111 protein-coding genes, 1 tRNA gene, 2 rRNA genes and 1 pseudogene (2 of these 115 cut by a window edge) are annotated in these 109,587 nt (G+C 62.2%); 73 read left to right on the forward strand and 42 right to left on the reverse strand.

What is annotated here, in order from left to right; genetic code table 11:
- From ACXAC3_RS03705 to ACXAC3_RS03745, 9 genes are all read left to right on the forward strand, one after another.
- Window positions 1-1,909: ribosomal RNA gene (locus tag ACXAC3_RS03705) — 23S ribosomal RNA — on the forward strand; it begins 922 nt to the left of the window's first position.
- A 181-nt stretch (window positions 1,910-2,090) separates the two neighbouring features.
- A 5S ribosomal RNA gene (gene rrf / locus ACXAC3_RS03710) occupies window positions 2,091-2,205 on the forward strand.
- A 51-nt stretch (window positions 2,206-2,256) separates the two neighbouring features.
- Window positions 2,257-2,333, forward strand: a tRNA-Met gene (locus tag ACXAC3_RS03715).
- 687 nt (window positions 2,334-3,020) lie between these two features.
- Window positions 3,021-3,452, forward strand: coding sequence for a hypothetical protein (locus tag ACXAC3_RS03720; protein ID WP_475156571.1), 432 nt, complete (start codon window positions 3,021-3,023; stop codon window positions 3,450-3,452).
- A complete protein-coding gene (locus ACXAC3_RS03725; protein ID WP_475156573.1) occupies window positions 3,449-4,114 on the forward strand; it encodes a MotA/TolQ/ExbB proton channel family protein in 666 nt (221 codons plus the stop codon). The genes ACXAC3_RS03720 and ACXAC3_RS03725 overlap by 4 nt, the downstream gene beginning before the upstream one ends.
- Window positions 4,107-4,472, forward strand: a complete 366-nt coding sequence (locus tag ACXAC3_RS03730; protein ID WP_475156576.1) for an ExbD/TolR family protein — start codon at window positions 4,107-4,109, stop codon at window positions 4,470-4,472. Before ACXAC3_RS03725 ends, ACXAC3_RS03730 begins: the two co-directional genes overlap by 8 nt.
- Window positions 4,469-4,846 (forward strand): ExbD/TolR family protein, encoded by a 378-nt coding sequence (locus tag ACXAC3_RS03735; protein WP_475156578.1) that lies wholly within the window; start codon window positions 4,469-4,471, stop codon window positions 4,844-4,846. The genes ACXAC3_RS03730 and ACXAC3_RS03735 overlap by 4 nt, the downstream gene beginning before the upstream one ends.
- Window positions 4,843-5,952 carry an energy transducer TonB family protein gene (locus tag ACXAC3_RS03740; RefSeq protein WP_475156581.1) on the forward strand — a complete coding sequence of 370 codons (1,110 nt, stop codon included), beginning with the start codon at window positions 4,843-4,845 and terminating at the stop codon, window positions 5,950-5,952. Before ACXAC3_RS03735 ends, ACXAC3_RS03740 begins: the two co-directional genes overlap by 4 nt.
- A gap of 378 nt (window positions 5,953-6,330) precedes the next feature.
- Window positions 6,331-7,341 (forward strand): porin, encoded by a 1,011-nt coding sequence (locus tag ACXAC3_RS03745; RefSeq protein WP_475156583.1) that lies wholly within the window; start codon window positions 6,331-6,333, stop codon window positions 7,339-7,341.
- Window positions 7,342-7,411: 70 nt separating this feature from the next.
- Here the strand turns inward: ACXAC3_RS03745 and ACXAC3_RS03750 are convergent, their stop codons facing one another.
- From ACXAC3_RS03750 to ACXAC3_RS03770, 5 genes and pseudogenes are all read right to left on the reverse strand, one after another.
- Window positions 7,412-7,954 carry a DUF3833 domain-containing protein gene (locus ACXAC3_RS03750; protein ID WP_475156585.1) on the reverse strand — a complete coding sequence of 181 codons (543 nt, stop codon included), beginning with the start codon at window positions 7,952-7,954 and terminating at the stop codon, window positions 7,412-7,414.
- On the reverse strand, window positions 7,951-8,568 hold the full coding sequence (locus ACXAC3_RS03755) for a DUF3833 domain-containing protein (protein ID WP_475156588.1): 618 nt from the start codon (window positions 8,566-8,568) through the stop codon (window positions 7,951-7,953). The genes ACXAC3_RS03750 and ACXAC3_RS03755 overlap by 4 nt, the downstream gene beginning before the upstream one ends.
- On the reverse strand, window positions 8,565-9,788 hold the full coding sequence (locus ACXAC3_RS03760; protein WP_475156590.1) for an MFS transporter: 1,224 nt from the start codon (window positions 9,786-9,788) through the stop codon (window positions 8,565-8,567). Before ACXAC3_RS03760 ends, ACXAC3_RS03755 begins: the two co-directional genes overlap by 4 nt.
- Window positions 9,788-10,333, reverse strand: a complete 546-nt coding sequence (locus ACXAC3_RS03765) for a hypothetical protein (protein ID WP_475156592.1) — start codon at window positions 10,331-10,333, stop codon at window positions 9,788-9,790. Before ACXAC3_RS03765 ends, ACXAC3_RS03760 begins: the two co-directional genes overlap by 1 nt.
- Window positions 10,284-11,619, reverse strand: a pseudogene (locus ACXAC3_RS03770) (NAD(P)/FAD-dependent oxidoreductase). Before ACXAC3_RS03770 ends, ACXAC3_RS03765 begins: the two are co-directional and overlap by 50 nt.
- 191 nt (window positions 11,620-11,810) lie before the next feature.
- Here ACXAC3_RS03770 and ACXAC3_RS03775 point away from each other — a divergent pair.
- Window positions 11,811-12,536 carry an SDR family NAD(P)-dependent oxidoreductase gene (locus ACXAC3_RS03775; RefSeq protein ID WP_475156595.1) on the forward strand — a complete coding sequence of 242 codons (726 nt, stop codon included), beginning with the start codon at window positions 11,811-11,813 and terminating at the stop codon, window positions 12,534-12,536.
- Window positions 12,537-12,553: 17 nt separating this feature from the next.
- Here the strand turns inward: ACXAC3_RS03775 and ACXAC3_RS03780 are convergent, their stop codons facing one another.
- Together ACXAC3_RS03780 and ACXAC3_RS03785 are read right to left on the reverse strand one after the other, a co-directional pair.
- On the reverse strand, window positions 12,554-14,206 hold the full coding sequence (locus tag ACXAC3_RS03780; RefSeq protein WP_475156606.1) for a DUF6504 family protein: 1,653 nt from the start codon (window positions 14,204-14,206) through the stop codon (window positions 12,554-12,556).
- A gap of 62 nt (window positions 14,207-14,268) precedes the next feature.
- A complete protein-coding gene (locus tag ACXAC3_RS03785) occupies window positions 14,269-14,556 on the reverse strand; it encodes an I78 family peptidase inhibitor (RefSeq protein WP_475156609.1) in 288 nt (95 codons plus the stop codon).
- A 130-nt stretch (window positions 14,557-14,686) separates the two neighbouring features.
- Here ACXAC3_RS03785 and ACXAC3_RS03790 point away from each other — a divergent pair, with 130 nt between their 5' ends.
- Both ACXAC3_RS03790 and ACXAC3_RS03795 read left to right on the forward strand, forming a co-directional pair.
- Complete coding sequence (locus tag ACXAC3_RS03790; RefSeq protein WP_475156612.1) at window positions 14,687-15,799, forward strand: S-(hydroxymethyl)glutathione dehydrogenase/class III alcohol dehydrogenase; 1,113 nt, start codon at window positions 14,687-14,689, stop codon at window positions 15,797-15,799.
- A 98-nt stretch (window positions 15,800-15,897) separates the two neighbouring features.
- On the forward strand, window positions 15,898-16,626 hold the full coding sequence (locus ACXAC3_RS03795; protein ID WP_475156615.1) for an NYN domain-containing protein: 729 nt from the start codon (window positions 15,898-15,900) through the stop codon (window positions 16,624-16,626).
- A 23-nt stretch (window positions 16,627-16,649) separates the two neighbouring features.
- Here ACXAC3_RS03795 and ACXAC3_RS03800 read toward each other — a convergent pair whose 3' ends face one another.
- The 3 genes from ACXAC3_RS03800 to ACXAC3_RS03810 form a co-directional block, all read right to left on the reverse strand.
- Window positions 16,650-17,585, reverse strand: a complete 936-nt coding sequence (locus ACXAC3_RS03800; RefSeq protein WP_475156617.1) for a DMT family transporter — start codon at window positions 17,583-17,585, stop codon at window positions 16,650-16,652.
- Between the two features lie 143 nt (window positions 17,586-17,728).
- Window positions 17,729-18,142 carry a group III truncated hemoglobin gene (locus ACXAC3_RS03805; RefSeq protein ID WP_475156619.1) on the reverse strand — a complete coding sequence of 138 codons (414 nt, stop codon included), beginning with the start codon at window positions 18,140-18,142 and terminating at the stop codon, window positions 17,729-17,731.
- 48 nt (window positions 18,143-18,190) lie between these two features.
- Window positions 18,191-21,109, reverse strand: a complete 2,919-nt coding sequence (locus ACXAC3_RS03810) for an error-prone DNA polymerase (protein ID WP_475156622.1) — start codon at window positions 21,107-21,109, stop codon at window positions 18,191-18,193.
- 121 nt (window positions 21,110-21,230) lie between these two features.
- Here ACXAC3_RS03810 and ACXAC3_RS03815 point away from each other — a divergent pair, with 121 nt between their 5' ends.
- Window positions 21,231-21,695: a DUF1203 domain-containing protein gene (locus tag ACXAC3_RS03815; RefSeq protein WP_475156625.1), complete on the forward strand. Its 465-nt coding sequence runs from the start codon at window positions 21,231-21,233 to the stop codon at window positions 21,693-21,695.
- Here the strand turns inward: ACXAC3_RS03815 and ACXAC3_RS03820 are convergent.
- The gene (locus ACXAC3_RS03820) at window positions 21,692-22,684 is read right to left on the reverse strand and encodes an ABC transporter ATP-binding protein (RefSeq protein ID WP_475163363.1); all 993 of its coding nucleotides are present in this window, start codon (window positions 22,682-22,684) and stop codon (window positions 21,692-21,694) included. The two genes, ACXAC3_RS03815 and ACXAC3_RS03820, sit on opposite strands and share 4 nt — an antisense overlap.
- Window positions 22,685-22,771: 87 nt before the next feature.
- On the opposite strand from ACXAC3_RS03820, the gene ACXAC3_RS03825 reads away from it, so the two are divergent.
- The 4 genes from ACXAC3_RS03825 to polA all read left to right on the forward strand — a co-directional run bounded on the left by ACXAC3_RS03825 (window position 22,772) and on the right by polA (window position 27,031).
- On the forward strand, window positions 22,772-22,948 hold the full coding sequence (locus ACXAC3_RS03825; protein ID WP_475156626.1) for a zinc-finger domain-containing protein: 177 nt from the start codon (window positions 22,772-22,774) through the stop codon (window positions 22,946-22,948).
- A complete protein-coding gene (locus ACXAC3_RS03830; RefSeq protein WP_475156628.1) occupies window positions 22,949-23,632 on the forward strand; it encodes a TIGR02117 family protein in 684 nt (227 codons plus the stop codon).
- Between the two features lie 62 nt (window positions 23,633-23,694).
- Window positions 23,695-24,165 (forward strand): hypothetical protein, encoded by a 471-nt coding sequence (locus ACXAC3_RS03835; protein WP_475156631.1) that lies wholly within the window; start codon window positions 23,695-23,697, stop codon window positions 24,163-24,165.
- A gap of 70 nt (window positions 24,166-24,235) precedes the next feature.
- Window positions 24,236-27,031 (forward strand): DNA polymerase I, encoded by a 2,796-nt coding sequence (gene polA, locus ACXAC3_RS03840; protein WP_475156633.1) that lies wholly within the window; start codon window positions 24,236-24,238, stop codon window positions 27,029-27,031.
- A gap of 45 nt (window positions 27,032-27,076) precedes the next feature.
- Here the strand turns inward: polA and ACXAC3_RS03845 are convergent, their stop codons facing one another.
- Entirely contained in the window at window positions 27,077-27,307 is a 231-nt protein-coding gene (locus tag ACXAC3_RS03845) for a DUF2798 domain-containing protein (RefSeq protein ID WP_475156635.1), read from the reverse strand.
- 78 nt (window positions 27,308-27,385) lie between these two features.
- Entirely contained in the window at window positions 27,386-28,135 is a 750-nt protein-coding gene (locus tag ACXAC3_RS03850; protein ID WP_475156639.1) for a hydroxypyruvate isomerase family protein, read from the reverse strand.
- Window positions 28,136-28,316: 181 nt separating this feature from the next.
- On the opposite strand from ACXAC3_RS03850, the gene ACXAC3_RS03855 reads away from it, so the two are divergent.
- Entirely contained in the window at window positions 28,317-29,252 is a 936-nt protein-coding gene (locus ACXAC3_RS03855; RefSeq protein ID WP_475156644.1) for a DMT family transporter, read from the forward strand.
- Here the strand turns inward: ACXAC3_RS03855 and ACXAC3_RS03860 are convergent.
- Window positions 29,249-29,827 carry a DUF1285 domain-containing protein gene (locus ACXAC3_RS03860; RefSeq protein ID WP_475156649.1) on the reverse strand — a complete coding sequence of 193 codons (579 nt, stop codon included), beginning with the start codon at window positions 29,825-29,827 and terminating at the stop codon, window positions 29,249-29,251. The two genes, ACXAC3_RS03855 and ACXAC3_RS03860, sit on opposite strands and share 4 nt — an antisense overlap.
- Before the next feature lie 64 nt (window positions 29,828-29,891).
- Here ACXAC3_RS03860 and ACXAC3_RS03865 point away from each other — a divergent pair, with 64 nt between their 5' ends.
- From ACXAC3_RS03865 to ACXAC3_RS03880, 4 genes are read left to right on the forward strand one after another with little or no spacing between them, the layout of a single operon-like run.
- Window positions 29,892-30,899, forward strand: coding sequence for an AAA family ATPase (locus ACXAC3_RS03865; protein WP_475156652.1), 1,008 nt, complete (start codon window positions 29,892-29,894; stop codon window positions 30,897-30,899).
- Window positions 30,896-31,771 carry a DUF58 domain-containing protein gene (locus ACXAC3_RS03870; protein ID WP_475156655.1) on the forward strand — a complete coding sequence of 292 codons (876 nt, stop codon included), beginning with the start codon at window positions 30,896-30,898 and terminating at the stop codon, window positions 31,769-31,771. Before ACXAC3_RS03865 ends, ACXAC3_RS03870 begins: the two co-directional genes overlap by 4 nt.
- Window positions 31,768-34,530, forward strand: a complete 2,763-nt coding sequence (locus tag ACXAC3_RS03875) for a DUF4159 domain-containing protein (RefSeq protein ID WP_475156657.1) — start codon at window positions 31,768-31,770, stop codon at window positions 34,528-34,530. Before ACXAC3_RS03870 ends, ACXAC3_RS03875 begins: the two co-directional genes overlap by 4 nt.
- A complete protein-coding gene (locus ACXAC3_RS03880) occupies window positions 34,527-36,569 on the forward strand; it encodes a hypothetical protein (protein WP_475156658.1) in 2,043 nt (680 codons plus the stop codon). The genes ACXAC3_RS03875 and ACXAC3_RS03880 overlap by 4 nt, the downstream gene beginning before the upstream one ends.
- Here ACXAC3_RS03880 and ACXAC3_RS03885 read toward each other — a convergent pair whose 3' ends face one another.
- Window positions 36,570-37,421, reverse strand: coding sequence for a 2-keto-4-pentenoate hydratase (locus tag ACXAC3_RS03885; protein ID WP_475156661.1), 852 nt, complete (start codon window positions 37,419-37,421; stop codon window positions 36,570-36,572).
- Window positions 37,422-37,539: 118 nt separating this feature from the next.
- On the opposite strand from ACXAC3_RS03885, the gene ACXAC3_RS03890 reads away from it, so the two are divergent.
- Both ACXAC3_RS03890 and ACXAC3_RS03895 read left to right on the forward strand, forming a co-directional pair.
- A complete protein-coding gene (locus ACXAC3_RS03890) occupies window positions 37,540-39,753 on the forward strand; it encodes a response regulator (protein WP_475156663.1) in 2,214 nt (737 codons plus the stop codon).
- Between the two features lie 9 nt (window positions 39,754-39,762).
- Window positions 39,763-40,221, forward strand: coding sequence for a VOC family protein (locus tag ACXAC3_RS03895; RefSeq protein ID WP_475156666.1), 459 nt, complete (start codon window positions 39,763-39,765; stop codon window positions 40,219-40,221).
- On the opposite strand, the gene yaaA is transcribed toward ACXAC3_RS03895, so the two are convergent.
- The 3 genes from yaaA to ACXAC3_RS03910 all read right to left on the reverse strand — a co-directional run bounded on the left by yaaA (window position 40,212) and on the right by ACXAC3_RS03910 (window position 43,421).
- Window positions 40,212-40,982, reverse strand: a complete 771-nt coding sequence (yaaA, locus tag ACXAC3_RS03900; protein WP_475156668.1) for a peroxide stress protein YaaA — start codon at window positions 40,980-40,982, stop codon at window positions 40,212-40,214. The genes ACXAC3_RS03895 and yaaA overlap by 10 nt on opposite strands.
- Window positions 40,983-41,015: 33 nt before the next feature.
- Entirely contained in the window at window positions 41,016-43,055 is a 2,040-nt protein-coding gene (gene recQ / locus ACXAC3_RS03905) for a DNA helicase RecQ (RefSeq protein WP_475156672.1), read from the reverse strand.
- 78 nt (window positions 43,056-43,133) lie between these two features.
- A complete protein-coding gene (locus ACXAC3_RS03910) occupies window positions 43,134-43,421 on the reverse strand; it encodes a YggT family protein (protein WP_475156675.1) in 288 nt (95 codons plus the stop codon).
- A 129-nt stretch (window positions 43,422-43,550) separates the two neighbouring features.
- Between ACXAC3_RS03910 and ACXAC3_RS03915 the strand changes: the two genes are divergently transcribed.
- The 10 genes from ACXAC3_RS03915 to smpB all read left to right on the forward strand — a co-directional run bounded on the left by ACXAC3_RS03915 (window position 43,551) and on the right by smpB (window position 51,690).
- Complete coding sequence (locus tag ACXAC3_RS03915; protein WP_475156677.1) at window positions 43,551-44,918, forward strand: MFS transporter; 1,368 nt, start codon at window positions 43,551-43,553, stop codon at window positions 44,916-44,918.
- Entirely contained in the window at window positions 44,915-45,778 is an 864-nt protein-coding gene (gene mepA, locus ACXAC3_RS03920; protein ID WP_475156680.1) for a penicillin-insensitive murein endopeptidase, read from the forward strand. Before ACXAC3_RS03915 ends, mepA begins: the two co-directional genes overlap by 4 nt.
- Window positions 45,751-46,635, forward strand: a complete 885-nt coding sequence (locus tag ACXAC3_RS03925) for an esterase-like activity of phytase family protein (protein WP_475156681.1) — start codon at window positions 45,751-45,753, stop codon at window positions 46,633-46,635. The genes mepA and ACXAC3_RS03925 overlap by 28 nt, the downstream gene beginning before the upstream one ends.
- A 91-nt stretch (window positions 46,636-46,726) precedes the next feature.
- Window positions 46,727-47,371, forward strand: coding sequence for a queuosine precursor transporter (locus tag ACXAC3_RS03930; protein ID WP_475156684.1), 645 nt, complete (start codon window positions 46,727-46,729; stop codon window positions 47,369-47,371).
- Window positions 47,372-47,635: 264 nt separating this feature from the next.
- Window positions 47,636-48,055, forward strand: coding sequence for an alternative ribosome rescue aminoacyl-tRNA hydrolase ArfB (gene arfB, locus ACXAC3_RS03935; RefSeq protein WP_475156689.1), 420 nt, complete (start codon window positions 47,636-47,638; stop codon window positions 48,053-48,055).
- Between the two features lie 54 nt (window positions 48,056-48,109).
- On the forward strand, window positions 48,110-48,856 hold the full coding sequence (locus tag ACXAC3_RS03940) for an SDR family oxidoreductase (RefSeq protein ID WP_475156691.1): 747 nt from the start codon (window positions 48,110-48,112) through the stop codon (window positions 48,854-48,856).
- A 9-nt stretch (window positions 48,857-48,865) separates the two neighbouring features.
- On the forward strand, window positions 48,866-49,882 hold the full coding sequence (locus ACXAC3_RS03945; protein WP_475156694.1) for a P1 family peptidase: 1,017 nt from the start codon (window positions 48,866-48,868) through the stop codon (window positions 49,880-49,882).
- A gap of 113 nt (window positions 49,883-49,995) precedes the next feature.
- Window positions 49,996-50,409, forward strand: a complete 414-nt coding sequence (locus ACXAC3_RS03950; RefSeq protein ID WP_475156697.1) for a c-type cytochrome — start codon at window positions 49,996-49,998, stop codon at window positions 50,407-50,409.
- A gap of 208 nt (window positions 50,410-50,617) precedes the next feature.
- Window positions 50,618-51,160 carry an isopentenyl-diphosphate Delta-isomerase gene (gene idi / locus ACXAC3_RS03955; protein ID WP_475156700.1) on the forward strand — a complete coding sequence of 181 codons (543 nt, stop codon included), beginning with the start codon at window positions 50,618-50,620 and terminating at the stop codon, window positions 51,158-51,160.
- A 47-nt stretch (window positions 51,161-51,207) separates the two neighbouring features.
- Window positions 51,208-51,690, forward strand: coding sequence for an SsrA-binding protein SmpB (smpB, locus tag ACXAC3_RS03960; RefSeq protein ID WP_170382128.1), 483 nt, complete (start codon window positions 51,208-51,210; stop codon window positions 51,688-51,690).
- 13 nt (window positions 51,691-51,703) lie between these two features.
- On the opposite strand, the gene glpK is transcribed toward smpB, so the two are convergent.
- From glpK to panB, 3 genes are all read right to left on the reverse strand, one after another.
- Window positions 51,704-53,182, reverse strand: a complete 1,479-nt coding sequence (gene glpK, locus ACXAC3_RS03965; protein ID WP_475156704.1) for a glycerol kinase GlpK — start codon at window positions 53,180-53,182, stop codon at window positions 51,704-51,706.
- 66 nt (window positions 53,183-53,248) lie between these two features.
- Window positions 53,249-54,091 (reverse strand): pantoate--beta-alanine ligase, encoded by an 843-nt coding sequence (panC, locus tag ACXAC3_RS03970; protein WP_475156707.1) that lies wholly within the window; start codon window positions 54,089-54,091, stop codon window positions 53,249-53,251.
- Window positions 54,088-54,927: a 3-methyl-2-oxobutanoate hydroxymethyltransferase gene (gene panB, locus ACXAC3_RS03975; protein ID WP_475156709.1), complete on the reverse strand. Its 840-nt coding sequence runs from the start codon at window positions 54,925-54,927 to the stop codon at window positions 54,088-54,090. The genes panC and panB overlap by 4 nt, the downstream gene beginning before the upstream one ends.
- 171 nt (window positions 54,928-55,098) lie before the next feature.
- Between panB and ACXAC3_RS03980 the strand changes: the two genes are divergently transcribed.
- From ACXAC3_RS03980 to ACXAC3_RS04005, 6 genes are read left to right on the forward strand one after another with little or no spacing between them, the layout of a single operon-like run.
- Window positions 55,099-56,586 (forward strand): ABC transporter substrate-binding protein, encoded by a 1,488-nt coding sequence (locus ACXAC3_RS03980; RefSeq protein WP_475156712.1) that lies wholly within the window; start codon window positions 55,099-55,101, stop codon window positions 56,584-56,586.
- A complete protein-coding gene (locus tag ACXAC3_RS03985) occupies window positions 56,583-57,719 on the forward strand; it encodes a ligand-gated ion channel (protein ID WP_475156714.1) in 1,137 nt (378 codons plus the stop codon). The genes ACXAC3_RS03980 and ACXAC3_RS03985 overlap by 4 nt, the downstream gene beginning before the upstream one ends.
- A gap of 40 nt (window positions 57,720-57,759) precedes the next feature.
- Window positions 57,760-58,707 carry an ABC transporter permease gene (locus tag ACXAC3_RS03990; RefSeq protein ID WP_475156716.1) on the forward strand — a complete coding sequence of 316 codons (948 nt, stop codon included), beginning with the start codon at window positions 57,760-57,762 and terminating at the stop codon, window positions 58,705-58,707.
- Window positions 58,704-59,519 carry an ABC transporter permease gene (locus ACXAC3_RS03995; protein WP_475156719.1) on the forward strand — a complete coding sequence of 272 codons (816 nt, stop codon included), beginning with the start codon at window positions 58,704-58,706 and terminating at the stop codon, window positions 59,517-59,519. The genes ACXAC3_RS03990 and ACXAC3_RS03995 overlap by 4 nt, the downstream gene beginning before the upstream one ends.
- The gene (locus ACXAC3_RS04000) at window positions 59,516-61,114 is read left to right on the forward strand and encodes an ABC transporter ATP-binding protein (protein WP_475156722.1); all 1,599 of its coding nucleotides are present in this window, start codon (window positions 59,516-59,518) and stop codon (window positions 61,112-61,114) included. The genes ACXAC3_RS03995 and ACXAC3_RS04000 overlap by 4 nt, the downstream gene beginning before the upstream one ends.
- 33 nt (window positions 61,115-61,147) lie before the next feature.
- On the forward strand, window positions 61,148-62,599 hold the full coding sequence (locus ACXAC3_RS04005) for an aldehyde dehydrogenase family protein (RefSeq protein ID WP_475156724.1): 1,452 nt from the start codon (window positions 61,148-61,150) through the stop codon (window positions 62,597-62,599).
- 3 nt (window positions 62,600-62,602) lie between these two features.
- Here the strand turns inward: ACXAC3_RS04005 and pncB are convergent, their stop codons facing one another.
- Window positions 62,603-63,895, reverse strand: coding sequence for a nicotinate phosphoribosyltransferase (gene pncB / locus ACXAC3_RS04010; protein WP_475156727.1), 1,293 nt, complete (start codon window positions 63,893-63,895; stop codon window positions 62,603-62,605).
- Window positions 63,896-64,059: 164 nt separating this feature from the next.
- Here pncB and ACXAC3_RS04015 point away from each other — a divergent pair, with 164 nt between their 5' ends.
- The gene (locus ACXAC3_RS04015; protein WP_475156730.1) at window positions 64,060-64,584 is read left to right on the forward strand and encodes a hypothetical protein; all 525 of its coding nucleotides are present in this window, start codon (window positions 64,060-64,062) and stop codon (window positions 64,582-64,584) included.
- Here the strand turns inward: ACXAC3_RS04015 and pncA are convergent.
- Window positions 64,581-65,174 carry a bifunctional nicotinamidase/pyrazinamidase gene (gene pncA, locus ACXAC3_RS04020; protein ID WP_475156732.1) on the reverse strand — a complete coding sequence of 198 codons (594 nt, stop codon included), beginning with the start codon at window positions 65,172-65,174 and terminating at the stop codon, window positions 64,581-64,583. The genes ACXAC3_RS04015 and pncA overlap by 4 nt on opposite strands.
- 99 nt (window positions 65,175-65,273) lie before the next feature.
- On the opposite strand from pncA, the gene trhO reads away from it, so the two are divergent.
- Window positions 65,274-66,179, forward strand: coding sequence for an oxygen-dependent tRNA uridine(34) hydroxylase TrhO (gene trhO / locus ACXAC3_RS04025; RefSeq protein ID WP_475156735.1), 906 nt, complete (start codon window positions 65,274-65,276; stop codon window positions 66,177-66,179).
- Window positions 66,180-66,255: 76 nt separating this feature from the next.
- Window positions 66,256-66,756: an ion channel gene (locus ACXAC3_RS04030; protein ID WP_475156738.1), complete on the forward strand. Its 501-nt coding sequence runs from the start codon at window positions 66,256-66,258 to the stop codon at window positions 66,754-66,756.
- Window positions 66,757-66,772: 16 nt separating this feature from the next.
- On the opposite strand, the gene ACXAC3_RS04035 is transcribed toward ACXAC3_RS04030, so the two are convergent.
- Window positions 66,773-67,102 (reverse strand): hypothetical protein, encoded by a 330-nt coding sequence (locus ACXAC3_RS04035; RefSeq protein ID WP_475156740.1) that lies wholly within the window; start codon window positions 67,100-67,102, stop codon window positions 66,773-66,775.
- A 190-nt stretch (window positions 67,103-67,292) separates the two neighbouring features.
- On the opposite strand from ACXAC3_RS04035, the gene betB reads away from it, so the two are divergent.
- The 3 genes from betB (at window position 67,293) to ACXAC3_RS04050 (ending at window position 72,670) form a co-directional block, all read left to right on the forward strand.
- Window positions 67,293-68,747 carry a betaine-aldehyde dehydrogenase gene (betB, locus tag ACXAC3_RS04040; protein ID WP_475156747.1) on the forward strand — a complete coding sequence of 485 codons (1,455 nt, stop codon included), beginning with the start codon at window positions 67,293-67,295 and terminating at the stop codon, window positions 68,745-68,747.
- Window positions 68,748-68,876: 129 nt separating this feature from the next.
- On the forward strand, window positions 68,877-71,321 hold the full coding sequence (locus tag ACXAC3_RS04045; RefSeq protein ID WP_475156750.1) for a GcvT family protein: 2,445 nt from the start codon (window positions 68,877-68,879) through the stop codon (window positions 71,319-71,321).
- On the forward strand, window positions 71,318-72,670 hold the full coding sequence (locus ACXAC3_RS04050; protein WP_475156752.1) for an MmgE/PrpD family protein: 1,353 nt from the start codon (window positions 71,318-71,320) through the stop codon (window positions 72,668-72,670). The genes ACXAC3_RS04045 and ACXAC3_RS04050 overlap by 4 nt, the downstream gene beginning before the upstream one ends.
- Window positions 72,671-72,757: 87 nt before the next feature.
- On the opposite strand, the gene ACXAC3_RS04055 is transcribed toward ACXAC3_RS04050, so the two are convergent.
- Genes ACXAC3_RS04055 through ACXAC3_RS04075 form a run of 5 tightly spaced genes read right to left on the reverse strand, consistent with a single transcriptional unit; the run spans window position 72,758 to window position 77,382 of the window.
- Complete coding sequence (locus ACXAC3_RS04055) at window positions 72,758-74,902, reverse strand: tetratricopeptide repeat protein (protein ID WP_475156755.1); 2,145 nt, start codon at window positions 74,900-74,902, stop codon at window positions 72,758-72,760.
- Complete coding sequence (motA, locus tag ACXAC3_RS04060; protein ID WP_475156757.1) at window positions 74,899-75,768, reverse strand: flagellar motor stator protein MotA; 870 nt, start codon at window positions 75,766-75,768, stop codon at window positions 74,899-74,901. The genes ACXAC3_RS04055 and motA overlap by 4 nt, the downstream gene beginning before the upstream one ends.
- A 46-nt stretch (window positions 75,769-75,814) precedes the next feature.
- The gene (locus ACXAC3_RS04065; RefSeq protein WP_475156760.1) at window positions 75,815-76,390 is read right to left on the reverse strand and encodes a MotE family protein; all 576 of its coding nucleotides are present in this window, start codon (window positions 76,388-76,390) and stop codon (window positions 75,815-75,817) included.
- Window positions 76,387-76,875: a hypothetical protein gene (locus ACXAC3_RS04070; RefSeq protein ID WP_475156763.1), complete on the reverse strand. Its 489-nt coding sequence runs from the start codon at window positions 76,873-76,875 to the stop codon at window positions 76,387-76,389. The genes ACXAC3_RS04065 and ACXAC3_RS04070 overlap by 4 nt, the downstream gene beginning before the upstream one ends.
- 9 nt (window positions 76,876-76,884) lie before the next feature.
- The gene (locus ACXAC3_RS04075; RefSeq protein WP_475156766.1) at window positions 76,885-77,382 is read right to left on the reverse strand and encodes a flagellar basal body-associated FliL family protein; all 498 of its coding nucleotides are present in this window, start codon (window positions 77,380-77,382) and stop codon (window positions 76,885-76,887) included.
- A gap of 119 nt (window positions 77,383-77,501) precedes the next feature.
- Between ACXAC3_RS04075 and fliF the strand changes: the two genes are divergently transcribed.
- From fliF to fliP, 4 genes are read left to right on the forward strand one after another with little or no spacing between them, the layout of a single operon-like run.
- Window positions 77,502-79,091 (forward strand): flagellar basal-body MS-ring/collar protein FliF, encoded by a 1,590-nt coding sequence (gene fliF / locus ACXAC3_RS04080; protein WP_475156770.1) that lies wholly within the window; start codon window positions 77,502-77,504, stop codon window positions 79,089-79,091.
- Window positions 79,091-79,687 carry a FliH/SctL family protein gene (locus ACXAC3_RS04085; protein WP_475156772.1) on the forward strand — a complete coding sequence of 199 codons (597 nt, stop codon included), beginning with the start codon at window positions 79,091-79,093 and terminating at the stop codon, window positions 79,685-79,687. The genes fliF and ACXAC3_RS04085 overlap by 1 nt, the downstream gene beginning before the upstream one ends.
- Window positions 79,680-79,967, forward strand: coding sequence for a FliM/FliN family flagellar motor switch protein (locus ACXAC3_RS04090; protein WP_475156773.1), 288 nt, complete (start codon window positions 79,680-79,682; stop codon window positions 79,965-79,967). Before ACXAC3_RS04085 ends, ACXAC3_RS04090 begins: the two co-directional genes overlap by 8 nt.
- A complete protein-coding gene (fliP, locus tag ACXAC3_RS04095) occupies window positions 79,967-80,698 on the forward strand; it encodes a flagellar type III secretion system pore protein FliP (RefSeq protein ID WP_475156775.1) in 732 nt (243 codons plus the stop codon). Before ACXAC3_RS04090 ends, fliP begins: the two co-directional genes overlap by 1 nt.
- Before the next feature lie 4 nt (window positions 80,699-80,702).
- Here the strand turns inward: fliP and ACXAC3_RS04100 are convergent, their stop codons facing one another.
- Window positions 80,703-82,154 (reverse strand): sensor histidine kinase, encoded by a 1,452-nt coding sequence (locus tag ACXAC3_RS04100; RefSeq protein WP_475156777.1) that lies wholly within the window; start codon window positions 82,152-82,154, stop codon window positions 80,703-80,705.
- Window positions 82,151-82,888 (reverse strand): response regulator transcription factor, encoded by a 738-nt coding sequence (locus tag ACXAC3_RS04105; protein WP_475156781.1) that lies wholly within the window; start codon window positions 82,886-82,888, stop codon window positions 82,151-82,153. The genes ACXAC3_RS04100 and ACXAC3_RS04105 overlap by 4 nt, the downstream gene beginning before the upstream one ends.
- A gap of 217 nt (window positions 82,889-83,105) precedes the next feature.
- Between ACXAC3_RS04105 and ACXAC3_RS04110 the strand changes: the two genes are divergently transcribed.
- The 4 genes from ACXAC3_RS04110 to ACXAC3_RS04125 are packed head-to-tail and all read left to right on the forward strand — an operon-like array spanning window position 83,106 to window position 87,274.
- Window positions 83,106-84,350, forward strand: a complete 1,245-nt coding sequence (locus tag ACXAC3_RS04110) for an ABC transporter substrate-binding protein (RefSeq protein WP_475156783.1) — start codon at window positions 83,106-83,108, stop codon at window positions 84,348-84,350.
- Window positions 84,351-84,406: 56 nt separating this feature from the next.
- A complete protein-coding gene (locus ACXAC3_RS04115) occupies window positions 84,407-85,279 on the forward strand; it encodes a carbohydrate ABC transporter permease (protein WP_170387762.1) in 873 nt (290 codons plus the stop codon).
- Window positions 85,272-86,171 (forward strand): carbohydrate ABC transporter permease, encoded by a 900-nt coding sequence (locus ACXAC3_RS04120; RefSeq protein ID WP_170562010.1) that lies wholly within the window; start codon window positions 85,272-85,274, stop codon window positions 86,169-86,171. Before ACXAC3_RS04115 ends, ACXAC3_RS04120 begins: the two co-directional genes overlap by 8 nt.
- A 5-nt stretch (window positions 86,172-86,176) precedes the next feature.
- Window positions 86,177-87,274, forward strand: coding sequence for an ABC transporter ATP-binding protein (locus tag ACXAC3_RS04125; RefSeq protein ID WP_475156790.1), 1,098 nt, complete (start codon window positions 86,177-86,179; stop codon window positions 87,272-87,274).
- 56 nt (window positions 87,275-87,330) lie between these two features.
- Here ACXAC3_RS04125 and ACXAC3_RS04130 read toward each other — a convergent pair whose 3' ends face one another.
- Window positions 87,331-87,945: an MlaC/ttg2D family ABC transporter substrate-binding protein gene (locus ACXAC3_RS04130; protein ID WP_475156792.1), complete on the reverse strand. Its 615-nt coding sequence runs from the start codon at window positions 87,943-87,945 to the stop codon at window positions 87,331-87,333.
- Window positions 87,935-88,750, reverse strand: a complete 816-nt coding sequence (locus ACXAC3_RS04135; protein ID WP_475156798.1) for an MlaA family lipoprotein — start codon at window positions 88,748-88,750, stop codon at window positions 87,935-87,937. The genes ACXAC3_RS04130 and ACXAC3_RS04135 overlap by 11 nt, the downstream gene beginning before the upstream one ends.
- Before the next feature lie 290 nt (window positions 88,751-89,040).
- Between ACXAC3_RS04135 and ACXAC3_RS04140 the strand changes: the two genes are divergently transcribed.
- Genes ACXAC3_RS04140 through ACXAC3_RS04155 form a run of 4 tightly spaced genes read left to right on the forward strand, consistent with a single transcriptional unit; the run spans window position 89,041 to window position 91,783 of the window.
- Window positions 89,041-89,496: a RidA family protein gene (locus tag ACXAC3_RS04140; RefSeq protein ID WP_475156801.1), complete on the forward strand. Its 456-nt coding sequence runs from the start codon at window positions 89,041-89,043 to the stop codon at window positions 89,494-89,496.
- A complete protein-coding gene (locus ACXAC3_RS04145; protein ID WP_475156805.1) occupies window positions 89,493-90,260 on the forward strand; it encodes a glycerophosphodiester phosphodiesterase family protein in 768 nt (255 codons plus the stop codon). The genes ACXAC3_RS04140 and ACXAC3_RS04145 overlap by 4 nt, the downstream gene beginning before the upstream one ends.
- A 45-nt stretch (window positions 90,261-90,305) precedes the next feature.
- The gene (locus ACXAC3_RS04150) at window positions 90,306-91,493 is read left to right on the forward strand and encodes a GNAT family N-acetyltransferase (RefSeq protein ID WP_475156809.1); all 1,188 of its coding nucleotides are present in this window, start codon (window positions 90,306-90,308) and stop codon (window positions 91,491-91,493) included.
- Window positions 91,490-91,783 carry a 4a-hydroxytetrahydrobiopterin dehydratase gene (locus ACXAC3_RS04155; RefSeq protein WP_475156813.1) on the forward strand — a complete coding sequence of 98 codons (294 nt, stop codon included), beginning with the start codon at window positions 91,490-91,492 and terminating at the stop codon, window positions 91,781-91,783. Before ACXAC3_RS04150 ends, ACXAC3_RS04155 begins: the two co-directional genes overlap by 4 nt.
- Window positions 91,784-91,791: 8 nt before the next feature.
- On the opposite strand, the gene ACXAC3_RS04160 is transcribed toward ACXAC3_RS04155, so the two are convergent.
- The 4 genes from ACXAC3_RS04160 to ACXAC3_RS04175 all read right to left on the reverse strand — a co-directional run bounded on the left by ACXAC3_RS04160 (window position 91,792) and on the right by ACXAC3_RS04175 (window position 93,348).
- The gene (locus ACXAC3_RS04160) at window positions 91,792-92,103 is read right to left on the reverse strand and encodes a hypothetical protein (RefSeq protein ID WP_475156818.1); all 312 of its coding nucleotides are present in this window, start codon (window positions 92,101-92,103) and stop codon (window positions 91,792-91,794) included.
- 53 nt (window positions 92,104-92,156) lie between these two features.
- Window positions 92,157-92,504 carry an EF-hand domain-containing protein gene (locus ACXAC3_RS04165; protein WP_475156822.1) on the reverse strand — a complete coding sequence of 116 codons (348 nt, stop codon included), beginning with the start codon at window positions 92,502-92,504 and terminating at the stop codon, window positions 92,157-92,159.
- Between the two features lie 11 nt (window positions 92,505-92,515).
- Window positions 92,516-92,761, reverse strand: coding sequence for a glycine zipper 2TM domain-containing protein (locus ACXAC3_RS04170; protein ID WP_475156827.1), 246 nt, complete (start codon window positions 92,759-92,761; stop codon window positions 92,516-92,518).
- 101 nt (window positions 92,762-92,862) lie between these two features.
- Window positions 92,863-93,348, reverse strand: coding sequence for a redoxin family protein (locus tag ACXAC3_RS04175; protein ID WP_475156833.1), 486 nt, complete (start codon window positions 93,346-93,348; stop codon window positions 92,863-92,865).
- A gap of 99 nt (window positions 93,349-93,447) precedes the next feature.
- On the opposite strand from ACXAC3_RS04175, the gene ACXAC3_RS04180 reads away from it, so the two are divergent.
- From ACXAC3_RS04180 to ACXAC3_RS04195, 4 genes are read left to right on the forward strand one after another with little or no spacing between them, the layout of a single operon-like run.
- On the forward strand, window positions 93,448-94,659 hold the full coding sequence (locus tag ACXAC3_RS04180; RefSeq protein WP_475156839.1) for an NAD(P)/FAD-dependent oxidoreductase: 1,212 nt from the start codon (window positions 93,448-93,450) through the stop codon (window positions 94,657-94,659).
- Window positions 94,656-95,213, forward strand: a complete 558-nt coding sequence (rsmD, locus tag ACXAC3_RS04185) for a 16S rRNA (guanine(966)-N(2))-methyltransferase RsmD (protein WP_475156843.1) — start codon at window positions 94,656-94,658, stop codon at window positions 95,211-95,213. The genes ACXAC3_RS04180 and rsmD overlap by 4 nt, the downstream gene beginning before the upstream one ends.
- Before the next feature lie 13 nt (window positions 95,214-95,226).
- Window positions 95,227-95,862, forward strand: coding sequence for an HAD family hydrolase (locus ACXAC3_RS04190; protein ID WP_475156849.1), 636 nt, complete (start codon window positions 95,227-95,229; stop codon window positions 95,860-95,862).
- 24 nt (window positions 95,863-95,886) lie between these two features.
- Entirely contained in the window at window positions 95,887-96,066 is a 180-nt protein-coding gene (locus tag ACXAC3_RS04195; protein ID WP_475156852.1) for a hypothetical protein, read from the forward strand.
- Here ACXAC3_RS04195 and map read toward each other — a convergent pair.
- From map to sfsA, 3 genes are all read right to left on the reverse strand, one after another.
- Entirely contained in the window at window positions 96,054-96,866 is an 813-nt protein-coding gene (gene map, locus ACXAC3_RS04200; protein ID WP_475156857.1) for a type I methionyl aminopeptidase, read from the reverse strand. The two genes, ACXAC3_RS04195 and map, sit on opposite strands and share 13 nt — an antisense overlap.
- Before the next feature lie 242 nt (window positions 96,867-97,108).
- Entirely contained in the window at window positions 97,109-97,480 is a 372-nt protein-coding gene (locus tag ACXAC3_RS04205) for a hypothetical protein (protein WP_475156862.1), read from the reverse strand.
- 175 nt (window positions 97,481-97,655) lie between these two features.
- Window positions 97,656-98,354 carry a DNA/RNA nuclease SfsA gene (gene sfsA, locus ACXAC3_RS04210; RefSeq protein WP_475156867.1) on the reverse strand — a complete coding sequence of 233 codons (699 nt, stop codon included), beginning with the start codon at window positions 98,352-98,354 and terminating at the stop codon, window positions 97,656-97,658.
- Window positions 98,355-98,404: 50 nt separating this feature from the next.
- Here sfsA and ACXAC3_RS04215 point away from each other — a divergent pair, with 50 nt between their 5' ends.
- The 4 genes from ACXAC3_RS04215 to ACXAC3_RS04230 are packed head-to-tail and all read left to right on the forward strand — an operon-like array spanning window position 98,405 to window position 101,320.
- The gene (locus ACXAC3_RS04215; RefSeq protein ID WP_475156870.1) at window positions 98,405-99,127 is read left to right on the forward strand and encodes a competence/damage-inducible protein A; all 723 of its coding nucleotides are present in this window, start codon (window positions 98,405-98,407) and stop codon (window positions 99,125-99,127) included.
- Window positions 99,124-99,852 (forward strand): GNAT family N-acetyltransferase, encoded by a 729-nt coding sequence (locus ACXAC3_RS04220; protein ID WP_475156875.1) that lies wholly within the window; start codon window positions 99,124-99,126, stop codon window positions 99,850-99,852. Before ACXAC3_RS04215 ends, ACXAC3_RS04220 begins: the two co-directional genes overlap by 4 nt.
- A complete protein-coding gene (locus ACXAC3_RS04225; protein WP_475156882.1) occupies window positions 99,849-100,421 on the forward strand; it encodes a peroxidase-related enzyme in 573 nt (190 codons plus the stop codon). Before ACXAC3_RS04220 ends, ACXAC3_RS04225 begins: the two co-directional genes overlap by 4 nt.
- Complete coding sequence (locus tag ACXAC3_RS04230) at window positions 100,418-101,320, forward strand: OmpA family protein (protein WP_475156886.1); 903 nt, start codon at window positions 100,418-100,420, stop codon at window positions 101,318-101,320. Before ACXAC3_RS04225 ends, ACXAC3_RS04230 begins: the two co-directional genes overlap by 4 nt.
- A 63-nt stretch (window positions 101,321-101,383) precedes the next feature.
- On the opposite strand, the gene ACXAC3_RS04235 is transcribed toward ACXAC3_RS04230, so the two are convergent.
- Window positions 101,384-102,289, reverse strand: a complete 906-nt coding sequence (locus ACXAC3_RS04235) for a LysR family transcriptional regulator (protein WP_475156890.1) — start codon at window positions 102,287-102,289, stop codon at window positions 101,384-101,386.
- 228 nt (window positions 102,290-102,517) lie between these two features.
- Here ACXAC3_RS04235 and ACXAC3_RS04240 point away from each other — a divergent pair, with 228 nt between their 5' ends.
- Together ACXAC3_RS04240 and ACXAC3_RS04245 are read left to right on the forward strand one after the other, a co-directional pair.
- The gene (locus tag ACXAC3_RS04240; protein ID WP_475156895.1) at window positions 102,518-102,958 is read left to right on the forward strand and encodes a DUF4399 domain-containing protein; all 441 of its coding nucleotides are present in this window, start codon (window positions 102,518-102,520) and stop codon (window positions 102,956-102,958) included.
- Between the two features lie 77 nt (window positions 102,959-103,035).
- Window positions 103,036-103,644, forward strand: coding sequence for a LysE family translocator (locus tag ACXAC3_RS04245; protein WP_475156896.1), 609 nt, complete (start codon window positions 103,036-103,038; stop codon window positions 103,642-103,644).
- Here the strand turns inward: ACXAC3_RS04245 and ACXAC3_RS04250 are convergent, their stop codons facing one another.
- Window positions 103,645-105,672, reverse strand: coding sequence for a 2,4-dienoyl-CoA reductase FMN-binding domain-containing protein (locus ACXAC3_RS04250; RefSeq protein WP_475156898.1), 2,028 nt, complete (start codon window positions 105,670-105,672; stop codon window positions 103,645-103,647).
- A 138-nt stretch (window positions 105,673-105,810) separates the two neighbouring features.
- Here ACXAC3_RS04250 and ACXAC3_RS04255 point away from each other — a divergent pair, with 138 nt between their 5' ends.
- The 5 genes from ACXAC3_RS04255 to ACXAC3_RS04275 form a co-directional block, all read left to right on the forward strand.
- The gene (locus ACXAC3_RS04255) at window positions 105,811-106,296 is read left to right on the forward strand and encodes an RNA pyrophosphohydrolase (RefSeq protein ID WP_475156902.1); all 486 of its coding nucleotides are present in this window, start codon (window positions 105,811-105,813) and stop codon (window positions 106,294-106,296) included.
- A gap of 6 nt (window positions 106,297-106,302) precedes the next feature.
- Window positions 106,303-106,842: an RNA polymerase sigma factor SigZ gene (gene sigZ, locus ACXAC3_RS04260; RefSeq protein ID WP_475156909.1), complete on the forward strand. Its 540-nt coding sequence runs from the start codon at window positions 106,303-106,305 to the stop codon at window positions 106,840-106,842.
- 64 nt (window positions 106,843-106,906) lie between these two features.
- Entirely contained in the window at window positions 106,907-107,617 is a 711-nt protein-coding gene (locus ACXAC3_RS04265; RefSeq protein ID WP_475156914.1) for a glutathione S-transferase family protein, read from the forward strand.
- 72 nt (window positions 107,618-107,689) lie between these two features.
- Entirely contained in the window at window positions 107,690-109,063 is a 1,374-nt protein-coding gene (locus tag ACXAC3_RS04270) for a radical SAM protein (RefSeq protein WP_475156918.1), read from the forward strand.
- Window positions 109,060-109,587, forward strand: partial view of a DUF547 domain-containing protein gene (locus tag ACXAC3_RS04275; protein WP_475156922.1) — the 5' portion only. The gene runs 312 nt beyond the window's last position; the window shows 528 of its 840 coding nt (coding positions 1-528); it begins with the start codon at window positions 109,060-109,062; the stop codon falls past the right edge of the window. The genes ACXAC3_RS04270 and ACXAC3_RS04275 overlap by 4 nt, the downstream gene beginning before the upstream one ends.

Here is a 109,587-nt window from a genome sequence, read left to right on the forward strand (position 1 = left end):
TCCTAACCAAACTCCGAATACCCGGGAGTACTAGATGGCAGACACACTGCGGATGCTAACGTCCGTAGTGGAGAGGGAAACAACCCTGACCTACAGCTAAGGCCCCCAATTCATGGCTAAGTGGGAAAGCAGGTGGGACGACCAAAACAACCAGGAGGTTGGCTTAGAAGCAGCCATCCTTTAAAGATAGCGTAACAGCTCACTGGTCTAAACAAGTTGTCCTGCGGCGAAGATGTAACGGGGCTCAAGCCATGAGCCGAAGCTTAGGATGCCGTAAGGCATGGTAGCAGAGCGTAGTGTGACATAGAACTCATCCGTATTTGCATCCCTAGTGGATGTAATGACGGATCGAGTTCTTTCGATGAAGCCGGCCTGTGAGGGATCCGGTGGAGAGATCACTAGTGAGAATGATGACATGAGTAGCGACAAAGAGTGTGAGAGACACTCTCGCCGAAAGTCCAAGGGTTCCTGCTTAAAGCTAATCTGAGCAGGGTAAGCCGGCCCCTAAGCCGAGGCCGAAAGGCGTAGGCGATGGGAACTAGGTTAATATTCCTAGGCCAGGAGGATGTGACGGATTGCAGATGTAGTTCAGCCTTATCGGATTGGTTGGGCTGCTGAGCAGTTCCTGGAAATAGCCCTCCATCAGACCGTACCCTAAACCGACACAGGTGGACTGGTAGAGCATACCAAGGCGCTTGAGAGAACGATGTTGAAGGAACTCGGCAAAATACCTCCGTAAGTTCGCGAGAAGGAGGCCCGGTTCCTAGGCAACTAGGGGCTGGGGGCACAAACCAGGGGGTGGCGACTGTTTATTAAAAACACAGGGCTCTGCGAAGTCGCAAGACGACGTATAGGGTCTGACGCCTGCCCGGTGCCTGAAGGTTAAAAGGAGAGGTGAGAGCCTTGAATTGAAGCCCAGGTAAACGGCGGCCGTAACTATAACGGTCCTAAGGTAGCGAAATTCCTTGTCGGGTAAGTTCCGACCTGCACGAATGGCGTAACGACTTCCCCGCTGTCTCCAACATCGACTCAGCGAAATTGAATTGCCTGTCAAGATGCAGGCTTCCCGCGGTTAGACGGAAAGACCCCGTGCACCTTTACTACAGCTTCGCACTGGCATCAGGATTGTGATGTGCAGGATAGGTGGTAGGCTTTGAAGCGGAAACGCAAGTATCCGTGGAGCCTCCCTTGAGATACCACCCTTCGCACTCTTGATGTCTAACCGCGGTCCGTTATCCGGATCCGGGACCCTGCGTGGCGGGTAGTTTGACTGGGGCGGTCGCCTCCTAAAGCGTAACGGAGGCGCGCGAAGGTTGGCTCAGAGCGGTCGGAAATCGCTCGTTGAGTGCAATGGCAGAAGCCAGCCTGACTGCAAGACTGACAAGTCGAGCAGAGTCGAAAGACGGCCATAGTGATCCGGTGGTCCCGAGTGGAAGGGCCATCGCTCAACGGATAAAAGGTACGCCGGGGATAACAGGCTGATACTGCCCAAGAGTCCATATCGACGGCAGTGTTTGGCACCTCGATGTCGGCTCATCTCATCCTGGGGCTGGAGCAGGTCCCAAGGGTACGGCTGTTCGCCGTTTAAAGAGGTACGTGAGCTGGGTTTAGAACGTCGTGAGACAGTTCGGTCCCTATCTGCCGTGGGTGTAGGAGACTTGAGAGGAGTTGCCCCTAGTACGAGAGGACCGGGGTGAACGATCCACTGGTGGACCAGTTGTCGTGCCAACGGCAGTGCTGGGTAGCTATGATCGGACAGGATAACCGCTGAAGGCATCTAAGCGGGAAGCCCCCCTCAAAACAAGGTCTCCCTGAGGGCCGTGGAAGACCACCACGTCAATAGGCCGGAGATGTAAGCGCAGTAATGCGTTCAGTTGACCGGTACTAATCGCCCGATAGGCTTGATTTGATCCAGTAATGGAAAGACAAATCAAAAACATACACCTTGAACATGGACGGCTGTGTCGCACCAAGCGGCACTGTTGATCGACATAACAACCGAGTGGCAACGCGCCTTTGCAAGCAAAGACGCTGCCTGCCACCTGTCGCTTTCTTGCACAGCAAGAAAGTCGACATGGGCTTTTCCTCGGTTTGGTGGTCATAGCGCAAGTGAAACACCCGGTCCCATACCGAACCCGGAAGTTAAGCACTGCCGCGCCAATGGTACTTGGGCTTAAGCCCCGGGAGAGTAGGTCACCGCCAAACCTAGTAAAAGCCCATATTCTCTCTAACACGATGATACAAATCTGACTCTGACGCGGGATGGAGCAGCCCGGTAGCTCGTCAGGCTCATAACCTGAAGGTCGTAGGTTCAAATCCTACTCCCGCAACCAGCGTCAGAAAATCTCAGTACAGCCCGTTCAGACTACAATTGATCCCCCGGATCAATTGCTTAACGTCTTCAACTCGTCAGGCTCACAACCCGAAGGGCAGAGGTTCAAATCCTGCTCCCGCAACCAAAATCCCAACAGCCCGTTTGATCTACAAACAGTCCACCGGACTGTGTGCTTAACGATCAAACCGCGTCAGGTTCATAACCTGAAGCGCAGTGGGGCAAATCCTCCCACCGAAACCAAGCTTTCGCAACGAAAGCAAAGCATTAAGGATCGGAGCAAGCGGCAACACCGCTGCCCGCTTATCTCTCTGGAAGCATTGTGGAAGCAACCCAGATGGCAGAGCCGCACCAGACAATACACACAAAAATACCGGCAACAGGGTCGCAATGAGCCCAACCGGACCTCCGCCAGCACAACTGATTTTGCTAGCGCAGCACGTCGTGAAAGGGTCTGACCGTTCCGGCGTATTCTACCGGCACGCAGACGAACATTCCTTCTCGCTCACCGTGCTGCTAGGGGTGGTCACATCCGCCTGACCTAACCAAGCCGTACCCACGGCCTGCGCCTGTTCACAAGCCTGTCGGCCGCCCTTTCGCCGCTCCGCAGTGTTGGATATGTGTAGCTGGACAACAGCGGTGCCGCTTCGGCCCTCTGGTTCTGCGTTGAACAACTGGGAGCGTATCCATGATGTTTCGCCGTTCGGCTCTGGCTGCCATGCTTGTCACCTTGCCCTTCGCGGCGCTGGCGCAATCCTCAGATGCGCCGCCGACGGGGCTGACGCTGGAGCTGAATAAAGTTCAGGATGTGGAGGGGGCGTGCCGCCTGATCTTTCTGGTCGAAAACGAACTGTCGACGGCGATCGACAATGCCGGATATGAAATCGTGATCTTCGACGCCTCCGGCACGTTCGACCGGCTCGCCTTATTCGAGTTTCGGGATTTGCCGGCAGGGCGGCCGCGTGTGCGCCGGTTCGACATCCGGGACACCACCTGCGAAAATCTGGGCCGGGTGCTGATCAACGGTGTCAGCAGCTGTATCGTCGATGGATCTGAAAGCGACATATGCGATGACACGCCGACCCTGCGCAGCCGAACCGAAGTGGAGCTTTTGGGATGAGTTTTCTTGACGCGCTGCGCGAAATTCTGGTCCTTGGCGGCCCGGTGGTGGCCATCCTGATCGCGATGTCCGTGATCACGCTTGCGGTTACGCTCTACAAGCTCTGGCAGTTTGCAGTGTCCGGCGTTGGACGGCATCGGGTGCTGTCCGAGGCTCTGGCCGCCTGGGATGCCGGCGATGAACTGGCCGCCCGCGCGCGTCTGGCGCAAAGCCACAGCTACCTTGCGCCGCTGGTGAGCGTTGCGATGGATGCGCCGGACACACCCGGTCTGGATCAGCGACTGGATGCCGAGGCCGGGCTGGCGCTGGCCGGTCTGGAGCGGGGATTCCGACTGTTGGACACGGTGGCGCAAATGGCGCCGCTGCTGGGGCTGTTCGGCACGGTTCTGGGCATGATCGAGGCGTTCCAAAGCCTTCAGTCCGCCGGATCCTCGGTGGACCCGTCCCTGCTGGCGGGCGGGATCTGGGTGGCGCTGGTGACCACGGCGGTTGGACTGGCGGTGGCGATGCCGACTTCGATGGTGCTGTCCTGGTTCGAAAGCCGCACCGCGCGTGAACGGGTGTTCGCGGACAAGGCGCTGCGCACGGTTCTGGTGCCGGGGCAGGCGATTCCGCTGGCGGACGACACGCGGGCCCCGACGGCCGCGCCCGGACATGCGTAACGCGGCACCCTTTGTCCGACGCCGGATGGCGATGACACCGCTTATCGACGTGATCTTTCTGCTGTTGCTGTTTTTCATGCTGACCTCGACCTTTTCGAAGTATGGCGAGATCGAACTGAGCAACGCGACAACCGGAGGTGAGGCAGCCGAGGCACCGCAGAACCGGGTCTTTGTCCAACTGGGGGCCGAGCGGTTGGAATTGAATGGCGTGCCGGTCACGCTCGCGGAACTGGCTCTGCAGGTGACGACCGGGCAGGTGCTGATCAGCCTCGATCCCGACACGACAGCGCAGCGGCTGGTGGACCTGCTGGTCGAGCTGCGCGGGCGTGACGGGCTCAGCGTGCTGGTGCTGGAATGATCCGCCTGACCCGCCCCCGCCGCAGGCGCGATTCGACCATCGCGCTGATCAATGTCGTCTTTCTGATGCTGATCTTCTTCCTGATCGCGGGCACCGTGGCGACGCCGCTGGACCCGGATCTGAATCTGGTGGACACCGCGCAGCTTGAAGGCCGCGAGCCACCCGATGCGCTGGTGATGCACAGGGACGGAACGCTCAGCTTTCGTGGGGTGGCGACCGATCCGGAAACCTATATGGCCGGCCGTGATCCGGGGCCGGTGCGTATCGTACCGGATCGCAACGCGCCGGGGTCCCGGCTGATTGAGGTCACCGGAACACTGCGCAGGCTTGGGGCTGCGTCCGTATTCGTCGTGACCGAGAAGGCGCTGGAATGATCCGGGGCTCGGCTGTCATCGCGGCCGTCGCCGTTCTGGTTTCGCTGCTGTTGCACGCCTGGGGTCTGACAATGACCGCATCGGGTCTGGACCAGCGATCGGTACAGCAAAGCCCCACAGATGCGGTCGAGCTTGGAAACCGGTTCGAGGATCTGGCCGAAACCGTCACCGAACCGGTCACGCCCGAGCCGGCCCCGACGCCCGAGCCACCGGTCGAGGAGCAGCCGCCGCCCGCGCCGGAACCGGCTGAGATTCCGACCAGCGAGGTCCATGTGGCCTCAGACGATCCGCAGAAAACGTTTTCACCCGATACCGGCACCGCCGAGGTGCTGCGACCGGTCGAACCCGAACCGGTTCGCCCGGAGGATACCGGAACCGCAGAAGCAGAGGATGGCGAAGACGCGGCCGCCGATGATGTGGAGGAAACTCCGTCGGCGGAAACCGCCGATGCGGTCGAAACGCCCCAGGGCGACCCCGAAACCGTAGAGCCGGTGGTTGAGGCCGCACCGACGGCTTCGGCCCCGCAGCAGCTTGCCGCATTGCCGGAACCCGCCGAAACCCCTGAGACGCTGATTGCCCCGGTCGAGGCAGAACCGGTACCTGAAACGACAGAGGATGGCGCGGATTCCGAACTGGCCGTGGTGACTTCGATCCGCCCGCGTTTGCCGGATCGCCGCGCGCCGGCCGAGCCGCAGGGCGTTCTGAGCGGATCGCGGGATTTCAGTGACCTGCGCTTTCCGACCCGCGAAATCGAGTCGCCCCTGACTACCTACCGGCGGAGGGGGATCGACACTTTCACCGTCAGCAACAGCGGGTCCGGCGCGGGTGGGCGCGGGCCCGGAAACTCGGACCGGACCAATTATGCCGGGCAGGTTCTGGTGCATCTGAATCGCGCGCCCATCGTCTACACGGCAGCCCGCGGGTTCGCGAAAGTGTTTTTCGAAATCAGCCCGGATGGAACCCTGGCCTGGGTCGATGTTGTGGACAGCACCGGCACACCTGATGTCGAGCGTGCGGCCAAGGCGCAGGTGCGCGCCGCCTCGCCCTTCCCGCCACCGCCGGGCGGCGTCAGCCGGAAACTGTCCTTTGTCTATTCCAGCAACTGACTGGTCTGAACGGGTTCCGAAACTGAGTCGCAACTGTGGGAGACGACCGGGCTGGTCAGCGAAGCATCGCGCCCAAACAGACAGCTCTGCCCAAAAAATATGCACAGGCGCAGCACTGGTAATCTTTCATCATTTAAAGAGGTGCTGTCGCATTTTTGTGATCAACTTTCTGTAACACGGGCCGGCGAAGTGTCAAAACGAGCGTAAACAAAGGAAAATCTGCGCAAGCTTCCCAAACCCGGTTTTGCAAAGATGCAACAAAATCCGGGCCCTGGCAGAAGAAGCGCCGCAGATCTGTTGTCCGCGCGGGGAATTTATTCGAATAGGCCGACAGTCGCCTTTGGCGGCTGCACTCCTCTCAAAACCTATGGGTTAACCATGAAAAAAGTTCTCATCGCATCGACCGCGTTGATCGCAACTGCAAGCGTTGCCGCCGCGGAAGTTAAGTTCAGCGGTTACGGCCGTTTTGGTATCGGATACCAGGAAGACCGTGTTAACCAGACCGGAACGACCACAACGGCCAGCGGCGCAACCGTTCCGCTGTTTGCGGAATCTGACGACACCATCCTGGTTTCGCGGTTTCGTCTGAACATCGACGCCAATGTCGAAACCGATGGCGGCGTTGAATTCCAGGGCCGCGTCCGTTTGCAGGCGGATGAAGACAGCGACACCGGCGAAGCCGACTCGGCCGGTCTGAACGGTGCACGTTTCTCGGTCATTTACGGTGGTCTGCGCGTTGACGCCGGTAACGTATCCGGCTCGTTCGACAACCTCGACGACTATTTCGGCGTTGAGCCCGGCCTGGAAGAATTCCTGGGCCAGTACTCGGGCGTCGACTACTCGTTCCTGGAATACAGCTCGACCGGTTCCGGTGCGAATGCCGTGTTCTTCCGTTACACGGTTGGCGACTTTGCTTTCTCGGCGTCTTACGATCAGGACACCCGGTTCCTGGGTGGTGGTCTTACCGACGACCGCGACCGTTGGGATGTCAGCGCCTCGTACACTTTCGAAAACATCACCGCGTCACTGGCCTATGGTGAAACCGACGAAGGTGCGGGCGTGGACAAGGAAAGCCTGACCGTCTTCACCCTTGGCGCGGATCTGGGCGAATTCTACGGCACCCTGTTCGTGGCGGATGACGACGTTGCGGACAGCGCTGAAAACGGCACTGCCTATGGTGTTTCGGCGTCTTATAACGTTGGTGCTGCGACCACGCTGCAATTCGTTTACGGCGACGGTTCGGCGGATGACGATACCCGCAACATCGGCATCGGCGCCATCTATGATCTGGGTGGCGGTGCTTCGCTGCGCGGTGCCATTGGCGAGATCAAGGAAGGCAACGCAGACGGTTACTATCGCGCCGATTTCGGTGCCCAGTTCAACTTCTGAGTTGGCCTGAGCCACCAAAGAACAAGGGCGGGTCTTCAGACTCGCCCTTTTTGATTCCTGATCCCTGAACCTATTTCTTTTCGAAAAACAGGATGACTTCGCCCAGCCGCACCCCATAGCGCGAGACATAGGCGCGGTTCAGCAGGCGGTCATCCTCCAGCAGCCACATCCAGTCATCGAAATTGACGCGCATCGTGCCATCCTTGACCGGCAGGTCGATCTTGTATTTCCAGTTGAAAGTGTCGCCGCGCTCGATACCGCTGGCGGTGCCCAGAACCCCCGGCGCAGTGCCGGTCCAGCTGTCTTTGCCGGTTTTGGTCAGGGTCCAGATCCGCTGTTCGGTTGCGCCGTCATCATAGAGAAAATCCTCGGTCAGGGTCAGGGTTTCTCCATCCCATGTGCCGTCGATTTCCACGGTAAAGCGGCGCGGAACATTGCCCAGCACATCCTGAAACTGACCATAGGCGACGGTCTTGCCCGCAAAGAACTCCTCAAGGTTCAGTTGCCGGTCGGACAGAAAGGTCTTGGGTACCCGTGGCTTGGCGGAACAGGCGGCCAATACCGCAAGCCCGGTGATCGCAATGGCACCGATCAGAACACGACGCGAGATCATTGCAACGGCCTTGCGTCGGCAGTTGCGTCATATCCGTTGGCCCCGTTCAGATGGGCTGTCGCGGTTTCGGGGGCCGGACGCATGGTGGCGACCAGCTCCGCGACCTTGACGCCGAACTTGCGCATCTCGGACCGGTTCATGATCACGCCGTTTTCCGTCAGGTACATCCAGTCGGTGACATCAAGCGTGTGACCCCCGGCATCCTCGGGCAGGATGATGCGATAAGTCAGCTTGACGGTGGACCCCGATATGATGCCGCGGCCTTCGCCCACGATATCGTCCGCCGTGGCGGTAAAGCTGTTGCCGGTGCCCAGCGTCAGATACCATTTGCGGGTCATCTTCTTGCCGTTGGAATAGGTGAAATACTCGGTCAGCGTGCCGGTGTTTCCCTTCCATTCCCCCACCATGCGGGCAACAAAGCTGTTCGACATCTTGCCGTTTGGTCCATAAATCAGACCTTCGGACAGGATTTCCCCGTTCAGGTTTTCCGTCATCCGGAAATCGGGTCCGGTGCCCGTATAATCGGCCGGGGATTGCGATCGGAAACTCAGGAACCGACGTTTCGCGATGATCAGAGCGAGCAGGGCAAGCAGAAGGATGGCTGTAAGTGTCATTTGGCTGAGACCTCAGTGGGCAGCGTCAGGACCATTCCGAACGCGCCGAGTTTCAGGATGCAGGGCAGCACGGCATAGGCGAGGTTGAGCGTCTCCAGCGCCTGTGCCGAATTTGCTTGTCCCGGTGTGAATCCGCTGCGTTCCAGCAGCGGCAGAGTGAAAAAGGCAGCCAGCGCAAGGCCCAGCTTGCCCGCGAAAGACCAGATGCCGAACGCGGCCGAAGCGTTCAGCCCGGCCCGCGTCAGCACAACCGAGAACATGGCGGGCAGAACCACCATATCCGCCCCCAGCGCCGCGCCGGAGGCCAGGCAGATCACCGCAAAGCCGGTCAGATTGCCCGCGGCCAGCGTCGCGGCACCGATGAAGCCGGCGATTGACAGCGGCATCGCGATCATCAGGGTCTGTTTCGGACCGATGCGGTTGCTGAGCCGCGCCCAGAGCGGCACGCTGGCCCCCGCGCTGAGGAAAAACAGGATCAGCAGAGGCCCGGCCTTTCCGGGCAATTGCAGGCGGTCTTCGACAAAGAACAGAAACAGGGTCGAGGTGATTGCCACCGGCAGGCTGTTGACCAGCGCCAGCGCCAGAAGGCGCAGCGCACCGGCCTGACCCAGCCCGGCAAAGGACAGCCCCTGACCGGTGATCGGCGTACAGCGCCAGATGGGGAAGGTCAGGATCAGTGTCAGCGCGGCAAGAACACCCAGAAACAGGCCGAATGCCGGATAACCCTGGGCACCGGCCCCCAGCGCCAGGAACAGGGCCGGAGCGCTTGCCGCAAGGACCACGCCGGTCAGTTGCCCGCCTTCGCGCCATGCGGCCAGCGTCATCAGCTCTTTCGGGTCGGGATGTCGGGCCAGTGTCGCACTGCGGCCATAAAGCAGGATGGTCCCAAGGCTATAGGCGGAGAACAACAAGACCAAAACGGCAACCAGCGCGGCAATGCTGGCGCCCTGCGGCAGGCCGAACAGCAGCGGGAACCCGATGGCCAGCCCGATCGCGGCGGTGGCGGCAAACAGCATCTGCGCCCCCGGCCAGCGGTCGATAGCCCAGCCGATCAGCGGATCCTGTATCAGGTCCACCAGCCGGATCACTAGCAGCACGGTCCCGATGACCCCCAGCCCGATGCCCAGATTGACGGCCGCGAAACGCGGCAGGTGGATATACAGCGGGATACCCGCCGCGGCGAGCATCAGCGCATAGAGACTGACGCGCGGATACAGCATCACTGGCCCTTCAACCTGCGTGTGAAACTTGCGGACCGGGTGTCGGTGCCCAGAAAAATGGACATGAAGGCACGTTTTGCACCCGGATAGGACAGGGTGCAGGTCTTTTTGTCATTGCGCCAGAGCCCGACCTTGTCCGGCCCTTCAGTAATGGCGACATAGCTGTCGCCTTTGCCCACCGCCTGAAAACACTGTTCCAGCTGTCCCTGCGTCGGGGCCGGGTTGCCCTGCCGGGCCATTTCGTCCAGCGTCGATTCAACCAGCGCCTTCTGCTTCAGGGTCTTGCGATAGGTCAGCTGCAGGCCAAACTCTTCATTCCAGCTGAACGCCGCGCCCCCGGGTGTGAACAGCCTGGCGTCATAGACCGGAACGCCCAGAAACCGAAATGTCGCGCTGCCCCTGAGTTGAGCATCGTCCAGCGTTTGCGTGATCGGCGATGCCGCCAGCCCGCCCGGGGCCAGCGCGACAAGGCAGATCAGCGCCGCGCGGACGACGTCAGACGGCGGCCGGGGCAGCGATTGCAGCATCTTCTGCAGGATTGCCATTGTCTGCTCCGATTGTGTGCTGGGTGCCGCTCAGCCGGTCGACGACATGCATCGCGCTGGCGATTCCGTCTTCGTGAAACCCGTGCCGGTTATAGGCCCCAGCAAACCAGGTCCGGTTCTGGCCCTGCATCGCGCGAATCTGCCCCTGCGCCTTCAGTGCGGCCTTGTCGAAAACCGGATGGGCGAATTCGACCTGGTCATAGATTTTATCCTCAGAAATTTCCGACGACGCATTCAGTGTCACGAACAGAGGGTCACTGTCCGGAATGCTCTGCAATCGGTTCATCCAGTAGGTGACGCCGACATTGCCGGCCTGCGAACGATAGGTCCAGCTTGACCAGCAGGCGCGCCGCCGCGGCATCTGGCGCGGGTCGCAATGCAGGATGGCGGTGTTCGGCTGATAGCGGATCGCGCCCAGCGCCGCCTTTTCGGCATCGGTGGCGGCCCCTCCCAGTATCGCAAGAGACTGATCGGAATGGGTGGCCAGAATGATCTCGTCAAACAGGTCGGCCTGACCCTGGCTGTGGACCGTGACGCCGGTATCGTCGCGCTGAACATGTTCAACCGGCGATGCCAGCCGGATTTCGCATCCGCGACCGCGCAGGGCGGCGTCGATCCGGCGCACATATTCAATGCTGCCGCCCTTGACCGTGTACCACTGATGCTGACTGGCACGGCCGCTGGCCAGCAGGGCATGGTTGCGGAAAAACTGCACCAGAGACCGGGCCGGGAACTGATCGACGAATTCGACAGGGGTGGACCAGATCGCGCCGCACATCGGCATCAGGTAATTGTGGCGGAACCAGTGGCCCAGGCGCAGCTGGTCCACCAGCTCTCCGATCGTGGTGTCGTCGTCCTGCGCGGCTTCGGGGGCCTCTTTGCCAAAGCGCAGGATGTCGGCGATCATCTTGTAATAGGCCGGGCGCGCCAGATTGCGTTTCTGCGCTGTCAGGGTGCGCAGGTTGTTCAGCCCGTATTCGATGCGGCCATTGTCGATGGTCGCACCAAAGCTCATTCTCGCTTTCGATGACGGGCACGTTCAGTTCGTCAAACAGCCGGGTCAGATAGGGGTAGGTCACATAGTTGAAAACGATAAAGCCGGTATCGACGGGCTGATCCCCGTTCCGGCCCGCCATGACCGTGCGCGCATGCCCGCCCAGCCGGGGTTCGGCCTCGAACACGGTCACATCGTTGTTTTCAGAAAGATAGTAAGCTGCGGAGAGACCTGAAATGCCTGCGCCAATGATTGCGATTTTTTTCCGGACGCCCCGGGTTTCGTCGAACATTTAAGCCTCGTTATGTGACATTTTACAATAAGATACGCAGGATGGGCGGGGGTGGATCAATAGGACGGAGGTTTTTCTTGGCACCATCCGGTCGTGACATGAGGGGGACAGTGCATTTTACTTTGCAACAGGCTGATCCAACGCAGCGGCGGGGCCGTAGATACAGCAAACAATGGTGAAACGGTCCACGCATGAGCAGCTTTGACGGAAAAACCTACTGGATCATCGGCGCCAGCGAAGGTCTGGGTCGCGCACTGGCCTGCGCGCTGAGCCGTCAGGGCGCACATCTGATCCTGTCCGCGCGCAATGCCGGGCGTCTGGATGACATTTGTGCGACCCTGCCCCATGCGCGCCCGCTGCCGTTTGATGTGACGGACCTTGAGGCCGTGCGCCGCGCGGTGGACAAGGCCGGCGCGGTGGACGGTCTGGTCTATAATGCCGGTGCCTATGACCCGATGAAGGCGGCCGACTGGAACACCGAGGCCGCGCTGGCGATGAGCGATGTGAATTACACCGGCGCGCTGCGCGTTCTGGGTGAAACGGTGCCCGGTTTTGTACGTGCGGGGCGCGGGGATATTACGCTGATCGGCTCGTTGGCGGGGTATCACGGGCTGCCTGCGGCGATCGGATACGCTTCCAGCAAGGCGGCGCTGATCTCGCTGGCCGAGACCATGCGGCACGATCTGGCGGGAACCGGGGTGACGGTGCGGATCGTCAATCCGGGGTTCATTCGGACCCGCCTGACGGAAAAGAATGCGTTCAGCATGCCGATGCTGATGAACCCCGAGGACGCCGCCGACCGGGTGGTCAGGGCGATGTCGCGCCGCCGGTTCCGCACCGATTTTCCGGCCCCGTTTTCCTGGCTGATCCGCCTGATCGATTATCTGCCGGATTTGCTGGTCTATCGCGGAAAATAGACTCTGATCAGCGCAATCTACCCAAACTGCCCCTGACAGAACCAGCCCGCCGACATGGTGCCGCCATGGCCGTAGAACAGCCACAGCCGCTCGCCCTGTTCGGTGACCACCACCCAGTAATCCCGCACGCCGCTGCGCCAGTTGGGATCGTCCAGCCACCATTCCGGCGCAATGCGTTCGGGGCCGGTGGCCTGCGCCAGTTGCCAGTCGCGCCCGCGCCAGCGGAAGGCGGCGGGCACATCCGGCGTTTCCGGGGCCATCACCGGTTCGGGCTGCCACATCAGCAGGGGCCGGGGGCGCGGCGGGGCCGGCCAGTCGCGGGCGGGTTCGGACCAGGCGGCGGCCAGAACCTGCGCGGTTTTCTCGGGGATATGCGAGGCCGCCGGGTGGTGCCGCGTGATCGCCTCAAGCCCCACCCGCGCGCCCAGCTTGCCGATCAGATCATCCACGGCAGTATTGCCCTCCAGCCGATCACGCACGGCGCGGCGGGCCTCGGCATGGCCGGCCATGGTGCGGGCGTGGATGGGCTCAGACTGGATCGCCTCAAGGCGCATCATGTCGATGCCATAACCCGCGTCGATCTTGTCTATTTTCATCTCTAACAAAGGGCGAATACGGCGTTTGTCACAGGTTGGGCGGGCCAGACCCACCTCGACAATCTCGGCCGCCTGATCGGCGCGATGTGCCTCCAGCCGCAGGACCCGCACCCCGCGGCCCTTTTCCTCCAGCTTCGCGCAGAGCGTCGGCAGCATCCGGTCGATGGCGGCCATCACGTCTTCGGTCAACCCGATCGGGTTGGGCAGGGTCATCCGCACCGCAAAGTGATGTGGCGGGCGGGCGGGCGAGACCGGCTCGGGCGCGCTGCCCATCGCCTGATCCAGCCGCAGCACCAGCCCCCGCCCGAACCGCCGCGCCAGGGACGCGCGGGGTTGCCCCAGCAGATCGCCAATCCGGCGCAGGCCCAGACGGTTCAGTTGCGCGACCACCTGATCCTCAAGCCGCAGCGCCGCGATGGGCAGAGGGCTGAGCGCCCCATAGGACTGCCCCGGCGCGGCGATCCGCGCGCCGCCGCCCAGCGCCATCACCCGCGGTGCGGCGCCGCCTTTGGTCCAGTGCCGCCGTTTGGTGGCCCGGGCGCGGGTGGCGCGGGCCTCCTGACTGATGGCGTCGCCGCTGCGGTCCGATGTGGCCTCTTGCCCGGCATAGCGCGCCAGCGCCCAGGCCGCGCCCAGCGTGTCGGCGATGCCCATCTGCACGCTCAGCCCCATATCGGCGCAATCGGTCTCGATCACGCTCAGCAGCGCCTCTTCACCGCCGAACAGATGCGCGCAACCCGACAGGTCAACGACCAGCCCGTCCGGCGATTCCTCGGCCACCCAGGGGCTGAACTTGCCCACCCAGCGGCGCAAAGCGGTCAGAAACGCGGCCTCGGCCGGGGCGTTGCGGGGGCGGGTGATCAGGGCCGCGCACATGGCATGGGCGTCGCGCACCGGCTGACCGACGCGCAGACCGGCGGCCTGGGCCTCGACGTTCAGCGAGGTGACGACCTGCATGTTCGACTGTTCCGCCACCACAGCCAAAGGTCCATCCTGCAGGCCCCGCGCGGCGCGGACCAGCCGTTCCGCCCCCAGACGAGGGAACCAGAGCGAGAGTATTCGGCGTTTGGGCATCGGGCAGACATCAAAATGTTCTCATTTTGTTCTTAAATGAGAATCACCTGCCGAGTCCACGCCTACCCGCAGGTCAGGCGCTGAATGATCCCGGCTTCGTCGACGAATACGTTCAGACGGTCGATGCGGTAATCCTGCGTCGCGATCCCGTCCGGGCCCAGAACCCGCGCACGGTCGGGCAACACGCCCTGAACGGTCGAAACCGGCTGACCCACCGAACCGGCCAACGCCGCGCCCTCGCAAAAGGCCAGATCAACCGGCGCAGGTTCGGGCGGCAGCGGGGCATCCTCGGGCGGCGGCGCTTCGGTGCAGGCGGCCAGCAGGATCAGTGCGGGAATAAAACGGTGCATTGGCGTTCCTCTTTCCGGCAATGTCGCATCTGCAATATCAATAATTTACCCAGGCTGCCACCAAAGCACAGTTGAAAACGCCCTGCAATTGACGCAGGGTCGGGGCAAAATAGACAGGGAGACAAGCACAATGCGTACCCGTGCCGCCGTCGCCGTTCAGGCAGGCAAACCTTTGGAAGTGATGGACGTGAACCTCGAAGGGCCCAGGGCGGGCGAGGTTCTGGTCGAGATCAAGGCCACCGGCATCTGCCACACCGATGAATTCACCCTGTCGGGCGCTGACCCCGAGGGCCTGTTTCCGGCCATTCTGGGCCATGAGGGCGCGGGCGTGGTGGTCGAGGTCGGCCCGGGCGTGACCAGCCTGAAACCCGGCGATCACGTGATCCCGCTCTACACCCCCGAATGTCGTGAGTGTGAATACTGCCTGCATCCCAAGACCAATCTGTGTCAGGCGATCCGCGAAACGCAGGGCAAGGGGCTGATGCCGGACGGGACGTCCCGGTTCTCGACCCTGGATGGCGATCCGATCCTGCACTACATGGGCTGCTCGACTTTCTCGAACCACACGGTCCTGCCGGAAATCGCGCTGGCCAAGGTGCGTGAGGACGCGCCGTTCGAAAAAATCTGCTATATCGGTTGTGGCGTGACCACCGGCATCGGTGCCGTCATCAACACCGCCAAGGTGGAAATCGGCAGCCGCGCCATCGTATTCGGTCTGGGCGGTATCGGTCTGAACGTGATCCAGGGCCTGCGACTGGCCGGGGCCGACCAGATCGTTGGCGTCGACCTGAACCCGTCGAAAGTGGAAATGGCCGAGAAATTCGGCATGACCGATTTCGTGAATCCCAAAGAGGTCGAAGGCGATCTGGTCCCCTATCTGGTCAACCTGACCAAGGGCGGCGCGGATTACACATTCGACGCCACCGGCAATGTCGGCGTGATGCGCGACGCGCTGGAATCGGCGCATAAGGGCTGGGGTGAATCGATCATCATCGGCGTAGCACCTGCGGGCGCCGAAATCTCTACCCGACCGTTTCAGCTGGTCACAGGCCGTTCGTGGCGCGGCACCGCGTTCGGCGGCGCACGCGGTCGGACCGACGTGCCCAAGATTGTCGACTGGTACATGGACGGCAAAATCGAGATCGACCCGATGATCACCCACACGATGGGTCTGGACGACATCAACCACGGTTTTGACCTGATGCATAAGGGTGAGAGCATCCGCTCGGTCGTGGTCTACTGAACGACCTGAAATTTGCGAAAGGGGCGGGCCTTTTTTCCGCCCCTTTTGTGTTTTCACATCCCTCGTATTGAACGACAAATTTGAGTTGAGGGAAGAACGTGACAGCAGGCAGAACGGACCGCCTGGCCGTGTTGATTGATGCGGACAACGTACCGGCAAAACACGCAGCAGAAATTTTCGAAGAAGTCGCTTCCTTGGGAGAAGCCAGCCTGAGGCGGATTTACGGAGATTTTTCCAATGGCTCGCCCCAAGGATGGGAGGCAAAATCTCTCGCCGAGTATGCCATCGTTCCCCATCAGCAATTTGCAAATACAACCAAGAAGAACGCAAGCGATATCGCGTTGGTAATCGACGCAATGGATAACCTGCATTCAGGCCGGTTCAGCGGCTTTGTTCTGGTATCTTCAGACAGTGATTTCACCCGGCTCGCCAGTCGCATCCGGGAACAGGGGTTGGATGTCTTTGGAATTGGAGAACGCAAGGCTCCTTCTGCGTTTGTGGCTGCGTGCAACCGATTTATTTACATAGAAAACATTGAGAAAACGCCCTCGGATTCGCAGGAAGCCAAAAAATCCAACGACGCTAAGCCAAAGCACGATCTGAATCACGCCTACCAGCTCATTCGGAATGTTGTTCTGAACACTAAAGAGGCTGACGGTTGGGCAAGCTTGTCTTTTGTTGGCAGCCAGCTTGGGAAAATCTATCCCGATTTCGATTCCCGCACTTACGGCCAGAAGCGCCTCGGTGATCTGGTCAGAGCGATTGACCGCTTCGAGGAAAGCGGCATGAATGGCGGTTTCAAGATCAGGTGCAAGGACACCGAGTAGGCTTCACCGAATTAAATGGCCGATCACTCCCCCGGTCGCGTCGCCCCGGTATCCGACCGTGGCGAGCGCACCCTCAGGACCGGGGTGTTGGCCGATGTGTTCGCCCGGCTTTCCCGCCAGACCACAAAGACGCCCGAGGCGATGATGATGCTGGCCCCGATGGCCACCCAGCCGTCGGGCTTTTCGCCAAAGAAAATCATGCCGAACAGCGTGGCCCAGATGATCTGGCTGTACTGGCTGGGGGCGACGACTCCGGCAGGTGCGGCGCGATAGGCCAGGATGATCAGGTGCTGCGCGATCACCGAGAACACGCCGACCAGCGCCATCATCGCCAGATGCAACAGGGACGGGGGTTGATAGACGGCGGGCTGGGCCAGGCTCATGACCAGAATGGCCAGCAGCATCGGATAGAGGATCAGCACGGCCGAGCGTTCCTCATTGCCGATCTTGCGCACCAGCACGGACGCAAAGGCGCTGCAGAAGGCGGCGGTCAGGGCGGCGAGATGCCCCAGCGTGATGTCGGTCGTACCGGGCCGCAGCACGATCAGGACGCCGATCAGGCCGACACCCACGGCCGCCCAGCGCTGGGCGCGGACGACCTCGCCCAGAATCGGGATCGACATCACCGTGACGATCAGCGGGAAGGAAAACAGCAGCGAATAGACCTCGGCCAGCGGCAATGTGGAAAAGGCGTAAAACGCGCAGGACATGCCCGTCACCATCAACGCGGATCGCAGCATGACCAGCACGGGATGGCGCGGCATGAAATTGCCCGTCGCCCGATCGGTCAGGATCGTGACGGCCATGGGGACAAAGGAAAACAGCGTGGCGAAGAAGATGATCTGCATCACCGAATAGGTTCCGCCCAGCACCTTGATCAGCGCGTCATGGCTGGCAAAGACCGCGAATCCAAGAAACGCGAAGCCAAGTCCCCTGAGGGTGGTGTTTTGAGTGCTCATCGAATTGGCCTCGGGTGATGTGTCGGTGTGTCATCGCAGCGCGGGCAAAGTCTCCGGCTGGCCTGCCTCTGAGTAAACCCATTTCGGCAAGGCGCAAAGCCCCTATTTTACCGCTAACATGACAAACCTGCCATGTCGTGAGATCAACGCAGAACCGGCGGCTCGTCCTTTGGTTGGCGGGCCGACTGAACGCCGGCCTTCATGCCCATGCCAATGCGCCGGGCCAGTGCGACCCACGGGGTTGCTGTTTCCGGGGGCAGCGTCTGCGTGGCAACCTCTTCGAACAGATCCAGCCAATGGGCGAACATCTCAGGGCGCACGTCGGGCCGTTCGATATGAATGCGTTGCGGATTGCCGTCATAGCTGCGTTCAAACAGGATCGCGTTGCGCCAGAAGGCGGCGATCTTTTCCTCATGTACGGGCCAGTCGGTGACATGGTTGGCAAAGACCGGACCCAGCAGCCCGTCCTGCCGGACACGGGCATAGAACGCGTTGACCTGTGCGTTGATCTGGTCAGGTGTTGCAGGGAAGCGCGGCGGCAGGATTGGTCTGGTCATGAGGTGCCCGGTTTCGACTCTGTTCCCGGCCAATATCCCGTTCAACCGTCAGGCGACAGGGGTGGTTTTGTCGCGCGGCTCGGGCGTCAGCAGATGCCGCAGCAGGGCCACCGGATGCGCCTTCAGGCTGAGACGGGTGGCCACGTAATCCTCGACCACCTGTTCGCCCAGCGTCATCTGCGGCAGATAGGCCTCGGGTTCCTCCAGCGCCTCGCCCTCCATATCCTGTGCAAACAGCGGCAAGGGCTTGGCGGTGGCAATCGCCTTGGCCTGCCACAGCGCCTCGCGCCGGGTCAGGTCGCAGGCGGCAAAGGCGTCGGCCTCGGCCAGCCGTTCGATCACCGATGGGCCCAGCCCGGCGCGGCGCCAGACGTCGTCGACCTGATGGTAGCCATTGCCGCGCGCGGCGGTGAGCCAACTGGCATCCTCTTCGCTCAGCCCCTTGATCTGACGGAACCCCAGCCGCAGGGCCAGCCCACCGTGGCCGTCGGGTTCCATCACATTGTCCCAGAAGCTGGCATTGATGCAGACCGGGCGCACCTGCACCCCGTGTTCACGGGCATCGCGGACGATCTGGGCGGGGGCATAGAACCCCATCGGCTGTGAATTCAGCAGGGCGCAGGCAAAGATGCCCGGGTGGTGGCATTTGATCCAGGCCGAGGCATAGACCAGCAGCGCAAAGCTGGCCGCGTGGCTTTCGGGGAAGCCATAAGAGCCAAAGCCTTCGATCTGCGAGAAGCAGCGCTCGGCAAAATCCTGTTCATAGCCGTTTCGTTTCATGCCGCGCAAGAAGAGCGCGCGGAACTCGCTGACATTGCCGTGTTTCTTGAAGGTTGCGAGCGAGCGGCGCAGCCGATCGGCCTGTTCCGGGGTGAACCCCGCGCCGACGATGGCGATCTGCATCGCCTGTTCCTGAAACAGCGGCACGCCCAGCGTCTTGCCCAGCACCTCGCCCAAAGCGTCCGAGGGGAAGCTGACCTCTTCCTCGCCATTTCGCCGCCGGATATAGGGGTGGACCATGTCGCCCTGAATGGGGCCGGGGCGGATAATGGCGACCTCGATCACCAGATCATAGAAATTGCGCGGCCGCATCCGCGGCAGAAAGTTCATCTGTGCACGTGATTCCACCTGAAACACGCCGATACTGTCGGCTTTGCACAGCATGTCATAGACCGTTGGGTCCTCGGGCGGCAGCGTGGCCAGGGTATAGCTGGTCTGGTGATGCTGGGTGATCAGATCAAACGCCTTGCGGATACAGGTCAGCATGCCGAGGCTGAGGACATCGACCTTGAGGATGCCCAGACTGTCGATATCGTCCTTGTCCCAGCAGATGACTGTGCGGTCCTCCATCGTGGCGTTTTCGACGGGGACAAGCTCGTCCAGACGTCCCTCGGTGATGATGAAACCGCCGACATGTTGCGAGAGGTGGCGGGGGAAGCCGTCAATCTCATAGACCAGCATCAGAGTCTGTTTCAGGCGGCGATCCTCGGGGTCGAGGCCGATTTCGCGCATCCGCTCCGCTTCGAGTCCGGCGGCTGAGAAAAAGCCCCAGAGCTGCGAGGAGAGCGCCGAGATGGTGTCTTCGGTCAGGCCCATGGCGCGCCCGACCTCGCGGATGGCGCGCTTGCCGCGATAGTGCACGACCGTGGCGCAGAGGCCGGCGCGGTGGCGGCCATAGCGGTCATAGATGTGCTGGATCACCTCCTCACGGCGTTCATGTTCGAAATCCACGTCGATATCGGGTGGCTCGTCGCGGGCCTCGGACACGAAACGTTCGAAGACCATGGTGCCCATCTCGGGGCTGACCTCGGTGATGCCGAGGCAGAAGCAGACGACGGAGTTGGCGGCCGAGCCGCGCCCCTGACACAGGATGCCGCGGGAGCGGGCGAAATGGACGATGTCGCGGACGGTCAGGAAGTAGGGCTCGTATTTCAGCTTGCCGATCAGGGCGAGCTCATGCGCCAGCATCTTTTGCGCCTTCTCCGACGCGCCCGCCGGATAGCGCCAGTTCAGCCCCTCCTGCGCCAGACGGTGCAGGCGTTGGGTCGGGGTCTCCTGTTCGCTGCCTTCGCTGGGATATTCATAGCGCAGCTCGTCCAGCGAGAAGGTGAGCTGTTCACTGAGCGCATGAGCGCAGGCGACAGCCCCCTCATGGCCCTTGAAGATGCGCAGCATCTCACCCTCGGACCGCAGGCGCTGTTCGCCATTGGCCAGCGCGTCGCGGCCCAGCTCATCCACCTTGCGGCGCAGGCGGATGGCGGTCAGCACATCCCCCAGCTTGCGGCGCGCGCCGTGATGCATCATCGGCGTGGCGCTGGCGAGGGTGGGCAGGTCGAGCTGTTTCGATTTAGTCTCTAACAAAGAGAAATGCGTGCTGTCCGCACCATCATATCGGGGATGCATCAACAGATGCATCCGCCCGGCAAAGCGGCGCGTCAGCTGTTGCGCCTGTGTCCGCCACGCGTCCGCGCCGCCCTTGGACCGGTCCGCCTGTGGCCAGAGCAGCAGGTGGAGGTCGTCGGAAAATTCCAGCAGGTCGGACAGGTGCAGGATGCAGTCGCCTTTCTCGGCGCGCAGGCGACCTTTGGAGAGGATGCGGCACAGGTTGGCCCAGCCCTGCCGGTTCAGGGGCAGGGCGGTCACGGTGGGCGCGTCGGTGAAGATCAGTCGCGCTGCCGGGATCAGGCGCGGGACAGCGTGGACCGGATAAGAGGGTGGCTTGGGGATGTGATCGGGGCAGGGCGGGCCGATGGCGGTGTTCTGCGCCCCCCATTCCAAGCGCTCACGCACCTTGCGGGCGATCTCGCGCCCCTGGGTATGGGCGCGGACGATGCCGGCAACCGAGTTGTCATCGGCAATCGCAATGGCAGGCAGGCCCAGGGTAACGGCGCGCTCCATATACTCCTCGGGGTGTGAGGCCCCGGTGAGGAAGGTGAAGTTCGACGTGATCGACAGTTCGGCATACATGGCGATTCCCTATTATATTCACGTTTTGTTCTTTTTCGAGTCCTTTGCGCCAATGCGCAGGAAACGGGTCGCCTCGGAGGCAGGCGGGCGGGCATGGTCGCCACAAAACAGGAGACCCGATATGTTCAAGATCACTGCCCTTCCCACCGACGAAGTCCGCGCCTATCAGGCCGGAGGCCCGGATGCCTATGGTGCCACCCCCGAGCGCGCGGTGTCAGACGGGCACGGCAACCCCTGCCGGCACTGTCTGCGCAACATTCCAGAAGGAGAAGACATGCTGATACTGGCCCATCGCCCCTTTTTAGAGACACATCCCTATGCGGAAACGGGTCCGATTTTTCTGTGCGCCGCGCCATGCGAACGGCATCAGGGCGATGCGGTGCCCGAGATTCTGACGACCTCGCCCGACTATCTGATCAAGGGCTACGGGGCGGATGACCGGATCGTCTATGGCACCGGGGCGATCACGCCCACGGATCGGATCGGAGATGCGGTCAGCGATATCTTTGCGCGTCCGGATGTGGCCTATATTCACGTCCGCTCGGCCCGCAACAATTGCTATCAGGCAAGAATCGACCGGGTCTAAAGCTTGACCCGGTGCATCCCCCGACGGGGCTGATTCCGGTCCTCGGCCGGGGGATCGTCGGCCCGGCTGGAGGTCAGGGCTAGGAAGACATCCTCAAGATCGGCCTCTTCGGTGCGCACGTCGCGGATGCGGATATCGGCGGCTCGTACGGAGGCCAGAACCTGCTCGGCGCTGGTCTGGGCGCTGCGGTATTGCAGCACCAGGCTGCCGTCATCGCGCAGCGCGGCGTCGACGCCTTCGGCGACCGGCAGGTCGATGACCGGGCTGTCCGGTACGATCACCATGGTGCGGCTGTCCATGCGGCCCAGCAGGTTGGCGGTGCTGTCCTGCGCGATTTTTTCGCCGTGGTTGATGATGGCGATCTCGTCACACATTTCCTGCGCTTCTTCCAGATAATGCGTGGTCAGAATGATGGTCATGCCCTGTTCATTCAGCCTGCGCACATTGGTCCAGAGCATCTGGCGCAGTTCGATATCCACGCCCGCCGTGGGTTCGTCCAGCACCAGAATCTTGGGGTGTTGCACCAGCGCCTTGGCCAGAAGCAACCGCCGCCGCATCCCGCCCGAAAGCGTGCGGGCATACGCCTCGGCCTTGTCGCTGAGGCCAACCAGTTCCAGAATCTCGTCGCTGCGGCGTTCGGATTTCGGCACGCCATACAGCCCAGCCTGAACTTCCAGCGCGCCGCGCGGGGTGAAAAAGGGGTCAAGGTTCAGTTCCTGCGGCATCACGCCGATTGCAGCGCGCGACTGGCGCGGGTTCCGGTCCTGATCAAAACCCCAGATCGACACGGACCCCGCCGATTTCACCACCAGACCGGCGAGAATGTTGATCAGGGTCGATTTGCCGGCCCCGTTCGGCCCCAGCAGACCAAAGACCGAGCCGCACGGGACAGTCAGGTTGATGCCCTTCAGCGCCTGCTTCTCGGGCTGACCCTTGCCGCCGCGATAGGTCTTGCGCAGCCCTTCGATCCTGATTGCCGCATCGCTCATGTGGCTCTTGCCCCCGGTTTGCTCATCGCTCATAAACGCACCTATTACATGCCCGCGAGGCCGACAACCGAAGAAGGATCGCCAGCCGTGACCATCGAAGCGCCGGAAACCAAGATCGTCGAAACCGCCCGTATCGCCTGTGACGGCGGCGAAGGTGCGTTGGGCCATCCGCGCGTCTGGTTGCAGATCCCCGAGGATACCGGCTGGGTCGAATGCCCCTATTGCGACTGCAAATACGTGCTGAAAGGTTCCGGGGCGGAATAAGTGCGCCGGGCCGCCCGACGCGTCGCGCTGGGCGGGGGTCTGCTGGTTATTCTCTATTTTCTGGCGGCGACGCTCGGGGCGATCATACCAGGGCGCACCAGCCCGGATAACGGCCGGGCGACTGTAGACGTCGGGCTGATCCGGGGTCCGATACATTACGATTTTCTAATCCCGCTGACCCCGGATGTGCGCCAAAGGCTGCGCGCCCTGTCCGATGCGGGGCTTGCACTGGATCAGCCGCAGGCCAGGTGGCTGTTGATCGGCTGGGGCGCACGCGAATTCTATACCACCACAGGCACCTATTCGGACGTCAGCGCCATGGCCATTCTCAAAGGGCTGACAGGCGACGGTTCGGTGATCCGAGCCGACGTGCTGGAACCGCTGCGGCCGGATGCCGAGCTGCCGTGGATCGTGATGACGCCCGCTCAGTTCGACCGCTTCCTGATTGCGATCGAGGCCAGCTTTGCCCGATCAGATCAGGGCGCTTTGCGGCCGCTGGAAGTGCCGGGATTTTCCGCGACAGACCGGTTTTTCGAGGCACGGGGCCGGTTCAACCTATTCCAGACCTGCAACGTCTGGGTGGGACAGATGTTGCGTGCGGCGGATATCCGGTTTGGTCTTTGGGTGCCGCTGCCCTATTCCGTCACGCTGTCGCGCTGGCTTTTCCAAAGCTCCGCACCGTGAACCCGCCCCAGAATTGCCGTTTTGTTGCGGTAATGGCGGGTCAAACAACGTGAGCAGTACCCATGTCGCATGTTTCGGTTCAAACGCCCCCGTCGCCTGTATTCGGCTGGCTGGGATTTGCGGTCAGCGCGGTTTCTCTGTTGTCCGCCCTGTTCGTTTTCTGGGCAGGGCCATTTGCGCCGCAACAGACAACCGGCGTCACTCTGGGTGAACTGGCGGCTGAGATCGGCAAGTCCACCCTGCGCGCTGCGGCCGGGATGGAACAGCCCGCGCCCGTCACCCCCACCCGTGATCTGGATGATCTTCTGCGCATCGGTGTGGCGATGCTGGGCGGGCTGGCCATTATCCTTTCGGCCATTGGCATTCTGCGCCACGAAAACATGCGCCCGGCCATCGCAGGCGCGGTGATAGGCACGGGCGCGATCCTGTTTCAGTTCTTCGCCTTCGCCTTTTTTGCCTTCCTCGGGGTGCTGGTCATCATGGCGCTGCTGCACAGTTTCTCGGATTTCTTCTCGGGTCTCTTCGGCGGCTGAAAGACGTTCTTGACTGGCCACCCGTCCGACCCTGTGGCAGAACCATCCCTGACCGACAGGGAGAGCGCGCATGAGCAATTTCGGAAAAGGGTGTCACCTGCATCTGATCGACGGATCAGCCTTTATTTTTCGGGCCTATCACGCGCTGCCGCCACTGACGCGGAAATCCGACGGTTTGCCGATCGGGGCGGTTTCGGGCTTTTGCAACATGCTGCAGAAATATGTCGAAGGGAATGACGGGCCGGACGCGCCGACCCATGTGGCGGTGATCTTCGACAAGGGCTCTCATACGTTCCGCAACGACCTTTATGACCTCTACAAGGCCAACCGCGAGGCAATGCCCGAAGACCTGCGACCGCAGATGCCGCTGACCCGCGAGGCGACCCGCGCCTTCAACATCGCCTGCAAAGAGCTGGAGGGGTATGAGGCCGACGACATCATCGCCACGCTCGCCGTTCAGGCGCGTGAGGCCGGGGGCCGGGTGACCATCGTCAGCTCGGACAAGGACCTGATGCAGCTGGTTGGCGACGGCGTCGAAATGCTGGATGCGATGAAAAACAAGCGCATCGACCGGGACGGGGTGATCGAAAAATTCGGCGTCGGCCCGGAACGCGTCGTCGATGTGCAGTCCCTGGCCGGGGACAGTGTCGATAACGTCCCGGGCGCGCCGGGCATTGGAGTCAAGACGGCGGCCCTGCTGATCAATGAATATGGCGATCTGGAAACCCTGTTGGATCGCGCCGAAGAGATCAAGCAGCCCAAACGCCGCCAGACCCTGATCGAAAAGCGCGACCAGATCGAACTGTCGAAAAAGCTGGTGCAGCTGGACGAAAACACACCGCTGGATTTCACGCTGGACGATCTTGAAGTGAAAGACCCCGAGCCGGACGCGCTGATGGGTTTTCTGGCCGAAATGGAATTCCGCACCCTCACCAAACGCATCGCTGACAAGCTGGGGGTCGAGACTCCGGTGATCCCCGAAGCGCCCGCCGCCGAAGTTGAGAGCGAAACTGAAACCGTCCCGTTCGACGCAGAGAAATATGAATGCGTGCGGGATATCGCGGCGCTGCAAAAATGGATCGATCAGGCGTATGAACGGGGTTGGGTCGCCGTGGATACCGAAACCACCGGACTGAACGAGATGATCGCCGATCTGGTCGGTATCTCGCTGTGTGTCGAAGCGGGCGAGGCCTGTTATATCCCACTGACGCATCGGGACGGAGCCAGTGATGACCTGTTCGGTTCGGACGCGCTGGCCGAGGGGCAGATGCCGCTGGATGAGGCCCTGACCCTGCTGAAACCAATGTTCGAGGACCCGTCGATCCTCAAGATCGGGCAGAACATGAAATATGACGCCAAGATATTCAGGCGTTACGGAGTCGACGTCACACCCATCGACGATACGATGCTGATGTCCTATGCGATGCATGGCGGCGAGCATGGGCATGGCATGGATACCTTGTCCGAGCGTTACCTGAGCCACACGCCGATCCCGATCAAGCCGCTGTTGGGCTCGGGCAAATCGGCGATTACTTTCGACAAGGTGCCGATTGACGAGGCCACGGCCTATGCCGCCGAGGATGCGGATATCACGCTGCGGCTGTGGAAGCTGTTCAAACCGCAACTGCATCAGGTGCAGGTGACGACGGTCTATGAGACACTCGAACGCCCGCTGGTGCCGGTTCTGGCCGAGATGGAGATGCACGGTATCAAGGTCGACCGTGATGTTCTCAGCCGCATGTCCAACGCTTTTGCGCAAAAAATGGCTGGCTTAGAGGCTGAAATCCACGAGTTGGCGGATGAGAAATTCAACGTCGGTTCCCCCGCGCAACTGGGCGAGATCCTGTTCGACAAGATGGGGCTGGAAGGCGGCAAGAAGGGCAAGACCGGGAAATACTCGACCGGGGCAGACATTCTTGAAGACCTCGCGACCGAACATGAACTGCCGCGCCGGGTGCTGGACTGGCGGCAGCTTTCCAAATTGAAATCGACTTACACGGATGCTCTGCAGACCCATATCAACCCTGATACGGGGCGGGTGCATACGTCTTATTCGATCACCGGGGCCAATACCGGACGTCTGGCCTCGACCGATCCCAACTTGCAGAACATCCCGGTGCGCACCGAAGAAGGGCGGCGCATTCGCGAGGCGTTTATTGCTGAGCCGGGCAATGTGCTGGTCAGCCTCGACTACAGTCAGATCGAGCTGCGCATTCTGGCGCATATCGCGGATATTTCGGCTCTGAAACAGGCGTTTTCGGATGGCCTGGACATTCACGCCATGACCGCGTCCGAGATGTTCGATGTACCGCTGGACGAGATGACGCCGGATATCCGCCGTCAGGCCAAGGCGATCAATTTTGGTGTGATCTATGGCATCTCGGGTTTTGGTCTGGCGCGCAATCTGCGCATCCCACGGGCCGAGGCGCAGGGCTTCATCGACCGCTATTTCGAGCGGTTCCCGGGCATACGCCGCTACATGGACGACACTGTCGCCTTTGCCAAAGAACATGGCTATGTGCAGACGCTGTTTGGTCGAAAAATCCACACGCCCGAGATCAACGCAAAAGGACCGCATGCGGGATTCTCGCGCCGGGCTGCAATCAACGCGCCGATTCAGGGCACGGCGGCGGATGTGATCCGGCGCGCGATGGTGCGGATGCCGGATGCCATCAACGGGCTGCCTGCCAAGATGCTGTTGCAGGTGCATGACGAATTGCTGTTCGAAGTGGCCGAGGATGCGGTGGATCAGGTGATCGGTGTGGCCCGCGACGTTATGGAAGGCGCATCCGATCCTGCCGTGAAACTGGATGTGAAGCTGAGCGTGGATGCCGGGCAGGGGGCCAACTGGGCCGAGGCGCATTAAGGGCGGCGCTGCTCATCCGGCCCGGCGGGCCCTCTTCGCAGCGGGTCAGTCCTGCGGCCTGACCATCCGGCCGACCAGCCGTTGCACCGATGGGCCCAGCACAAGGATTACTGTGAAGGCTATGGGCCAGCAAAAGGCCCAGGATGCCATCCAGTCCCCCAGTGTGCCTGGCCCGAAGCCGATCGCCTTGACCGTTGCGATGCCGGTCACGATGCAGGACATCAATCCCGACATGATCAGGCTGAACAGGGCACGGGCATAGCGGCTGGGGATCATCTGAGGCATCCTGAGAATCGCGTTGCCCCGGTTTGCGGTATTTTCCAGCCGATTTCCAGACAGGACGTCGTTCCGGGACTACATCCAGCCCAGCGATGCAACGGTGCGCGGGGTGGACGGGTTGTATTCGGCGCTGACCCAACCGGAATAGCCGGTGTCATCCATGGCCGCGTACAGGCGTGTGAAATCCGTTGGCCCGCGGCCCGGTTCCGCCCGGTCCGGGGCGGCCCCGATCTGAGCATGGGCGACTCTGGGGTGAAAGCGATCCCAGACGGCCAGCGCATCGCCGTGGATCATATGGGCATGAAAACTGTCGAATTGCAGACCGATATTGGGGCGGTCCGCCCGGTCCAGCACTTCAGCCGCCAGATCATAGTCATTGAGGAAATACCCAGGCTGCGAGGACGGGTTGAGCGGTTCGATCGTGAATTGCTGCCGGGGTGCGATATCCGCAGCCCATTGCAGGTTCTGCACAAAGCTGTTCAGCGCCTCGGCCCCGGCCGCATAGCCTGACATGATGTGGATCAGACCCGGCCGCAGCACCTCGGCATAGCGCAGGACGCGGCGGATATCCGACCGGAACCGGGCCTCGCCGCCGGGCACCGCCGCGTATCCGGGTGCGCCGCCGGTGTAATTCGGGGGTGGCGCGTTGATCAGCACCAGTTCCAGATCGTTGGCCAGCAGGGCGCGGCGGGTCTCTTTCGCGGCCAGTTCGTAAGGGAACAGAATCTCGACAGCCCTGAAACCCGCATCCGCCGCCGCCTGAAACCGGTCCAGATAGGGAAGCTCGGCAAAGAGCAGGGAAATATTGGCGGCGAATTTGGGCATGTGTGACCTCGGGCAAAGGGTGGGGGGACCTTAATCGCGCGGTGCCTGCCGGGAAAGGGACTGAAAACGACAGATTGTCGAAAATCAGCCAGATCGCCCCGCCGGTTTCAGGAACCTTTGGGACAATACGGCGAATCATTTCAACGGCGCCGTACCAACAGAAGGTCCGAATACCATGGCGATGAGCCCTGACCCCGTGCGCGGGAACACCCTGTCTGTGTCTGGCGGGCGCAGTTCCGCCTTTTCCGGCAACGGGTTGGCGGTGGCGTCCATGCTGACCTGGGCGGCCGGGTTTCCGGCGGCCGAAGTGCTTCTGCAAAGCTGGCCTCCGGTCGCGTTGTTCGCGGCCCGGCTGGCCCTGGCGGTGGTTTTTCTGGTCCCGGTCTGGATACTGATCGACGGTCCGTCGCGGGTGCTTCGCGCCCGCTGGCGGCATGCGTTGCTGGTCGGCGGAACGCTGGGCGCCGGCATGTTCCTGATCATTCTGGCGCAGAAACTGACCGATCCGGTGACCGTCGCCATCATCGCCTCCTGCGCGCCGTTGTTTGCGACCCTGCTGGAAATGGCGACCGGAACGCGGCGATTGCGGCTGAACTTTGCCCTGGGTGTGCTGGTGTCGATCATCGGCGGGCTGATCGCCACCAGCGCGGTGGCTCCGGCCCAGCTGGGGTTGGGTGCTGGCTGCGCCATCCTGTCAACCGGGCTGTTCTGCTGGGCGAGCATGGCGACCGCGCGCGACTTTCCGGAACTCAGCCAGATCGGGCGCAGCTCGATCACGCTTGTCGGCGGGTTGGTCGTGGCCGGGGTTCTGTTCTTTGCAGCGGGACAAATGGGAATGGAGGTCATGCCCGCCGCAGCGGTCGATCTGCAACAGGTCGGTATGCTGTTGATCTATGCTCTGGTCTCGCTGGGTCTGAGTCAGGTGTTTTTCATCGCTTCGGTGGGCAGGCTGGGGGTCGCGCTGGCCTCATTCCATATCAATGTCGCACCGTTTTACGTGATGTTGATCATGCTGGTGTTGGGCGAGGAATGGAACTGGACCCGTGCGCTGGGCGCGGCGATTGTCGCTGTGGCGGTGATATTGGCGCAGGATCGCCGGACGGCGCAGCGGGCCTAATCCGGGAGGTCCCCGGACTTGATCAGCGGAAAGAACTGCCCGCCGGACCAGACGCCGAACCAGTCGCCATTGTGTTCGGCGATGTCGACAAGGCGGTAAAAGCTCTTGCGGTCGATCCGCGCCTCAAGGTTCGCGCGCACCAGTATATACGGGGAAGGTTCTTCTGTTTCGGGATCGGTGACAATCCGGATCGGATGATCCGGCCCCGCCATCGCGCTGTCGCCGACATGGGTGGAAAACGTCAGAACCTGATCCCGGCCCTGGCCTTCGGCGTCGAAGTCCACCGCCACGAATGGTGCGTCCTCGACGGTGATTCCCACCTTTTCGACCGGGGTCACCAGAAAGTATTTCCCGTCTTCTTTCTTAAGAATTGAGGAAAAAAGCTTCACAAGCTCGAACCTGTTGATGGGTGACCCTAAGTAACTCCATGACCCATCTTTGGCGATCCGGATGTCCAGATCACCGCAAAACGGAGGATTCCACAGATGAACAGGCGGCAAACCCCTGGTTTTGGTTGCTTTGACTGATGCTGCCAAACCATCCGGCGAAGGTGTCACAGGTTTTTGTCCGCTCATTGCTTTTGCCATTTCCTTTTCGCGCGATACACTTCAACCATATTAGTCCACGGAAGGGAAAGTCATGACCGAACCTGCCGACCTCGTGTCCGAGATCGAAGCGCTGGAAACCAAACTGCAAGAGGCCAAGTCCTCGATCACCCGCCGCTTTATCGGACAGGAAAGGGTTGTGGATCTGACCCTGACCGCGCTGCTGTGCGGCGGGCATGCCCTGCTGATCGGCCTGCCCGGCCTGGGCAAGACGCGGCTGGTCGAGACGCTGTCAACCGTGATGGGCCTGCATGGCAACCGCATTCAGTTCACGCCCGACCTGATGCCCGCCGATATTCTGGGGTCCGAGGTTCTGGACACCGCCGAAGATGGCAGCCGCCATTTCCGTTTCATTCCCGGTCCGATCTTCTGCCAGTTGCTGATGGCGGATGAAATCAACCGCGCCAGCCCGCGGACGCAGTCGGCGTTGCTGCAGGCGATGCAGGAACGCACGGTGACCGTTGCCGGTGAAGACCGCGCGCTGGGCGTGCCGTTCCACGTTCTTGCCACGCAGAACCCGATTGAGCAGGAGGGCACTTATCCGCTGCCCGAGGCACAACTGGACCGGTTCCTGGTGCAGATCGACGTGGATTACCCCGACCGTCAGACCGAACGTGACATTCTGCTGGCGACGACAGGTGTCGAAGAAGAAGAGTCTCATCAGATTTTCAGCATGGACGAGTTGCTGGCCGCACAGGTTCTGCTGCGCCGTATGCCGGTGGGCGAGTCGGTGGTGGAACTGATCCTCGATCTGGTCCGCGCCTTCCGCCCGGAAGAACCCGGCGCCTCGGAACGGGTTGCGGAAACCGTGGCCTGGGGCCCCGGCCCCCGCGCCGCGCAGGCGCTGATGATGACGGTGCGGGCGCGGGCGATGCTGCAGGGCCGACTGGCCCCCAATGCCGAGGACGTGCTGGACATGGCGCGCCCGGTGCTGAGCCACCGGATGGCGCTGAACTTTGCGGCGCGTGCACGGGGTGACAGCCTGGCCGAGCTGATCGAATCCACCGCTGCCGGACTGATCCGCACCGAGGCCGCGGCGTGAATGCCGCGCTGACCCTTCGCGAAAGATCCGAAGCCGAGGCGTCGCGGCTGCCGCCGCTTTTGGCGCGCGCCGAACATCTGGCCGGTACCGTCCTGCTGGGGGATCACGGACGCCGGCGTTCGGGCCTTGGCGATGATTTCTGGCAATACCGCCCCGCCCAGATCGGCGACAGTCGCCGCATGATCGACCACCGGCGCTCGGCGCGCGGGGATCAGCAATATGTGCGTGAACGGGAATGGCAGATTGCGCAATCGGTCATGTTGTGGGTGGATCAGGGTGCCTCGATGCGGTTTGCTTCGGACAAGTCCTTACCCACCAAGGCCGATCGCGCGCGGCTGCTGGGGCTGGCGACGGCCATCCTTCTGGTGCGCGGCGGCGAACGTGTGGGGCTGACCGGCACCACCCTGCCGCCCCGGCGCGGCAATGCTCAGATCATCCGGCTGGCGCAGGCCTGGTCCGAAGACGCCGCGCCAGATTATGCCCCGCCCGAACACCGCGCCATGATTCCCCATGCCCGGGCCGTGTTCATCTCTGATTTTCTCGGCCCGCTGGGCGAGGTCGAACTGGCGCTGACCAAGGCCGCCGACCGCGGCGTGCGCGGCGTCCTGCTGCAGGTTCTCGACCCGGGCGAAGAGAGTTTTCCCTATCGCGGGCGCACGATCTTTGAAAGCGTCGGAGGTTCTGTCCGGCATGAAACCCTGAAAGCCGCGGACCTGCGCGACCGCTATCTGGACCGGCTCGCCGAACGCAAGGATGCGCTGACCCATCTGTGCCGCGCGACGGGGTGGCAGCTGGGCCTGCATCACAGCGGCGACAGCGCGCAGGTGGCCTTGCTGTGGCTCTATCGCGCGCTGGACGGGGGGACGGTATGACGGTTCTGGCGGGCATCGGATTCACCGCGCCCTGGGTGTTGCTGGGTCTTCTGACCCTGCCGATCCTGTGGCTGATCCTGCGCGCAGTGCCGCCCGCGCCAATTCTGCGGTTGTTTCCGGCAGTGACGCTGCTGCTGGGTCTGAAGGATGACGAAAGTGTCTCGGACCGGACGCCGTGGTGGCTGCTGTTGCTGCGGATGCTGGCGGCGGCGGCTATCATCATCGGACTCGCGGGGCCGGTGCTGAACCCGTCACGGGACGAGACCGGGTCAGGGCCGTTGCTGCTGGTGCTGGATGCCAGTTGGGCTGGGGCGACGCGGTGGTCCTCGACCCTGGATCAGATCGACGCGCAACTGACCGAGGCCGGTCGGGCGGGGCGCACCGTGGCGATCCTGGGGCTGACCGAACCTGAAACGCCGGTGTTTCAGGCGGCAGAGGCATGGCGCGGACGTCTGCCGGGGCTGGAACCGATGCCATGGCAGCCGACCACGGCGCAGATCGATCAGGTGCTCGCCGCGCTGGATCAGGTCGAGGGCGGCTTTGACTCTCATTGGTTCAGCGACCGGCTGAGTTATGACGGGCATGACAGGGTACTGTCGGCGCTGCAGGCGCGCGGGGCCGTGACCGTGTTTCAGTCACCATCGCCTGTGGTTGCAATCCTTCCGGCCGCCTATCAGGACGGGGTTATCGAACTGACGGCCCGGCGGGCCGTTCCCGGCCCGGCCGACCGCATCACCGTGCTGGCACAGGGCCGGGATCCGGCCGGTGCCATGCGCGTTTTGCAGTCAGCCGAGATGGAATTTGCCGGCGGCGAAGGGCAGGCTCAGGTGGAGCTGGCCCTGCCATCCGAATTGCGCGCCCGTATCACACGGTTCGAAATTCAGGGGCAGCGTTCGGCAGGGGCGGTGACCCTGACCGATGACAGCCTGCGCCGGCGCGAGGTGGCGCTGATTGCAGGCACGCTGAACCGTGAAGGGCTGGAGCTGCTGTCGCCGCTGCATTACCTGACGCAGGTTCTGATCCCGACAGCGGATTTCGTCGAAGGCGGTCTGCTGGACGTGCTGCCCGCCAATCCCGATGTCATCGTGCTGGCGGATGTGGCTGGTCTGGCGGATGCGGAACAGGCCGCGCTGGTCGAATGGGTCGAACAGGGCGGTCTGCTGCTGCGCTTTGCCGGGCCGCGGATGGCCGCCAGCGATCTGGGCCGGGCCGAAGAAGACATTCTGTTGCCCGTGCGCCTGCGCAGCGGCGGTCGGTCGGTCGGCGGCGCGATGAGCTGGGGCGAGGCCAAGGGGCTGGCGCCTTTCCCGGAAAACTCACCCTTTTTCGGGCTGCGGGTGCCCGGTGACGTGACGGTTACCACCCAGGTCATGGCGCAGCCGGACCCCAATCTGGCCGACCGGGTGATCGCCTCGCTGTCGGATGGCACGCCGCTGGTCACACGCAAGGCGCTGGGGCTGGGTCAGGTGGTGCTGTTCCACGTGACCGCGGATGCCGAGTGGTCCAGCCTGCCGCTGTCGGGCCTGTTTGTGGAAATGCTGGACCGTCTGGCCGTGGCCTCGGCGGCGAAATCCCGGCAGGTGTCCCAGTTGCAGGGCACCACGTGGGAACCGATTCAGGTCATGGACGGCTTTGGCACCCTGTCCGACGCGGGCAATCTGGCCGGGGTCGACGGGGCGGCGCTGGTGTCCGGAACCGTTGGCCCTGACCTGCGGCCCGGCCTGTATGAAAGCGGCAAGCAGAAGCTGGCCCTGAATGTGCTGCCCGATGACGCGGAACTCAGCCCGGTGGTCTGGCCGCCGGGTGTTCCGGTCAGGGGGCAGGAAGTGACGACAGAGACGCCGGTCGGGGGTCTTCTGCTCAGTCTGGCGCTGCTGCTGCTGACCGTGGACGTAATCGCCTCGCTGGCCTTGTCCGGACGGCTGGGTCTGGCAAAGGCCGCGGCGGTTGCGCTGGCGGCGGTGATGCTGGTGCCGCAGGCACAGGCGCAGACACCACAGGACACGGAATTTGCGCTGAATGCCACCAAAGAGCTGGTGCTGGCCCATGTGCTGACCGGCAACGCACAGGTCGACGATGTGGCGGGGGCCGGCCTGCGCGGTCTGGCGCAGACGCTGTTCTATCGCACGTCGGTCGAGCCCGCCGAGCCCATCGGAATTGATCTGGAACGTGACGATCTGGCGTTTTTCCCGTTGCTCTACTGGCCGATCACGCCGGATCAGCCACAGCCCTCGGCCGAGGCGTATGCCCGGCTCAACGCCTATCTGCGGTCCGGCGGGATGATCCTGTTCGATACGCGGGATGCGGATGTGGCCCGGTTCGGCGCCTCCAGCCCCAACGGACGCAAGCTGCAACAACTGGCCGGGCCGCTGAATATCCCTTCGTTAGAGCCTGTTCCGCGTGACCATGTACTGACCCGTGCCTTTTACCTGTTGCAGGATTTCCCGGGCCGCTATGCGGGCACCGAGGTCTGGGTCGAAGCCGCGCCGCCGGATGCGGAACAGATCGAGGGCATGCCCTTCCGCAACCTCAACGACAACGTGACGCCGGTGGTGATCGGCGGCAATGACTGGGCCTCGGCCTGGGCGGTGGACCGCAACGGGCAGGCGCTGTTGCCGGTGGGGCGCGGCTATGCCGGAGAGCGCCAGCGCGAGCTGGCCAGTCGCTTTGGTGTCAATCTGGTGATGCATGTGCTGACCGGGAATTACAAATCCGATCAGGTCCACGTGCCCGCCCTGCTGGACAGGTTGGGACAATGACAGGAACCGTCATCTTCGATCCGCTGATTCCCTGGCCCGTTCTGGCCGTCGTGGCCGCAATTGCGGTCGGCGGCATCGTTCTGGCCCTATGGCGCGGCCTGTCAGGCTGGGCCTTGCGCGGTTTGGCGGCGCTGGTCGTGATCGTCGCATTGGCGGGTCCGGTCTATCAGGTCGAGGACCGCGCGCCGCTGACCGATATCGTGCTGATGGTCGAGGATCAAAGCGCCAGCCAGACCCTGTCGGACCGGGCGGATCAAACCTTGCTGGCGGCTGACGCGCTGGCGGCCGAGATCGAGTCGCGCGACAACACCGAGCTGCGCCGCATCCCCTTGGGTGACGGGGACGGCGACGAAGGCACGCAGGTGATGGCGGCGCTGAACGCGGCGCTGGCCGAAGAGCCCCGCGCACGCATCGCGGGCATTCTGGTGGTGTCGGACGGGATCGTGCACGATGTCGATCAGGCCCCCGATCTGCCCGCGCCGATGCACCTGTTGCAAACCGGGCGCGCCGCCGACTGGGACCGTCGCCTGATTGTCCGCAACGCCCCGGCCTTTGCCATTATCGGCGAGCCCGTCACCCTGACCCTGCGGGTCGAGGACAGCGGTGCCGCGCCCGGCGGGGCGGCCACCGCGCCGCTGGAAATCTCGGTGGACGGGGATGAACCGCAAAGCTTCAGCATCCCGATTGGCGTCGATGTGGAACTGCCGATCACGCTGCCCCATGGCGGGCGCAATGTCATCCAGTTCACGGTGCCACAGGCCGAGGGTGAGCTGACCGACCGCAACAACACCGCGCTGATCCAGATGAACGGGGTGCGTGACCGGCTGCGTGTCCTGCTGGTCTCGGGCGAGCCGCACCCCGGCGGGCGGACATGGCGCAACCTGCTGAAATCTGACAGTTCGGTGGATCTGGTGCATTTCACCATCCTCCGTCCGCCCGAGAAGCAGGACGGCGTGCCGGTGGACGAGCTTTCGCTGATCGCCTTCCCGACGCGCGAGCTGTTTCTGGAAAAGATCAACGATTTCGATCTGATCATCTTTGACCGCTACAAACGCCGCGGCATCCTGCCGGCGATCTATCTGGACAATGTCACCAACTACATCAACGAAGGTGGCGCGGTGCTGATCGCTGCGGGCCCGGATTTTGCCAGCGCCGACAGTATCTTCCGGTCCCCGCTGGCACCGATCCTTCCGGCCCAGCCGACGGCCCGGATCATCGAGGAACGCTTTGTCCCAATGGTCACCGATCTGGGCCATCGCCATCCGGTGACGACGAACCTCGGCGATTCCGAGGATTGGGGCGCGTGGTTGCGTCAGATCGATGTCAATCACCGCACTGGCGAGCTGTTGATGACCGGCGTGGACGACCGCCCGCTGCTGGTGCTGGACCGGGTGGGCGAGGGCCGCGTGGCGCTGCTGGCCTCGGATCATGCCTGGCTGTGGAGCCGCGGCTATGAAGGTGGCGGCCCGCAGCTGGAGCTGCTGCGGCGGCTGGCCCACTGGATGATGAAAGAGCCCGACCTTGAGGAAGAGGCGCTGTGGGCCGAAGCCAACGGTCAGGTCATGCGCATCATCCGTCAGACGCTGGAGGACGAGGTCGGGCCGGTAACCGTGACACGCCCGAATGGCGAAACGCTTGATATTACCCTGGACGAGGTCAGCCCCGGCCGTTTCGAAGCCCGGTATTTCGGGCCGGAAATCGGCCTCTACCGCCTGCAGGAAGGCGAGCAAATGGCAGTGATCGGTCTGGGCCCTGCCGCACCGAAGGAATTCGAACGCACCATAGCCACGGGCGAGATACTGGAGCCCGTGGTGGCGGGAATGCGCGGCGGCGTCATCCGGCTGGAGGACGGGCTGCCCGCGATCCGCAATGTGCGGGCCGGACGGCCCGCCGCGGGGCGCGGCTGGATCGGTCTGACACCCCGCAATGCCTATGAAACGCGCGATGTCACGCAGGCCGGCCTGCTGCCGCCTTGGCTGGTGCTGGTGCTGGCCGGCGGCTTCCTGCTGGGTGGGTGGCTGCGTGAGGGCCGGCGCTGATCAATCGAACACGACGCGGACCGTCGGATCGCCCGGCAAGCCCCGATAGGTGGCAGTTGCGCCACCCTTGCCCTTTGACGGCGGGAACAGCGGCCCGAACGACCCGACCGAGATCAGGTCTCCGGGCTGAAAGACGATCCCCCTGGAGATCAGCCACAGCGCTGCGTTGGCCGGATGGCCCAGTACCGCCACCCCCGGCACCTGGGCCAGAACTTCACCATCCGCCGCGCTGAGCGTTACTGTCATATCCGACAGCGCCCGCGTCATCTCCGCCGGGTCGGTGACCGGAACTGCCGGGCCCAACACGCCCAGTTTCGGCGCGACACCGATGGCCGTCAGGGTCACCGGCGTGATCGATTCACCCTCGGCAAGCGTCAGGTCAGGCAGTTCGATAAAGGGATGGATGGCCGAGACATGTTCCAGCACTTCTGCCGGTGTTGTCGCCTGATTGATCCGCGCGTCGCCGACCACCAGAATAAGGTCGGCTTCAAAGACCGGACGCGCGCCCCATGCGGCGGGAACACTGGCCCCATCATTCAGCATCATATCGCGGAACAGCACGCCCTGAACCGGCTCGGACGCGCCGAACCTTTCCTGCGCGGGGGCGCTGGTCAGACCGGTCTTGTATCCGATGACCGGACCCAGATGCGGCTCTAACGCGGCGACAAGCCTGCCCTGCGTGCACAGCGCGTCCGCCATGCTGCCACCGGGCGACAGCGCCACCGTTGGCGTCGCGGTCAGGTAATCCTGTACAAAGCGGTCGATCTGCTCTGGTGAGGCGCATTCCGCCATCGCGTGCGTGGCACCAAAAACAAGGGCGAACAGAGCGGGGAAGTACCGGGTTCGACGCATCGCAGACCTCCGTATCAGACCACAGACTGACACGCCCGCCGCCGGGGTGGCAACGGCTTAAACACTTTTTCACGCTCTGCCCGGATGCTGGGCGCGGATTGGCCCGGGATCACCGACTATGAGTTTTGCAGGAAAACTGGCACAGGAACGGCGCGCGCGACTGGCGGCCGAGCGGCTGCTGGACATGAAACAGGCCGAGTTGTCGGCCGCGAACCGCAAGCTGGGCCTGCATGCCATGGCCCTGACCCGGCGGATCGGGGAAACCCAGGCCGAGGTGGAAACCGTCCGGGATGAGAATGAAAAGGTGAAATCCGATCTGACGGTGGCCAATGCCAAGATCGAGGTGGCCGAGCGACGGCTGTGGCACTCGATCCAGACCATTCAGGACGGGTTCGCGTTTTTCGACGGGGAAAGCCGCCTGATCGGGGCCAATGCCTCTTACTTCAGCCTGTTTGACGGGCTGGACGAAGTGGCGCCGGGCATCCCCTATGCGCGAATACTGGAGGTTCTGACCACCGAGGGGCTGGTCGATATCGGCGACGAACCCGCCGCAGACTGGCAGGCCAGAATGCTGGCGCGGTGGGCCGAACCGCACCCCGATCCGGTCGTGATCAAATTGTGGAACGGTCAATATTTCAAGATGATCGATCAGCGCGGCAATGGCGGCGATGTGGTCAGCCTGGGTCTGAACATCACCGCCTCGGTCCGTCATGAGGCCGAGTTGAAGGCCGCCCGCGAACGTGCCGAGGCCGCCAACCGCGCGAAATCGGCTTTTCTGGCCAATATGAGCCATGAAATCAGAACTCCGATGAACGGAATCGTCGGGATGACCGAATTGCTGTCGGAAACGCCGCTGGATGAGGAACAGCGGCTGTATCTCAACACGATCCGCAATTCCGGCGAAGCGCTTCTGGTGATCATCAACGACGTGCTGGATTATTCGAAGATTGAGGCCGACAAGCTGATCCTTCACCCCGAACAGTTCGACTTTGAGCGCTGTATCCTTGAGGTGGCGATGCTGCTGCAGCCCAGCGTGCGGGACAAGGGGCTGTCGCTGCTGGTCGATTATGACCTGTTCCTGCCGACCCTGTTTGTGGGCGATCCCGGTCGCGTCCGGCAGGTGCTGACCAATCTGGTCGGCAACGCGGTCAAATTCACGTCCCAGGGCCATGTTCTGATCCGTGTGACCGGGGTGCCGGACTCGGATACCGATACCTGCGACATCCATGTGGCAATCGAAGATACCGGCATCGGCATCGAAGCGGACAAGGTCGGGCATATCTTTGGCGAGTTCAATCAGGTCGAAGACGAACGCAACCGCCAGTTCGAAGGAACCGGGCTGGGGCTGGCCATCACCAAGCGGCTGATCACGCTGATGGGCGGAACGGTTTGGGTCGAAAGCGAGCCGGGGCAGGGGTCCTGCTTTGGCTTTCGCGTCACCTTGCCGACAGCGGAAGGCCCGCAACCCACGCCACCCGATCTGGCCGGGCGTCTGACCCATGTAATCGTGGTCGAGGATCTGGCGGCCAACCGCGCCATCCTTGCAAAACAGCTGGGGCGGCTGGGGTCGCGGGTGACGGTCTGCAAAACCGGGGGAGAGGCATTGGCCGCAGTGGATGACAGTGTTGATTTGCTGCTGTGCGATCACGACCTGCCGGATATGGATGGGCTGGAACTGGCGACAACGCTGAAAGACCGCGGCTGGGGCGATCTGCCGGTGGTGGTGATGTCTGCCAATCCGGGCGTCATCCACGCCAACCCGGCCCGCCACCTGATCGAAGGGGTGTTGCAGAAACCCATTCCGCGTGCCGAACTCTATGCGCGGCTGACAACGCTTGGCCCGGTGCCGCGCGAACAGGGCGCGGCGATCCCGCCGGACTGTCCGGGTCGCGCGTCGAAAAAGACGCACGGCGATCAGCGGTTGATGCGGGTTCTGGCCGCTGAGGATAACCGGACAAATCAGCTGATCCTGAAAAAGATGGTCAAGGACCTGCGCATCGAGCTGCGCTTTGCCGGCAACGGGATCGAGGCGGTTGAGGCGCATCGGGACTTTGACCCGGACCTGATCTTCATGGATATCTCGATGCCCAGGATGGACGGCAAGCAGGCGACGGCGGAAATCCGGCGGCACGAAATTGATACTGGGCGTCATGTGCCCATCGTGGCCCTGACCGCCCATGCCATGGCCGGGGACGATCAGGGTATTCTGTCGGCGGGGTTGGATCATTACTTGACCAAGCCGTTGCAGAAACAGAAGATTCTCCAGATGATCCGGGACCACCAACCCAAGGGGACCGCGCCCGCCATTGCCGAAGGTGGGCAGGCTGACTAGGCTGGCCGCATGTCAGACCGTGGATTTCACCCTCGTGCCCTGGGCGAGATTGCCATTCGGTGCGCCGATATGGGCGCGATGGTGGCATTTTACGAGAACGTGATCGGGCTGGAGCGCCTGACCGGCGATCACAACAGCGCCATCACCTTTTTCCGCATTGCCGAGGGCTTCGGCGGGCACACGCAGGTGCTGGCGCTTTTTCATCATACCGCCGCCCCGCGCCCGGGGCTGCATCCGACGGGTGACGACGGGCCCGCGACCGGAGCAGGGTCATCGCTGCATCACATCGCACTATCCCTGCCGTTTGAGGAACAAGAGGCCGTGATGCGCTGGTACGACACAATCGGCCAGCCCTACCGCGTTGAACAGTTCGGCTGGATCGGATGGCGCGGCATCTTCACCGAAGACCCCGAGGGCAACACGGTCGAACTGGTCGCTTATGACCCGTCGATGCTGGATCAGGCCTGATAGGGGCGCGTGAAAACGGGTTTGTCCTGTGCTGACAGGTCGGGGCGGTAGGCGTAGCCGCCGGCGTCAAAATCCAGCAAACCCCCGGGATCGGTCAGCCGGTGCTGGATCACATAGCGCGCCATGGCACCGCGTGCTTTCTTGGCGAAGAAACTGACAACTTTTGGAGTGCCGCCCTTGTCCTCCATGAACACCGGCGTGATCACCCGCAGTTTCAGCGCCTTGGGGTCTACCGCGCCAAAATATTCCTGGCTGGCGCAATTCACCAGAACCTCTGAGCCGACCTCTGCCGCCTGCCCGTTCAGGGCTTTGCTCAGGTGATCGCGCCAATATTCATACAGGTTCCTGCCGCGCCGGGTTTTCAGCTTGCTACCCATCTCAAGCCGATAAGCCTGAATCGCGTCCAGTGGGCGCAGCACACCATAGAGGCCGGACAGAATGCGCAGGTGATCCTGCGCCCATGCCAACTCGTCTGCATCCAGCGAGGTGGCCTCAAGACCCTGATAGGTGTCGCCAGCAAAGGCCAGCGCGGCGGGGCGGGTGACATCAGTTGAGGGGCTGTCGGAAAAAGCGCGGTACCGGTCGCGGTTCAGGCGGGCCAGATCGTCGCTCAGATCCATCAGCTTTTTCAGATCACCCAAAGTCAGGTTGCGGGCGGTCTTCGACAGCCGGATCGCGTCGTCCTGAAAGTCGGGCTGCGTGACCTCGATGTCCCGTTCTGCCCAGTCCAGCCGCTTGGCCGGGGAAATGACTACCAGCATATCCGCCCTCGTTTCTTGCCTGTTGTTGGGTATCTAGCCCGCCTGCCGCAGCACGTCCAGAAAGGCGGGCCCAAACCTTTCGTGACGCCGGTCGCCCAGAACCTGAGCCAACGCGCTTGGGTCGTCGCTGCGCAGTTGCGCGACCCGGGCCAGTTGCGCGGCGGAACAGGTCAGCGGTTTGTCGATCCCGTCAGGACCGCGCGACAGCTGCGTTTGCACCTCCAGTAGGCGGTCGTAGATGCCGCCCTGATCACGCCCGGCCAGTTTGCGCCGGGCCGGGTGCAGTTCCTCGACCGCGCCGGTCAGAACTTCAAGGAAGGTGGCCCCGTAACGCTCAAGCTTTTTTGCGCCAATCCCGCTGATCCGGGCCATGTCGTCCAGCGATGCAGGGCGGGTTTCGGCCATCTCGATCAGGGTCCGGTCGGGGAAGATGACATAAGCCGGCACGCGCGCGGCCTCGGCCAGCGCACGGCGTTTGGCCTTCAGCGCGGACAGCAAGGGCGCGTCCTCTTCCGACACCATCATCTTGACGGCGGGACGGCGTCCGGCTTTGCGCAGCGTGTCCTTGCGCAGGTTGATCTGCGCCGCGCCTTTCAGGATCGGTTTGGCGGCCTCGGTCATACGCAACGCGCCATGGCGCTCGGGGTCTGGGCGGACCAGATCGTGACCCATCATCTGCCGGAAAATCTCCTGCCATTGCGGGCGCGACCAGTCCTTGCCGATGCCCCAGGTGGACAGGGTGTCGTGGCGGCGGGCGCGGGTCTTGTCGGTTTCGTTGCCCAGCAGGATGTCGATCAGGTGACCGGCACCGAACCATTCCTCGGTGCGCAGAATTGCAGACAGCGCCATGCGAACCGGGGTGGTGCCGTCAAACACCTCGGGCGGAGTGTCGCACAGGTCGCATTTGCCACAGGGTTCGATCCGTTCGCCAAAATAGCCCAGCAAGCTCTGGCGGCGGCATTCCAGCGCTTCGGCCAGCCCCAGCAGAGCGTTCAGGCGCGCGTGATCGGCCATGCGGCGCTCGGGCGGGGCAAGCCCCTCGTCGATCTGCGAGCGGCGCAGGCGAATGTCGTCGGGGCCGAACAGGGTCAGGGTCTCGGCAGGCCCGCCATCGCGCCCGGCGCGGCCGATTTCCTGATAGTATGCCTCGATGGATTTGGGCAGGTCCGCATGGGCGACCCAGCGGATATCGGGTTTGTCGATGCCCATGCCAAAGGCCACGGTGGCGACCACGATCAACCCATCCTCGCGGGCAAAACGGGTTTCGACGATGCGGCGGTCCTCGGCCTCCATCCCGCCGTGGTAATGGCAGGAAGTGTGGCCTTCGTCGCGCAAGGCTTTGGCCAGCACTTCGGTCTTGTTGCGGGTGCCGCAATAGACGATGCCGGACTGGCCTTTGCGGGCGGCGGCAAAGTCGAGGATCTGCTTGCGCGGCCCGTCCTTGGCGGCAAAGGCCAGATGGATATTGGGCCGGTCGAAGCCGCGCAGGAACTTGCGGGGTGCGGTGCCGTCGAACAGTTTTTGAACGATTTCGTCCTGCGTTTCCGCGTCCGCCGTGGCGGTGAACGCCGCCAGAGGCACGCCCAACGCGCGCCGCAACTCTCCGATCCGCAGATAGTCGGGGCGGAAATCGTGGCCCCATTGGCTGACGCAGTGCGCCTCATCCACCGCGATCAGGCTGACATTGATGCGCCGTAGCATCCCCAGCGCCGATCCGGCGGCCAGACGTTCGGGCGCCATGTAGAGCAGTTTCAGCCGCCCGGCCTCCAACGCCTCCCACACGGCATCCGTTTCCTCGGGCGTGTTGCCGGAAGTCAGAGCGCCTGCTTCAACGCCCGCCTCTTGCAGCCCGCGCACCTGATCGCGCATCAGGGCGATCAGGGGCGAGATCACCACCGTCACCCCGTCACGCAACAGGGCAGGCAGCTGAAAACACAGGGATTTACCGCCACCGGTGGGCATGATGGCCAGCACGTTCTCGCCTGCGGTCACGGCATCGACAATCTCTTCCTGACCGGGGCGGAAATCGTCGAATCCAAAGACATCTCGCAGCAATGGCGCGGCGTCGAACATGTGCGGGGTTGCCCTGTTTTAAGGTTTATCTGCTCTTAAGACAGGACAATCACATACTAAGATTCGGTGAACAAGAGGTCAGACGAAATAGACCGCATTGTTGATCAGGATGATCCGCAGCGCATAGACCCCGATCAGCACCACAAGCGGCGTCAGATCCAGCCCGCCCATATTTGGCAGGATACGGCGGATCGGAGCATATATAGGCTCTAACAGGCGATTGAGGCCGTACCAGATTTGCGCGACAAGCTGTTGGTGCAGGTTGAGCACCTGAAAGTTGATCAGCCAGCTCATGATCACATGGGCCAGGATGATGAACCAGACGATGTCCAGGATCAGCAGCAGAATTTGGATCAGCGACAGCATGGGGCCTCCGGGTATTGCATCTGCTGAGACCTAAGCGCCGTGGCGGCAAAGAGCAAGCCCGCGCCAACAGAACGCTTGCGAAACGGGCCAAAGCCCCGTCTTATGATGGCAACGATAACAGGGGCAGGCATGGCAGAAATATCCAAGCGCAAGCGCATCTGGGGCTGGTGGTTTTTCGACTGGGCCAGCCAGCCGTATCACACTTTGCTGGTCACCTTTGTCTTTGGTCCCTATTTCGCCGGGGTTGCGGCGGGGTATTTCTCGGGCACCGGGCTGGACGCGCAGGCCGCTGCTGCCCGGGCACAGACGGTCTGGGCCAACTGCCTGACCATCACCGGGCTGATCATCGCCTTTGGCGCACCGCTGCTTGGGGCGATGGCGGATGTCTCGGGGCGGCGCATTCCCTGGATCTTCGGCTTTTCGGTCATGTATGCGGTGGGGTCGGCGGCGCTGTGGTACACGATGCCGGACGGGTCGAACATGTGGCTGATGCTGTCGGCATTCGGGCTGGGCTTTGTGGGCGCGGAATACGCGCTGATCTTCATCAACTCGCAATTGCCGGATCTGGGCGACGATGAAGAAGTGGGTGAGATTTCGGGCTCGGGCTTTGCTTTTGGCTATTTCGGCGGCCTGATCTCGCTGGCAATCATGCTGGCGCTGTTCGTGGAGCAGCCCAACGGCAAGACACTGATCGGGATGGCGCCGGTCTTCGGCCTGGACGCCGCCCAGCAAGAAGGGACACGGTTCGTCGGGCCGTTTACCGCCATTTGGTTCGTGCTGTTTATGGTGCCGTATTTCCTGTGGGTCCGCGACGACCCGGACAGCGGCAAGCATGGCAGTCTGGGTCAGGCGCTGCGGCTGCTGGGCAAATCCATATCCGACCTGCGGCACCGGGGCAGCCTGGCCAGCTATCTGGGCTCGTCGATGTTCTATCGCGACGCGTTGAACGGGCTTTACAGCTTTGGCGGCGTCTATGCGCGGCTGGTGCTGGAATGGGGTCTGATCAAGATCGGCGTGTTCGGCATCGTCAGCGTGCTGGCTTCGGCCATTTTCGCCTGGATCGGCGGCAAGATGGATCGCAAATATGGCCCAAAACCGGTCATTCTGGTGGCGATCTGGGTGCTGATCTTCGTCTGTATCACGGTCGTCTCGATGGACAGGACGCAGATCTACGGGATTGCGCTGCCCGAGGGGTCCGGCCTGCCGGATATCGTGTTCTTCGGCTGTGGTGTCCTGATTGGCGGAATGGGCGGCATCCTGCAATCGGCCAGCCGCTCGCTGATGGTGCGCCACACGGATCCGAAAGCCCCGGTTGAAAGCTTTGGTCTTTATGGTCTGTCGGGCCGTGCCACCGCCTTTGCCGCTCCCTTGCTGATCGGGATTGCCACAACCGCCACAGGCAGTGCGCGTCTGGGGGTGTCACCGATCATTCTGTTGTTTATTCTGGGTCTGTTCCTAATGCGCTGGGTTAAACCGGAAGGGGATCAGAGCAGATGATTTTACTACGTTTTTTGGCGATAATTGCCGCGATTACATTGGCAGGCACGGCGGGAGCGGCCCCCCTGGCCAAGCAATTGTTCGGCGCTCAAAAGCAAAGTTCACAGCAAAAACCGGCCGCCTTCGGCAGTTATTCGCGCGGATGTGCCGCCGGGTCGGTGCAACTGCCCGAAACGGGGCCGACCTGGCAGGCAATGCGCCTGTCGCGCAACCGCAACTGGGGGCATCCGCAGGCGATCGACTATGTGCAGGACCTGAGCAAGTTCGCGGCGAAACAGCCGGGGTGGAACGGGCTCTATATCGGAGATATCAGCCAGCCACGGGGCGGGCCGATGACATCGGGGCACCGCTCGCACCAGCTGGGTCTGGACGTCGACATCTGGATGCTGCCGGGCGGCAACATGCGGCTGAGCCGCAAGGCGCGCGAAAGCGTCTCGTCGATTTCCATGCGCCGCGCCAACGGGGCCTATGTCAACGGCAACTGGACCAAACAGCACCACGCGGTGCTGCGCGAGGCGGCGAAAGACAAGCGCGTGGCGCGGATTTTCGTCTTTCCCGGCGCCAAGGTGCAGATGTGCAACGATGAGAAAGGCAACCGCGCCTATCTGCGCAAGATCAGGCCGTGGTGGGGGCACCATTACCATTTTCACGTCCGGCTGGCCTGCCCGCGCGGATCGCGCGGCTGCGTCAATCAGAACCCGCCGCCCAAGGGCGATGGCTGCGCCGAGGCGCAGCAATGGGTGCGCAATATCCTGAACCCGCCGCCGCCGGACCCCAATGCACCACCGCCGAAAAAGCGGCGTGAATATGTGCTGGCGGATCTGCCTCAGCAATGCTCGGCCGTCTTGCAATCCAACTGACCGCGGCGCTGGTGCTGGCCGGATCGGTTTGGGCGGTCGAGGTCAGGACTGCGACCCTTATCGACAGCTATGTCTGGCGGCACAAGGCCGTGTGGTTTGGCGGATTTTCCGCTCTGCACATCTCGGAAAACGGGCATCAGATGATCACGCTAAGCGACCGGTCAACGATGGTGTCCGTGCGCATCGCCCGGGATGGCGACAAGATATCCGGCCTTCGGGTTCTTGGTCAGTGGCCGCTTTTGTCCAGTACGGGGCGCAATCTGCCGGGCCATGTCGGCGATTCCGAAGGAATTGCGATTGCGCCGGACGGCGGGGTCTATGTCTCGTTCGAAGGGGTGCACCGCGTTGCCTATTATGGCGCGCCTGGTGACCACGCGCGCGTTCTGCCCCGTCCCGAAGTGTTTGACGATCTGGACGGGAACGGGTCCTTCGAAGCGCTGGCCATCGACGGCCGGGGGCGGCTTTACACGCTGACCGAAAAGAACCGGACCGCGCAGGGTGACATCCCCGTCTATCGCTGGAACGGCCATGTCTGGTCCACGCCTTTTGTTCTGCCCGCGCGCGGCAAGTTCCTGCCGGTCGCCGCAGATTTCGGTCCGGATGGGCGGCTTTATCTGCTGGAGCGGGCTGTATCGCTGACCGGCTTCCGGTCGCAATTGCGGCGGTGGCAGATCGACGGGGACGCGCCCGTTGCCGAAGAAACCCTGTTGGAAACCGGCACCGGCACGCATGACAACCTCGAAGGGCTTTCGGTCTGGCGGGACGATCTGGGGCGTTTGCGGGCCACGATGATCTCGGATGACAACTTCCTTGCCCTGCAGCGGACCGAGCTGGTCGAATATCTGCTGCCCGATTGACAGGGCTGGATCAAAGGTCTAAACGCACGGCTTGCCTTGGGACGGTCCCTTGGCCAAGTCGCCGCTACCTTGTCAAAACGGGCATCTGAAAATGCAACGCTCTTATATTCCCGGCATCATTGCCATGGCTGCCATTGTCGTGGCCTCGAACATCCTGGTTCAGTTCCTGATCTTTGACGGGCTGCTGACCTGGGGTGCCTTCACCTATCCGCTGGCCTTTCTGGTCACCGACATCATGAACCGCGTCTATGGCGTGGCGACCGCCCGCAAGGTCGTGTTCGCCGGGTTTGTCACCGGCATCATCTGCTCGCTGATCGGCAGCCAGATCATGCTGCAGGGCGACGGGTTCACCTATGCCGCCGTGCCGCTGCGGATCGCCGTCGCGTCGGGCACCGCCTTCCTGATCGCGCAGCTGACCGATGTCACCGTGTTCAACGCGATGCGCGGTGGCCGCTGGTGGCGCGCGCCGCTGGTGTCCACACTGGTCGGTTCGGCGCTGGATACCGCACTGTTCTTCACCATCGCCTTCTCGGCCTCGGTTGCGGTCTTCGGGGCCAATGCCGACGCGGCGATCAACTGGGCGTGGGAGCCCGTGCCCTTCATGCTGTCCGGCCCGATGGCCCCTCTGTGGGTGACGCTGGCCTTTGCCGACTGGTTGGTGAAACTGTCGCTGGCGCTGATTGCGCTGATCCCGTTCAAGGTGATCGTTGCGCGACTGACCGCGCAGCCTGCGTAAAAAAAGTGCTTTGAGATTGGCACAACTTGTGTCACGCTCAATCTCAACCGCAACAGATAGAAAAGGAGGTGATCCAGTGTCGAGAAAGAGATTGGAGAGAGGTGTCGGAACAACCAGGGGGAAAACCTGCTGAGGCAGCCCTTGGCCGGGCATTCGCCCTGGCTGGTCGACTGATCTAACCGACCCGACCTCCTGAACTTTCGAAGGGCCGTCCTGCCGGGGCGGCCCTTTTTGTTTTCCCATGCGGCCTGTAAGGTCCGCCCCATGTTGCGCATCACCGACGATATCATCCTGCAGGACTGGGAACTGACCGAAAGCTTTGTTCGTTCGTCGGGTCCAGGCGGGCAGAATGTGAACAAGGTCTCGACCGCTGTCGAATTGCGGTTCGAAGCCGCGCGCTCGCCTTCATTGCCGGATCCCGTCAAGGCGCGGCTGAAGCGACTGGCCGGGCGGCGCTGGACCAAGGACGGGGCCATCATCATTCAGTGCGAGGAAACCCGGTCTCAGGCCCGCAACCGCGAGATCGCGCGCGCCCGACTGGCGGAACTGATCACCCGCGCCCTTGTGAAACCCAAGCGGCGCGTCGCGACCAAACCCACCTATGGGTCGGTCAAGCGCCGGCTGGCGGCGAAAAAGGCGCGGTCCGGTGTCAAGGCGTTGCGGGGCAAAGTGTCCGAAGATTGATCTGGTAGTTTCGCTGCGCCTTGCTAGTCTGACAAGGCAAGGGAGAGCAACGTCATGAGGTTAGAGGGAAAAACCGCAGTTGTCACCGGCGGCGCGTCCGGCTTCGGGGCCGGGATCGCGCAGAAATTCCTGTCCGAAGGTGCCCGCGTGATGATTGCCGATGTCAACGGCGATGCCGCCGAGGTGCAGGCCAGGCAGCTTGGGCCGAATGCGATTGCTCAGATGGTTGACGTGGCAGATGCGGCCTCGGTCAACGCCATGGCCGACATAATGCAGGAGCGGTTCGGGCATCTGGACATTCTGGTCAACAATGCCGGTATCACGCACCTGCCGATGCCGCTGGAGGAAGTCACCGAAGAGGATTTCGACCGGGTCTTCAACGTGAACATGAAATCTGTCTATCTGACGGCGCGGGCATTGGTGCCTGCGATGAAGGCGCGGGGGGCGGGGGCGATTCTGAACGTGGCCTCGACCGCCGGTCTGTCGCCGCGCCCGAACCTGAACTGGTACAACGCCTCCAAGGGCTGGATGATCACCGCGACCAAGACGATGGCGGTGGAACTTGCGCCCTCCGGCGTGCGGGTGAACGCGATCTGTCCGGTGGCGGGCGAAACCCCCCTTCTGAAATCCTTCATGGGCGAGGACACGCCCGAGATTCGCGCGAAATTCCTGTCGACCATTCCACTGGGTCGCTTTTCAACGCCTGGCGATATGGCCAATGCCGCCTGTTTCCTGTGTTCCGACGAGGCCAGCATGATCACCGGCACCGCGCTTGAGGTCGATGGCGGCCGCTGTATCTGAGGACAACCTATGAAACCCGGACCCAGAAACCTGATTACGGATGTCGCGGGGCTGACAGTCGGCAATGCGCAGGATGCGGCGCTGAAATCGGGCACGACCGTTCTGACCGGACAACGCCCGTTCACGGCTTCGGTTCATGTGATGGGCGGCGCGCCGGGCACCCGCGAGACCGACTTGCTGGGCCCGGACAAATCGGTCACGCATGTCGATGCGCTGGTGCTGTCGGGGGGGTCGGCCTTTGGGCTGGACGCATGTTCCGGTGTATCGGATGCGCTGCGGTCGCAGGGCCGAGGATTTCCGGTTGGCAATGCCGTCGTGCCGATTGTGCCGGGCGCGATCCTGTTCGATCTGTTGAATGGCGGTGACAAAACCTGGCGCGAAAACCCCTATCGGGCTTTGGGGCGCGCGGCTTTCGATAACGCTTCGGACGTTTTCGCGCTGGGCACGGCGGGGGCCGGCACCGGGGCATTGGCGGCCATGCACAAGGGTGGGCTGGGTTCGGCGTCGTTTGTGCTGGACAATGGTGTCACGGTCGGCGCGCTTGTCGCGGCCAGCCCCGTGGGCAGCGTCACAACCTCCAGCGACCGCCATTTCTGGGCCGCGCCGTTCGAAGTTGACGGCGAATTCGGCGGGTTGGGCCCTGATCCCAACGCAGCACTGGGGCGCCACGTCTTTAGCCGCAAGGCGCAGGTCATGTTTCCCGCCACGCCGGACAATGCCAATACCACCATCGCCATCGTGGCGACCGACGCGGCGCTGACGAAACCGCAATGCCAGCGTCTTGCGGTGGCGGCCCATGACGGTATTGCCCGGGCCATTCTGCCCTCGCATGCGCCGTTCGACGGTGACCTTGTGTTCGGTATCAGTACCGGCGCGCGCCCGCTGGTTGCGGAAACCGAACTGGGGATGATCGGGCACGCCGCCGCGCTGTGTCTGGCGCGGGCCATCGCGCGGGCGGTATACCTGGCAACCCCGGCCGAGGGAGACCTTTTGCCCTGCTGGTCCGCCGTACATGACAAAAGTTAAGGACGGCACATATGCCGCAGTGCGACAGTACCCTCGCGCGGCAATCTGCGCGTTGACTCTTTTCTGTGCCGAATGTCCATTCGGGGCAGCCAATTCCTATCGGAGCAAAAGCCATGAATCGCATCCTCGCTACCGCAGTTATGGGCCTTCTGGCCATGCCAGCCTTCGCCGAAGGCGACGCAGAAGCTGGTAAAAAGGCCTTTAACAAATGCAAATCCTGCCACCTGATCGCCGACCCTGCGGGCGAGGTGATTGTCAAAGGCGGCAAGACCGGCCCGAACCTATATGGCATCGCAGGCCGCACCGCCGGCACCGTTGAAGGTTTCAAATACGGCGACAGCATCGTCGCCGCCGGCGAAAACGGTCTGGTCTGGGACGAAGCCACCTTCGTCGAATACGCACAGGACCCGAAGGCGTTTCTGAAGGACTATCTGGGTGAAACCTCGGCCAAGTCGAAAATGACCTTCAAGCTGAAATCGGGCGCCGAAGACGTTTATGCCTATATTGTCAGCGTGTCCGGCGAATAACGCCTGATCCCGACCTTCTGAAAAATGACGAAAAGGCCGCAGCCCCTGCGGCCTTTCGTGCGATTGATAACCGAATCGATCAGCGCCACGTTGGGGATGCGCGGTTCATCATGCTTTGCTCGCATGGTTTCGCAAAGCCAAGCCGATCCGGCCGCAGCCAAAATCCAACGTCCGGCCCTATGGGCGGATCGGCAGCAGGAGACGACAGATGGGAATCATGATCCCGGCCTGGGTTGATGGCGAATTGACCCCCGTAGAAAAGCTAGAGGCGCATGAGAAGGGCCTGAAGCACAAGGCGGTGTCGGTTTTCGTGGTTCGCGGAACCGAGATCCTGCTGCAACGCCGGGCGATGGGCAAATACCACACGCCGGGCCTGTGGGCGAATACCTGCTGTACCCATCCCGACTGGGGCGAGACGCCCTCGGAATGCGCTGTGCGCCGTCTGCGCGAGGAACTGGGAATCACCGGGCTTTACCCCGAATATCGCCACCGGCTGGAATATCACGCCGATGTCGGCAACAACATGATCGAACACGAAGTGGTTGATATCTTCCTTGCCCATGTCCGCGGACCGCTGAAAATCGAACCTAACCCGGACGAAGTGATGGATATCCGCTGGATCGATTACCACGATCTGCTGGCCGAAGTGCAGCGCCACCCGCAGCGGTTCACGCCGTGGCTGAAGATCTACCTGCACAATCACGCCGACACGATTTTTGGCCCTGACCTGATCATATCAGCGACGACCTGAGCGCTACGGCTTGCAAGGCCCGCCCAAGCCGCCTAAATCAACGCGTCATGGCCAAGCAAAAGCAGAAGACAGACCCGAATTACAAAGTCATCGCCGAAAACCGGCGGGCCCGCTTCGATTATGCGATCGAAGAGGATATCGAGTGCGGCATCGTGCTGGAAGGGTCCGAGGTGAAATCCCTGCGCGCGGGCGGGTCGAACATTGCCGAAAGCTATGCCTCGGTCGATGACGGAGAGTTGTGGCTGATCAACAGCTACATTGCGCCCTATGAACAGGCCAAGGTGTTCAAGCACGAAGAACGCCGCCGCCGCAAGCTGCTGGTATCGCGCAAAGAACTGTCGAATTTGTGGAACGCGACCCAGCGCAAGGGTATGACGCTGGTGCCGCTGGTTCTGTATTTCAACCACAAGGGCCGGGCGAAGCTCAAGATCGGCATCGCCAAGGGTAAGAAGCTGCACGACAAGCGTGAGACTCAGGCCAAGCGCGACTGGTCACGCCAGAAACAGCGGCTGATGAAGGATCACAGCTGATCCTTCGCTGATTTCAGAAGGCCATGGCCGCGGACACCGCGCGTTGCCAGCGGTCATAGGCGGCATCGCGTTCTTCTTCGGACAGTTCGGGTTCAAACCTGCGGTCCAGCGCCCAGGTTTCCGAGAATCCCTGCTGATCCGGGTAAACGCCCGCCCGCATCCCCGCCAGCCAGGCCGCGCCCAGCGCGGTGGTTTCCTGCATCACCGGGCGGTCGACCGGCGCGCCCAGATAATCTGACAGCCCCTGCATCGCCCAGTCGGAGGCGCTGGCGCCGCCATCGACGCGGAGCGTCACCTCGGTATCCGCGCCCCAGTCGCCCTGCATGGCGTGCCACAGGTCGCGGGTCTGATAGGCGATGCTTTCCAGCGTGGCGCGGGCAAATTCGGCGCGGCCGGAATTGCGCGTCAGGCCAAACACGGCACCCCGGCAATCGGGTTTCCAATACGGCGCGCCAAGGCCGGTAAAGGCGGGCACCAGCACCACATGCTGGTTCGGGTCCGCCTGTTGCGCCAGTTCACCGCTTTCGGGGGCCGAATCGATGATCTGAAGCGCATCGCGCAGCCATTGCACGGCGGCCCCGGCCACAAAGATCGACCCTTCCAGCGCATAGGTGCGCTTGCCCTCCAACTGATAGGCGATGGTGGTCAGCAGACGGTTTTGCGACTCGACCGGTTTGTCGCCGGTGTTCAGCAGCGCGAAACACCCTGTGCCATAGGTCGATTTCATCATGCCGGGGTGGAAACAGGCCTGCCCGATCGTGGCGGCCTGCTGATCGCCTGCAACGCCCAGAATAGGAATGCTTCCGCCCAACAGGGGCGTTTCTCCGAAATCCGACGCGCAATCATGCACCTTTGGCAGCATGGACATGGGCACATCCAGCAGATCGCAGATTTCACTGCTCCATTCGCCCTTGTGAATGTCGAACAGCAGGGTGCGGGCGGCGTTGGTGGCGTCGGTGGCGTGGCTGCGCCCTTCGGTCAGTCGCCAGATCAGGAAACTGTCGATGGTACCGAACATCAGCTCTCCGGCCTCGGCCCGCTCGCGCGCACCCGGGACCGTATCCAGCAGCCACTTGACCTTGGTGCCCGAGAAATAAGGGTCCAGCAGCAGACCGGTCTGGGCGGTCACATCATCCTCGCAGCCGGCCTGTTTGTAGCGCGCGCAAATCTCGGCTGTGCGGCGGTCCTGCCAGACGATGGCGTTATGGATGGGCTTGCCGGTGGCGCGGTCCCAGACCACGGTGGTCTCGCGCTGGTTGGTGATGCCGATGCCCGCGATCTGGTCAGAGGTGACGCCGGTGCTGTCCATAACCTCGCGGCAGACATTCAGCACGCTGTCCCAGATTTCCTCGGCATCGTGCTCGACCCACCCCTCCTGCGGGAAATGTTGGGTGAACTCGTGCTGCGCGGTGCCTGCGCGCTGCATGTTTGCGTCGAACAAAATGGCCCGCGACGATGTGGTGCCCTGATCAATGGCAAGAATAAAGGTCATGCCTGCGCCCCTCTCGGTTGGTTTTGCAGGACTTTAGCGCAAACAGTGACGCACGTGCCAGAGCGTTCAGACCGGAATATTGTCAATCAGCCGCACGCCATCCGCCCAGGCCGCTGCAAACAGCCGCGCAGGGCTTGTTGCGTGGGTCAGCGGCTCCAGCGTTTCGGCGCAGCGCAGGTGGATATACTCGACCTGTGTGAAGCCCGCCGCCAGCAGGTCGGTGCCGGCCTGCTCGGCCAGCGGCTCGAACGCGGCGCCGGTTTTCAGTGCCTCGGCAAGATCGCGCATGACGCGGTGTTTTTGCGCCGCCACTTTCAGCCCTTCAGGCGACAGGCGCAGATTGCGCGAGGACATGGCCAGACCCGACGCTTCGCGCACCGTGGGGCAACCGATCACCTCGACCGGGATATCCAGATCCCGCGCCATCCGGCGCACCACCATAAGCTGCTGATAGTCCTTTTCCCCGAAATAGGCCCGGTCCGCCTGCGTTTGCAGGAACAGCTTGGCGACCACGGTGGCGACTCCATCGAAATGTCCGGGGCGGAACTCGCCCTCCATCACGTTGGTCAGGCCGGTGACGGATACAGTGGTGGCAAATCCCTGCGGATAGATTTCCTCGGGCTCGGGCACATAGATCGCGTCGACACCGTAGGGGGCCAGTTTCTGCGCGTCTTCGTGTTCGGTGCGCGGGTAATTGGCCAGATCCTCGGGGTTGTTGAACTGTTTCGGGTTCACGAAGATCGTGACGATGACCCGGTCTGCGCCGGCTTTGGCGGCTTCGACCAGCGACAGATGCCCCTGATGCAGCGCGCCCATCGTGGGGACAACGCCGATCACCTCGCCGTCGCGGTGCCAGCCTTCGGTCAGCACCCGCAGGTCGGCCAAGCGGCGCAGGATCGGGGCGGTCATGTCTTGCGGCCCCTGGCCGGGGCCTGATCGGCAAACACATGTTCGGCCGCCGGGAAGGTCCGGGCGCGCACCTCGGCCGCGTATTCGGCAATGGCGGTTTCGGCCAGCACGCCCAGTTCGGCGTAGCGTTTGACGAATTTCGGTTTGAAGGCGGTGAAAAAGCCCACCATGTCATCCACCACGAGGATCTGCCCGTCGCACCCGGCCGACGCGCCAATGCCGATGGTCGGGATGGCGACCTCGGACGTGATGCGGTCGGCCAGGCCCTGCGGAACCTTCTCTAAAACGACCGAAAACGCGCCCGCATCGGCCACGGCACGGGCATCGGCCAGCACGGTTTCGGCCTGCTCGTCACGGCCCTGAACCTTGTAGCCGCCCAGCGTGTTGATCGACTGTGGGGTCAGGCCGATATGGGCCATCACCGGGATGCCGCGCCTGACCAGAAAGCGGATGGTGTCGGCCATCTCGACCCCACCTTCCAGCTTGACCGCGCCGGCGCTGGTTTCCGCCATCAGGCGGGCAGCGTTGCGAAACGCCTGCGCCGGGTCATGCTCGTAACTTGCGAAAGGCATGTCGATGACCATCATCGCCTTGCTCAGCCCGCGCGCGACGGCCTGTCCATGCAGGATCATCATCTCCATCGTCACGCCCAGCGTCGATTCCAGCCCGTGCAGCACCATGCCGACGCTGTCACCGACCAGAACGAAATCGCAATGGTCATCCATCAGCCGCGCCATCGGTGTGGTATAGGCGGTCAGGCTGACCAGGGGCTCGCCCCCTTTGCGGGCGCGGATGTCCTCGGCATTCGGGGCTTTTTTGCGGGCGGTGGCGCTCATGATCGCTCCTCCGGGGTTCATGTTGCAGCGCGGCATAGCAGATCGGAGCAAGCCATAGAAACCCCGATTGCGCGAACATTTCCTTGATTGACCCAAGGTTTAAAGGGACATTGGTCGCAGAACGGCCCGCAAACGCACGAGGCCGCATGTTTTCCGTGGGGAGAGATTTACATGACAAAGCAGACATTTCGGTCCTTTGCCTCGGCGCTTGTGCTGGGTGCCAGCCTGATTGCCTCGCAGGCGTCGGCCAAATCCGACATCACCATCGCGATGCAGCTGGAACCGCCGCATCTGGACCCGACCAGCGCGGCGGCGCAGGCCATCGATTCGGTGGTCTACACCAATATCTTCGAGGGCCTGACCCGGTTCATGGGCGATGGTTCGGTTGTGCCCGGCCTTGCCGAAAGCTGGGAGATTTCGGATGACGGAACCGTCTATACGTTCAAGCTGCGCGACGGCGTGACCTTTCACGACGGCACCGCGATGGATGCCGAGGACGTCAAATTCAGCCTCGACAGGGCCACGGCTGAGGACAGCGCCAACGCGCAAAAGGCCCTGTTTGCCGGGATTGAAAGCGTCGAGGTCGTAGACCCGCTGACCGTCAAGGTCACCCTGTCGGAACCCAACGGCAATTTTCTGTTCAACATGGCCTGGGGGGACGCGGTGATCGTCGCCCCCGAAAGCATCGACGCAATCAAGACCGACCCGGTCGGCACCGGCGCATTTACCTTTGGCGAATGGGTGCAGGGCGACAGCATCACCCTGAACCGCAATCCCGATTACTGGGGCGATCAGCCGGCGCTGGAGACAGCGACGTTCAAGTTCATCTCGGACCCGACCGCCGCCTTTGCCGCGATGATGGCCGAGGATGTGGACGTCTTCGACAACTTCCCGGCCCCGGAAAACCTGCCGCAGTTCGAGGCTGATCCGCGGTTTCAGGTGCTTGTCGGCTCGACCGAAGGGGAAACCATCCTGTCGACCAACAACAAACAGCCGCCGTTTGACGACATCCGCGTGCGTCAGGCGCTGGCCCATGCCATCGACCGTCAGGCGATCATCGACGGTGCGATGTTCGGCTATGGCACGCCGATCGGCACCCATTTCGCGCCGCACAACCCGGCCTATGTCGATCTGACCGGCAATTCGGCCCATGACCCGAAAGAGGCCGCCAGGCTGCTGGCCGATGCCGGATATGCAGAAGGGTTTGAAACCACCCTGCACCTGCCCCCGCCATCTTATGCGCGCCGGGGCGGCGAGATTGTCGCCGCGCAACTGGCCGAGGTTGGCATCAAGGCCGAGATCATCAATGTGGAATGGGCGCAATGGCTGGAATCGGTGTTCAAGGGCAAGGATTTCGGCCTGACCATCGTCAGCCATACCGAACCGATGGATATCGGCATCTACGCGCGTCCGGATTACTATTTTCAGTATGACAGCACCGATTTTCAGGCGCTGATGGACTTGCTGAACTCAACCACTGATCCCGACGAACGTACCCGTCTGATGGGTGAGGCGCAGCGTCTGATCGCCAGTGACTATGTGAACGGATACCTGTTCCAGCTGGCCAAGCTGGGCGTCGCCAAGGCGGGTGTTCAGGGGCTGTGGGAAAACGCGCCCACGGCGGCGATTGACCTGACGCAGATCAGCTGGTCCGAATGAGTGTTCGCCGGGGCTGCAACCTGCGGCCCTGGCTATCCGCCGTGTCAGAGTACCCGTCCAAGATGATCCTGTTTCGTACGTTGTGTTTCTGTGTTCTGGCCGCCTGCCTGGTGTTTTTCCCGCTGGGCAGGGCCGCAGCCCAGAACGTGCTGGACGGGCGGATGGATGCGCTGGCCGGTACGCCCGAGAACCCGCTGAAAGTGGGTATCGGTATCCAGATCGACCAGATCACCAGTGTCGACCAGAAGGCCGAGAATTACGGCGCGGTTGTCGTGCTGCGGGTGCAATGGACCGATCCGGCGCTGGCCTTTGACCGCGATGCGGCGGGGCGCGAGTTCCGCGTCTTCAACCCGCCAACCCTGGCAGAACATGCCACCAGTATCGGGGCGGTGCTGCCGGCCTTTGTGATCCACAATCAGCAATCCAACAAATGGATTCACGAATCCGCGGCCTCGCTGCGCTATGACGGGCGTGTCGTCTATGTCGAAAAGTCGTCGCTGACCTTGCAGGCACCGCATTTCAACTTTCGGAAATACCCGTTCGACACGCAGGAGTTTCACTTCGAGGTCGTGTCGATCCTTCCGTCCGAATACGTCTCGTATTTCCCGCTGGATGACCATTCGGGCCTTGGCGATCTGCTGGGCGAAGAAGAATGGATACTGGACAACGCCCGGGTCGAAGCCTCGAAGGTGATCGGCATCTCGGGCCGCGAAAGCGATCAGGTCGAGCTGGTGTTCGAGGGTCACCGCCACCTGACCTATTACGTCATACGGGTGTTTCTGCCAATGCTGGTGCTGATCACCGTCGGCTGGGCGCTGTTCTTTCTGGACGAATATCGCCGGCGGATCGAGATCGCCGGCGGCAACCTGTTGGTTTTCGTGGCCTTTAACTGGGCAATTTCGGCCGATCTTCCCAAGCTGGGGTATCTGACCTTTCTGGACTTCGTCCTGCAATGCATGTTCCTGATGACCGGGGCGCTGATCGTCTTCAATGTCGCCCTGCGCCGGATGAAAGTTGCGGGGCGCGAGGACGCCGCGCGAAAGCTGGACAATTACGCCATCAAGTGGATCTACCCGCTTGGCTATGCGGCGATCGTCGGTTACGCGGTTTTCGCCTATCTTCTGGTGCCTTAGGTGCTGGACCCGCATCCGCTGTGACCCTAACGTGGTCCTGATGCTGCACTATGCGTTCAAACGTCTGCTTTCACTGGTCATCAGCCTGATCGTGGCCTCGGTGGTCATCTTCGCCGTGATCGAGGTTGCGCCGGGCGATCCGGCCTCTTTCATGCTGGGCGTGAATGCGCAGGCCGACACGCTGGCGGCGCTGCGGGCCGAGCTTGGGCTGGATGTCTCGAAGGCGCAGCGGTATTTCAACTGGGTCGGCGGCATGCTGGTGGGGGATTTCGGCACCTCCTACACCTACCGCACGCCGGTGTCGCAGATGATCGCGGACCGGCTTTGGGTGTCGCTGCCTCTGGCGCTTTATGCGCTGACTCTGTCCACCCTGATCGCCTTTCCCGCCGGTATTTACGCCGCCGCGCGCCGCGGCAGGCCGGGCGACCTGACGGTGATGGGGGCAACGCAGCTGGGCATTGCAGTTCCGAATTTCTGGTTCGCGATGATGCTGGTGCTGATCTTTGCCATCAATCTGGGCTGGTTCAACGCCGGCGGATTTGCCGGCTGGGACAAGGGCGTCTGGACCGGGCTGCATTCGCTGACCCTGCCCGCGATTGCACTGGCCCTGCCGCAGGCGGCAATTCTGGCGCGGGTCATGCGGTCGGCGCTGCTGGATATTCTGGGCGAGGATTTCATGCGCACCGCCCGCGCCAAAGGGCTGACGCGTCGTCAGGTTCTGTGGCGGCACGGGGTGCGCAACGCGCTGATCCCGGTCCTGACCATCATCGGATTACAGTTTTCCTTCCTGCTGGCGGGGTCGATCATCATCGAACAGGTCTTCTACCTGCCCGGTCTCGGTCGGCTGGTGTTTCAGGCGATTTCCGCGCGGGACCTGATCGTCGTGGAATCGGTTGTCATGCTGCTGGTCTTTGCCGTCATCACGGTGAATTTTCTGGTCGATCTCGCCTATGCCACCGTCGACCCCCGCCTGAGGAGCCGGACATGAGCCGCAACCTGACCCTTGGGGCGCTGTTGTCCTCGCTGGTGTTGCTGGCGGCGCTGGTCTCGTTCGTTTGGACGCCCTACGACTATGCGGCCTTGAACATTCCCGACAAGCTGCAACCCCCGAACGCGCTGCACTGGTTCGGTACCGATCATTTCGGGCGCGACATGTTCTCGATGATCATGGTCGGCGCGCGCACGTCGATCGCCGTGGCCCTGGTCGCCGTGGGCATCGGCATGGCGCTGGGCGTGCCGCTGGGTCTGACGGCGGCCGCACGCAAGGGGTCGTGGCTGGATGAGTTGATCATGCGCGGCAACGATCTGGTCTTTGCCTTCCCGTCGCTGGTCATCGCCATCCTGATCACGGCCGTTTTCGGCGCCGGCGCCATCAACGCCATCATCGCCATCGGAATCTTCAACATCCCCGTCTTTGCCCGTATCACCCGCGGCGCGGCGCTGTCCCTGTGGGAGCGGGAGTTCATTCTGGCCGCCCGCGTGTCGGGCAAGGGCGCGTCGCGAATCTCGGCCGAGCATATCCTGCCCAATGTCGCCAACCTGCTGATTGTGCAGGGCACCATCCAGTTCTCTCTGGGTATTCTGGCCGAGGCGGGCCTGTCCTATGTCGGTCTGGGCGCGCAACCGCCCACGCCCAGCTGGGGGCGGATGCTGGCCGATGCGCAGACCATGGTCAGTTTCGCCCCGCATCTGGCATTGATCCCGGGTCTGGCGATCATCGTCACGGTGCTGGGTCTGAACCTTCTGGGCGACGGTCTGCGCGATTGGCTCGATCCCCGGATCAGGGTGGCCCGCGCATGAGCTTGCTTGAGATCGAAAACCTGTGCCTGTCGATCCACGGCATAGACATCCTGAAACAGGTCAGCCTGTCGATCGCGCCGGGTCAGATCGTGGCCGTGACCGGCGAAAGCGGATCGGGCAAGTCGATGACCGCGCTTGCGGTGATGCAACTGCTGCCGTCGGGGGCAACGGCACAGGGCGCGATTCGTTTGCAGGGCCGGGACCTTCAGAACTGTCCCGAGGATGAGATGTGTGCCCTGCGTGGCGCGTCGATCGGTATGGTGTTTCAGGAACCGATGACCGCGTTGAACCCGGTCAAGACGATCGGCGATCAGGTGATGGAAACCATCCTGATCCACAAAGCGATGCCTGCGCCGCAGGCCCGCACACGCGCGCAGGAGGTGCTCACGCGCGTTGGCCTGCCGCCCGACCGGTTCCCGCTGACCCGCTTTCCGCACGAATTGTCGGGCGGTCAGCGCCAGCGCGTCGTGATCGCCATGGCCATCGCCCTGCGCCCGACGCTGCTGATTGCTGATGAGCCGACCACGGCGCTGGATGTGACGACACAGGCGCAGATCCTCGATCTGCTGAAGGGGCTGGTGCGCGAATATGGCATGGGCCTGCTGATGATCACCCACGATCTGGCGGTTGTCGCCGGTCTGGCCGATCAGATCGTGGTGATGCGCCACGGCGCAGTGGTCGAAAGCGGTGCCACCGATCATCTGCTGCGCAACATGCAGCACCCCTATACCCGCATGTTGTTTGAGGCATCGGGCCATCAGGTGGCGCTGCCAGAGCCTCAGCACCCGCGCCCGCTGCTTGAGGTGACGCAGGTTGTCCGGGATTATCGCCTGCCCCGGAAACGCCTGTTCGGCACGCCAGGAAGCCACCGCGCGGTGGACCATGTCAGCTTTGTCCTGAACAAGGGCGAGCGTCTGGGCCTGGTGGGCGAGTCGGGGTGCGGAAAATCGACCCTGACACGGGCGATTTTGGGGTTGGAGGAGGTGCAGAGCGGCGAAATCAAATTGGATGGTCAGCCCGTATTTACCGGTCACAAACCCAACCTGGCCGTTCGGCGCAAGATGCAGGTGGTGTTTCAGGACCCATATGGCAGCTTCAACCCGCGACACCGCGTCGCCCGCCTGATCACCGAGCCGTTTCACCTGCTGGACACGCCGCCCACCGGGACGGAACGTCAGGACCGGATTGCCGAGATGCTGCGCGCCGTGGGTCTCAGCCCCGATGATGCGGGCAAGTATATCCACGAGTTCTCGGGCGGGCAGCGGCAGCGGATCGCCATCGCCCGCGCCCTGATCATTCGCCCCGAACTGATCCTGTTTGACGAGGCGGTATCGGCGCTGGATGTCTCGGTCCGGGCGCAGATCCTGGACCTGCTGGCCGAGCTTTGCGCGGCCTACGATCTGACATACCTCTTCATCAGCCACGACCTGAGCGTTGTGCGCACAATCACCGACCGGGTTCTGGTGATGCAGGCAGGCCGGATCGTCGAACAGGGCGAGACCGAGCAGGTCTTTACCGACCCGCAACACCCTTATACCCGCACCCTGATCGAAGCGGCGCCGACGCTGCCTGAGATTGGGGGAAAAGTGGCCTGAAACCCCTGTATTAGAGCCGAAACGGAGCGCCTCATGTCCAATCCCCTCTGGTTCGATCCCAGCCTGTGCCTGATCGGTGGCGCATGGGTCCATCCCGCGTCACAGGCGGATATTCCGATGATCAACCCGTCGGACGGGTCCGAGATTTGCCGGATCGCGCGCGGCACAGGTGCAGATATCGACGCGGCGGTGGCGGCGGCGCAGGCCGCGCTGGATGGCGACTGGGGCCGCAAAATCGCGCTGGAGCGGGGGCGTATCCTGACCCGTCTGGGGCAACTGGTGCTGGAACGCGTCGACGATCTGGCCGCGCTGGAGGCGATGGATGTCGGCAAGCCGCTGTCGCAGGCGCGGGCGGACGCTGTTGCGCTGGCACGCTATTGCGAATTCTACGGCGGCGCGGCGGACAAGGTTATGGGTGAAACCATTCCCTATATTGACGGTTATACGGTTTACACCCTGCGCGAGCCGCACGGGGTCACGGGCCATATCGTGCCGTGGAACTATCCGATGCAGATCATCGGCCGCTCGGTGGGGGCGGCGCTGGCAATGGGCAATGCCTGTGTCCTGAAACCGGCGGAAGAGGCCTGCCTGACCGCACTGGCCTTTGCCCATCTGGCGCAACAGGCCGGGCTGCCCGCCGGGGCACTGAATGTCGTTCCCGGACTGGGGTCCGAGGCCGGGGCGGCGCTGTCGGGGCATCCGGGCGTGCACCATATCTCGTTCACCGGGTCCGTCGCCACGGGTGCGCTGGTGCAGCAGGCGGCGGGGCGCAACGTGGTGCCGGTGACGCTGGAACTGGGGGGGAAATCCCCGCAACTGGTCTTTGACGACTCCGATCTGGACGCGGCGCTGCCGTTTCTGGTGAATGCAGGGATTCAGAATGCAGGGCAGACCTGTTCAGCCTCGTCCCGCATTCTGGTGCAGCGCGGCGCTTATGCGCAGGTCAGGGCCCGGATGGCTGCGGCCTATGCCGATCTGACTGTCGGCCCGGCGCACGAGGATTTGCGCGTTGGTCCCCTGATCTCGGCCCGGCAAAAAGAGATTGTTTCGGGTTTCCTGACCCGGGGCGCCGATCTGGATATCGCGGCGCAGGGGCGGATCGTAGATCACGCGCCCGCGAACGGGGCCTATGTTCAGCCCACGTTATTTGCCGACGTCCCACCCGACCATGTTCTGGCCCAGGACGAAATCTTTGGCCCGGTTCAGGTTCTGATCCCGTTCGACACCGAAGAGGACGCGGCGCAGATCGCCAATTCCACCGAATACGGGCTGGTCGCCAGCATCTGGACCCGTGACGGGGCGCGGCAGATGCGGCTGGCGAAAAACCTGCGGTCGGGCCAGGTTTTCATCAACAATTACGGCGCGGGCGGCGGGATTGAATTGCCCTTTGGCGGGGTGGGTAAATCCGGCCATGGCCGCGAAAAGGGGTTTGAGGCCCTGTTCGGCTTCTCACAGGTGAAAACGGTCGCCGCATACCATGGTTAGGGTCTAAACGATTACCTCGATCGCTTGTTGGGCCCCAACGCCGAACACCCGTTTGTAGCGTTCGATCTGGTCCTTCGGACCCATTGCCTTTTCCGGGTTGTCCGACAGTTTCACGGTTGGGCGGCCATTGGCCGATACCGCCTTGCAGACCAGCGAAAACGGTGCCAGCGCGTCACCCGGGACAAGCTTGCGGAAATCATTGGTCAGCAATGTGCCCCAACCGAACGAGACTTTGGTTCGGTGGGCAAACTGGCTGTGCAACTCGCGGATCTTAGCCACGTCCAGGCCGTCTGAAAAGATCACGCGTTTCTGCATCGGATCTTCGCCGCGCGATTCCCACCAGTTGATCGCCGTTTCCGCACCGGTCGCCGGGTCGCCGCTGTCGACACGGATGCCCGTCCAGCCGGCCAGCCAATCCGGGGCGCGGTCCAGAAAACCCTGGGTTCCGTAGGTGTCGGGCAGGATGATGCGCAGGTTGCCGTCATGTTCGTCGTGCCAGTCGCTGAGAACGTCATACGGCGCCTGCGCCAGGTCCGCATCGCTGTCAGCCAGCGCGGAATACACCATGGGCAGCTCATGGGCGTTGGTGCCGATGGCCTCGACCTCGCGCCGCATGGCGATCAGGCAGTTCGAAGTGCCGGTGAACGCAGGCCCCAATCCTTCGATCATGGCCTGAACACACCAGTCCTGCCACAGGAAGGAATGTCGCCGCCGGGTGCCGAAATCGGCGATGCCCAACCCGCCAATACCCCGTAACTGTTCGATTTTTTCCCAGACCCGCGTCATGGCCTGGGCATACAGCACCTGAAGTTCAAACCGGCGCATATGGTTCAGAACCGCACGCGAGCGCAGCTCCATCAGCACCGCCAGCGCCGGAATTTCCCACAGCATCACCTCGTGCCATTTGCCTTCGAAGGTCAGTTCGTACTGGTCGCCCTTGCGTTCCAGATGATAGGCCGGCAGACGCAGGTTTTCGAACCATTCCATGAAATCCGAACGGAACATCTGCCGCTTGCCATAGAACATGTTGCCGCGCAGCCAGGTGCTTTCTCCGCGGCTCAGGCTCAGCGACCGGATGTGATCCAGCTGTTCGCGCAGCTCGCCCTCGTCGATCAATTCCGCCAGCGGAATGTGATTCGACCGGTTGATCAGCGAGAAGACAACGTCGGTTTGGGGCTTATTTCGAAACACTGACTGGCACATCAGCAGTTTGTAGAAATCCGTGTCGATCAAAGACCGGACAATCGGGTCAATCTTCCATTTATGATTGTACACGCGTGTCGCAATATCGACCATGGGGAACTCCTGCGATTTCCGTTGTTAGATCAATAGGTGCCTGGAATGGCAAGAGTCGCCGGATCGACAACAATGACAAGGTCAGGTCACAAATCGAGCATATTGTGTGTTCTTTTCACCGGTTAGTGGGAAGAGGGGATGGAAAGACAAGGTTAAGACTGTGAATGGTTCTCGAGTACGATTTTGACATTGTAACGACTGAAGCTGGGGAAACGGATTCCAAGTCAGTACCGTCCGGTGCGCCGATTGCGCGCGCGGTCTTTCGTGATGTCAGAACGGCCGAGGCTCTGCGGGCCGCCTCGCCGAAAATCCGGGATATCTTCCAGCAGGCCGGATTCGATCTTGAACCGGTCAGAAGCGATGTTTCGCGCGGCTTTTACCGCACAGCGGACTCAGCCCATCGTGAACGCATCCTGCGCACGCTGTTTGCAAATATCCGGGATATGGGGGTTCGCGGCGAATATTGCGGCGCGTTCGATCTGGGGCAGTTCATCGATAGCGTTAAATATGCGCAACCGCTGCCCGAGACCATCAAAGAAGCCCCGGACACTGCCCCGACGCCAATCCCGGCAATGCCAGCCAAGCCGAAGCGCCGAACGGTTCAGGGGCGCATCGGCATTTCACTGGGTTTGGCCGTGATCCTGATTTTGGTGCTCAGATACCTGGCCTCTGCCGGGGCGGCGCCTTAGGCCAGGGACACGCCCGCCTCGCGCATCGCCGTTTCGGCCGCCGCCAGAGACCCGTCCAGATCGATGGCGCGGCAGGCGTCCATCCGCACGGTCACGTCGAACCCAAGCCTTGCGGCGTCCACGGCCGAATAGTGGACGCAGAAATCAGTCGCCAGCCCCACCATCGTCAGCTTGCGGATGCCACGCGTGTTCAGATACCCCTCAAGGCCGGTCGGAGTGGTCTGGTCGTTTTCGAAAAACGCGGAATAGCTGTCGATGGCTGAGCGGAACCCTTTTCGGATAATCAGGTCGCCATCGGTGCGCAAATCCGAATGAAAGGCCGCACCCTGCGCGCCCTGAACGCAATGGTCGGGCCACAGCACTTGCGGGCCATAGGGCATCTCGGTCATCTCGTACGCGGATTTGCCGGCATGAGAACTGGCAAAGGACGAATGCCCGGCCGGGTGCCAGTCCTGCGTCAGGATTACCGCGTCGAACCTGTCCATCATTGCATTGATGGGGGCCACGATCTCATCCCCTCCGGGTACGGCCAGCGCGCCGCCGGGGCAGAAATCGTTCTGGACGTCGATTACGATCAGGGCATGGGTCATGGGGGGCCTCGCTTTCGGTTGCCCTATCGGTAGGGTGCCGGGCAGGGGGCGTCAATCCGGTCTCTTGCGACTCTGCGCGCGCAGGTTTAGACCGCGCGCATGTATACGATCGCTGCTCTCTATCACTTCACCCGTTTTCCGGATCACGCCGCCCTGCGCGAGCCGCTGCTGGAGCTGTGCCGCGCCCGGTCTGTCAAGGGCACGCTGTTGCTGGCGAAAGAGGGGATCAACGGCACAATCGCCGGCCCCCGCGCCGGGATTGATGCGGTTCTGGCCCATATTCGCGCCTTGCCCGGCTGTGCCGATCTGGAATGGAAAGAGGCCGGTTCGGATCATCCGCCCTTTGGCAAGATGAAGGTGCGCCTGAAGAAAGAGATCGTGACCATGGGGCAGCCGGATGTCGATCCGCGCGCGCGCGTCGGCCATTATGTCGAGCCCGAGGACTGGAACGACCTGATCCGCTCGGACGATGTGGTGGTGATCGACACCCGCAACGATTACGAGGTGGCGATTGGCACGTTTGAGGGCGCAATAGACCCTGAAACCGCCAGCTTCCGCGATTTTCCGGCGTGGTGGGAGGCAAACAAAGAGCGTTTCCACAACAAACGCGTGGCGATGTTCTGTACCGGTGGTATCCGCTGCGAGAAATCCACCAACTACCTGCTGGGGCAGGGGGTTGAGGATGTCTACCATCTGAAAGGTGGCATCCTGCGCTATCTTGAAGAGATGCCCGCCGAAGACAGCACCTGGCAGGGTGAGTGTTTCGTGTTCGACAACCGTGTCTCGGTCGGTCACGGGCTGGTCGAAGGTCCGCATAACCTGTGTCACGGCTGCCGCCGCCCGATCCTGCCCGAGGATATGAAACGCCCGGAATATGAACACGGCGTCACCTGCCATCGGTGCATCGACGAGACGACCGAGGCCGACAAGATGCGGTTCCGCGAGCGTCAGAAGCAGATCCTGCTGGCCCGCCAGCGCGGGCAGGAGCATCTGGGGGCCGGTTAGACCCGTCTGCAATTCCTGTTGCGGGCGGGCGCAGGAATTCGGATGATCGGGGTCACGCAGTCCGGCCCGAGGTGTAATGTCCCGTAAACCCACAACTTTGGAAGAATGGAAATCGACCCTGCTGGCGGCGGTCGGGATGGTCGTGGCCAGCTTCTTCGCGTGGTTCGGCCTGTCGCGCCTCAGCGAGGCCACCGCCGGGGACACGATCGGCACGCTGGCAGCGGTAGGGCTGGTGCTTTGGATCGTGTCGCAATCCTGGTTTTACATGACACAGGTGAAGTCGCCGCGCAGGCTGTTGTTCCTGATGGGCGTGTCCTTCATTCAGGTGGTGCCGTTTCTGTTCGCCGCCGTCTATGGCGCCTTCGGATATACCGGAAACTGCGTGCTCGGCGCACAGGGGCCGGCCGATATCCTGTATTTCTCCTACGTCACCTTCACCACCGTCGGATATGGCGACATGACCCCCGTGGGCCTGTGCCGGGGCTTGGCCGTGGCCGAAGCTGTGACGGGCTATATCCTGCTGGGCATGTTCGTCGCCGCCGCCGTCGCCCTCTACACGCGCACCCACGGGCGCTGAGGGTCGCAGCGCCGAGTTACCTGTTGCTGTCGATCCAGCGCGACATCATCTGTTTGTCCCGAAAACACTCGGCCGGAATCGGGCGGCGCTTGCTGCGCGAAATCCGCTCGGCAAAGGCAACCTGCTTGCCGGTCGGGTAATTGGCAAATGGCGATGGATCAGCTGGTTTATGCGCCGAAATCCAAGTGGACATGGACTGACGGTCGCGCTGCGCCTCGGCCGGGATTTCCAGCGCGGATTGTTGCGCGATGGCACGGGCATAGCGTAGCTGCCGGTCCGTGACGGGCAGCAGGTGATAGTCGTTTGACGAGCCGCTCAGGGCGGTATTTCGCGAGTATTGGGCCATCGGGCGATCCTCTGACTATGTAGAACATAAGTAGAACATTAATATTTTCTTTCAAGGGGGCATGGCGGCACTGGGCAAGAAGTTGCCGGCATCCGGTTTTATTGACTGATCAATCAATTAACTATAGATGCGAAATAAACAGCCTCCGGGCGTCACCGGCGGGCACATTGCACAAAAAAAAGGACGCGGCATGAAGTTTCAGCCCAAGGCGAGCCATTTCATCAACGGCGCATATATCGAAGACACCGGCGGTGCGCCGATCGACGTGATCTTTCCGGCCACCGGAGAGGTCATCGCGCGGCTGCATTCAGCGACGCCCGAGATCGTCAATCAGGCTCTAAACAGCGCTAAAGCAGCGCAGGCCGAATGGGCCGCGCTGTCGGGAACCGAGCGTGGCCGGGTTCTGCGCCGCGCCGCCGACATCATGCGCGAGCGCAACCGCGAACTGTCGATTCTGGAAACTCATGACACCGGCAAACCCCTGCAGGAAACGCTGGTGGCCGATGCGACCAGCGGCGCCGACGCGCTGGAATATTTCGGCGGTCTGGCCGCATCCCTGACCGGTGAGCATATCCCTCTGGGCGGTGGCGATTTCGTCTATACTATCCGCGAGGCTCTGGGTGTCTGCGTCGGCATCGGCGCGTGGAATTACCCGACCCAGATCGCCTGCTGGAAAGGTGCCCCGGCGCTGGCCTGCGGCAACGCCATGGTATTCAAACCGTCCGAGACAACGCCCCTGTCGGCGCTGAAAGTGGCCGAGATTCTGATCGAGGCCGGTGCCCCCAAGGGAATCTATAACGTCATTCAGGGTTATGGCGACGTGGGCGCTTCGCTGGTGATCGATCCGCGTGTGGCCAAGGTTTCGCTGACCGGTTCGGTGCCGACCGGCCGCAAGGTCTATGCCGCTGCCGCCGATGGCATGAAGCATGTCACGATGGAACTGGGCGGCAAGTCCCCGATGATCGTGTTCGACGACGCCGACATCGAAAACGCCGTCTCGGGCGCGATTCTGGGCAATTTCTATTCTTCGGGCCAGGTCTGTTCCAACGGCACCCGCGTCTTTGTGCAGAAAGGCATCAAAGAGGCGTTTCTGACCCGCCTGTCCGAACGTCTGGCGACCGCAAAGATCGGCGATCCGCTGGACGAGGATGTCAATTTCGGCCCCATGGTCAGCGAAAACCAGATGAACATCGCGCTGGGCTATGTCGAAAAGGGCAAGGCCGAAGGCGCGCGACTGGTCTATGGCGGCACGCGGATCGACGGCGACGGGTTTTACATGCAGCCGACCGTGTTTGCCGATGTGACGGATGACATGACCATCGCGCGCGAAGAGATTTTTGGACCGGTTATGTCCGTGCTGGATTTCGAAGCGGAAGAAGAAGTGCTGGCCCGCGCCAATGACACTGAATTCGGCCTGGCAGCCGGCGTCTTCACCAATGACCTGACCCGTGCGCACCGTATCGTGGCCGGGTTCGAGGCGGGAACCTGCTATATCAACACCTACAACCTCGCCCCGGTCGAAGCCCCGTTTGGCGGGTCCAAGATGTCGGGGGTTGGCCGCGAGAACTCGAAACTGGCGATCAACCACTTCAGCGAAATGAAGACGGTCTATGTTTCGATGAACGATGTCGAGGCGCCCTACTGATCAAAACCGGCTATCCGGGCTCTGTTCCCGACATTTCGCGTCGGGAACAGAGCATAAGCTGGCTTTGACCTGTGGCTGACTTTCCTGCAGGGGCGCTGATCCGCGCGCCCGCAGCAGGAGGTCGCGCTCATGAAAACCCACGCTCAGGCCGTTGTGATCGGAGGCGGGCTTGTCGGCTGTTCGATCCTCTATCATCTGGCCAAGCTCGGCTGGACCGACGTGGTGCTGCTGGAGCGCGACGAACTGACCTCTGGTTCAACCTGGCACGCGGCCGCGAACATTCACGGCCTGCATGACAACAACAACATCACCCGCATCCAGCACTATACGATGAACCTGTATAAAGAGCTGGAGAAGGAAACCGGGCAGGGCTGCGGCGTGTTTCAGTCCGGCTCTCTTTATCTGGCGCAGACCGAAGACCGCGAACATCAGCTGCGCCTGCAAGAGGCCAAGGCCAGGTTCTACGGCCTCAACTTCTATGAGGTCAGCCGCGAGCAGGCGATGGAACTGCACCCGCTGGCGCAGTTCGACGACATTCGTTGCATCATGTTCGAACCCGATGGTGGCAATGTGGATCCTTCGGGCGTGACCCATGCCTATGCCGCCGGTGCGCGGGCGATGGGGGCCACGATTGAGCGGTTTTGCCCCGTAACAGGGACGGATCCGCAGCCTGACGGTTCGTGGATCGTGCGCACCGAAAAGGGTGATATTCATACCCAATGGGTGGTCAATGCAGGTGGTCTCTGGGGGCGCGAAGTGGCGGCGCTGGCGGGGATCGAACTGCCCCTGCAACCGACCGAGCATCAGTATTTCGTCACCGAAGCGATTGATGAGGTCGCGGAATTGGGCCGACGCCTGCCGTCTATCGCCGATCGCGATGGCGAGTATTACTTCCGTCAGGAAGGCAACGGTCTGCTGATCGGCGCTTATGAGAAGGACATGCGGTTCTGGGCGGAAAACGGCACCCCGCTGGATTTCGCCCACGACCTGTTCCCCGACGATCTGGACCGGATCATGGAAAACGTCATCCGCGCCACTGAACGCGTGCCCGTGGCTGCCACGGCAGGGGTCAAGCGGGTGATCAACGGGCCGATGATCTGGTCGCCGGATTCCAATGCGATCTGGGGGCCGGTGCCGGAACTGAAGAACTATTTCTGCTGCACCGGCATCATCCCGGGCTTTTCCCAATCCGGGGGTCTGGGCCTGCTGTCGGCCCAGTGGATGATCGAAGGCGAACCGCAATATGACATGTTCGCCTGGGACCTGGCGCGGTTCGGCGACTGGGCCGACAAGGCTTTCACCAGGGAGCGGGTCGAGGATGTCTATACCCATCGCTTCGCCATCCATTTCCCCAATGAGGAACGCAGCGCCGGACGCCCTGCCCGCATGCGCCCGGCCTATCAGATGCAAAAGGACATGGGCGGTGTCTTTGGCCTGAACTGCGGCTGGGAACATCCGCTCTGGTTCGCCGATCAGCCGGGGGTGGCCGAAACCAACGGGTTCACCCGTCAGAACTGGTTTGAACCGGTCGGCCAGGAAGTTCGGATGCTGCGCGAGGCGGTCGGCGTCATCGACATCTCAAACTTCGCCAACTACGTGGTCAAGGGGCCGGGCGCCCGGGGCTGGCTGGACCGGTTGGTTGCCAACCGGGTGCCGACCGAGATCGGGCGCTCCTGCCTGACGCCGCTGATTTCCGTGCGTGGCGGCGTGGCCGGAGATTTCACCATTACCATGGTCGCCGCAGACGAATACATGATGATCGGGTCCGGCATGGCCGAACGCTATCACCAGCGGTTCTTCAACATGGTCGACCTGCCCGAAGGCACAAGTTTTGAGGTCGCCACCAACCGCATTGCCGGTTTCAATGTCGCCGGGCCAAGATCGCGTGATCTGCTGCTGCGCCTGACAAGTGTCGATCTGACCAATGTAGGATTCCGCTTTATGCGCTCGCGCAGGATTGAGGTCGCGGGAGTCGATTGCCTGGCAATCCGCGTCAGCTTTACCGGCGATCTGGGCTGGGAGTTGCACTGCGCGGAAGAGGACCAGACCCGACTCTATTCAGCGCTTCTGGAGGCCGCTAAAGAACTCGGCGGTGGTCCGGTCGGTGGTCGCGCGCTGGGGTCTCTGCGCATCGAAAAGGGCTACGGGTCCTGGGGCCGGGAATATTCTCAGGAATACTGGCCGCAGGAGGTCGGGCTGGCGGGTCTGATCAAGCTGGACAAGGATTTTCTGCATAAAGACGCCTACCTGGCCATCAGGGACAACGCCCCGCGCGAGGTTCTGTCGATTTTCGAGGTTGAAGCGACCGACGCGGATGCAACAGGCGGCGAGCCGATCTTTACCCCGGACGGCACGTCGGTGGGGCGGGTGACCTCGGGGGCCTATGGCTATTTGGTCGGAAAATCCCTGGCGATCGGCTATGCCGATCCAAAGGTGGCGCAGCCCGGTGACACGGTTGAGGTCTTCATACTGGGCAAGCCCCACAAGGCCCGGCTGCTGACCGAGCCGCCGTTTGACCCCGCAGGCCACCGATTGCGCGATGTCACGCAACCCGTCATGGAACCGGTCAAATGACATCCACCTTCGACCGCTTTGCCGACTTTGCCCTGAACCGAACCGCAGCGGAGATGCCCGAAAGCGCCAAAGAGGCTGCGGCCCTGATGATGCTGGACACGATGGGCATCCTGATCGCGTCCGGTCCGATGGAGGCCGGGGTGATCGCGCGCGACACGGCGGCGCTGCTCTTTGCCAGCTCTGACCCGGCCTTTAGCGCACGGATGATGTTCGATGGGCGCCCGGTCAGTATGGCCGGGGCCGCCTATGCCGCCGCCACCCAGACCGACAATCTGGACGGGCATGACGGGTACAACCCGACCAAAGGACATATCGGCGTGGTGGTTCTGCCGGCGCTGGTGGCGCTCGCTGAACATTGCCCGGACTTGACCGGCCCCGAGGCGTTGGCCGCGGTGATCACCGGATATGAAATTGCCGGGCGCGCGGGATTGTCGCTGCATGCGTCCGTTTCTGATTACCACACCTCCGGCGCATGGAACGCACTGGGCGTCGTGGCCATGGCCGCACGCTTGAGGGGGCTGACACAGGAGCAGATGCGGCAGGCGCTGGGGATTGCCGAATACCACGGCCCGCGCAGCCAGATGATGCGCGAGATTGCCAACCCCACGATGCTGCATGACGGATCGGGCTGGGGCGCGCTGGTTGGCCTGTCGTCTGCCATTTTGGCCGAGCGCGGCTTTACCGGCGCTCCTGCCATTACGATCGAGGCAGAAAGCGCCGCGCCGCACTGGACCGATCTGGGCGAGTTCTGGCAGGTCGAACATCAATATGTGAAACCCTACCCGATCTGCCGCTGGGCCCACGCCGCTATCGACGGGGTGCGGGCGGTGATGCAAACGCACGATCTCAACCACGCTCAGATCCGGGCGATTCAGGTCAACAGTTTCCATGAGGCGGCCTGTCTTTTTGCCGGCATGCCCGGCACGACGTCGCAGGCCCAGTATTCCCTGCCCTTTGCTGTCGCCGTGCAGGCGATTCATGGCAGGATCGGCGTCGAACATATCTCGGGCGCGGGTCTGTCCGATCCGACCGTGGCCAATCTGATGTCACGGATCACCGTTGCCGAATGCGAGCGCCACAATACACGCTTCCCCCAAGGGCGCTGGGCGGATGTCAGCATCGTCACCACAGAGGGGCGCGTGCTGCAGTCCGGTGACATTCACGCCCGCGGCGGCCCCGAAGCCCCGATCAGCCGCGATGAGGTGATCGCGAAATTCACCGAGTTTGCCGCTCCGGTCATCGGTGACGCCCGTGCCGAAGCCATCCGCGCCGCGATACTGGGCTGGGTTGAACCCGGGTCCCGATATGCCGACCTGTCGCCGCTTCTCTTTGATCCTCCGGGGCGCTGACTTCCGGCCTGGGTTTGGGTTCAGGGCTGGACGTCAGCGCCGGCGCGTTTCTTGTTGGCAAAGCAAGACCGGGATAATGCTGGAACTCTAATCCTGCCCGAGCGCCGCGAACAACTCAGAAATCCGTTGCCGAGTTTCTGCGCTGTCCCGCAGCAGGCGCGTGGCCTCCGCCAACGGCGTTTCCGGCTGGCGGGGCGGAGCGGTCAGCAGAGATTGCGTCACACGTGCCACCGGGCCATATTTTGCGCCAGTCTCGACCTCAGCGTGATCCGGCAAACCGGCCAGCCAGAATAGCCTGTTCGCCTGATCCGGGTCGCCTGTGACGCGCATCAGATCAGCCGCCGCCCGATAATCGCCTGCTGCCAGTAGTGCCTTGGCTCTGAGCGCGGTTGCCTCAGACGATGCGTCTTCCGCCAATTCGAGCATGGCCTGATGCGGCCGCTGGTCCAACAGCGCCGCCTGCGCTCTGATCCGGGCACGCGCTCTGCGTTCGAGCCGATCCTGCGGTCGTTTCGCCAGCGCCGCGGCCTGTCTTGAAAATCCCAGCGTCGCCAATCTGCTGGCTGCTGCTATGGCGGTGTCGGTCGTCAGGCTCTGAATCTGTTTCTGGGGCAGGGCCAATACACGCCGCAGAAATGTGGCATCATCGGCCCGTTCGGTCAGGATCAGTACCACGCGGTTCAGGGCCTCTTGATTTTCCGCCTCTGTCTGTAAGCCGGACAGCACGTCCAGTGCAGCGTCAAATTCATGCGCCAGGCTCAGGGCCAGGGCATGGGTCCGGCGCATCAGGAACCCGATTTCGGAATTGCGGAACTCGACGGTGTAAGAGTCTGCAAGGTGCAGTTCCTGAGGTGATACCGCACCACGGTCCAGCCAGCGTTTGTCGACCAGCCGCGCCAATGCCAGCGGCGCCTCCAGCGCGGCGTCCGGTGCTGAAATGACCTCGGACAGCAAGGATTCGGACGCCATGTCATCGCCTTCGGCGGTCGCGACCCTGGCCCTGACCTGCGTGACATCTGGGCTGGTCCGGCTTTGAACGCGGTCGACCGAACGCAACACCCTGCGTGCGGCCTCAAGCCGGTTCGCATCCACCAGAATGTCGGACAGCGGCGGCCCGACATGACGCCGCAGGTGATCCGGCAGCCGCGCGAAGGATTGTTCGATCGCGGTCAGGTTGGCGTCCGACTGCAAACTGCCCTCGGTCAGCGCCGCCCACAGGGCGGCATCGCTGTCGCAGCGCTGCAATCCTGCAAACGGGTTGGTTTCATCCTGCCGGTCCCCGTCCAGAACCCGGGCGATGGCAAATATCCGGGCGGATACCTGGGACGGTTCCGCAAGCAGATCAAGCATCCTCAGCGATTCCGCACCAAATCCGGAATAGGCATAGAGTTTGGCCAGCCGCAGGGCGCGGGTTTCATCAAGAGCGTCGAATTCCTGAAACAACCCGGATCGCAGCGCGGCTACCTGTTCCGGGAAGGGACGGTTGTCGGACCAGTTTTCAAAGGCCAGTTCGGCAGTGGATATGCAGGGCGGCCGCCGTTCCGGCTGCGGTATGTGCGGACCCAGCAGACCGTTCAAGTCGTCCAGAACCGATGTCACGCTGACGTTCAACTCCAGTTCGGGCGGTATGAACAGGCTTTGGTTCAAGGCGGACGCCCTCGGCCCCACCGGCGCAATGTTCAGATCGACAATATTGCGGTCAACACCCTGCAAGAGCCGGGTGGAAAGCTGGTTTTCAAGCCCCTGCGCGTTCTGGTTGAACAACGGCAATGACAGCGCATCGAAGGTTTCCGCCGCGACGGGAGGATTGGCCGGACTGACGGCCTTTGGCAGCACCGGGGGCGGGATATTCCCGGCGATATCCGGCAAAACGGGACCGGGCGCGATATCGATCACGATCATCGTTTCCTGGAACAGAAAGGCCGAGGCCGCGCAGTCGCACCCAAACTCGATCTCAAGCGCAGCCCCGGGCTCTGTCTGCGAAATGGTCGCCAGCCGGTCATTGGTGAGGCGTTGAAAGACGGATTCTGTCCGGAACGTCACATCCTCCAGCGCGACGTTCAGGCGGGCGCCGTTCTTAGTGTGTTTCAGAGCCCATCCGGTGTCGGGCGGCACCTGCACGACCAGCCTTGTGTACCCGTCATGTTCACCCGACCGCACAGTCGCGTCGCGCGCGTCGGCGTTGCCTGCGGCCGCGATCAGGGCTGACAGCACTATCGCAAACCGGATCATGCCGCCGCCTGTTTGAGTTCTTTCAGCGCCTCTTCAAGCTCGGTGAAGTCCGGGCGGTTATGGGTCGGCGTGTTCTGGCGGCCGACCTCGATACACATGGCCGGGTTGTGATTGTGCAGATTGGCGACAAGAACCTCTTTGATCAATTGGTAGAAATGGTTGTCTTCCTCGACCACGGCCTTCAGCTTTCCGGCAAAGGGGCCGACCAGCCCATAAGCCAGAAACACTCCAAGAAAGGTACCGACCAGCGCGCCACCGATCAGCTTGCCCAGCACTTCGGGCGGCTGGTCGATGGATCCCATCGTCTTGATCACCCCCAGAACCGCGGCCACGATCCCCAGCGCGGGCAAACCGTCGGCAACGGTTTGCAGGGCATGACTGGAATGCATGGCGTGATGGAAATTGGCCTCCATCCGCTTGTCCAGCACCTCTTCTACCTGATGCGGATCGTCGTAATTCATCGCCGCTGACCGCATTGTGTCGCAGATCAGGTCCACCGCTTCTCTATCGGCCTGAATCTTGGGATAGGCTGAGAACACAGAAGAGTTTTCCGGGTCCTCGATATGCTGTTCGACCTCGACCGGGTTGGCCTTTGCGATGCGGATCAGCGAAAACAGCAGACACAGCAGATCGCGATAATCCTCGGGCTTCCATTTCGGGCCCTTGAACACTTTGCCCATGTCTTTGGCGGTGTGTTTCACCGCGCTCATGTCGTTGCTGATCAGAAACGCCCCGACGGCGGCTCCGCCGATCATCATCATCTCGAAAGGAAGCGATTTCAGGATGATGGCCATCTTGCCGCCCGCAGCCAGATAACCGCCGAACACCATGGCGAAGATGATGACAATTCCGAGTATTCCGATCATGGGAGATCTCCAGCAAATTCCGGGGCGCGGTTGAAGAGCATCAGCATCATTCCTGCGGGGCAGAGGCGTTTCGGCCGGCCATGATCACGCTGATCGTATAGGCGACCTCGGGGCTGAGTCCGGCCAGAATGCCGGCGGCCGCGTCCGGCGGCATGCGCGACAGAAAGCCTGCGCCAAAGCTTGGGTCCATCGTTTCGAACAGCGTGGCGGCGTCTTTCGGTTTCATGTTCTGGTAGACATCGGTCAGCCGCGTCAGGTCGGTTTCGGCCGCCGTTTCCGCGATGGCGAGGGTCGTGCGCAGGGCTTCCTCGGCCTCCAACAGCGCTGTAAGGCGGGTCTCAATCGCCTGATCGGCAAGGGCCAGCGCCATTTCCTTGTCCAGCGCCGCCGCCTCGCGTTGCTTCAGGGCGTCCTCGCGGCGCAGCAATTCGGTCAGCAAAACCTGCGCGCCCGGAAGTTCCGGCGTCTCGCTTTCAGAGGCAGGTGCCGTCGGCTCGGCACCTTTCGCCAGGGCCGGGCCAGCCTCAAGCCCCAGCCGAATCGCCGCCGACCCGATCATCAGCAGCGAGATCAACGCAAGCACACCACCCTTTGGTCGCTTATTGCTGGCCGGCGCAGTCATGTCGCGGCCTCGCTTCGGTTGCGATCGTGCCGGAAAAACATCAACCCGCCGGGGCGCTTGTTTTCCGGTGTTTTGGCGGCTTCCTGTTCCGGTGCGTCGGCAACCGAAGGCGCATCAGCAATCGGCGGATTATCATCGACAACCGGCTCCGGCTCGGCCTTGCTGTCGGTCCGTTGTGGTCCCGGTTCTGCGACATCTTCGGAAATGACGTCATGCATGGATGCCATCATCAATTCCAGCCGCTGCGCCACTGATTCCGCCCGTTCGGTCAGGTCTTTCAGGGCTGCGCCCGACCGGTCCGATGCTTCGCGCGCTGAGCCGAGCGATTTCTTCAGCTCTTCGGCCTGCGTGGACAGCACCGCGACCGCGCCGCCGACACCTTTCTCCAGATCGGTGAACCGTTTGAGCCGCCGGGACAGTACGAAACAATAAAGTCCTGCACCCAGCGCGCCGGCGACCAGCAAAATATCTGCAATCAGCTCCAACTTCGCCTCCTAATTCAATACGAATTCCATCACGAGAACGTCGCGCACCCGGCCTTCGCCGACGACGATCTCGATGCGTCGCAGCAGGTGACCGCGGATGCGCATCAGGGCCAGAGAATCCTCAAGATCCGACACTTCGATGGCACGCAGATAGCCGTTCAGAACGTCCATGATTCGCGGTTTCATCTTTTCAACATCGGCGGTGTAATCCGCGTTTACTTCCAACTGGGCGTGAAACTTCAGATGTCGCGAATCACCGGCGTTCACCGAAAGGATGACCGGGGGCAGATCAACGAACGCAACCTTTGGCAGAGCTTTCACCGGCTCGCCCTTTTCCATTTGCCCGGCCTGGTCCACCGCGGGCTGGCCACCAAAAGGCAATATCCCGGAGGTCGTCAGGACATACCCGCCAGCGGCCCCGGCCAGAGCCAGAATCACCCCGACGATCATCCCCTTTTTTCCAGATTTTTCCGGGGTTTCTGCCGGTTCAGCATTTGCGTCAGTCATGACGTCCTCATCTTTCCAATCTGCTGTCGTCATAACCCGGCAGGGACTAACCGATTGTTAAGGGCAATCGTCCAAACAGGGGATGCGCCGGGCAGAATGTCGGCGAGTTGGAGGTGAGCGTGCAGCAGATCGGAAATGTCTGGGCAAGTCTGGACAGGCGGAAACAAATCATCGTCGCCGGTGCTGTTGTGCTGGTGTTTCTCGGGGTTCTGGCGATGTCGCGACTGGTGACCGCGCCGTCGATGACCCTGCTTTACGCGGGGCTGGAAAGCGGGGCGGCGGGGGATATCGTCCGCTCGCTGGATCAGCGCGGGGTTCCGTATGAGATTCGAGGCGGCTCGATCTATGTGCCCGGATCGCAACGGGATGAGCTGCGCATGACTCTGGCCAGCGAAGGGCTGCCTGCCAATGGCAACCGGGGATATGAGCTGCTGGATACGCTCAGCGGATTCGGCACAACATCGCAGATGTTCGATGCCGCCTACTGGCGCGCGAAAGAGGGGGAGCTGGCCCGCACCATTGTTGGCAGCCCTCATGTCAGCCAGGCCCGGGTTCACATCGCCAATGGCTCGACCAACCCGTTTCAGCGCAGCGTGGCACCAACGGCCTCGGTCTATCTGGTGCCGTCGGGGGCGCAGATCACGTCCGATCAGGCCAAGGCGATCCGGTTCCTTGTCGCCTCGGCGGTCAGTGGTCTGGCACCCGAGAATGTCGCGGTCATCGATTCCAACGGCGCGGTGATCGGAGCGCAGGAGACCGCCGTTGCTGCCGATACAGCCGATGACAAGGCCCGCCAGCTGCGCGAACGCGTCATGCGGCTGGTCGAAGCCCGCGTCGGGGCCGGGAATGCCGTGGTCGAGGTGAGCGTCGACACGGTGACCAAAACCGAATCCATCCGCGAGCGACGCTTTGACCCAAAGGGGCGTGTCGCCATCAGCACCGATGTCGAAGAACGCTCGGACAGTGCCCGCAACCAATCCGCCGATGTCACGGTCTCCTCGAACCTGCCCGACGGCGACGGGGCCGGTGGTGACGAATTGAATTCCACGGCGACGCAGACGCGTGAGCGGGTGAATTACGAGGTTTCCGAAACCGAACTGGAAGTGCACACCGCCCCCGGTGCGATCAAGCGACTGACGGTGGCGGTATTGGTGAACGGGACCCGCTCGGTGGATGCGGCCGGGGTCGAGACCTTTGTGCCGATGCCGGCCTCCGAAATGGACGCCTTGCAGGAATTGGTCGCCTCGGCCGTCGGGTTCGACGCAGAGCGCGGGGACGTCATCACGCTGAAATCTCTGGACCTTCCGGTTGTCGAGCCGCAGGGGGCGGTGGCTTCGGCCTCGCTCTGGCAAAAGGTGCATTTCGACGCGATGTCGCTGATCCAGATGGCGGTTCTGGCCGTGGTGTCGCTGGTATTGGGGCTGTTCGTGATCCGACCGATCCTGACAAAGCCAACTGTCGCCCCGGCCCTGTTGCCAGCCGGAACCGCGCCTGAGTTTGACGCATATCTGACCGGTGAAATCGCGACAGATGAAAGCGGGCAATTCGTGCCTATCCCGGGGCAGGCGCCCGCCGGCGACGTTCCGGCCCTTGCGTCGCAACCCGGCGCGGACCCGGTGGATCGGCTGCGCGCAATGATCGGCGACAAGCAGGAGGAGACCGTCGAAATCCTGCGCAGCTGGCTGGAAGAAGGGGAGGAACGTGTGTGATGTCGATTGCCCATCTTCTTGAGGATTTCACCCTGCAGGCCGGCGGCGGCAAGCTGCATCTACTGGACGAGGACGCGTTGGAGGAACAGCGGCTGGCCGCCTTTGAACAAGGGTACAGCGCCGGTTGGGAAGACGCGGTTCAGGCGCAGGAGCAGAGCCAGGCGCAGGTTTCGGCCGGGCTGGCCAATTCGCTTGGCGACATGTCTTTTACCTATCACGAGGCGGTCAACCGGATGGCCCTGTCGCTGGAGCCGATGTTCCAGAGCCTGGTCCAGGTCGTCCTGCCCGAGATGCTGGATCGCGGCTTTGCCGCCCGGCTGGTTGAACAACTGACCGAAATGGCGCGCGAACAGCTTGGCCAGCCGATGCAGGTTTTTGTGCCCGAAGGCAGCGCGGAACAGGTGGAGGCCATGATGCCGCAGGACCTGTCCGTGCCCGCACAGGTTGTCGCAGACCCGTCGATGCAGGCCGGGCAAGCCCGACTTCAGGTCGGCACGACCCGGCGCGAAGTGGATTGCGACGGGCTGCTCGCCGCGGTGGCCGGCGCGTTCGACGCTTATGTTTTTGAGGCAAATGAGGCAGTAACCAATGAGTGAACCGCAATCGCCAAAACCCGAGAAATCCAACCCGTTCGAAGCCGTCCCGATCGAGGTCACGGTTTCGGTCGGCCGCGCCCGGCCCTTGATCCGCGATTTGCTCAGCATGGGCGAAAACGCAGTGCTGACGCTGGATAAACGGATCGAGGACCCGGTTGATCTGTATGTCGGCGATCAACTGGTCGCCCGCGGCCTGCTGGAAGAGATGGAGGGCGATCAGGTCGGGCAACTGGCTGTGCGCCTGACCGAAATCGCGGATCTGCAAAACGGAATCGGCTGATGCGGTTGCTGCTCTGGCTGGTGCTGGCGCTGGCGGCCCTGTCCCCGTCGCTTGCCGCAGCGCAGGATTTGTCGTTGTCACTGGGAGACGGCGGATCGATCTCGGCGCGGACCATCCAGCTGATCCTTTTGATCACCGTGCTCAGCCTCGCGCCCGGGCTGGCGATCATGATCACCTGCTTTCCGTTTCTGATCACCGTTCTCGCCATTCTCCGGCAAGGCATCGGCTTGCAGCAGTCGCCCCCCAATATGCTGATCGTCAGCCTGGCCCTGTTCCTGACCTACTTCATAATGGAGCCCGTCTTTTCCGAAGCCTGGGTCACGGGCATCCGCCCGATGGTCGAGGAAACGATGGAGGTGGAGCCGGCGCTGGAAATCGCGATCCGGCCGTTCCGGGCCTTCATGGCCGCGCGGCTGGATGCCGACACGTTTCACGCCATGGCCGCCCTGCGACCCGGTGGCGATGCGATCGCCTTGTCGGCCGAGGCGCCGCTGTCCATCCTGATGCCGTCCTTCATGCTGTCCGAGATCGCGCGGGCCTTTCAGATCGGGTTCCTGATCTTTCTGCCATTCCTGATCATCGATCTGGTGGTGGCTGCGGTTCTGATGTCGATGGGGATGATGATGGTTCCGCCGGCAACCGTATCCCTGCCGTTCAAACTGGCCTTTTTCGTGATCGCCGATGGCTGGTCGGTGATCGCCAGCGCGCTGGTGCGCAGCTATATGACCTGAACGGTTACTGCCGGGTGATCTGCAGCCGCGCGCGCAGGCCCTGATCCCCGGCCTCGAAACTCAGCGTGCCCCCATGTTGTTCGGCAATGGTGGCGGCAATGGTCAGGCCCAGACCGAACCCGTCCGATGACCCTGTATTGGACCCTCGACGGAACGGGGCCATCAGCGCCTCGATATCCGACACGGACAGGTCGGTGCCCTTGTCCTCGACGGTGATGGTCGCCGTGCGGGCATCGGTTTCCAGCTGCACTTCGGCGCGGCGGCCATATTTCAGTGCGTTGTCGATCAGATTGGTCATCGCGCGCCGCAGCGATATCGGCCGCCCCATGACCAGCATTCGTCGCGTTTCCGGCAGGGATCCGTGCCCGCGCCGCGACATGAAGACCGACGGCGCGCCTTCGACCGCGACCGGGGCAATTTTCTTCAGGGTCACCGGCAGGTCCATATCCTGATAATCGGCGACCAGAGACTCGACCAGCGATGTCAGCGAAATCTGGCGCGGTTCCTCAACGCTCAGCTCGGACCGCGTATAGGTCAGCACGCTTTCGATCATCCCGGTCATCTGATCCACATCCGCCTCAAGCTTTTCGCGCAATTCGTCATCGGGGATCAGGGCCGCGCGCAGGCGGACGCGGGTGGCGGGTGTGCCCAGATCGTGGCTGACGCCCGACAGGACGGTGGCGCGTTTTTCAAGCTGCATGCGCTCGGCATCCAGATGGTCGTTCACTGCTGACACGATTTCGCGCAATTCCGCGGGACCGTCCGCGTCATAGCTGCTGGGCCCGCCATGTCGCTTGCGGTCGCGCAGGGCGGTGGAAAACCGTGTGAAGCTGTCCGAGACATTGCCGATCGAGGTCAGAACCACCGCCAGTGCCACGATGGCGGCCAGAATGGCCGGCAGGCGCAGGTCCGCCGGGGCCGCCCTGCACCCCCACAGGCTGGTGCCGTCGATCTGCTGCCAGGGATTGCGGCCGAACCGCGCGATGACAACGGGTTCGCTGCAATAGGTGGCCAGCAGGCGGGTCAGATTGCCCATCTTTTCGGGTGCCGTCTGATCAATCCCCGACAGAATGTCCGAGACCGGATAGACCAGGCGGTCGGACATCACCGCCAGTGTCAGCTCGCGCCCGGTCAGGGGGGCCGAACTGTCGGTCAGGATCGACAGGTTGGTCACGAAGCTCCGGTCTGACAGGCCCGGCAGTTGCTCGAACTGCCCGGCATCCGCCAGATGCGCGGCGGCCGCGGACAGGTTGGTGATCGTGACGCCGTCGGGCGGCGGATTGCCGACCCGCAGGTCTTCGTAGATGGCAAACCCGGCGACATAGGCGCGGGTCAGAAATTCATCCCAGGCGCGGGCCGAGGCGAACCACAGCCCCGCCGACAGCAGTCCCGAGGCAAAGGCCGCTCCGGTCCAGATCCAGCCCAGGCTGCGCAGGCGCGGCGCGCGCGATGTCATGCGTCCTCATCCACCGAAACATCGGCGGCGAACACATATCCGACCCCGCGTTCGGTGCGCAGCATCTGCGGGTCTTTCGGGTTGGCTTCGATCTTGGACCGCAGCCGTCCGACCAGCATGTCGATGGCGCGTCCCCGCGCCTCGGGCTTTTCGGCGCCGCCGGTGACATCCAGCGCTGCGGCGATCTCATCCCGGGTCAGCGGGATATGCGGGTTGGCCAGCAACACCTTGAGCAGTGCGGTTTCCCGTTGCGACAGGGACACCAGATAGCCCTCGGGCGAATGCACCTCATCGCTTTTGCCGTCGTAATTCCAGTCATTGAACCGAAAGTTACGTGTGCGGCGGCGATAGACCAGGGACGGGGTGCGCCGGGCACGCTGCATCACCGCGCGGACACGCGCCAGCAGCAATTGCGGGTTGAAGGGCTTGGCGATGTAATCGTCGGCACCGACTTCGTACCCCGCCATCCGCTGATGGTCGGCAGACAGGGCCGAGACCAGAATGATCGGCACATCCTGCTCAGCCCGCAGACGGGCGCAAATCTCGACGCCGTTCTCATCGCCCAGCATCACGTCCAGCAGGATCAGGTCAATCCGCCCCGCCGTCAAATGCGCGCGGATTTCGTTTTCCGAACTGGCGGGCAGGGCGATGAACCCGTTCTGTTGCAGAAACTGAGTCATCATTGCCCGCATATCCGGGTCGTCATCCACCACCAAAAGCCGCGGAATGCTCACTCTGATTGTCCTCCTGATCTCTGCCCTCCGACACCGTCAATTGTAACGAACGGAAACAGATTTAATGTCAACGTAACACGCTGTAACAAAAGCGGTGAAAATTTGGACGGTGGCGGGCAATTGCCCCGGATTACGCGTTGCCAGACAGCGTTACGGTCGCAGTATGGCCGGCATCGCTGCTGTTGCAGTCACCGAGTTCTCAGGGAGGAGACACGAAATGAAGCGTTTTGCATTTGCCACCGTATTGACGCTGGCCGTTATGGCCGGGTCGTCGGTTCTGGCCGGGCCAGAGGCCGAAGTTCTGCATTGGTGGACGTCGGGCGGTGAGGCCAAATCGGTCGCCGTTCTTCAGGAAGAGTTCGCCTCGAACGGCGGGACCTGGACCGACATGCCGGTTGCGGGTGGGGGCGGGGATGCCGCGATGACCGCACTGCGCGCCCGCGTTCTTGCCGGTAACGCGCCGACCGCGGTTCAGCTGAAAGGCCCTGCCATTCAGGAATGGTACGAAGAGGGCGTTCTGGCCGACATTTCCAGCGTTGCCGAGGCTGAAGGCTGGGCCGACGTCCTGCCCGCCTCGATCGCCGGTCACATGAAATGCGAAGGCACCTGGTGCGCGGCACCTGTGAACGTGCACCGCGTCGACTGGATCTGGGCCAATGCCGACGTGCTGGCCGCCAATGGCATCGAAATGCCGACCACATGGGAAGAGTTCAACGCCGCAGCTGAAAAGCTGCAGGCCGCTGGTGTGATCCCGCTGGCCCATGGTGGTCAGGCGTGGCAGGACGCCACCGTATTCGAAGCCGTTGTGCTGGGCGTAGGTGGACCTGAGTTTTATCAAAAAGCGCTGGTTGACCTGGACCCCGAGGCGTTGACTTCGGACACGATGGTTCAGGTGTTCGACCAGATGCGCACCCTGCGCGGATATGTGGACGAGAACTTCTCGGGTCGCGACTGGAACCTGGCCACCGCGATGGTGATGAACGGTGAAGCCGCGTTCCAGATCATGGGTGACTGGGCCAAGGGTGAGTTTCTGGCGGCTGGCAAGAAGCCCGGCGAAGATTTTCTGTGCGCCTCGACCCCCGGCGATGGTTATCTGTACAACGTCGACAGCTTTGCCATGTTCGACGTGGACGGTGACGACAAGAAAGCGGGTCAGGACCTGTTGGCCAAGCTGATCGTCGCGCCCAACTTCCAGAAAGTGTTCAACCTGAACAAAGGGTCGATCCCGGCGCGGACCGATGTCGGCCTGGAAGACTTCGACATCTGCGCAAACCTGTCGGCCGAAGATATGGGCGCGACCTCGGCGGCTGGTTCGCTGCTGCCGTCCTACGCCCACGGTATGGCGCTGCGCGGGTCGCAGTCCGGTGCGATTACCGACGTTGTGACCGCGCATTTCAACTCGGATATGTCCTCGGCTGACGCGGTTCAGCAACTGGCGGACGCGGTGGCAAACAGCTACTGATCCAATACGCTCTGCCCCTATAGTGCGGGGCAGAGCATCTTTCCCCGGAGGCTAAAATGTCCGAATGGCTGGAAAACCACCTGCCCAAGGTGGTGCTGGCACCGTCGTTCATCGCCGTATTGATCTTTGTTTACGGATTTATCGGATGGACCGCATGGGTGTCGCTGACCCGATCGAAACTACTGCCGAAATACGAGATCAAAGGCTTCATTCAATATGAACGCCTGTTTGACTCGCCCCGCTGGGACACGGCAATCAACAACCTGTATATCTTTGGCGCACTGTTCATCGTGATCGCGATGGTGCTGGGCCTGCTGCTGGCCATCCTGCTGGATCAGAAGATCCGCGTCGAGGGGGCGATCCGCACGATTTACCTCTACCCGATGGCGCTGTCGATGATCGTGACCGGTACGGCGTGGAAGTGGATTTTGAACCCCGGGCTCGGCATTGAATCTATGGTCCAAGGCTGGGGTTTCACAAACTTCGAGTTCGATTGGCTGGTGAATCCGGATTACGCCATTTACACAATCGTGATGGCCGCGATCTGGCAAAGCTCTGGCTTTGTCATGGCGCTGTTTTTGGCTGGGCTGCGCTCAGTGGATGGTGAGATCATCAAAGCCGCTCAGGTCGACGGTATCCCCACATGGCGCATCTATACCGCGATCATCATTCCTTCGATGGCCCCGATCTTCCTGTCCGCCTTCATCGTTCTGGCCCACCTTGCCATCAAGAGCTTTGACCTTGTCATCGCCCTGACAGGCGGCGGTCCGGGCTACGCGACCGACCTGCCGGCAACCTACATGTACGCCATGGCGTTTTCGCGCGGTGACATCGGTCAGGCGGCCTCCTCCGCGATGATCATGATGCTGGTCGTCTTTGCCATCGTGGTTCCTTACCTTTATTCAGAGCTGAGGGCGAAAAATGACTGATCTGTCGATGCCCCAAACCCAAACCCGCACGCAAAGTGCCACTGGCAAGATTGCCCTGCGTTGGCTGCTTTACGTTCTGCTGGGCCTGTTCGCGCTGTATTACCTGATGCCGCTGTTCGTGATGCTGACCACATCGCTGAAAAGCCTTGAGGAAATCCGCACCGGGTCCCTGATCTCCCTGCCACGCGAAGTCAGCTTTGACGCCTGGAAAACCGCGTGGTCCGGGGCTTGCACCGGTATCCAGTGTGAAGGTCTGCGACCCTATTTCTGGAACTCGGTCCTGATCGCGGTGCCTGCGGTTGCCATCTCGACCCTGTTGGGCGCGCTGAATGGCTATGTCGTCGCGCAATGGCGGTTCAAAGGCGCCAACATCATCTTCTCGCTGATGCTGTTTGGCTGCTTCATCCCATTTCAAGTGGTGCTGCTGCCGATGGCGCGCCTGCTGGGCATGATGGGCATCGCCGGGACCATTCCCGGCCTGATCTTTGTACATGTGATCTACGGGCTGGGATTCACCACGCTGTTCTTCCGCAACTACTATGTCACCATTCCGGCCGAGCTGACCAAGGCGGCACGTGTCGATGGTGCCGGGTTCATGAGGATCTTCTGGTCGATCTTCCTGCCGCTGTCGCTGCCGATCATCGTGGTGACCGTGATCTGGCAGTTCACGCAGATCTGGAACGACTTCCTGTTCGGCGTGTCGTTCAGCCAGGCGGGGACGCAGCCCGTGACCGTGGCGCTCAACAACATCGTAAACTCCACCACCGGCGTCAAAGAATACAACGTCGACATGGCCGCCGCGATCATAGCGGGGCTGCCGACGCTGCTCGTCTATGTCGTTGCCGGTAAGTATTTCATCCGCGGTCTGACCGCTGGTTCCGTGAAGGGATAAGACCCATGGCTCCCATCCTCGATATCAATAATCTCTACAAGAATTACGGCGCGACCGAGATTCTGAAGGACATCAACATCTCGATTGAACCGGGCGATTTCCTGGTGCTGGTTGGCCCTTCGGGCTGCGGTAAATCCACCTTGCTGAATTGCATTGCGGGGCTGGAACCGATCACCGGTGGCACGCTGTCCATCGGCGGCAATGACATGACCCATGTCAGCCCCAAGGACCGCGACATCGCGATGGTGTTCCAGTCCTACGCTTTGTACCCGACGATGACCGTGGCCAAGAACATCACCTTTGGCATGAAAGTGCGCGGGGTCGATCAGGCGACACAGGACGCCAAGCTGAAAGAAGTCGCCCAACTGCTGCAAATCGAACCGTTGCTGAACCGCCGCCCCAGCCAGTTGTCGGGCGGTCAGCGTCAGCGGGTGGCTATGGGCCGGGCGCTGGTGCGCGATCCCAAGTTGTTCCTGTTTGACGAGCCGCTGTCCAACCTCGACGCCAAGCTGCGGGTCGAGATGCGTACCGAAATCAAGAAGCTGCACCAGACGCTGGACGCGTCGATCGTCTACGTCACACATGACCAGATCGAGGCGATGACGCTGGCCACCAAGATCGTCGTGTTAAAAGGCGGCATTGTGCAGCAGATCGGCAGCCCGGCTGAGATTTACAACAACCCGGCCAACCTGTTTGTGGCCGATTTCATGGGCTCGCCCGCGATGAACCTGATCCCGGCGCAAGCCAGCAGGAACGGGTCCGGCACCCAAATTGCCATCTCGCGCCCATCGGGAGAGACGCTGGTTCTGAACGACGCCCGCGACCTGTCGCTGCCGCAGGACGTGATCCTTGGCCTGCGTCCCGAAGACATTGCCGAGGCCGGGTTCCGCGCCGGGGCCGGTGTGCAGGAGGCCGAATGCATGGTCGATATGGTCGAACCTGCCGGGGCGGATACCTATGTCGTGTCCGAACTGGGCGGCAAACAGGTCACCGCGCGGCTGCATGCGGAAACCAGCGCGCAGGCGGGCAAAGTGCTGAACCTCGCCTTTGACATGAGCAAAGTGTCATATTTCGCCCGGGAAACCGGCGAGCGCCTGAACTGAACGCAAAACGCCGCGCGAACCCAATCGCGCGGCGCTTTTTCAAGATCCGGCTTGAATCAGCTGACCTGATTCTTGTTCATGTCCTTGATCAGCCGGTTCAGATCACCGCCACGAGCATCCAGCATGGCACCGATCTCGGTCCGTTCGGTCAGCAGCATGTTCACCCCTTCGATGAACATGTTGAAGAACCTGTCGCGCCCCGACTTGTCCGAAACCAGGAAGGTCACTTCGAACGGGGACGTTCCCTGCAGCTTGACCGAAGTGCGCACCTCGTAGCCAGCCTTGATTTTGCGGGCGTTGCGGACGGTGACCTGACCGCCGATGAACTCCCGGAAACGCCGGCCGTATTTGTTCGAGATATAGCCCTGGAACGCCTGGGTGAACTTTTTCAGCTGCGATGGGCTGGCCGAGCGGCCGTCGGCCCCCAGCACGTATCGCGCCATGATCGGCACATCGGCATATTGCACGAAAATCTTTTCGAAATCGCGGATCATCGCCTTTTCGGATTTGCCCGAGGCGATCACCCGATTGATGTCGTCCACGACATTGACGACCAGCGCCTTGGCGCTGGCTTCGGTCTGGGCAAAGACGGGCAGGGGCAGGGCAGTCAGCGCCAGACCGGCAAGGCTGGTCGCGACAAAACTGCGTCGGTTCAAATGGTTACTCGGCATAGGGGTCCTCGTAAGGGTCTAGGTAGGGGTCCCTGACTGGGTCGGTCCCGATTTCAGCGTAGGGGTCGTCATACAGACCCAGATAGGCCTCCTCATCGTCCCTCGCCAGTTCGAAACGCCGGTTTTGCAGATAAATTGTCTGTGCCTGCGCATAGCTGTCGGCGCTTTCATACAGGATCGAGTCGACAGTGTCCGAGAACCGCCCACGATCCCCCATCCGGCGCACGACCTCGGCATAGACGCCGATATTGTCGACCGGGCGGGTGGGGCTGAAATTGATCGGGTTCGAGAACAGGTTGACCACAACCCCAACCGCGTCCCGCGATGTCGACGGGCCATAGAAGGGCAGTTCGACATAGGCGCCCTCGCCAAAGCCCCAGACGTGAAGGGTTTCACCAAAATCGGTGTCGACGGGCGGCAGGTTCAGTTCGCTGGCAGGATCGGACAGGCCCGCGCCACCCACGGTCGTATTGACCACAAAGCGCAGCAGGGCATTGCCGGATTGCTTGAGGTTGCCCTGCAACAGATAGTCCAGCGCCTGGCCCGGCATCGTCAGGTTTTCGGCGAAGTGGTTGAAGCTTGTCACCATCGGGTCGGGCACGATCTTGACATAACCCTTCGAGGCCGGTCGGAACAGGAACCGGTCTACGCCCAGGTTGAATTTATGAATGCCCCTGTTGGTTTTTTCATAGGGATCAAACACTTCGCCCCGCGCGGCTTCCTCGGCGGGCTGCGTCGCGCAGGCGCTGAAGACCGTCAGCAGGGACAGGACGATCAGGGGCTTCAGGCTGATTTTGCTCAACACGGTCTTTGCCACTCCAAACCGTTCGGTTGTTGGGTTTCCGAACTTTCAATCAATACTGCAGGTGGTCGCTTTGCACGCCCCAATCCGATGTCACATAGATGTTTCTCAACGATTATGAAACAGCTAGCGTTTAACCTGCCCGAAGGGTTGAGGTAAAGTGACACAAGTTCAACAGTTCGGAATAAGAAAAGTTACGCCCACCTTTCAGGCAGGCCGTGCACTGAATTCACACTTTTCGAACCGGGTCTTCCCGGTTAGCTTCCCCCAACTCAAGATTGGAAGGAAACCGCATGAGCATCGCAGCAAAACTGGAAAGCCTGGGCGTCACCCTGCCGGACGCGCCGGCACCAGCGGCCAATTACGTGCCGTTCGTGCGCGTGGGCAACATCGTCTATGTCTCGGGCCAGATTTCCAAGGATGACGATCTGATCACCGGCAAGCTGGGCGATGACATGGATGTTGAGGCCGGCGCCGCGGCCGCAAAGGTCTGTGCCATCAATCTGCTGGCGCAGGTCAAGGCGGCCTGCGGCGGTGATATCGAAAAGCTGGTGCGCGTGATCAAGCTGACCGGTTTCGTGAATTCCACCGCTGATTTCACCGCACAGCCGCAGGTGATCAACGGCGCCTCGGATTTTCTGGTCGAGGCGCTGGGTGATGCCGGGCGCCATTCACGCTCGGCCGTCAGTGCGGTCTCGCTGCCGCTGGGCGTGGCGGTCGAAATCGAAGGCATCTTCGAGGTTCAATGACACCGCCTCTGCCAGCAGAATTCCTGCGCGTCCCGCTTGCACATCGGGCGTTGCACGACATTTCGGACGGCCGTCCCGAAAACAGCCGCGCGGCCATTCGCGCCGCTGTTGCAGCGGGCTACGGGATCGAGATCGACCTGCAATTGACCGCCGACAACCGGGCGATGGTGTTTCACGACTATGACATGACGCGCCTGACGGGGCAGTCCGGGCCGATCCGGCAGATCAGCTCGGCCCGGGCCTCCGGGACCCGGTTGCTGCATGCCGAAGATGGCATTCCGACACTGGACGAGGTGCTGGACATGGTCGCGGGCAAAGTGCCGCTACTGATCGAGTTCAAGGATCAGGACGGTGCGATGGGCACCGATATCGGCGCGCTGGAACAGGATGCGGTGCGCGCGCTGCAAGGGTATGACGGGCCGGTGGCGCTGATGTCTTTCAACCCCAATTCGGTGGCCGAACTGGGCCGGCTGGCCCCGCATCTGCCGCGCGGTATCGTGACCTGTTCCTACCAGCCCAAGGTCGAGCTGTTGCCGCAGGCGGTTTGCGATCACCTGCGCGACATTCCGGATTTCGACCGGGTCGGTGCCAGTTTCATCAGCCATGAGGTGGCGGATCTGGACCGCCCCCGCGTGGCCGAGCTGAAGGCGCGCGGCGTGCCGGTTCTGTGCTGGACAGTGCGATCGCCCGCGCAGGAGGCGGAAGCCCGCGAAGTTGCCGACAATGTGACCTTTGAAGGGTATTTGGCCCCGCATCCGGGTTGATCCCACCCCGCGCCGTCACAGATAAAGATCAGAGGCGGAGGGCATATGGATCAGGCGCAGATCGAGGTTCGGGTACTGGGATCGCTCTCGCAGATTTCTGCGGCCGAGTGGGACAGCTGTGCCTGCCCCGAGGCCGCCGATGGCGGGCGTCCTCTGGATCCCTTTACCACCCATAGGTTCCTGCTGGCGCTGGAGCAAAGCGGCTCGGTAGGGCGCGGCACCGGCTGGCAGCCGCAATACCTGACCACCTATCTGGACGGGATGCTGATCGCGGCGGCCCCGATGTACGCCAAGTCCCACAGCCAGGGCGAATACATCTTCGACCACAACTGGGCGCATGCCTATGAAAATGCGGGCGGGCGCTATTACCCCAAGCTGCAGATCGCCGTACCCTTTACCCCCGCGACCGGACGGCGGTTTCTGGTCCGGCCCGGGTATGAGGCGGTTGGCATGTCGGCGCTGGTGCAGGGCGCGGTGCAACTGGCGGCGGACAACCGCGTTTCGTCGGTTCACGCCACCTTCTGCACCGAGGATGAGGCCCTGGCGGGTGAACAGATGGGTCTGATGCGGCGCATGTCGCAACAATTTCACTGGCTGAATGACACCTACACCGATTTTGACGGGTTTCTGGGCGTGCTGTCTTCGCGCAAGCGCAAGAACATCCGCAAGGAACGGGCGCAGGCCCGCGGCTTTGGCGGTGAGATCCGCACCCTGACCGGGCCCGATCTGCAACCCGAGCACTGGGATGCGTTCTGGCAGTTCTATCAGGACACCGGGTCGCGCAAATGGGGCGCCCCTTACCTGACCCGGCAATTCTTTGATATCGCTCAGGAAACCATGGCCGACGACATGGCGCTGGTGCTGGCGGAGCGGAACGGCTATCCCATCGCGGGAGCGTTGAACTTTATCGGGCGCGAAACGCTTTTTGGCCGCTACTGGGGCTGTGTCGAACACCACGCCTGTCTGCATTTCGAACTGTGCTATTATAGGGCGATCGACTTTGCCATTGCCGAAGGCCTGGCCCGGGTCGAAGCCGGCGCACAGGGCGAACACAAGCTGGCGCGCGGCTATCTGCCAACGCGCACGCATAGCTTGCATTGGGTAGGTGACCCCGGCTTTGCGGACGCGATCAGAACATATCTGGACGCCGAAGCCCAGGCAGTGGGAGAAGAGATCGAGATTCTGACGGAATACGGCCCGTTCAGGAAATCGAACCCGGAGGAACAGCAATGACCGAACTATTGTCGACCGAGACCCGCGGCCCGCTTCTGGACCCGCTGTTCAAGAACGGCTGGACCATGGTCAAGGACCGGGACGCGATCACCAAGACCTATATCTTCGAGGATTTCGTCCACGCCTTTGGCTGGATGACGCAAGTGGCGATCTTTGCCGAGAAATGGAACCATCACCCCGAATGGTCGAATGTCTACCGCACGGTCGAGGTCACGCTGTCCACCCATGACGTCGGCGGTTTGTCGGCGCAGGACGCCAAGCTGGCCCGCAAGATGGACAGTCTGGTCTAGCGGCGGGTTCAGCCCCGGTCGCTCTGCGATCCTTCGCCGCCGGCCAGCGATGCCGCAGTCCCCATTTGCCGGAATTCCGCGGGTGTGACGGTGCCGTCGCTGACGTCGATATTGCCCGGTATGCGGGTTGTCCGGTTGCCGATCTGGCGGACGCTGCGCGCCGCAAGATTTACGTCCAGACAGCGGTTGTTATAGCAGGTCAGGCCAGAGGTGTTGATCTGAATGCGCGGCTGTCCGTCTGGCCCGGTCACCACCGGTGCCTGCGGCACGTCACAGGCGGCCAACGCGCCCAGAACGCCAAGAAGTACCCATTTGTTCATTGCACGTCCCTGTTTGCTCAAATCAGCCCGGCCGCGGCCGGGGCTGTTCCGGTTCAATCCAGTTGACCATTCCCATCCTTGTCCGCGGATGAGAAATCTTCGTTCATCTGTGCGTCATATTCTGCACGAGAGATAAAATCATCATTGTCGCGGTCAACGTTCTGAAACTGTTTTATGTCCAGAAACGGCTTGGCCTCGTCCAGACCCAGCGTGCCGTTCTTGTCTTCGTCCATGGTCTGAAAAGCATAGTCGGAAAAGGCGTTGAACTCGTCTTTGGACAGGAAACCGTCATTGTTTGTGTCGATGGCGTTCAGTTCTTTTTCATGCAATTCCGCAACCGTTTCGGCCACGGCGGTGCCGGCCAGAATGATGGCCGCAATCACAATAAATCCACGTGTCATTCCGTTTCTCCTCAGCATGCAAATCTCTGGCCTTCGATCCCACCGGCTGCCGCGCCGGCCGCCGTCAGAATGGCCTTGCCGGACCCGCCGCCGAACTGGTTGCCGATGGCGCCGCCGATCAGCGCGCCGCCCAGTGTGCCGCTGAGGCAGGCAATCTCGTGCTGTCGCGCCGCCTGTTGCTGAGGTGTCGGGGCTGGTCCGCAGGTGGCCAATGCGCCTGCCGCGCCCAGCAAAAGCGTGAATAACTTCAGTTTCATAAACGAACTCCCTGAATGTATGGGGCAAGTATTGGCCCATCAGGGAAACGCATCAAGTTAAATTGGGCCAATGGCCCCGGGCGTGCCGGGGCCGCCGGGGATCACATCGCGTCCAGCAGGCTTTCACCGGCGGAAATCTCGCAGGTGCCCGGGTTTTCTTCCAGATTCAGCGCAACCACCTTGCCATCTTCGACCAGCATCGCATAGCGTTTCGACCGCGCGAACAGCCCGACAGGCGGGGCGTCGAATTCCATGCCGATGGCTTTGGTGAATTCTGATGCTGCGTCGGACAGCATGGTCAGTCCGGCGGCGGTGGCCCCCGTCGACTCGCCCCAGGCGCCCATCACAAACGGGTCGTTGACCGCAACGCAGATTACCTCGTCCACACCCTTGGCGTCGAACTGGCCCTTGGTGCGGATAAAGCTGGGCACATGCGCGGTCGTGCAGGTGCCGGTAAACGCGCCGGGAACGGCAAAAACAACAACTTTTCGTCCCTTGGTCTTGTTGGAAATCCGAACTTCTTCGGGGCCTTCGGCGCCCATCTGGATCAGGGTTGCATCGGGCAGCGTGTCACCTGTTGAAATCATTTCTAAGCTCCTGTCGTTTGGATTTGCAGAGTCGGGCTCAGCCGCAATATAGGTGAGCAAGTGAATGAAACCACGGGAATTCGACAGGGTGGGAGGAACATGAGCCATATTGTCGTGATCGGTGCCGGGCAGGCAGGGTCGTCGCTGGTCGCCAGGCTGCGCAAGGACGGGTTCGAGGGTGAGATCACGCTGATCGGGGCCGAACCGCATCTGCCCTATCAGCGCCCGCCGCTGTCCAAGGCGTACCTGCTGGGCGAGATGGAGCTTGAACGCCTGTTTCTGCGGCCCGAGAGCTTCTATTCCGAGAACGATATCACGCTGCGCCTGGGGCAGCGTGTGACAGCGATCGACCCGCAGGCCAAAACCGTGTCGCTGGGCGATGAGGTCATCAACTATGACATGCTTGCCCTCACCACTGGCTCGGACCCGCGCCGCATGCCGGCCGCGATTGGCGGTGATCTGGAGGGTGTGCATGTGGTGCGTGATCTGGCCCATGTGGATGGGATGGGTCCTGACGTGACCGAAGGGGCACGGGCCCTGATCGTGGGCGGCGGCTATATCGGGCTTGAGGCTGCGGCGGTCTGCGCCAAGCGTGGTGTCAAAGTGACCCTGGTCGAGATGGCCGACCGCATCCTGCAACGCGTGGCCGCACCGGAAACCAGCGATTACTTCCGCGCCCTGCACACCGAATACGGGGCCGATATCCGTGAAGGCGTGGGGCTGGATCGTCTGGTCGGCGAAAACGGCAGGGTCACCGGGGCAGTTCTGACCGACGGCACCGAGCTGGAGGTCGAGTTCGTCGTTGTCGGCGTCGGTATCGCCCCCGCGACCCAACTGGCCGGGATGGCGGGGCTGGAACTGGACAACGGCATCAAGACCGACGCCCATGGGCGCACATCCGATCCGTCGATCTGGGCGGCGGGCGATTGCGCCTCTTTCCCGCACAAGGGTGACCGCATCCGTCTGGAAAGCGTGCCAAACGCCATAGATCAGGCCGAGGTGGTGGCCCAGAACATGCTGGGTGCGGGCAAAGATTATGTGGCCACGCCCTGGTTCTGGTCGGATCAGTATGATGTGAAACTGCAGATCGCCGGCCTGAACACCGGCTATGACCGGGTGGTGACGCGGCAGGGTGACGGCCAAACCGTGTCTTTCTGGTATTACAAAGGCGATCAGTTGATCGCTGTGGATGCGATGAACGATCCCCGGGCCTATATGGTCGGCAAACGCCTGATCGACGCGGGCAAGACCGCCGATCCGGCGGTTGTCGCCGACCCCGACGCGGATCTGAAACCGCTGCTCAAGGCGTGAGGATCATCGCCGGAGCGTTCCGGGGCCGTGCCTTGGCCTCGGTCGGCAAGGGCGACGCGGGCGCGCATCTGCGCCCGACCACCGACCGGGTACGCGAAAGCCTGTTCAACGTGCTCAGCCACCAGATCGACTTCGACGGGCTGCGCGTGCTGGACCTGTTTGCAGGCACCGGCGCGCTGGGGCTTGAGGCGCTGTCGCGCGGCGCAGCGCATGTCACCTTTGTCGATGACGGGCGTGTGGCGCAGGGTCTGATCCGAAGGAATATCGACCTGACGCGCAGCGCCGACCGCACGAACCTGATCCGCCGCGATGCCACCCGGCTGACAGCCAATCCCGGACCGGCCTATGACCTGATTTTTCTGGACCCGCCTTATGGCAAGTCGCTGGGTCAGAAGGCGGTTGCCGCGCTGTCGGCCGGTTGGATCGCGGAGAGCGCCCTGCTGGTCTGGGAGGAAAACGCCCCGATGCAGGCCCCGGACGGCTTTACCCTAAAGGACAGCCGAAAATACGGTGACACTCATATCTCTTTGATGTGGCGCGACACGCCAGCGTGAACGGAGCCTTGCCATGCATGACCTGATCATCTTTGACTGCGACGGCGTTCTGGTCGACAGCGAACCCCTGTCCAACCAGATACTGGTCGACAATCTGGCCGGATACGGGCTGAACCTGAGCGTCGAGGACAGTGTCGGGTTCTTTCTGGGCGGTACCATGGCCGGGGTTCACGCCAGGGCGCGCCAGATGGGGGCGGATCTTCCGGACGACTGGGTCGACGAGATCTATGCGGAAATCTACGAAGGATTGCGTGGCGGCGTTGCTCTGATGCCCGGCATTCCCGACCTTTTATCGGCGCTGGATGCCGAGGGCGTGCCGTTTTGCGTCGCCTCGAATGGCAGCCCGGAAAAGATGCAGATCACCCTGGGTCAGAACGGACTGTGGGACCGGTTTCGCGATGTGATGTTTTCGGCCCATGTTCTGGGCACCGCCAAGCCGGATCCGGGCATGTTCCAGATGGCAGCGCAAAAGTTCAGTGCCTCCCATCCCGTCGTCATTGAGGACAGCGCAAGCGGCGTGACCGCTGCAGCCCGCGCCAACATGCGTTGTCTGGCCTATGTGCCGCACGGAGACGGGTCGAAGCTGGCCGATCTGGGGGCGGAACCGTTCACAGACATGGCTCAGGTGCCTGCGCTTTTGGGGATTTGAGGCCGCCGTGCTAATATCCAGGTCATGGACCGTGCCCTGACCCCAATGACCTGGACCCCGTCACAGGAGGCTGAAGCCACAACCGGCCCCGAGCGCAAACCGATGCGCGCGCCGGTGTTCATCCATGACGCGGTGACGCCATGGGGACACGGCACCCTTCTGCTGAAGCTTCTGCGCGATCAGGCGACCGATCAGGACGAATAGGTCGGGTGGAATTTGCCGCCGGGCGAAAGCGTGAAAATCTCGACCCCGTCCGCAGTGACACCTACCGAATGCTCGAACTGCGCCGACAGCGACTTGTCGCGTGTCACGGCGGTCCAGTCATCGGCCAACGTCTTGGTCTCGGGGCGGCCCAGATTGACCATCGGCTCGATGGTGAAGAACATGCCCTCTTCCAGCTTGGCGCCGGTTCCCGGACGGCCATAGTGCAGCACGTTCGGCGGGGCGTGGAACACACGGCCCAGACCGTGGCCGCAGAAATCGCGGACAACGCTCATCCGGTGCGCTTCCACATAGGCCTGAATGGCATGGCCGATATCGCCGAAGGTGTTGCCGGGCTTTACCATCTCGATACCCTTGAACAGGGCGTCATGGGTCACCTGGATCAGCCGCTCGGCCTTGCGCGGCAGTTTGCCGGCCACGTACATGCGCGACGTGTCGCCAAACCAGCCGTCGACTACCACCGTGACGTCGACATTGAGGATGTCACCGTCCTTCAGCCTTTTGTCACCGGGAATGCCGTGGCAGACCACGTGATTGACGCTGATGCAGCTGGCATGCTGATAGCCCTTGTAGCCAATCGTCGCCGAGGTTGCGCCCGCGTCCTCGACCATCCGGGTGATCAAGCGGTCGATCTCGCCGGTGGTCTGGCCGGGAAAGACATGTCCCGCGATATCGTCGAGAATCCGCGCAGCCAAGGCCCCTGCCGCGTGCATGCCGGCAAAGTCTCCCTGTTCATAGATGCGGATACCGTCCTTCGTCAGACGGCCACGATGTTCCTTCATCGGTGCGAGGCTCCAAAAGTTTCGCGCAGCATTTCTTTTACGCTGCTTGTGCAGAAAGTACCAGAGGGTGTGGAGTTGCGTCTCTTTTGCCCCCAGTGAGATGGAGCCGACCCGCGAAATTTCAAGAAAAGGAACGGTTTTATTGGGATTTCAGGCCCTGGACCTGCGCTGCCGCCCGGGGTGCAGATACAAAAAAGGACCCCACGGATTCGCCGGGGTCCCTTGGAAAAGCGCCGGTCTGATCAGAGGCAGGTGTAAAAGATCGTGTGCACCGGCCGAACCGAACCGTCGCCCTGGGTTCGGTTGCTGATGCCCAGGTCCTTCTTGATGGCGGCCTGCCCGCTCAGCCTGGGGTTGGCCTGCCGGGTGCAGAACGATGCAACGCGGCGCCTAACTTCGGGCTCCGATACCTCTTCCGGGAAAAAGCCGACTTCCACGGTTCTGAACACGCCCCCGGATTCCAGCGGGAAAGCAAGGTCCAGCCCCTGCTGATCGGCCGGGTTCGGAAATACGCTCTGAACCAGGCTGGCACGGCGTGTCGCGGCGGCCTGCGGGTCCACGGAACACCCTGTCAGGGCAATTGCTGCTGCGATAAATGCGGTAAATTTCTTCATTTGTGTCTCTGGTTTTTGCCTCGGATACTCTGGGTTGCGCCCCGGTGCGCGGGGCACTCTCCTGTGTCGTGTGTGTTTCGATTCTGTGGCACTTTTAAGGCGAGCGACGGGGTTTTTCAGAGCCGGTACGCCAAAAGCCGGACCCGCCACGTCGCACGTCAGCCAGGGCGTGGATTCAGGCCATGCGGGTGGTGTTCACCCAGAACCCGTCCGGTGAAATCCGGGTCTCATACACCAGCTTCTCGACCCCCTGCGCCTGCGCTGTCGCAAAGGCGGCGGCATAGGTCGGGTCGATATCCGCGGCCAGCGCAAAGCGGTCGCAATCGGTGCGCTGTACCAGATAGAGCAGGATCGCCCGATGCCCCTGCGCCACCATCGCGGTCAGCTCGCCCAGATGTTTGGTGCCGCGGGCAGTGACGCTGTCGGGAAATTCGGCCAGACCGGGGGTCCGCGACAGGGTCACACATTTGACCTCGACATAAGCGTCGGGCAGGCCGGGTTGGCGCAGCAGAAAGTCGACGCGGCTGTTTTCGCCGTATCTAACCTCGGGCCGTACAGCTTCATAGGCCGCCAGTTCGGGGATTTCGCGGCCCATCAGCGCCGCGCGCAGGGCTTTGTTGGGAACCGATGTATCGACCCCGGTAAAATGGCCGTTTTCATGATCGACCAACCGCCAGCCGAATTTCAGCTTTTTCTTCGGGTCGTCATTGGGCTCCAGCCAGATTTTCTCGCCCGGTTCGGCCAGCCCCATCATCGACCCCGGATTGGCGCAATGGGCGGTCACCTCGCGCCCGTCCTCCAGCGTGCAGTCGGCCAGAAAGCGTTTGTAGCGGCGGATCAGGCGGGCGGGGACAAGAGGGGTTTCAAATTTCATGCCACAGGGCCTATACCTGCCCAAAGGGTCGATCAAGAGGAGCGCGCGTCATGGCCAATCCAACCGCTGCAATGCTGGTGATCGGGGACGAGATCCTCTCGGGGCGCACCCGTGACGCGAATATGCATTTCCTGGCCGGGGAACTGGCCAAACACGGCATTGACCTGAAAGAGGTTCGCATCGTCAGCGACGACGCCCCCGCGATCGAGGCTGCGGTCAAGGCGCTGTCTGCCGCCCATGACACTGTGTTCACCAGCGGCGGCATCGGACCCACCCATGACGATATCACCGCCGACTGCATCGCGCGGGCCTTTGGCGCGCATATCGACATTCGCGACGACGCCCGGGCGCTGCTGCAGGCCCATTACGACAAGTCGGGTCTTGAGCTGAACGAAGCCCGCCTGCGCATGGCCCGCATCCCCGACGGGGCAGTTCTGATCGACAATCCGGTATCGACCGCACCGGGGTTCACCATCGAGAATGTGCATGTGATGGCCGGGGTGCCCCTGGTGTTTCAGGCCATGGTCGCCAGCGTTCTGCCGGGTCTGACCGGCGGCAGCCCCCTGCTGTCTCAGACCCTGCGGGTGGACCGGGGCGAAGGCGATATCGCCGCCACCCTGTCGGTTCTGGCCGAAGAATTCAACGACCTGTCCATCGGTTGCTATCCGTTTCAGATCAACGGCGTCTTCGGGGCCAATGTGGTCGTGCGCGGTACGGACGGGGCGCGCATAGACGCCGCAACCACCCGGCTTGCGAAAGATCTCGATCTGTGAACGTCAACTGGGCGGAGGTTGTCGACGGGACCTGGCCCGCCGCCGGGTATCGGCGGCTGGGTCCGTTTCAGATGCGCCAGGGTCAGGGTGGCGGATCGCGGGTGTCCGCTGCCAATGCTCTGGGACCTGTGACGGACGAGGATATTTCAGCCGCCGAAACGGCAATGCAGGCCATGAACCAAACGTGCATCTTTTGTCTGCGCCCGGGTGATGAGGCGCTGGATGCCCGGCTTGACGCACGTGGCTATGACATTCTGGATCCGGTCAACATCTACGCCTGTCCGGTGATGGCCCTGACCGACCTGCCGATCCCTCCGGTGACCGTTTTCACCGTCTGGCCGCCCCTGTCGATCATGAAGGAAATCTGGGCGCAGGGCGGTATCGGGCCTGCGCGACAGGCGGTCATGGATCGGGCGCGGGGTCCCAAAACCGGCCTGTTGCTGCGCCACAAGGATCACCCCGCCGGAACCGGCTTCGTCGCCCTGCACGGAGACATCGCAATGGTCCATGCGCTGGAGATTTTGCCGGATCACCGCCGTCAGGGGCTGGGCCGGTGGGCCATGCGCGCCGCCGCGTTCTGGGCGCTGGACAATGGGGCGCAAACGCTCAGCGTGATCTGCACCAAGGCAAATGCGGGGGCCAACGGCCTTTATCGTGCGCTCGGGATGGAGATCGCCGGCGAATACCATTACCGTCAGCTTGCCCAAGGAGAGAGCCCGAAGTGACAGACCAGAACATGCCGACCGCGCTGAACCTGCCGATGGTGGACCCGCTGCCGCCCGAAACGCAGAAATATTTTGATATCTGCGTTGAAAAACTGGGGTTTGTCCCGAATGTGCTGCGGGCCTATGCCTTTGACATCGACAAGCTGAATGCCTTCACGGCGATGTATAACGACCTGATGCTGGCCGACAGCGGCCTGACCAAGCTGGAACGCGAGATGATCGCGGTGGTGGTGTCCGCGATCAACAAGTGCTTTTATTGCCTCGTGGCGCATGGCGCGGCGGTTCGGCAGCTGTCCGGCAACCCGCAACTGGGCGAAATGCTGGTCATGAACTACCGCGTGGCGCCTTTGGACACCCGCCAGCGTGCAATGCTGGACTTTGCCGCAAAGATGACGACAGCCAGCACCGAAATCGAGGAACCCGACCGCCAGCGCCTGCGCGACGCCGGAATCTCGGACCGTGACATCTGGGACATTGCCAACGTGACCGGCTTTTTCAACATGTCGAACCGGGTCGCCAGCGCCACGGCGATGGCCCCGAACGACGAATACCACGCGCAGGCCCGATGATCCGGCGCGCCCTCCTTTGCCTGACGCTGATGGCCGGGCCGGTTGCCGCGCAGGATCTGACGCTGCCGCAGGGTGCGCGCCAGATCAGCGATCGCACCAGCCCGCTGGACAGCTATGAGCTGCCGACCGGCCCCTATGCGGACGGCCACGTTCCCGCGCGGATGGTTGAAGGGCGGGTAGAGCGGTTCACCTGGCGTCTGCAATCGGGGTCCAGCACGACGCTGCAACTGCTTGCACCCCTGCGCGATCAGATCGCGGCGCAGGGCTATGACATTCTGTTCGAATGCGAGGCACGCGCCTGCGGCGGTTTCGATTTCCGCTTTGGCACCGAGGTGGTGCCAACCCCCGACATGTATGTGGCGATTCAGGATTACCGCTTTTTGTCCGCCACCCGCGGCGATGAGGTCCTGAGCCTGCTGGTCAGCCGCAACCCGCCGGACGGCTATGTGCAGATGATCCGCGTCACCCCGGCTGATGCCGCCGCCCCGCCGCCGCTGGTGATTGAGGAAACGGTCAGCCAGGCCGGCGGGCTGCTGGAGGATCTGCAACAGAACGGGCATGTCATTCTGGATGACCTGCATTTCCGCACCGGTGAGATCACGCTGGGCGCGGGGCCCTTCGCCTCGCTGGCGCTGATCGCGGCGTTTCTGGCCGACAACCCGGATACGCGGCTTGCGCTGGTGGGCCACACCGATGACACCGGCGCGCTTGACGCCAATATCTCGGTCAGCACCGGCCGGGCGCAGGCGGTGCGTGCGCGCCTGATCGAACAGCATGGCGTCGCCGCGGACCGGATCGAGGCGCGGGGCATCGGCTATCTGGCGCCGCTCACGTCCAACGCAACACCCGAGGGGCGCGATCTGAACCGCCGGGTCGAGGCGGTTCTGCTGGTGAACTGAAGGTTCCGGGCAAAAAAAGGCCCGCATAGTCGCGCGGGCCGTCGAAGTTCACCTTGGGAGAAATTACCAGTCCATCGGACCCTTTTCGTTGAAGGATTCGACAAGAAAATCTATGAAAGCCCGGACCTTGGGCTGGGTAAACCGGCCGGGGGGATAGACAGCGTACACGCCCTGCACCTCGTCCGGCAGCGACGGCATCGCATCCAGAACCGCGCCCGATTTCAGAGCGTCGGCATATAGGTAGCTGGGCAGATATGCGATCCCCAGACCGGATATCGCGGCGTTCAGCAGCGACTGGCCGTCATTGACGCTCAGCCAGCCGGCGGTGCGCACCTGCCGCTTTTCACCGGAGGGCGCGGTCAGTTTCCACACATTGCCCGAGGACTGGCTGGAATAATGCAGCAGCTTGTGTTCGTTCAGATCGTCGATCTTGTGCGGACGTCCGTATTTCTCGACATAGCTGGGCGCGGCGACCATACGTTTGACGGTCTCGGTCAGCTTGCGGGCGCGCAACGTGCTGTCTTCCAGTTCACCAATGCGCACGGCAACGTCGAACCCTTCCGAAATCAGCTCTACATAGCGGTTGTTCAGCACCATGTTCACGGTGATGTCGGGATAGGCCGCAAGAAATTCGGATAATACCGGAGACAGATGATTGACGCCGAAATCCGTTGCCACGCTGATCCGCAGCAGGCCGGACGGGGCCGATTGCATCGAGGTGACCAGCGCGTCGGCCTCGCCCGCATCATTCAGCACGCGGCGCGCCCGATCATAGTAGGCCAGCCCGATTTCGGTCGGGGACACACGTCGGGTCGTCCGGTTCAGCAGCCGCGCACCCAATCGGGCTTCAAGGCTCGAAACGTGCTTTGACACGGCCGACTTGGAGATGCCCATCTTCTTGGCCGCATCGGTGAAGCCACCCTGGTCCACCACGTTGGCAAAGGCTTCCATTTCGGTCAATCGATCCATTCTCGTTCCCCGGGTGTTTGTTCGTTGCCTGACTTTGGCCGCCAATCTGGGCGGAAACTGGGCAGACATGGGATAATATCAGGGATTCAATTCGGATCGTTTGCAGATGGGAAACGTCGAAACAGTGGTTTCCAGGATCGCCACAAGCCTGTCAGGGCAGGGGATTTAGGGGGTCCGGCGCAGGTATGCTATGGTGAGAATGGCAAATTTGTGACCACGGAGGAGATCATGAAAGCCTTTTTCACCATTGCTGCCCTGTGCCTGTCCGCCGCCGTTGCGCTGGCCGGAGGTGAAACGCCGTCCAACCCCGACGCGAAAGTTTATTTCGTGAATCTGGCCGATGGTGACACCGTTCAGTCACCCGTGACCGTGGTCTTCGGGCTTAGCGGCATGGGCGTGGCCCCGGCCGGGACCGAGAAGGAAAATACCGGCCATCACCATCTGCTGGTCGACCGTCCTCCGCTGGGTGAGGGCGAGGACGGCGCGGATGAACTGGCCTATGGTCTGCCTTCGGATGACAACCATCTGCATTTCGGCGGCGGCCAGACCGAGGTGACGCTGGAACTGGCCCCCGGCCAGCATACGCTGCAGCTGGTTCTTGGTGATGCGGGCCATGTGCCGCATTCCACGCCGATTGTGTCCGAAGTGATCACAATTACGGTGGAGTAAGTCACCGGATCATCAGCGAAATCGGTTTACATTGAAGCGGATGTAAGAAACTCTGCCGCCGATAACAGGAGGGCGGCATGTCGCTTGAGTTTTTCATAACGTCACTGATTGTAGTTCTGTTGCCCGGAACCGGCGTCATTTACACGCTGGCCGTTGGTCTGGGGCGCGGGTTTCGCGCCAGCCTGGCTGCGGCGGCGGGGTGTACTTTGGGAATCGTTCCCGCCGCGCTGGCAAGTATCATCGGTCTGGCCGCCCTGTTGCACACAAGCGCGCTGGCGTTTCAGGTCATCAAGTATCTGGGTGTCCTGTACTTGTTCTACATGGCCTGGGGCATCGTGAAAGAGGGCGGCGCGATGGAGGTCAGCGAAGAAAAGGTTGCGGTGCGTCCTTTCAGGATCGCGATGACCGGGGCGTTGATCAACGTTTTGAACCCCAAACTGTCGCTGTTCTTTCTGGCGTTTCTGCCGCAGTTTCTGCCTGCGGGTGCAGCACATGCAGGTTTGGAACTGGTCAAGCTCGCCCTGGCCTTCATGGCAATGACCTTCGTGGTCTTCATCGGATACGGCGCCTGCGCGGCGCTGGCGCGAGACTATGTCATACGCAGGCCATCGGTAATGGCCTGGATAAAACGGTGTTTCGCGACGGCGTTCGGCGCGCTGGGGGTCAAGCTGGCGCTGGCCGACTGATCAGAATTCCGCAGCCAGCCGCGTGCCCTGATTGATCGCCCGCTTGGCGTCCAGCTCGGCGGCCACATCCGCGCCGCCGATCACATGCGGGGTGATGCCGCGTTCGATCAGCGCGTCCGCCAGGCTGCGCTCGGACACCTGACCGGAACACAGCACAATCGTATCGGCGGCGATCACGGTCGGGTCAGCACGCTCTTCGCCATAACTGATATGCAGGCCATTTTCGTCGATACGTTCATAGTTCACGCCGCCCACGAAATTGACGTCCTTCATCTTGAGCGTGGCGCGGTGAATCCACCCCGTTGTCTTGCCCAGCCCCTTGCCATGCGCCTGTTTCTTGCGTTGCAGCAGAGTGACCTGTCGCGCGGGCGCTTCAGGCTGCGGGCCTTCGGGCGCCAGGCCCGAGCGGTGTTCCGCCGGGTCGGTAACGCCCCATTCCTTCATCCACAGCGGCAGGTCTGTGGTCGGGCTGTGGCCCTCTTCCAGCAGGAATTCCGACACGTCGAACCCGATGCCGCCGGCACCGATGACGGCTACGGACTTGCCCACGGGGGCCTTGCCGCGCAGCACATCGACATAACTGAGCACATTGTCCCGGTCCTGCCCTGGGATTTGCGGGTCGCGCGGGGTGACGCCGGTGGCGATGACCACCTCATCATATCCGGTCAGATCATCGGCGCTGACCTCCCGGTTCAGTTCCACCTTCACGCCCAGATCGGACATCATCGTCCGGTACCAGTCGACCAGACCCCAGAACTCTTCCTTGCCCGGCACCTGTTTGGCCATGTTCAACTGACCGCCGATCTCTTCGGACCGGTCGAACAGCGTCACCGTGTGACCGCGCTGGGCCGCCGTCATCGCCGTGGACAGGCCCGCCGGGCCCGCGCCAACAATAGCGACGGTCTTGGCGGTGTCGGCTTTGCCGATCACCAGCTCTGTCTCGTGGCACGCGCGCGGGTTCACCAGACACGAGGTCAGCTTGCCGTTAAACGTATGGTCCAGACAGGCCTGATTGCAGGCAATGCAGGGCGCAATCGTCGCGCCCTGTCCGGCAATGGCCTTGTTCACGAAATCCGCATCCGCCAGCATTGGCCGGGCCAGCGACACCATGTCGGCGCAACCCGAGGACAGAACCTCTTCGGCCACTTCCGGTGTGTTGATCCGGTTCGAGGTGATCACCGGAACCCCGACCTTGCCCATCAGTTTCTTGGTGACCCACGCGAACGCCGCGCGCGGGACGCTGGTGGCGATGGTGGGAATGCGTGCCTCATGCCAGCCGATACCGGTGTTGATGATCGTGGCCCCGGCCGCCTCGATCCGCTGGGCCAGTTCCACCACCTCGTCATGGGTCGAGCCATTGGGCACCAGATCGATCATCGACAGCCGGTAAATGATAATGAAATCGGTGCCGACGGCCTCACGCGTGCGGCGCACCACCTCGATCGGCAGGCGCATCCGGTTCTCATACGACCCGCCCCAACGGTCCGTGCGCTTGTTGGTGTGGGTCACAAGGAACTGGTTGAGGAAATAGCCCTCGGAGCCCATGATCTCGACCCCGTCATAGCCCGCTTTTTGGGCCAGAACGGCAGCGTTCACGATATCGCTGATCTGTTTCTCGATGCCCTCTTCATCCAGCTCCGTTGGCGGGAAGGGCGAGATCGGAGATTTCACCGGGCTGGGGGCCACGCATTTCGGACCATAGGCATAGCGGCCCGCATGCAGGATCTGCATCGCGATCTTGCCGCCCGCCTGATGCACGCGGTCTGTCACGATGGAATGGTTCGCCACGTCCTTGTCGCTGGTCATCATCGCCGCGCCGGGCAGAACCGAGCCTTCAAGGTTTGGGCCGATCCCGCCGGTCACCATCAGCGCCACGCCGCCGCGCGCCCGGTCGGCATAGAACTCGGCCACCCGGTTCCAGTCGCCGGTTTCTTCAAGCCCGGTGTGCATGGACCCCATCAGGACGCGGTTTTTCAACGTGGTAAAGCCCAGATCCAGCGGGGCCAGCATGTTTGGGTACGCAGTCATGGCGAACTCTCCCTCCCGATATTCGCACGCTAGATTGACGTTCGCGTCAACTTTGTCACGCGAAACCTAACGTCACCCCCTTTGCGGGCGTCGCGGTGCTTGTTACAGAGTTTTCGTAGCACATTTGTGAGGCCGCGCATGACCCCCGAAGAGATCGCCAGACTACCCTATCGCCCCTGCGTCGGCCTGATGCTGATGAATGCCGAGGGCAGGATTTTTGTCGGTCAGCGCAATGATCGCCACAGGGATGCGTGGCAGATGCCTCAGGGCGGGGTGGACAAGGGCGAAGACCCCCGCGATGCGGCGCTGCGCGAATTGTGGGAAGAAACCGGCGTCACCGCCGATCTGGTCGAGATCGTGGCCGAAACCGAAGGCTGGCTGCCGTACGATCTGCCCCATGACATCGTGCCGAAGATCTGGAAGGGCCGCTATCGCGGGCAGGAACAGAAATGGTTCCTGCTGCGCTTTACGGGCCGCGATGACCAGATCGACATTCAGACCGAGCACCCGGAATTCACCCGCTGGAAATGGCAGGAACCCGCCCGTCTGGTCGCGGAAATCGTACCCTTCAAGCGCGAGGTGTATGAGCAGGTGGTGGACGCCTTTGCCGACCACCTGTCATAAACCGATATGCGTATCGAAGACATCTGGCCCAAATACCGGTCCCGCCTGAAGGCGTTTCTGAGGTCCCGCGTGGCAAACGCGGCGGATGTGGACGATCTGCTGCAAGAGATTTCGATCAAGGTATTCACCGGCCTGCCGGGCCTGAAGGATCCGGCCAAATTGCAGCCCTGGCTGTTTCAAACGGCGGATCGCGCAATCATCGACTATTACCGCAAGTCGGGCCGTGCTCCGGCCCATCCGGACGATCTGTGGTATCACCGCGACGACCCCGAAATACGTCAGGAACTTGAGGGTTGTGTCGAGCCGTTCATTCGCGGCCTGCCACCGGAAACCGCGCGGATGCTGATGGCCATCGACATCCAGGGCATGTCACAGCGGGACTATGCGCAGGCGCAGGGGCTGTCCTATTCCACGCTCAAGTCACGCGTGCAAAAGGGCCGGACCGAACTGCGCAGGGCGTTCGAGGAGTGCTGCACCATCTCGATGGATGTGCGCGGCAATATCGCCGAAGTTCAGGAAAAACCGGTTAGCTGCAAAAAATGTTGATCTGATCGTCGTCATTTTGGCGCGGGCTTCGTCTGACAGATGAAACCAGCAAAAGGAAAGACCAATGATCCGTATCATAAGCCTGAAGATCTGCCCCTTTGTTCAGCGCGTGACCGCGCTGCTTGCGGCCAAGCAGGTGCCCTGTCAGATCGCCTATATCAGCCTCAGCGACAAGCCGGACTGGTTCCTTGATCTGTCTCCGACCGGTCAGGTGCCGGTGCTGGTGACCGAAGGTGGAACGGCGCTGTTCGAATCTGACGCGATCACCGAATATCTTGACGAAGTGACCGCCCCGCTGCAGCCCGGGCTCACACCCGAAGAACGCGCCCTGAACCGCGCCTGGAGCTATCAGGCCAGCAAGCATTATCTGGTTCAGTGCAGCACGATGCAAAGCGCGGACCGGGCGGTGTATGACGACCGGGTCACCAAATTGAACGCCGCTTTTGCCAAGGCCGAGACCCAACTGGGCGACGGTCCCTTTTTCTCCGGTGAGATCCTGGGAAATGTCGATATTGCATGGCTGCCGCTGCTCCATCGCGCGGCGATCGTCACGGAACACAGCGGTCATGACATGCTGGCGGGCTATCCCAAGGTGAGGGCGTGGCAGCAGGCGTTGCTGGCAACCGGAATCCCGCAGGACTCCGTGTCTGCGGATTTCCATGCCCGGTTCACCGATTTCTATCTGGCCGACCGGACATGGCTGGGGCGGGGCGCGAACCTGAATGAAGCCCCGGGAACAGTCCAGGTGAAACAATCCGGCGGGTGTTGCGGCTAATTCGATCACTGCGCCGCACGTTGGCGTGAGGGGGCGTGGTTCGGTTCCGTCTGCGCCTCTAGCTTGGGGCACATGAAGGACACCGTGCACCGCCGTCCCGGCATTGCCCCTGCCGGGCGCAAGTTTCAGGGCACCGACCGTCGCGCGCCCTTGCGCGACGGTTTGCAGGGCTGCGGTGAATACGGTCCGGACCAGACCGCCGGGCGGTTCTATCCCATCGCCTGCGTCGCGCTTGAGGTCACCCAGCGCTGCAATCTGGACTGCACGCTGTGTTACCTGTCGGACCGGGCCGAGATGACCTATGATCCGCCGCTTTCGGTCCTGTTCGCGCGGATTGCCACCATCCACAGCCATTATGGCCCCGGTGTTTCTATACAATTGACCGGCGGGGATCCCACACTGCGCAAGGCGCGGGATCTTGAGGCGCTGTGCCGCGAGATCCGCCGGCTGGGCATGCGGTCCTGTCTGATGACCAACGGCATCCGGGCTAGCCGCGCCCTGCTGACACGGCTTGCGGCAGCCGGGCTGGACGACGTGGCCTTTCACGTCGACACAACTCAGAACCGCAGGGGGTTCCACAGCGAGGCCGAGCTCAACACTGTGCGCTGCAGCTATATTCGCCGGGTGCAGGGGCTGCGGCTGCGGGTTCTGTTCAACACCACCGTCCATGACGGGAATTTCGACGAGCTCCCGGCGCTTGCCCGGTTCCTGCGGGATCAGCCCGAAATTGCCTTTGTGTCCTTCCAGATGCAGGCCGATACCGGCCGGGGCGTTCTGCGCCAACGGCCGGACAGGATCACGCAGGACAGCGTGGCGGGTGCGGTTGAGCTGGGCTACGGGACGCCGCTGCATTTCGGCGCGGCGGCGGTCGGGCATTCGAAATGCAACCGCTATGCCAGTGTCGTCACCGCAGGCGGTCGGGCAGTTCCCGTGCTGTCGAACCGGCGGCTGGTGCATCAGGTGATTGCCGCGCTGGAAAAGGCCGGCCGGTCGGCAGAGGCACATCTGGATATCCGCGACAGTGTGCGGCGCGTGGTCCTGCGCAACCCGCTGCTGGCGTTTCGGGCCGGGATGCACCTGATCGGGTGCATAATGCGGCTGGGGTCCGGGCTGATGCGCGGCCCGGTGCGTCGTCAGGCAGTGTTCATCCACAATTTCATGGCCGCTGACGCGTTGGACGCAGACCGGTGCGCCGCCTGCGTGTTCATGGTGGCCACGGCCAATGGCCCGATGTCGATGTGCGCCCATAACGCCCGGCGTGACCAGCATCTGTCGGTTCCCGACCGGATCGACGGACCGACCGGCCCAAGCTGGTGGAATCCAGCCGTGCCGCGCTTGTCCGCTGTTCCCGATCTGCCGGATCTGGGCGATCCGGCGCTGGCACCGCTCAAACGGCTCAAGGGGCAGATGCGGGCGGAACGGCAAAGCCGGAAAACTGCGTCATGAGAAGCATCCTCATCGTGCTGCTGATGCCCTTGCTGGCTGCTTGTGCGAGCGTTGAACGTCTGGCGCTGCCGACCGCTGCGCCTTTACCGGGCACGGCGCTGACGCGCAGCGCGCCACCACCGGGGCAACAGGTCGATCATGGCGACTGGACCGCGTTTCTGACCCGCCATGTCGCTGCTGACGCGCAAGGCGTGAACCGGGTGGCTTATGGGCAGGTCACACCTGCGGACCGGGCGCAACTGGATGGCTATCTGGCGGATCTTCAGGCCGTGGATCCGGCCCGTCTGACCCGGGATCAGCAACTGGCATACTGGATCAATCTGTATAATGCGCTGACAGTTTACGTGATTCTGGACAACTACCCCGTCGCCTCGATCCGGGACATCACCGACGGTCCGTTTTCCTTTGGCCCATGGGATCGGCCTCTGGCACAGGTGGCGGGCCGCATGCTGACGCTGAACGACATCGAACACCGCATAATCCGCCCCACTTTCGACGAACCCCGCATCCATTATGCCCTGAAC

It is taken from the genome of Ruegeria sp. ABV4_181 (assembly GCF_056158465.1).

What these genes read in the sequence shown, in the direction of transcription:
- ACXAC3_RS03720 (WP_475156571.1), top strand. Translation starts at nt 3,021, where the DNA reads ATGATGTTTCGCCGTTCGGCTCTGGCTGCCATGCTTGTCACCTTGCCC.
- ACXAC3_RS03725 (WP_475156573.1), top strand. Translation starts at nt 3,449, where the DNA reads ATGAGTTTTCTTGACGCGCTGCGCGAAATTCTGGTCCTTGGCGGCCCG.
- ACXAC3_RS03730 (WP_475156576.1), top strand. Translation starts at nt 4,107, where the DNA reads ATGCGTAACGCGGCACCCTTTGTCCGACGCCGGATGGCGATGACACCG.
- ACXAC3_RS03735 (WP_475156578.1), top strand. Translation starts at nt 4,469, where the DNA reads ATGATCCGCCTGACCCGCCCCCGCCGCAGGCGCGATTCGACCATCGCG.
- ACXAC3_RS03740 (WP_475156581.1), top strand. Translation starts at nt 4,843, where the DNA reads ATGATCCGGGGCTCGGCTGTCATCGCGGCCGTCGCCGTTCTGGTTTCG.
- ACXAC3_RS03745 (WP_475156583.1), top strand. Translation starts at nt 6,331, where the DNA reads ATGAAAAAAGTTCTCATCGCATCGACCGCGTTGATCGCAACTGCAAGC.
- ACXAC3_RS03750 (WP_475156585.1), bottom strand. Translation starts at nt 7,954, where the DNA reads ATGATCTCGCGTCGTGTTCTGATCGGTGCCATTGCGATCACCGGGCTT.
- ACXAC3_RS03755 (WP_475156588.1), bottom strand. Translation starts at nt 8,568, where the DNA reads ATGACACTTACAGCCATCCTTCTGCTTGCCCTGCTCGCTCTGATCATC.
- ACXAC3_RS03760 (WP_475156590.1), bottom strand. Translation starts at nt 9,788, where the DNA reads ATGCTGTATCCGCGCGTCAGTCTCTATGCGCTGATGCTCGCCGCGGCG.
- ACXAC3_RS03765 (WP_475156592.1), bottom strand. Translation starts at nt 10,333, where the DNA reads ATGGCAATCCTGCAGAAGATGCTGCAATCGCTGCCCCGGCCGCCGTCT.
- ACXAC3_RS03775 (WP_475156595.1), top strand. Translation starts at nt 11,811, where the DNA reads ATGAGCAGCTTTGACGGAAAAACCTACTGGATCATCGGCGCCAGCGAA.
- ACXAC3_RS03780 (WP_475156606.1), bottom strand. Translation starts at nt 14,206, where the DNA reads ATGCCCAAACGCCGAATACTCTCGCTCTGGTTCCCTCGTCTGGGGGCG.
- ACXAC3_RS03785 (WP_475156609.1), bottom strand. Translation starts at nt 14,556, where the DNA reads ATGCACCGTTTTATTCCCGCACTGATCCTGCTGGCCGCCTGCACCGAA.
- ACXAC3_RS03790 (WP_475156612.1), top strand. Translation starts at nt 14,687, where the DNA reads ATGCGTACCCGTGCCGCCGTCGCCGTTCAGGCAGGCAAACCTTTGGAA.
- ACXAC3_RS03800 (WP_475156617.1), bottom strand. Translation starts at nt 17,585, where the DNA reads ATGAGCACTCAAAACACCACCCTCAGGGGACTTGGCTTCGCGTTTCTT.
- ACXAC3_RS03805 (WP_475156619.1), bottom strand. Translation starts at nt 18,142, where the DNA reads ATGACCAGACCAATCCTGCCGCCGCGCTTCCCTGCAACACCTGACCAG.
- ACXAC3_RS03810 (WP_475156622.1), bottom strand. Translation starts at nt 21,109, where the DNA reads ATGTATGCCGAACTGTCGATCACGTCGAACTTCACCTTCCTCACCGGG.
- ACXAC3_RS03815 (WP_475156625.1), top strand. Translation starts at nt 21,231, where the DNA reads ATGTTCAAGATCACTGCCCTTCCCACCGACGAAGTCCGCGCCTATCAG.
- ACXAC3_RS03820 (WP_475163363.1), bottom strand. Translation starts at nt 22,684, where the DNA reads ATGAGCGATGCGGCAATCAGGATCGAAGGGCTGCGCAAGACCTATCGC.
- ACXAC3_RS03835 (WP_475156631.1), top strand. Translation starts at nt 23,695, where the DNA reads ATGTCGCATGTTTCGGTTCAAACGCCCCCGTCGCCTGTATTCGGCTGG.
- polA (WP_475156633.1), top strand. Translation starts at nt 24,236, where the DNA reads ATGAGCAATTTCGGAAAAGGGTGTCACCTGCATCTGATCGACGGATCA.
- ACXAC3_RS03845 (WP_475156635.1), bottom strand. Translation starts at nt 27,307, where the DNA reads ATGATCCCCAGCCGCTATGCCCGTGCCCTGTTCAGCCTGATCATGTCG.
- ACXAC3_RS03850 (WP_475156639.1), bottom strand. Translation starts at nt 28,135, where the DNA reads ATGCCCAAATTCGCCGCCAATATTTCCCTGCTCTTTGCCGAGCTTCCC.
- ACXAC3_RS03855 (WP_475156644.1), top strand. Translation starts at nt 28,317, where the DNA reads ATGAGCCCTGACCCCGTGCGCGGGAACACCCTGTCTGTGTCTGGCGGG.
- ACXAC3_RS03860 (WP_475156649.1), bottom strand. Translation starts at nt 29,827, where the DNA reads ATGAGCGGACAAAAACCTGTGACACCTTCGCCGGATGGTTTGGCAGCA.
- ACXAC3_RS03865 (WP_475156652.1), top strand. Translation starts at nt 29,892, where the DNA reads ATGACCGAACCTGCCGACCTCGTGTCCGAGATCGAAGCGCTGGAAACC.
- ACXAC3_RS03875 (WP_475156657.1), top strand. Translation starts at nt 31,768, where the DNA reads ATGACGGTTCTGGCGGGCATCGGATTCACCGCGCCCTGGGTGTTGCTG.
- ACXAC3_RS03880 (WP_475156658.1), top strand. Translation starts at nt 34,527, where the DNA reads ATGACAGGAACCGTCATCTTCGATCCGCTGATTCCCTGGCCCGTTCTG.
- ACXAC3_RS03885 (WP_475156661.1), bottom strand. Translation starts at nt 37,421, where the DNA reads ATGCGTCGAACCCGGTACTTCCCCGCTCTGTTCGCCCTTGTTTTTGGT.
- ACXAC3_RS03890 (WP_475156663.1), top strand. Translation starts at nt 37,540, where the DNA reads ATGAGTTTTGCAGGAAAACTGGCACAGGAACGGCGCGCGCGACTGGCG.
- ACXAC3_RS03895 (WP_475156666.1), top strand. Translation starts at nt 39,763, where the DNA reads ATGTCAGACCGTGGATTTCACCCTCGTGCCCTGGGCGAGATTGCCATT.
- yaaA (WP_475156668.1), bottom strand. Translation starts at nt 40,982, where the DNA reads ATGCTGGTAGTCATTTCCCCGGCCAAGCGGCTGGACTGGGCAGAACGG.
- recQ (WP_475156672.1), bottom strand. Translation starts at nt 43,055, where the DNA reads ATGTTCGACGCCGCGCCATTGCTGCGAGATGTCTTTGGATTCGACGAT.
- ACXAC3_RS03910 (WP_475156675.1), bottom strand. Translation starts at nt 43,421, where the DNA reads ATGCTGTCGCTGATCCAAATTCTGCTGCTGATCCTGGACATCGTCTGG.
- ACXAC3_RS03915 (WP_475156677.1), top strand. Translation starts at nt 43,551, where the DNA reads ATGGCAGAAATATCCAAGCGCAAGCGCATCTGGGGCTGGTGGTTTTTC.
- mepA (WP_475156680.1), top strand. Translation starts at nt 44,915, where the DNA reads ATGATTTTACTACGTTTTTTGGCGATAATTGCCGCGATTACATTGGCA.
- ACXAC3_RS03925 (WP_475156681.1), top strand. Translation starts at nt 45,751, where the DNA reads ATGCTCGGCCGTCTTGCAATCCAACTGACCGCGGCGCTGGTGCTGGCC.
- ACXAC3_RS03930 (WP_475156684.1), top strand. Translation starts at nt 46,727, where the DNA reads ATGCAACGCTCTTATATTCCCGGCATCATTGCCATGGCTGCCATTGTC.
- arfB (WP_475156689.1), top strand. Translation starts at nt 47,636, where the DNA reads ATGTTGCGCATCACCGACGATATCATCCTGCAGGACTGGGAACTGACC.
- ACXAC3_RS03940 (WP_475156691.1), top strand. Translation starts at nt 48,110, where the DNA reads ATGAGGTTAGAGGGAAAAACCGCAGTTGTCACCGGCGGCGCGTCCGGC.
- ACXAC3_RS03945 (WP_475156694.1), top strand. Translation starts at nt 48,866, where the DNA reads ATGAAACCCGGACCCAGAAACCTGATTACGGATGTCGCGGGGCTGACA.
- ACXAC3_RS03950 (WP_475156697.1), top strand. Translation starts at nt 49,996, where the DNA reads ATGAATCGCATCCTCGCTACCGCAGTTATGGGCCTTCTGGCCATGCCA.
- idi (WP_475156700.1), top strand. Translation starts at nt 50,618, where the DNA reads ATGGGAATCATGATCCCGGCCTGGGTTGATGGCGAATTGACCCCCGTA.
- smpB (WP_170382128.1), top strand. Translation starts at nt 51,208, where the DNA reads ATGGCCAAGCAAAAGCAGAAGACAGACCCGAATTACAAAGTCATCGCC.
- glpK (WP_475156704.1), bottom strand. Translation starts at nt 53,182, where the DNA reads ATGACCTTTATTCTTGCCATTGATCAGGGCACCACATCGTCGCGGGCC.
- panC (WP_475156707.1), bottom strand. Translation starts at nt 54,091, where the DNA reads ATGACCGCCCCGATCCTGCGCCGCTTGGCCGACCTGCGGGTGCTGACC.
- panB (WP_475156709.1), bottom strand. Translation starts at nt 54,927, where the DNA reads ATGAGCGCCACCGCCCGCAAAAAAGCCCCGAATGCCGAGGACATCCGC.
- ACXAC3_RS03980 (WP_475156712.1), top strand. Translation starts at nt 55,099, where the DNA reads ATGACAAAGCAGACATTTCGGTCCTTTGCCTCGGCGCTTGTGCTGGGT.
- ACXAC3_RS03985 (WP_475156714.1), top strand. Translation starts at nt 56,583, where the DNA reads ATGAGTGTTCGCCGGGGCTGCAACCTGCGGCCCTGGCTATCCGCCGTG.
- ACXAC3_RS03990 (WP_475156716.1), top strand. Translation starts at nt 57,760, where the DNA reads ATGCTGCACTATGCGTTCAAACGTCTGCTTTCACTGGTCATCAGCCTG.
- ACXAC3_RS03995 (WP_475156719.1), top strand. Translation starts at nt 58,704, where the DNA reads ATGAGCCGCAACCTGACCCTTGGGGCGCTGTTGTCCTCGCTGGTGTTG.
- ACXAC3_RS04000 (WP_475156722.1), top strand. Translation starts at nt 59,516, where the DNA reads ATGAGCTTGCTTGAGATCGAAAACCTGTGCCTGTCGATCCACGGCATA.
- ACXAC3_RS04005 (WP_475156724.1), top strand. Translation starts at nt 61,148, where the DNA reads ATGTCCAATCCCCTCTGGTTCGATCCCAGCCTGTGCCTGATCGGTGGC.
- pncB (WP_475156727.1), bottom strand. Translation starts at nt 63,895, where the DNA reads ATGGTCGATATTGCGACACGCGTGTACAATCATAAATGGAAGATTGAC.
- ACXAC3_RS04015 (WP_475156730.1), top strand. Translation starts at nt 64,060, where the DNA reads ATGGTTCTCGAGTACGATTTTGACATTGTAACGACTGAAGCTGGGGAA.
- pncA (WP_475156732.1), bottom strand. Translation starts at nt 65,174, where the DNA reads ATGACCCATGCCCTGATCGTAATCGACGTCCAGAACGATTTCTGCCCC.
- trhO (WP_475156735.1), top strand. Translation starts at nt 65,274, where the DNA reads ATGTATACGATCGCTGCTCTCTATCACTTCACCCGTTTTCCGGATCAC.
- ACXAC3_RS04030 (WP_475156738.1), top strand. Translation starts at nt 66,256, where the DNA reads ATGTCCCGTAAACCCACAACTTTGGAAGAATGGAAATCGACCCTGCTG.
- ACXAC3_RS04035 (WP_475156740.1), bottom strand. Translation starts at nt 67,102, where the DNA reads ATGGCCCAATACTCGCGAAATACCGCCCTGAGCGGCTCGTCAAACGAC.
- betB (WP_475156747.1), top strand. Translation starts at nt 67,293, where the DNA reads ATGAAGTTTCAGCCCAAGGCGAGCCATTTCATCAACGGCGCATATATC.
- ACXAC3_RS04045 (WP_475156750.1), top strand. Translation starts at nt 68,877, where the DNA reads ATGAAAACCCACGCTCAGGCCGTTGTGATCGGAGGCGGGCTTGTCGGC.
- ACXAC3_RS04050 (WP_475156752.1), top strand. Translation starts at nt 71,318, where the DNA reads ATGACATCCACCTTCGACCGCTTTGCCGACTTTGCCCTGAACCGAACC.
- ACXAC3_RS04055 (WP_475156755.1), bottom strand. Translation starts at nt 74,902, where the DNA reads ATGATCCGGTTTGCGATAGTGCTGTCAGCCCTGATCGCGGCCGCAGGC.
- motA (WP_475156757.1), bottom strand. Translation starts at nt 75,768, where the DNA reads ATGATCGGAATACTCGGAATTGTCATCATCTTCGCCATGGTGTTCGGC.
- ACXAC3_RS04065 (WP_475156760.1), bottom strand. Translation starts at nt 76,390, where the DNA reads ATGACTGCGCCGGCCAGCAATAAGCGACCAAAGGGTGGTGTGCTTGCG.
- ACXAC3_RS04075 (WP_475156766.1), bottom strand. Translation starts at nt 77,382, where the DNA reads ATGACTGACGCAAATGCTGAACCGGCAGAAACCCCGGAAAAATCTGGA.
- ACXAC3_RS04085 (WP_475156772.1), top strand. Translation starts at nt 79,091, where the DNA reads ATGTCGATTGCCCATCTTCTTGAGGATTTCACCCTGCAGGCCGGCGGC.
- ACXAC3_RS04090 (WP_475156773.1), top strand. Translation starts at nt 79,680, where the DNA reads ATGAGTGAACCGCAATCGCCAAAACCCGAGAAATCCAACCCGTTCGAA.
- fliP (WP_475156775.1), top strand. Translation starts at nt 79,967, where the DNA reads ATGCGGTTGCTGCTCTGGCTGGTGCTGGCGCTGGCGGCCCTGTCCCCG.
- ACXAC3_RS04100 (WP_475156777.1), bottom strand. Translation starts at nt 82,154, where the DNA reads ATGACATCGCGCGCGCCGCGCCTGCGCAGCCTGGGCTGGATCTGGACC.
- ACXAC3_RS04110 (WP_475156783.1), top strand. Translation starts at nt 83,106, where the DNA reads ATGAAGCGTTTTGCATTTGCCACCGTATTGACGCTGGCCGTTATGGCC.
- ACXAC3_RS04115 (WP_170387762.1), top strand. Translation starts at nt 84,407, where the DNA reads ATGTCCGAATGGCTGGAAAACCACCTGCCCAAGGTGGTGCTGGCACCG.
- ACXAC3_RS04120 (WP_170562010.1), top strand. Translation starts at nt 85,272, where the DNA reads ATGACTGATCTGTCGATGCCCCAAACCCAAACCCGCACGCAAAGTGCC.
- ACXAC3_RS04125 (WP_475156790.1), top strand. Translation starts at nt 86,177, where the DNA reads ATGGCTCCCATCCTCGATATCAATAATCTCTACAAGAATTACGGCGCG.
- ACXAC3_RS04130 (WP_475156792.1), bottom strand. Translation starts at nt 87,945, where the DNA reads ATGCCGAGTAACCATTTGAACCGACGCAGTTTTGTCGCGACCAGCCTT.
- ACXAC3_RS04140 (WP_475156801.1), top strand. Translation starts at nt 89,041, where the DNA reads ATGAGCATCGCAGCAAAACTGGAAAGCCTGGGCGTCACCCTGCCGGAC.
- ACXAC3_RS04145 (WP_475156805.1), top strand. Translation starts at nt 89,493, where the DNA reads ATGACACCGCCTCTGCCAGCAGAATTCCTGCGCGTCCCGCTTGCACAT.
- ACXAC3_RS04150 (WP_475156809.1), top strand. Translation starts at nt 90,306, where the DNA reads ATGGATCAGGCGCAGATCGAGGTTCGGGTACTGGGATCGCTCTCGCAG.
- ACXAC3_RS04155 (WP_475156813.1), top strand. Translation starts at nt 91,490, where the DNA reads ATGACCGAACTATTGTCGACCGAGACCCGCGGCCCGCTTCTGGACCCG.
- ACXAC3_RS04160 (WP_475156818.1), bottom strand. Translation starts at nt 92,103, where the DNA reads ATGAACAAATGGGTACTTCTTGGCGTTCTGGGCGCGTTGGCCGCCTGT.
- ACXAC3_RS04165 (WP_475156822.1), bottom strand. Translation starts at nt 92,504, where the DNA reads ATGACACGTGGATTTATTGTGATTGCGGCCATCATTCTGGCCGGCACC.
- ACXAC3_RS04170 (WP_475156827.1), bottom strand. Translation starts at nt 92,761, where the DNA reads ATGAAACTGAAGTTATTCACGCTTTTGCTGGGCGCGGCAGGCGCATTG.
- ACXAC3_RS04175 (WP_475156833.1), bottom strand. Translation starts at nt 93,348, where the DNA reads ATGATTTCAACAGGTGACACGCTGCCCGATGCAACCCTGATCCAGATG.
- ACXAC3_RS04180 (WP_475156839.1), top strand. Translation starts at nt 93,448, where the DNA reads ATGAGCCATATTGTCGTGATCGGTGCCGGGCAGGCAGGGTCGTCGCTG.
- ACXAC3_RS04190 (WP_475156849.1), top strand. Translation starts at nt 95,227, where the DNA reads ATGCATGACCTGATCATCTTTGACTGCGACGGCGTTCTGGTCGACAGC.
- ACXAC3_RS04195 (WP_475156852.1), top strand. Translation starts at nt 95,887, where the DNA reads ATGGACCGTGCCCTGACCCCAATGACCTGGACCCCGTCACAGGAGGCT.
- map (WP_475156857.1), bottom strand. Translation starts at nt 96,866, where the DNA reads ATGAAGGAACATCGTGGCCGTCTGACGAAGGACGGTATCCGCATCTAT.
- ACXAC3_RS04205 (WP_475156862.1), bottom strand. Translation starts at nt 97,480, where the DNA reads ATGAAGAAATTTACCGCATTTATCGCAGCAGCAATTGCCCTGACAGGG.
- sfsA (WP_475156867.1), bottom strand. Translation starts at nt 98,354, where the DNA reads ATGAAATTTGAAACCCCTCTTGTCCCCGCCCGCCTGATCCGCCGCTAC.
- ACXAC3_RS04215 (WP_475156870.1), top strand. Translation starts at nt 98,405, where the DNA reads ATGGCCAATCCAACCGCTGCAATGCTGGTGATCGGGGACGAGATCCTC.
- ACXAC3_RS04230 (WP_475156886.1), top strand. Translation starts at nt 100,418, where the DNA reads ATGATCCGGCGCGCCCTCCTTTGCCTGACGCTGATGGCCGGGCCGGTT.
- ACXAC3_RS04235 (WP_475156890.1), bottom strand. Translation starts at nt 102,289, where the DNA reads ATGGATCGATTGACCGAAATGGAAGCCTTTGCCAACGTGGTGGACCAG.
- ACXAC3_RS04240 (WP_475156895.1), top strand. Translation starts at nt 102,518, where the DNA reads ATGAAAGCCTTTTTCACCATTGCTGCCCTGTGCCTGTCCGCCGCCGTT.
- ACXAC3_RS04245 (WP_475156896.1), top strand. Translation starts at nt 103,036, where the DNA reads ATGTCGCTTGAGTTTTTCATAACGTCACTGATTGTAGTTCTGTTGCCC.
- ACXAC3_RS04250 (WP_475156898.1), bottom strand. Translation starts at nt 105,672, where the DNA reads ATGACTGCGTACCCAAACATGCTGGCCCCGCTGGATCTGGGCTTTACC.
- ACXAC3_RS04255 (WP_475156902.1), top strand. Translation starts at nt 105,811, where the DNA reads ATGACCCCCGAAGAGATCGCCAGACTACCCTATCGCCCCTGCGTCGGC.
- sigZ (WP_475156909.1), top strand. Translation starts at nt 106,303, where the DNA reads ATGCGTATCGAAGACATCTGGCCCAAATACCGGTCCCGCCTGAAGGCG.
- ACXAC3_RS04265 (WP_475156914.1), top strand. Translation starts at nt 106,907, where the DNA reads ATGATCCGTATCATAAGCCTGAAGATCTGCCCCTTTGTTCAGCGCGTG.
- ACXAC3_RS04270 (WP_475156918.1), top strand. Translation starts at nt 107,690, where the DNA reads ATGAAGGACACCGTGCACCGCCGTCCCGGCATTGCCCCTGCCGGGCGC.